This window comes from Mesorhizobium sp. WSM4823, assembly GCF_055811195.1.
Genome location: NZ_JBVVQL010000002.1, coordinates 564,637 through 675,588 on the forward strand (window position 1 = coordinate 564,637; position 110,952 = coordinate 675,588).

A 110,952-nucleotide genomic window follows, 5' to 3' on the forward strand; every position below is an offset into this window, starting at 1 on the left:
TTCTGGAACTGGCAGCACATTACCAGGCGCGGATTTTCCAGGCTTCCACCTCGGAAGTCTACGGCGATCCCCATGTGCATCCGCAGCCCGAAAGCTATTGGGGCAATGTCAATTCCTTCGGTCCGCGCTCTTGTTATGACGAAGGGAAGCGCTCTGCCGAGACTCTGTTCTACGATTTTCATCAGCAATACGGCGTCGACATCCGTATCGTGCGCATCTTCAACACCTATGGTCCGCGCATGCGCCCGGATGACGGCCGGGTCGTTTCCAACTTCATCGTGCAGGCGCTCAAGGGCGAAGACATCACCGTTTACGGCGACGGGTCGCAGACCCGTTCCTTCTGTTACGTGGACGATCTGATCGAAGGCTTCTACCGGCTCATGTACAGCCCTCAGGCGATCCATACGCCTATCAACATCGGCAATCCCGGCGAATTTACAGTCGGTGAGTTGGCCGAGCAGGTCGTCGGAATGACCGGCTCGAGCTCCAAAGTCGTCTATCACCCGTTGCCCGTAGACGATCCGCGCCAGCGTCGACCCGACATCACAGTGGCCCAGAGAGAACTTGGATGGGAGCCGACCGTGGCGTTGGCCGATGGGCTGAAGTCAACGATCGCTTATTTCGAACGGCAGTTGAGGAAGCCCTCCGGAAAGCTGGCGGAGGCCGCCTGATGTCCGGCAAGAACGTACTTGTCGTTGGTGGGGCCGGCTTTATCGGCAGCCATACAGCCAAGCTTTTGGCCAGGCAGAGTTATGATCCGATTGTCTATGACAATCTATCCACCGGGCACCGGTCAGCCGTCCGATGGGGCGCCTTCGTTGAAGGCAACATCCTTGATTCGGAGCGATTGACCCAGGTCATGGATGAGTATCGCCCTATCGGGGTGATCCATTTTGCTGCATCGGCCTATGTCGGCGAATCCGTAGAGAAACCGGCAAAATATTACCAGAACAACGTCAACGGGACCCAATCGCTGCTGGACGCCTGCCAGAGAAGCGGAACGCGCAATATCATCTTCTCGTCAAGCTGCGCCACCTACGGCATTCCGGATCGCTTGCCGATCCGCGAAGGCGAGAGCCAGCGCCCGATCAATCCTTATGGACGCACGAAGCTCATCGCGGAGCAAATGCTTGCCGATTATTCGGCTGCCTATGCGCTACGTTACGTGGCGCTGCGTTATTTCAATGCGTCCGGCGCGGATATCGACGGGGAAATCGGCGAAACCCACGATCCAGAAACACATCTCATTCCGCGAGCCATGATGGCCGCTGCAGGCAGGATCGATTTTCTCGAAGTCTATGGCCAGGATTACGATACGCCCGACGGCACCTGCATTCGCGACTATATTCATGTCGCGGATCTCGCGCGCGCGCATGTGCTGGCGCTCGAACATCTGATCAACGGCGGTGGCAATCTGGCCGTCAATCTTGGCAGCGGGCGTGGTACATCCATCAAGGAAATTCTCGAAGCGATCAGCCGGCTGACAGGTCGTAACGTGCCGGTCGAGATGCGCGCTCGTCGTGCGGGCGATCCTCCGGTGCTTTATGCCGATCCGGCGCTCGCTGCCGAAAAACTTGGCTTTCAGGCGCTCTATTCCGATCTCGATACGATCATTCGCACAGCGGCTCCCTTCTTCGGGCTCGAGGTGCGCTCATGAGCACGCCGCGCATCGCGCTGTCCGTTGACAGGGGAGAACCCCTGATGGTGCCGGTCTTCACCGGCCGAAAGCGCGTCGAGTACGTTATGGGGGCGGTTTTGTGGGCGATGGCCGTCGCATTCTTCTGGCAATGGTGGGTTTTCGGAGCCACCCACACCGACATGGTCGGCTCAATTCTGGTGACGGCGCTTCTGGCGTGGGTAACGCTTATGCCAGTCTACTTCATCACCATTTTCTTCAATGCACGCCGGCCGCACGGACGGCTGCGTATTTCCGCAGGAAGTCGCGTTGCCATGGTGGTCACCAAGGCTCCATCAGAACCTTTTGAGGTGGTGGCCGAAACCTTGCGGGCCATGTTAGCCCAGAACGTGCCTCACGACACGTGGCTGGCCGATGAGGATCCATCGCCCGCAACGCTCGCATGGTGTCGCGAACATGGCGTATTCGTTTCCACCCGCAAAAATCGCGCCGATTACCATCGCCAGTCCTGGCCCCGCCGCACACGCTGCAAGGAAGGCAACCTGGCTTTCTTTTACGATCATTATGGCTACGACCAATATGATTTTGTGTCGCAGCTCGATGCCGATCATGTTCCCGAACCGGACTACCTATATAACATGTTGCGGCCTTTTGCCGACCAGACAATCGGTTATGTTTCCGCGCCCAGCATTTGCGATCGCAATGCACATGAAAGCTGGTCCGCGCGTGGCCGCCTCTACATCGAAGCGAGCATGCACGGGTCACTGCAAGCCGGATACAACAATGGCTTCGCGCCCGTATGCATCGGATCGCACTATGCGGTGCGCACTGCGGCACTGAAGGAAATCGGCGGGCTGGGGCCAGAACTCGCCGAGGATCATTCCACAACGCTCTTCATGAATGCCTATGGCTGGCGAGGGGCTCACGCGCTTGATGCCATCGCCCATGGCGACGGCCCAAGGACGTTTGCCGACCTTGTAACGCAGGAGTTCCAGTGGTCGCGGAGCCTGGTGACGATCCTGTTGCAATACTCACCAAAACTGATCGGACACTTGCCGCTGCGTTTGAAGGTTCAATTCCTATTTTCGCAGTTCTGGTACCCGCTTTACGCCTTCTTCCTTGCTCTGACATTCCTGTTGCCCGTGATTGTGCTGGTCAATGGCGATAATTTCGTCAACGTCACTTACCCAGAGTTTCTGCTCCATTTCATGCCGCAGTCGCTTATGATCCTGCTTTTGGCATTCTGGTGGCGGTCGAGTCGCACATTTCGGCCTATCGACGGCAAGATTTTTAGTTGGGAAGCGATGTTGTTTTTGCTGGCACGCTGGCCGTGGGTTCTGGCTGGAACCTTTGCCGCGTTCCGTGACTGGATGACCGGATCCTTTGTTGATTTTCGCGTCACGCCAAAAGGCACGTCCGAAGTCGATCCACTGCCGTTTCGCGTGCTGGCGCCGTATGCCTTCGTGGTCCTGATCTCCATTCTGCCGGTCGTGTTCGCGCAGGATGCGTATCAAACGCGCGGCTTTTTCGTCTTCGCCATCATCAATGCTTGCTTTTACTTGCTGCTGATTTTCATAATCTTGCTGCAGCATGGCAGGGAGAATAACGTGCGGATGAAAAGCCGTGCCTATCGCCCCGCGCTGGCAAGCAGTTTCATGGCCCTTTTGATGGTTACCAGCTTCGCCACGGTCGAGCGTGGACGCGACGGCATTGAGGCGCTCGCCTGGGGAACTAAAAGCTTTTCCCTGTTCGACGACAGCTTCTCAATTGCAGGGGCAGGCGTCGGTGGTCGCGCTGTTCACAAGACCATCTTCAATCCACGTTGGCGCACTCCCAGCAATTCAAATCAGCGATAGAAGGCAATCAACACATGAAGATCGCAATCATTGGAACAGACTATGTCGGTTTGGTCAGCGGCACATGCCCGGCCGCACTGCCTCATGCGACCGAACACGCCCATCGAGGACAAACGGCGGGAACCGCTCATCTCGAGATGGCAGGAGGTTCCGGTGGCAGTTTCTAAATCTGAAAGGGCTCTATTGCTGTCAGGTTTCCGGATGCTGACAGCAGTCGCTTGGGCAGTGTCCTGCATTGCCGCACCGGCCTTTGCCTCTTCCTCACAGGTTTCCGTTCTGCCGGAAGGGGCACGTCCCATGACAGCAGGCGAAATCTACGATCTCTATAGAGACAAGAGCTGGCAGTGGGACAGCGGAGCCGGACGGATGGTAGGCGCGGACCGGCAATTTTCGGCATGGACGGACGGTGAGACGGGCAAATCCTGGGCGGAAGGCCGCTGGATCATCACCGAGACAGGTTGGATGTGTCTCAACGCGACATGGCATTCCGAACAGGGTGTATTTCCCGCCAAGACCTGCTTTTCGCATCGCATCGATAATGGAACGATCTATCAGAAGCGCGAGCCCGGTGGTGAGTGGTATGCGTTCCGTAACGCCGAGGTCCACCAAGACGACGAGGCCAGCAAGCTAGTGTCCACCGATCTGGTTTCCCGTCCACTCGATGCCATCAAAGCCGCGCTTGGTGCGGCACATCTGAACAGTAAGAAAGGGAGGGGGCCTTGAAAAGTCTCTTTAAACTATTAGCAGCCTTGCTTTGCGGCGCATGCATTTCCGGTGGTGTCTATGCAGCCAGCGGCGTGTCGGGAGCGAGTGTCGACAGCCGCAATCAGTTTCGGGACAAGCGTCCCATCATCACGGCTGACTCCGTAACCCCCGGCGCCTACGATCCGCACGCGGATTATACCAACGATTCCAACTCAAAAATCGAACATCTTTTTCTTCCCTGGGAAGATGTGGATCTGGCAACGCTCAGCGCCGCAGATGCCTATGCGCGTGAGCGTGGACGTTCCCTGTTGATCACAGTCGAGCCGTGGTCCTGGGCGCGGGACTGGCGTGTAGGTCCTGAGGATTTGCTCGCCGGGATTTTGGGCGGGCGCTACGATGCCAATATGTCAGCGGTCTGCTCTGCGGCGGCGCAGCTGAAAAGCCCCGTCACTATCCGCTGGGGGCAGGAAATGGAAGATAATGACGGGCAATTCACCTGGGCTTTCTGGAATGCTGAAGGTTATGTGAACGCCTATAGGCATGTCATCGACATATGCCGCAAGCATCTTCCGTCGGCCCAATACATGTGGTCACCGAAAGGAGAAGAAGGACTGGAAGCCTTCTATCCTGGCGACAAATATGTCGACATTATCGGTCTGTCCGTCTTTGGCTATCAGCCCTATGACAAGCTGGAGGTCGGTCGTGATACGACTTTTGTGGAGCGCACAAAGCCGGGTTATGACCGTGTCACGGGCTTCGGCAAACCAATCGCCATTGCGGAGCTTGGCTACGAGGGTAACGACGAATATGCTCGTGACTGGGCCGCGGAAGCAAACAAGCCGCATGCCGAGTTCCCGGACATGACAGCCGTTGTCTACTTCAACGATCGTGAAGTCTATCCATGGCCGAGAAATGTCGGCCGGCCCGATTGGCGCGTGGCCAACCATCCGCTGGACTGATCCAAGTCGTTCGACACAGTGGTTCGACTTTCACCAGATGGCCGAACCGCTCCGTCCCTTTATTTCTATGCGGTTCCAACGCAGGACTTACTCAGTCCTACTGGAATTGCCTTGGTGGAGAGAAGTAAAATGTTTTCGATCCGTTCGATTATCTCAAGTGCGGTGTTGTTTGTGTTCTTGCTTGCAGGCAATGCCTACGCCGCTCCCAAACAACCGGCGGGCGACACTATAGAAAAACGCGCCGCTGCCGCGACGCCGATGAAGGCCTCAGCGGTTGAAAAGCTCTATGCCGGCCGCACCTGGAAATGGCAAAACGGCGGTGGGTTCTATTCTGCGGAGACAACTGCTCGCGGGCTGTTCTCTGCAAATAGGAAGCCGTTCGCCGCTTGGTCGCGCAAACGGGCAGCATGGTCCTATGCGGAGGGAAACTGGTATGCGACCAATGGGGGCAAGCTCTGTATGCGCGCTATCTGGGCCAGCAAAGTAGCGAAAGGGAGTCTGGCCAGAAACGGTGCAATCACATGTTTCCTGCACCGTGAAAAACATGGCGTCGTTTATCAGAAGCCTTCCACTGGTGGGAAATGGTATGTCTTTCGTCACAATCCCGCTCGCCGGGACGATGAGGCGCGCAAACTGGTCAAAGATAATCGGGTAAGCAAAGAAGTTTCGCATCTTAAGGCGAATTCTCGATAACCGCTCAAAAACGGAGCCGCCGCGGCTTCAGGCTCAGGCGCGGCGGCTTCTGTCAAAACCAGGTCCAACATTAAACGCCCGGCTGATTCGAGACCCTTCGAGTGTAGCAACGCGCTTTCTGACCAAAGCCGCTCGGAGTGCAGACATAGCTGTTGCTGTTCAAGTACCGGGATGCTGATATTTTAACGACCTTGCCTACGGGTTTCTTGTTGTAGCGAACATCGTTGTTAACCCGATATTTGACAAGGTAGACGGACCGTGTCTCTCTCTCTGGCTTACGCAATTCGCCTGCTTGCGCGTTTGCGCCGAGAGCCACGGAAACAGCAAGCCCGATCGCTGCAATCGCCACTCTTCTAAAACGGTTCCGATGCGCAGTAGAAAACGTCATGTGCTAGCCTCCAATGTTTTTGTTCTGGAGTGCGTTGTACCCACAGGACTTTAGGTTCTGGTTTGAACTATCTTGATAAATTTAGACAAAATGTTGCATTCCCCATGCCTCAGGTGGGGCGATTTGACCAAAATGAGGCCGGCGGCGCGTCCGCCGATGGATGCGAAATTCCACTTCGTCTTCTCGTTGCATCGCGGGGCGGGAAGCGCCGGCCGGCGATGCAACTGCATGCTTGTCGAGAGAGAGCCGGACCGAGGCCAGCCCAACAAGCCTGAGCCGCTTCGCGGTGGTGCGTTTCCGAGCCAGCTTTGATTGGCAGTTTCGGACCAAGCGGACGCTTCGGACGCGCTTTCAATTCACAGGCCGCAGGTAAGCCGGCATTCGCCCTGGTGGCCGAGCCTGGCACCCGCAAATATGTCGGCAGCGCGTTTGTCAGCGTAAATCGTGAGATACGGGAACGGCTGCGGAGGCGCGTCCAGGAACATGCCGGGCCACCGCCCAGACACCCAAAGCGGCCGGCAAGGCATTGGTAGGTCGGGCATCACGGCCGCGGGACAGGAAGGACCTTTGGCACGCCTTGCTGCAGGATTTCTGGGACCAGGAGTAAGGTCACGCTCGCAGCATTGAGTTATCGCAATGCATCTTGGGCGGCTAATTTGTGCTTTTCGAAGATCGCTACCTTCTGCGGATAGGTGATCCGTACCTTGCCGTTGCACCCGTTGCATCTGAAGTGCGCGATCGTTCTTAGCGCAGAGGCCTTCCTTACCGCCGGATGCGAGCAATCCGGACAATCGAATGTGAGGGCAACATCAGATAAGTCTTGGGCCAAGCTCATTTCCATCTCCTTCGCAAAGCGCTGTGGCTGCACTCTGGCGGGCGTTAATGGGCAATACAGATGCCGATCGGCTTGCCAACGCGGGGCCATAACAATTCGCCTCCGAACGCCGCCAGCTAGTGCGCCTTCTCTGCGCCCTTTGAGCGACGAAGAGATTTAACTTCGTCCAGCAGTTTCGGCTCGTAGGTAGTAATTTTTCGGATGATTGCGACAATCGCCACCGCCAAGGCCTCGGCATCCCGGCTTAAAGGGTCGATGTGTTCATCTCCGCAAACCTGATCAAACACGCCTTCACAAATAGCCAAATCATGAGGGCTGAGGCAGGTGCGAGTGAAACGCTGACTCGCTGCACGTGGTTGCGGAGGACCTTTTTTTGCGGATGAACCGCTGGGACGCGTGTTGAAATAGGGTGCCTCGCTGACTGGTACTTTCAATAATCCTAAAATCAGCGCGCACTCGCGAGCTCTAGACGTCGAGCTTTGTTCTGGGACATGAAATCCTTGTCGGAATTCCGCCACCTCTTTCGGAGTTCGCGTGCAACTGAATTTACTGTATCGATCAAGAATTATCCTGCGACGAGCTTCGCTGTCGAGCTTTGCTATCATCTCGATGGACTCCTCAACTAATTCCACGACGACCGATTCTATACGTACCAAGTTGAAGAGTGTCGTTAGCTTCCCATCCAGAAACTTATCTCGGAATGCATTTTCTTGCTGTAACCAAGCGTGATGGCGCTCTGTGGACTCGCGTTCCGCTAGTCTTGCCAGATGCCTGTGATACACCACATGATTGAGGTGGAGATGGGCATACCGGAATCGGATACGGCACTACGCGATGGACGCTAAGAGGCAGGACGAGGCGCTTGCGAGGCAGGCGCTTGAGCGCGATCGACGTCGTTGGCCGCGCGAAGCTCAACCTTACAACGAGGCCGCCCCGTCACTTGCGCCGGCGCTCGAACCTTTGCTCTTTTCAACGCTCGAACTGGCGCCAGAGGATCAATTCGTCGCTTGGCAGGCGCATATGGCTCCGCTTGTCGAGATCGAGTTGCCGGATGATAAATCACTCGACGATGGCTTTCCCGCCGACCACACGGCTTGGAACCTCGGCGGCATGCTGATCGTTCAACATCGCGCACCGGCGCATAGTTATACGCGTTCTGCTGCGAAGCTTCGGTCCAGCTCGATCGATCACTGGTATATTGCTTTGCCGCATACTGGCCGGTCGTGGACGGAGGTCGATCGCCGCGTAGCGGAAAACCAGCCGGGCAAATTGGAGATTAGATCGCTTGGCTATCCGTTTCGCGGGAGGGCAACGGAATCCCAAAGTCTCTTTCTCTATTTGCCGCGTGATTTGTTCGCCGATGCGGCGGCAACCCTGGACGCAAAGAATAATTCAATTCTGTCCGGCAACTTTGCCAACCTTTTGCTCGACTACCTCAACAGCATCGAAGCAAGACTGCGCAGTCTCACGGCTGACGATCTGCCCCGCATCGTGCACGCAACACGCAGCATGATCATTGCCTGCCTCTCGCCGCCGGCGGAACATGCCGCAGCCACCGAACAACTGGTGAGTGTCGCGCTGATGGAGCGAGCCCGTCGATACGTCCACAACAACCTGGTTGCGGCTCATCTGACGCCGGATTCAATGTGCCGGGCGCTCGGCGTCTCGCGCTCTCGTCTTTATCAGTTGTTCGAACCGAGTGGTGGTGTTCTCCACTACATACAAAGTCGCCGACTTCTGGCAGCCCATGTTGCGCTTAGCGATCCGGCGGACAGCCGGCGCATTGTCAATATTGCCGAAGCCGTCGGGTTTAGTTCAGCGGCTAATTTCAGCCGAGCATTTAGCAAGGAATTCGGTTACAGCCCCCGCGAAGTCCGAAGTTCCGTGGTGTTGCCGCGCCCCGCCCATTCTGTTTCGCATGCCGGACACGAGGATGCCTCTCCCTTTGAACATTGGCTCAAAGCGCTCGGAAGCTGAGTACAGGATCGGGTGGGGCGGGCTCAAAACAAGGGCGGGGAAGATCAGCCGCCTCATGGACCAGATTATTTCGTGTCGCGTCCACCGCGCCATCAATTATTGCCAATTCCCGATTTATTAACCAACTGTTCATCGATGTCACTGCCAATCACAGCGGAGCATACATTGCAACTACCCAGCATGAGACACTTGTTGAGACTGCGAGTTGTATGTTTGCCAAGCTTGACGGTTATGCTAGTTCTGGACTGGGGGACGTGGATTCTCACTGCCCATGGAGGTCGCTATTGCACCCGGAGGCATCAGGGGTCGGCACGGAGAGCGAGGGGCCTGCCTCAAGCGATGCACCACGTCCCGGCGAAGCGCTGCTCGCTGACCTTCTGGCGTACACGACCGAATTTTTGTCGTTCTACGATCGCGACTTCTGTCTGACGCATTACGCAGCCAAACTCAAAGGCGTGTACGGAGACGCGGTGGTGCCGGGTGCCGCCGTTTGGGAGATCTACCCGAGCTTCCTCGATGCGAGGTATCGTGACGAATTTCTTCGTGTGTTCCACGGCGGCTCACCGGCAAGCATTGATTTGCCGCGTTCATCGGGTGAAGCGCCACGGTCCGCTTTCGTTTTCGCCACTGCGAATGGTGTGGGAATCATCGAATCAAGGGGGCGCGATGGGCGAAGCGTCGTGGAGGAGCAAGAGCATGTAATTCTGCTCCATCAGGCGACGCACGACGTACTGACTGGACTGCAGAATCGGCGGCGATTCGGCGAGCGGCTGCAGCAGGCAATGGCCGCCCTCGGCGGATCAAAGCCGAAAGCAGCCCTTCTGCAAATCGATCTTGACGATTTCAAAGCGGTCAACGACACGCTTGGCCATGGAGCAGGCGACACTCTTCTTCAACTCGCGGCGGGCCGTATCCGCGACGCGCTGCAGGACGGCGAATCCGCATACCGGTATGCCGGCGATGAGTTCGCTGTCATCCAATTGGGAAAGGAGCAGCCAGCAGAGGCTGAGCGCCTCGCCGGATCGCTGGTCGACGCGTTCAAGAACCCGTTCGTCATCAACGGCATTCCCGTCTTCGTAGGCTCGAGCATCGGAATTGCTTTCGGGCCGGAGCACGGGACCGATGGCGAACAGTTGATGAAAGCCGCTGATATTGCCCTTTACGCGGCCAAGACAGATGGACGAGGCTGCGCTCGAACATTCAACCGTTCGATGCTGCTCTTGCTCGAGCAACGCGAGAACCTGAGACGCAGTCTTCGAACCGCGCTGGAGCAAGGCGAACTTTATCTGGAATATCAGCCGCTCATTCGGCCTCCCGCGTCGGTGATCGGTTTCGAAGCGCTGCTGCGGTGGCGGCACCCCGAGGTCGGAACCATTCCACCCAACGTGTTCATACCGATCGCCGAAGCCGACGGCCTGATGGACGAGATTGGGCGATGGGTGCTCGAGGAAGCCTGTCGCCAGGCATTGACGTGGCCTTCCTCGCTGACAGTCGCAGTGAACCTGTCGCCGGCTCAGTTCCTTAGCGGTTCGCTGACGGACACGGTCGCTCAGATCATCGACAAAGTTGGAATCGAAGCCGACAGACTTGAACTTGAAATAACCGAGACGGTCCTGCTTGAAAAGACGATCGACAATATCGACACGTTGAACACTCTGAACGTTTTGGGAATACGAATTTCGCTCGACGATTTTGGAACGTACTATTCCTCGTTAAGCTACCTTAAAAACTTCCCCTTCGATACTTTGAAGATAGATCGGTACTTTATTGCGGACCTGGAGACCGATCTCAAAAGCCAAACGATCGTGCGGTCGATAATGACTCTGGCGCACGGCCTGGGGATAAGTGTCACTGCCGAGGGGGTCGAGACGTCGGCACAGGCACGGTGGCTGATCAAGGAGAATTGCGATGGCCTGCAAGGCAACTTCCTGGGAAAACCGCTTGGAGCCGAGGCGATTGGCGATTTCATCAGGCGTTCCCCGCTGAGGGTCGTACGGGCGATGGAGGAATCGAATCGGGCGCTCTAGCGCCTTGCACCCTTTGTTAACGATGAAGGGGGGATTTGTAGAACGATCGAGGCAGATACCCGCGCAATTCTTCGAGGTGATGCGGGACTGACATCACCGGCGCGGTAGGACTTGTCGTCGCGGAGGCCATCACCCCGCTAGGGCTTAACACTGATGGAACAAGTGAGGATGCCGATGGGAACTGTTCATCACGATCTGGCTGAGCCGACTTTTGAGGCGATGATACAGTTCGACATGGAAATCAAAGCTTTTGTCTCCGCTTGGAAACATTGCGATTATGTCTCTACATACATGGCCCGGATGATCAGTCAAAACAGGTCAGATTCGGTCTATCATTCAAATCTCTTTTCCTCTGCCTTCAACGAATTGCTGGAAGTCGCTTTTCGGACGCGCCATTCCGACGGCGAACTGGCATGCAGGGTGTCACGCCATGGCGCGACGGACAGGATCGAGTTGACACTTCCTTGCGTGCCGGAGGAACGCCAATTCTACGAACAAGCCGTGGCGCAAGTCGCAGGAACAGAGGCCAAAGAGCGATACCTCAATTCGGTGTCTGGGGATCTCGCGCCCAGCCGCGAGGTGGTACTTTTGGAACTGGCTGTCGACTACAACGCGACGCTCCGCATCGAGGAAGCCGACGGCGATGCAATCAGGCTTGTCGTCGATCTTCCGCTCGAGGGCTTGCAAAATTGAACCCTTACGACGTTCTCCCGCGTTTCAAGGCGCAATACGACGCCAACAATCAGGAGTTCTCCATATCGGGGGTGGTCCGGCCTCAGGCAATCGATGAACTTGGACCCAGCATAGCATTGCTTCGCGATGCGATCGGCCGTGTGCGCGGCGTTCTCTACGTCAATGTCAGACGTCTGACTCAGATGAACAACGCTGCTTTTCACGCCTTTTCGAGGATCATTCTCGACGCTTGTCGGGCTCGACCCGATCTCAAATTCATCGTCATCACGTCAAGCGTCGTCGCATGGACGTCACGAAAGTTCGGTCGCCTGAGTGGAATCGAACCGAACATTACGGTCGAGGAGTATGACAGCGAATTCTATCCGGGGCAGGGCTTCCTTGAGGAAGGCGGGTTCGTGCCGATCCTGCGCACACAAACAAAGATGACCTGGCACCACGAGCGCGCAATCTTGCCCCGACACGGCATGAGGCCCGGGATTGTGATGGCCGACGTCTGTTGCGGCATAGGTGATTTCGCCGTGCTCGTGCAGAAGGAGTTCCAGCCATCGCGGATCGTCGCCCTCGACCACTCCAGGTCGAGCCTTGCCTATGCGCGAAACGTGGCTGCGGAGTTCGATATCAAGGGCATCGAGTACACATATGGCGATGCATCAGAAATGCTGCTCGAGGAAAATCAGTTCGACCTCGTCACGTGCCGCCATTCGCTGCAGGTGTTCAACAAGCCCGAACTGATCCTCAGAGAACTGTTTCGCATCTGCAAGCCGGGCGGACGTGTCTACATCACCAATGAAAAAAATTCGCACTGCCTGGGCGAACCACGCGCCGACAGCATCCAGTGGACCTATAACGAGGTCGCGAAGCTGTGGGCGCACTTCCAGATGGATATTGAGCTCGGCCCGAAGAGCAAACGCTACCTGACCGAAGCGGGGCTCGAAGACATTCGGGTCGAGTCCTTCATGGTCACCAACCACGACGGCGATCCACAGGACTTCGCGGACGTCATAGCGGCATGGGAGAATGTTTATGCAGGCGAGATGGCTACCAAGCGAGGTGACACACCGGCGTTTATCAGACGGTTCCGACAGGGCTTCCAGGACCACATCTTCGCTGCGCTCCACTCCAAGGGCTATGCCGGCTGGCCGATCTGGGTTGCATCGGGAGGCAAGCCGCTATGACCGATTTGGATGCAACACCGTCCAGACCCTGGCCTGTCCTCCGGCTTAACAGCTTCCGCGCTAAATTCTTGATCGTTGTGGGTGGGGCGGTGCTGTTCGACCTCCTCGTCGGCGGCGGCGTCGCGCTGTGGAATGTGAACCGGCTTTCCCGGGACGCGACGCACCAGATCGAGAGCGGCCTCACCAAGGCAAGCCAGGAATACCTCCAGAACTATATCGAGACGACGGCGCTGCGCGCCGATCTCCTGTTCGGCAGCATGCACTCCGAGGTGACCGCACTTGCAGCCTCCATGCAGAGACTAATAGATTATCCGGCAGCAAAAGATGCGATCGGCAAGGCGTTGGCGCACAACCCCTATTTTAATGCGCCGCTTGCATATGACGCCACGGGAAACTGGTTACAGACCCGGCAAGGGTCAACTTCGGTCATGAGTGTCTGGGGATATCTCCTCGCCGCTAATCACCAGCCGAAGCCCGAAATTCTCCGCGACGTTCAGGAGAGTGCGATCTTCGATATTTTTGGCACAAGCCAGATGTCAACTGGCACCAAGAAGCTGCAGGTCTACTACGTAGGGCCGAAGTCAGGGCCGATCATGCGCACGATTCCTTATTCCGATCAGGCGCAGACCTTCGACAAGCTTTATCCAGGCCACGACAACGCGAATTTCTGGGATTTCTTCTTCCCTGGCGTCTATGAAGGCTGGGAAGGCTGGATCAGTGAGCCCGATTCGCGCCCCGTAAAGGGCGATGACATCACTGCGACTGCTCCTTACATCGACGCCATTACCGGCAAGCTCATAGTGAGCTTCTTCCACCCACTCTGGACGAAAGACCGCAGTAATGTCGCCGGCATGGTCGCTGCCGACGTTACGCTCGATCAACTCGCTGAAATCGTCGAAAGTGTGAAGGTCGCCGATACGGGCTTCGGTTTTCTCACGATGTCGAACGGCAATGTGCTCGCGATCAAGCCTGAAGGCGAGAAAATGCTCGGGCTCAAGATCGCAAGTGGTGCGGCAGGTCAAGGCGTTACCGGCCTCGATCGCTCGCTCAAAAAGAGTACGCACGCGACCGTCGCAGCGCTCGAACTTCCCGCCGACGACAAGACAGTCATTAAGCATATTTCGATTGAGGAGAACGGCACAGCCCAACCGTACATGGTCGCACTTCGCCGACTGGACCCAGTCAATCTCTGGAATAGTACGGGGTCCATCACGGCCGAAACCCTGATGCTTGGCTTCGTCGTCCCCGAACGGGAAATTTATGCTTCCCTCCTTGCTGCGCAGCAGAGCATTTCCAGCGCAACCAACCGGATCCTGATCACCCAGGTCATCGCAGTTATCGTTTCGCTACTGATCGTCTTTGCGGCTGTCTTCGGAATTTCAAAGCGGATCACTGCAGGCCTCAGTGCGCTTGCGGGGGCCGCCAAGCGGTTGCAGGCGAAAGACTATTCAGTCCGGGTAAGCATTCCGACGCGCGACGAGGTTGGAGCGGTGGGGGTCGCTTTCAACCGGATGGCTGAGCAGATCAGCTTTCACACGGAAAACCTCGAGCAGCTCGTCGACGAACGAACCAGGGAGCTCGGGGACGCCAACCAGGAGATTTCGGCACTCAACGAAAAGCTGCGAGACGAGAACGTCCGCCTCGGTGCCGAGCTCGCGGTTGCCAGGCAGATCCAGATGATGGTCCTGCCGAAACAAATTGAACTCGAAGCGATTCCTGGGCTGGAGATCGCAGCCTACATGCGTCCGGCTGACGAGGTTGGCGGCGACTACTATGACGTCCTGCAGAACGGATCACGGGTCAAGATCGGCATCGGCGACGTGACCGGTCATGGTCTTGAGAGCGGTGTGCTGATGCTGATGGTCCAATCCGTTGCGCGCGCGCTGCAGGAGACCGAAGAAGCGAATCCGCACCAGTTTCTGGATCGGCTGAACAGAGCGATCTACAAAAACATCGAGCGGACGAATACAAACAAGCATCTCTCGCTGGCCTTTCTTGACTTCGAAGATCAGCGGGTAACGCTATCCGGCCAGCATGAGGACGTTCTTGTCGTGCGTGCGGACGGGGAAGTCGAACGTATCGATACGATTGATCTGGGTCTGCCGGTTGGCCTGGAGAATGACATCTCGAAGTTCATAGCCACGCGTGACATCCTGTTCGGAAGCGGCGACGTGATCGTGCTGCACACCGACGGTGTGACCGAGGCGGAAGACCACGAAAGAAAGTTGTTCGGGTTCGAGCGCCTCAGCCAGAGCGTACAAAGACGTCACGGCAGCAGCGCCGAGGACATCAAGACTGGGATCATCGACGATCTGATGGCCCATATCGGGATCCAGAAGATCCACGATGACATCACCCTCGTGATCATAAGGCACACATAGCAATGACAACGCTGTTCGGTACCCCTGATATCGCGATCGGGATGAAGGAGAGCGTCAGTCGAGTGCGGCTGTTCGACGGACCTCTCGATTTGAGTTGGCGTCATTGTGCCACGACCTCGGACTTCATCGCCGATCTTTTCGCATTGCGCTTCCGGTCGTCCCGCAATGATTACATGGAAGTGCGGCACAGCATCGGATATCTGGTCAACGAGCTCATCGAAAATGCCGTCAAGTTTCGTGCACCGGGCGAGATCCTGATCGAGGCATCGATGGATTCGGAGAGCTTCAAGCTCAAAGTGTCGAATGACGTCGACGGTATAATTGCGTCTGGGTTCCAAAACCTTCTGGCGGACATAACAGCTGGCGACCCAGTGGACCTGCTGATACAGCGAATTGAAGCCAATGCTGCCAACCCCGACGTAGGAGGCTCCGGACTTGGATTGCTGACATTGATGAGCGACTACGGCGCGCGCCTGGCCTGGATATTCAGCGCCGCCGACGAAAGCGATCGGATTTGCGTGGAGACATATGCCTCCATTCCGATCTCGCAAATTCACAACTAAATGAAACGAAGCCAGCTTATGGAAATCAAGACAGACGATTACCGCGTGTGGACCGAAGGAAACGAAATTTTCTTCGACGGTGCAATGCGGCTTGCCAGTTCCGAATCCGGTGCGCCTATCACGGCGTTGGCGGCCAGTGTTCTTGCCTCGAATCCTTCTTCCATTACTCTCAACCTGAAGGACCTTCACTTTCTCAACTCTTCCGGCATCAACCTGCTGGCGAAATTTACCATTGAGGTGCGCAAGCATCCCGATGTTCAGCTCGTCGTGCGTGGAACGCCCGACATACCCTGGCAGTCGAAATCATTGCCCAACCTGAAGAAGCTGCATCCCGCCTTGGTGCTTTTGTTGGATTGACCAATGCCGTCCGCAGTCAGAGCAATTCCAGGAAGTGAGAACGGTTTTCCGTCCGGAATTGCAGTCAGAAAATTAGAGAGGTAGAGCGCTTCTGCGGTTCCGTGAAATGACGAACCGCCCTAGCCAAGGGCTGCGTAGGCTGGCGGCAATCCCGGACAGCAATAAGCCGGTCGGGAACGAGGCAAGAGCGCCGCGCCGGGCAAGATATGTACGCCAGGATAAGTATTAGGATGCAGAGCTAACGACAGATCGGCCTCGTGCGTAGATGCTTGCAACGGCTTGGCGGGGGCTGGGCACAGGTGGCAGGCATCTTGTTGGGGTGATGTCGTGCTGCCTGCCAATCAGCCGCCACTGCGCGGTCAAAGGTGGCGCTGTGTAGAGCCATAAGGTGCCTCGCAATGGGTCAAGACGTCTGGCACCGCAATTGCGTGGTCAGGTATGGGGGAATGGGGTGGAGGCCCGTCGCTTCGCAAATGTAGCGGCGGGTCTTCTGCATGTCGTGCCAGCCTGCGCGCTGCCGTCCGTCTCGCTTTCCTAGTCGATCGCCCTGATCGGCAGATAGCCGTTTCCAGCCATTCGCGCACTGTCTCGGTCCAGCTGAGGTGGAAAAGTCTCGAGCCACCGGAACCCGTGGTGTTCCATAGCCTTGATCCCCTGGACCGGATGAACACCTGCCCAAATCGCGCGCATCGAAAGTCTGTCCACAAACCGGGAAGGGGGATGAAATGTTTCAATTTGTATCATGCCCAGCCGGAGCACCAGTCGCTTCCGGAAGAACAATAGACCTCCTATTTGGGTGGTTAGTTTGAGTTTCGGCTCACAACCCCCATTGCGGACATCTGTAGAAAACGGCACTCCTACACCTTCATCGATAAGTCGAATTGGGTAACTCGCAGGGAACGAAGGTGACATGACATCGAGGGAGGAGCGAGAATATCTTTTCATCGACGGTGGTTGCCTGCGAGCAACCGTCAGGAAGATTTGTCTGGATTTGTTTCGCGATGCGAGCGCCTATCAATCGCATGTTGCACCGATGACAGGTGGGGGCTACGCTAAAATTTTTTATTACGATGCCGTTCCAGGCAAGACGCACAATGAAACGCAGGCTGCCTATGAAGCTCGCGTGCAGCCAGACCACGATCGGTTTGCGAAAATTCAGGCGCTCGATCGGGTCCACGTTGCCCTCGGGCAAATTGTGGGGGTGGTTGATAAGCGACAAAAGGGCGTGGATGTCCGATTAGCGGTTGATATGATGACCCACGCTTTCCGGGCAACATATCGAAAGCAACACTGTTTGCAGGCGATTCCGATTTCGTTCCTCTTATCCATCCTTGGTCAGTGGGGGATTGCACGTAACTCTTTGGCACCCACCGCAGGCGAACGCTGAATTGAAGGGTGCGGCGGATAGCACGCGCTTATTTGACTTCAAAGCCAACCACAACTGTTTAACTGCTAATGGACAGCAGTCAGCATTCCAACTCGGAGGCTCTGGGGGCAGTCTGCATCCTGGGGGCGATGGCTTGATCAATATTGTGACTTTGGGTAAACATGAATATGCGGGCAGTTGGAAGGGTGGCACTCTGAGAGTGTGGCGACGCGGCGATCCTGGAACCGGTTGGTCCTATGTTGATTTTTCTGCACCTGATGGCAGCTTGGCGAGAGCGCTAACCGCATTCGATTTGATCTACCCTTGGGGTATTGCGGCCGCAGGTGAAGGGTGGACACCGTCGCAGATCTCTTCGCAGGCTATGTCGCCGCGCTTAAGGCCGCGGGTAAGCCCTCCTGGAAAGAGACAGAAAAGGGTCTCAACAAAATCGCCAACACCCTCGGCCGCCATCGGCTGGCCCGCGAAATCGACCCTGAGGAAATTGTCGAGGTAATCCGCCCAATCTATGAGCGCGGCGCCCGTGCCATGGCAGACCACGTCAGAAGCTATGTCCACGCCGCCTATAGCTGGGGCATGAAATCCGAACACGATTATCGGAACTCATCACCGCGCCGGTTCCGCATTCCGTTCAATCCCGCTTCCGCGATTCCGACCGAGCCGAAGGTGCGGGGCACACGCTGGCTCGATGAGGCCGAATTCGCCCGTCTCTATTGGTGGCTCGACTGCCCTGACGTCCCGGTCCACCCCTCCTATCCGCGCGCAATCCAACTCATCATGCTCACCGGCCAGCGCGTTGAAGAGATCGCACGTCTCCATGTGGAACAATGGGATGCGGCCGAAAAGATAATAGACTGGTCGAAGACGAAGAACGATCAGCCGCACGCCGCGCCCGTACCGACCCTGGCTGCAGAAGTCATCGAGTCCATCACTCCCAACGAATATGGCTGGTACTTCCCATCGGCGAACGATCCATCCCGGCCGGTCAGCCACGGCTCGCTCTACAGTTTCGTCTGGCGGCAACGAGATCGCGGGGTGATACCCTACGCGACCAACCGCGACCTGCGCAGGACTTTCAAGACGCTCGCGGGCAAAGCCGGAATCTCCAAGGAAATGCGCGATCGCCTGCAGAACCATGCTCTTCAGGATGTCAGTTCGAAGCGCTGGCGCTGATCCGCGACGACAGCGTGTGGAGCCAATTGGTGAAAAGCGAGTGGGAAGCTCCCGAGGCATTCGTGATCTGGAGGTTTCATTTCCCACATGGCGTCGACAACTCGGGCTTTGTGGGTTGGTTGGCCACACATCTGAAGCAACGTTTTGGCACTGGCGTGTTTGTGATCTGCGGCCAAAACACCCTTGATGGCGGTATCTTCGACTACTGGGCCTGCCCCTGGGAACTGCGCAACCAAGTTCTCCCTGAGGTGCAAGGCTTGGTACTGCCAGCTTGATTGCAAGACGTTTGTATTCTCGGATGCCATTAGGCCAGCAATGGCGGTTCATTATTGCGCGGCAAAGCGACTTCCGAATGCGCCACCTCTCATACCCGCCCTGCACATCGACACGACCGAGTTGAAGACGCGGGATTCCCGATGAGCGACCCCTAGCCGCGTTTGATCGGGCGTCTGCTGCGCCATCGCGGTCGACCCCAACGACGCCTCCATAAAGGGAGAAGCTCCCGTAGCACTCGATCCGGCGCCTCCTCCGCGAGGTAATGCCCTGCTTCGATTGGGCACCCGGTAATACTCCTGGCAAACTGCTCCCATCCCTCAATCATCTTGAAACGCTGCCACACCGATTGCGCGCGCCACAGTAGCAAAAGAGGCGCTTCAAAGCGTCGCCCGACATCAGCCGCATCATGACCAAGTCAATTGTGCCGCCAGCGCGATAATCCTCGCACATCCCGTGCTTTGACGCTCATCTTTCAGGACACGCAGAGAGTCTGCGGACAACCATGCAACAGAAACAAAGCGCGCCTTCACCTCCAAGCCGGTAGTTGATCATGATTTCATCCACGGACATGCCGCCCGTGCGAAAATTCTCAAAGAACATCGTTCCATCTCCACACGTGTCACGGCGCCGGATGATTAAGCCAAATAGGAGGCGTTCTTCGTCGGCATGGTCGCCGATCATCTGGCTCGGGCATCACCCTGTTCCACTCCTGGAGCCCGTGCCACCGGCACGCTTTCGCCGCAGGTCGCGCGTCCCGGTTTCGTCGCAGCAACCCTCCGCTTAGCTGATCCGCCGCCGTTGCAGCACCGCGGCCGTCCCAACACGTCGTGTTTTCCTGTTTGGTCGGTCCGATCTCATTCGGATCGTTCTGTGCGAGTGTTTGGAAACGAAACCCTATCTGTCGGTGCGCGAAATCGATGAGGAGAGTGAAACAGACGGGAACGCGTAGGAACTTTCGCGATCGCGGAAGTTACTTGGATCGCCATGGTCGGTACTTTTGCAACGGCGGACCCCAATCCGCCGGCCGGCGCCCTACAGGCAATCTACCCCACGCCCCCCAAGCGGCGCCGGTCACTCCCTCAAGAGATGAGTAGTCTTTCGTAGCGGTAGAATCGGCCGCGTGCCGCGTTGCCCTACTAGTTTTGCCTATTCGGTTACTCTCTTCGGCCTCGCGACCGAGATGCGATGCTAGTTGGCTACAATCCAGTCGGGTATCTGTCGCGATCTTGATGCTTCGGCCCTTCTGGATGATCTTGGCGAAATCGCGGTCGAATATCTCTCGCGCACTAGCGAGAGACACAGACGGGTAGGAGCCGATCTTCTTTTTGACGCGCTTCTTGTCGCGCCACTGTTGCGCCATCCAGTCGGCCGTCACGCGGGTCGGCATAGGCTTCAGAATCAGGATGAGCCGGCCAGTGCCGTGTCCGTCGCCGTCGACAAGTGTTTCTTGCTTGCCACTTTGCTCAGTGCGCTTGATTGCGGCGCGTATTTCTCCATCGGAAATGATCGGCATGCTCGTTCTCCCCTGGATTGAGAGTGGGCTTTGCCGACGGATGAGAAGTGGGGTTTGCACCCACCGAAAAACTAGGGTCGGCAGTTGGGGTCTGTAGGGGTTTTGATCCCCCGAAAACCACCCCGAATCTGCCACACTAGCCGGGCTTACGACAAGTCAGAGAATGCAGATGAATCAGCGAGATAGAGTGTGATCCTGCGGGATCGAAATAGGCACTTTTGGATGGTTACTGCCGAGCCGTCGGGAGCACCCCAGCGTAGCATTGGCGGCGATCGATGGCCGCCAAAATGCTCAGACCGCGTCGGGCGATGACTGCTCTGCTCCCCTTTCTGGTCGTTGAGCAGACGGCAGGCCGATCCCGAAAGCGGTCATCTGGCGCGACTAGGCGCGGCCGCCCATTGCGCCAAAGACAGACGCTGGAAAAGGCCAAAGGCAGACGCTGGAAAAGTTCGTTGCGCAGTGAGCTACGCGATCCAGAGACGCCGGACATGGTGCAGCGACACTACGGGCGGTTCTACCGCAGGACAAGGCAACCATCGCAGCGCAGGTGATCCGGAACTTTGCGGAATGGTGCAACACGTTCTGGAGCACTTGCACAATCAGGTGGAGGCAACCGGCAACCTGCTCGGTCTCAGGCGCCCGCAGAACAAGATATTTCCGCTCCGACTGCAAAAAGCCAATCCACCAGGGCCAAACTCGCGATCCTCAGAATGTCAGGCGCATCCTACTGAGCCCGGATCGGCCTCATCGCCAATGTACTGGGCGTCACTGAACCAAAATGAACTCGCCGCCATCACTCGTTCGATGCAGCGGAAAGAGCCTTGAGATCAGCTCACTTCGCCTCCGATCATCGCAATGGTTCGGACTACCCTGTCCGCGACACGGGTCGATGCTCCAGCCGCCATGAGCATCTGCGGCAAGACCAACCATTCCAGCGACCAGGCTGCACCAGAACGCTCCTGCTCATGGATCAGCGCATGATGCATTCCCGACAACTGGACTGCGTTGTAGCGGGCGAGTGTCACCAGCATCTCGGCATCGATGGGGTTGCGCTTGTGCGCCATGGCGGACGATGAACCGCCGCCCGCCAGTTGAAGCTCGTCGCCTGCCTGCGCCATCAGCGCGACGTCCTGACCGAACTTGCCAAGGCTTCCCGTCACAAGCGACAGCCAGTTGGCGAGCTCGGTGACGCGATCGCGCTGACTGTGCCACTGCGGCGCGTCGCCGAGGCTCAGCCGCTCGGCCACCGCGGCACGGACGGCGGCGCCCTTGTCTGCGAAGTTCTCAAGTGTCCCGACGGCGCCGCCGAACTGGATGACGAGAACCGATCTTCGTACCGATTGAAGCCGCCCGTGGTGGCGGACAAGCGGTTCGCGCCAGCTTGTGACGCGGTCGGCTACGGAAATCAAGATCGCCGCCTGCATACGCGTCCGGCCCATCAGCTGCCGGCCACCAAACCGATGGTCGAGATCTGCGAAGGCCGCCACCAGAGCCGAAAGCCGTTCTTCCAACAGGTCGATACAGGCGCGAATTCGCAGGATCATGGCCGTGTCGCTCACGTCCTGACTGGTAGCACCGAAATGCACATGCTCCGCATGCGGCTCTCCCACTGCCTGCCTGATCTGCCGCACGAGCTCCGGTACCACGACGCCGTCGCGCGCCGTTGCGTCCCTCAGGGCCACAATATTCGGCCGGAAGTTGTCGAGGGTGCGTCCGATTGCGCTTGCTGCAGTCGCCGGGACGATGCCGAGTGCGCCTTGTGCGTCGGCGAGCGCTTTCTCGAATTGCAACATCGTCGCAAGTTCGGCCTCGACGCCGAGCAGCGTCGCCATCTTCTCATCACCGAGAAGTCCGGACAGGAGTGGATTGTCGAACGCTGCGATCATATGTCGAAGAAAACCGTCTCGTTCGTGCCCTGGAGGTGAATGTCGAATTTATAGATGTCGCCATCGCGTCGTGCGACCAGCGTTGACACGCGCTCTCTTTGCTCAATGCGAATCAGGACGGGATCCTCGGCGTTGGCCGTTTCCTCGTCGCTGAAATACATGCGGGTGTGAATGCCAATGTTGATTCCACGCGCGACGATCCAGACCGTCAAGTGCGGCGCCATCATGCGGCCGTCAAAAAAGGGCACGCGGCCGGGTTTGATGGTCTCAAACATGCACGCGCCCGTCGTCATGTCGGTGGGCAGCCGGCCCCAGCCGGTAAAATTCGGGTCGGCGAAGCCGCGCACATCCGAAGGCGTATTGTAGATGCCGGCGGCGTCCGCCTGCCAGATCTCCACAAGCGCATCTTTCAGCGGCGAGCCGGCGCCGTCGATCACCCGGATATTGACCCTGATGCGCTCGCCCTTGGTCTTGTCGTTGACCATCGTGGCGCCAAGGTCGCGTTCATAGATGCCCGAGATGCCGGCAAAGTTGGGCGTCAGCCCAATGTGCACGTAGGGTCCCGCGGTCTGCGAGGCGCTTTCCTTCAGCCGACCGAGATCCTGGACCATCAGTTGCCCTCGATGCGGTTTTCGAACAGCGTCGAGCGGCGGCCGCGCAGTACAATGTCGAATTTGTATGCCCGCGCATCCATCGGGATCGTTGCCTCCATGTCGAGCGCGGCGGTGAGGCCTTCGATCGCGCGGCGGTCGTTGATGGTCCGCACGATCGGGCACCTCCAGATCATCGGGTCGCCCTCGAAATACATCTGGGTGATCAAGCGCTGCGCGAAGCCGTGCCCGAAGATCGAGAAATGGATGTGAGCTGGACGCCAGTCGTTGGGTCCGTTGGGCCAGGGATATGGCCCCGGCTGGACCGTGCGGAAACAATAGGAGCCATCCTCGCCGGTGATGGTGCGGCCGCAGCCGCCGAAGTTCGGATCGAGCGGCGCGAGATAGGTTTCCTTCTTGTGTCGGTAGCGTCCGCCTGCGTTGGCCTGCCATATCTCCAGCAGCGCGCCGGCGACGCCGATGCCGCGCTCGTCGAGTACGCGGCCATAGACGAGGATGCGCGGCCCGATCGCGCTTTCGCCCGGCCCGGCAAAATTGTGTATGAGGTCATTGTCCAGTTCACCGAGAATATTGTGGCCGAAGACCGGCCCCGTAAGCTCCGACAGGGTGTTGTTGAGTGAAAGAAGCGGCCGTTGCGGCGAGCGCAGCACGGAAGTCTTGTAGGCTGGCGTGAAGGCCGGCGGATGCCAGTTGCGGTCGCGCTGAAAGAAGGCGCCGATTTCCGGCGTGCGGTTGGCGGGAAAGCGCGAGTTAGTCATGATTTGCCGGCTTGAGCATCCATTTCGTCGAACGTCTTCCTGGCGATCTTCATCGCATGATTTGCCGCCGGTACCCCTGCATAGATTGCCACATGCAGCAGCACCTCGCGTATGTCGTCGCGCGTCGCCCCGGTATTGACGCCGGCGCGGATATGCATCGCAACCTCTTCATCCTGCTTCAGCGCGGCGAGCAGCGCGATGGTGATCATAGAACGCTCGCGCTTGGTGATGTTCGGCCGCGACCAGACGTGGCTCCATGCAGCCTCCGTGATCAGTTCCTGGAAAGGAATATCGAATTCGGTCTTGGCCGCCTCTGCGCGGTCGACATGGGCGTCACCCAGGACGGAGCGGCGCGTCGCCATCCCTTCGACGTGTCGGGCGCCGTGTTGTGGCTTGCTCATTTGCGCTCTCTTCGCATGTCGTTCAGGAAGCCACGGATCAGCCCGGCGAGCCTTTCTGGCTGCTCGACGCATGGGATGTGGCCCGCACCGGCGATGACCTCCAACCCTGCGGCGGGGATTGAGCGGGCCAGCGATTCCACCAGGTCAGGCGGCGTCGATCCGTCCTGGTCGCCGACAATGCAGAGCGTCGGCACTTTGATCGCGGCGGTCGTCGCGGTGAAATCGGCGTCGCGGACAGCCGCGCAGGCAGCAGCATAGCCGGCCGGATCCTGGCGCGTCAGCATCGTTTTATAACCCGCCAGTTCCTCGCCGCGATTCTTATGGAAATCCGGTGTGAACCATTTTCGCATCACGTCGTCGGCAAAGCTCGCGATACCCTCCGATAGGGCCGCGTTGATGCGCCCGTTCCACATCTCGGCCGTGCCGATTTTCGCTGCCGTATCGCAAAGGATCAACCCCTCGATCAAATCCGGCCGCGTCTTGTAAAGGCATTGCGCAATGATGCCACCGATCGAAAGCCCGCAGATCACTGCACGTTTTACGCCAAGATGGTCGAGCAGCCCGGCAAGGTCTGCGGCATGGGTCATGATCGTTTGCGGCGCGTCACCCAGTTCGCTCAGACCGTGTCCGCGCTTGTCAAACGCAACGAACGTATAGTCGTCGGCGAGCCTTCGCTGGAGCTCGTTCCAGATGCGCATATCCGTACCGAGCGAGTTCGCGAAGACGACCGTCGGCCTTCCAGCTACGGGACGATGCCGGTAGTGGATCGTCGCGCCGTTAATCCGAGCAAAGGTCATACCGGTCATATCTTTGGCATTCCTTTGGGCCGCATCAGCCGTTTTTGCGCGGCGATGCGGAATGGTGCGTTCGGCGCACCATAGCCTGCATAAGCGCCGCGCCGTTCAACGAACTCGATAATGAACCCCTCTCCGAATGTCGGCGCATAGAGCTGGAAAAATTCGCCGTTGTCGTCGCGATCATAAAGGATGTTGGCTGAGCGCAATCGATCGGCGACCTCCGGATCCAAACCGAAGCGCGCTTCTACGTCGTCGTAGTAGTTCATCGATATCTGAAGCGGTTCGAAGCCGTTGGCCTGTAGCCTCGCCGCCGTCGCAAAGATGTCATCCGTCGCGAGCGCCAGATGCTGGACGCCGGAACCAAAAGTTTCGGCAATGAAATGACCAGCCAGCGTGCGGTGACTCTCGGCGCCGTTCAGCGTGAGGCGGAAGCGCTTGTCCAGACCTTCGATCACCTGACTGCGCACGAGGCCGGCCGGATCGACGATGTCGACCATGGGGGTTTTGGTCGTCCGGAAGATCGAGACATAGAACAGCAGCCAGCTCGGCATCTCCTCCTGTGCCATGGTCTGCCCGACATGATCGATGCGGGTGAGGCCGACGCCGTTGCCGGAAGTTTTCGGCCTAACCGGTGTGAACTCTATGTCCCAGACCTTCGCCAGGTCGGTCTTGGCGTCGAGGAAGTAGATCAGCCCGCCACCGACGCCGCGGATCGCCGGGATCGACAACTCGCCGGGCCCGACGCGCTGATCGAAAATCTCAGCCCCAAGCGCCGTGGCGCGCGCTACGGTCGCGGTGGCGTCCTCGACATTCAGGCCCATCGCATATGCCGACGTGCCATGAACAACAAAGGAAGAATGGGCGAAGCCCTGCCGCTCGGTATTGATGACAATATTGATCTCGCCCTGGCGGTAGAGCGTGACGTCCTTCGAGACGTGCCGACCGGCCTCGACAAAGCCGAGCATGCGCAGCAGCGATCCAAGCTGTCCGGCGTCCTGGCGATCGGCCGCGAACTCGATGAACTCGACCCCTCCGACCCCGATGCGGTCGGGCATGGGCGGGATAGCCATGTCAAGTGCCGGTTCTTCACGCCGCACCTGATCCATCAACCACACGAGCGAACGCCGTCCGTCGACGGAAATCGCCTTGGCCGACCCGCCACGGAACTGGTCGTTGAAAATCTCGAGCGAGAGATAGCCATCATAACCGGTTGCCGCGACCGCCTGCATGAACTGTCGCACCGGCAGATCGCCTTCGCCTGGCATGTTGCGAAAGTGCCGGCTCCAATAGAGCAAGTCCATTTCGATCAGCGGCGCGTCGGCGAGTTGGACAATGAAGATCTTGTCCGCGGGTATCGAACGGATGGAGCCGAGTTCAATCCTGCGGGCTAGCGTGTGGAAAGAATCGAGAACCAGCCCGATGTTCGGGTGCTCGGTCCTGCGCACGATTTCCCACGCGTCGCGATGATCGTTGACGTGACGCCCCCAGGCCAGTGCCTCGTAGCCCACGCGCAGGCCGCGCTTGGCGGCGCGCTCGCCAAGCTCGTGAAAGTCCATGGCCGCCCGGTCGACACCGCCAAGCGAGACCGGCGACACCGACGAGCATACCAGCATCAGGTCGGTGCCGAGTTCCTGCATGACGTCGAACTTGCGCTCGGCACGATCAAAGGCGCGGTTGCGCTGGGGCTCCGGTAACCCCTCGAAATCCCTGAACGGCTGGAAGAGCGTTATGGTCAGACCTGTGTCACCAGCCATTCGGCCGACGTCGCGCGGTGAGCCATCAAAGGCGAGGAAATCGTTCTCGAAGATTTCAACACCGTCGAAGCCCGCGGCGGAAATTGCGGCGAATTTCTCCGCCAGGTCACCGGCGATCGACACCGTCGCGATCGAAGTCTTCAAACGCGCCTCCTCCCTGGTTGTTATGAACGAACCAGTTCGTACATAAGTTAAGGCAACGCTGGCAGCACCGCAAGTTTCGGCGCGCTCAGCGTTCTGCGGGAGCTTCGTCCTTCGCGACGAAGCGCAACAGCATCTCCACACTGTTGCGCTTCAGCCGCTCGAGTTGTGCCGGCGCGCCGAAGTCGCGTCCGAAGATCATCGAAAAGGTGGCGCGATTGGAAACGTTGAAGAAGCACAGCGCGCTTACCTGCCAATGGAGTTCGACCGCGTCGAGTCCCGGCCGGAAGACCCCCTCTTCGACACCGCGTGAATAGATGCGAGAGATATGGTCGATCGCAGTCACGTTCAGTTCGCGGATCGCATCCGATTGTTCGAGATACTGGCCGTGATGGATATTCTCGATCATCACCATGCGGATGAATTCCTCGTGTCGGTGATGGTGGTCGAACGTGAACTCCACTAGGCGTGTCAGTGCCGCCACGGGGGGCAAACCTTCAATATCAAGTTGGGCCTCGCCCTCGCGCACCTGGCGATACGCGTTCTCGAGCGCGCGCAGGTAGAGGCCCTCTTTATCGCCGAAGTAGTAGTAGATCATGCGCTTGCTGAAGCGTGTGCGCGCCGCAATCTCGTCTATGCGCGCGCCCGATAAGCCGTTCAGGGCAAACTCCTTGGAAGCGATCTCCAGGATGTTGCGTCGCGTGCCCTCAGGGTCCTGAATACGCGCCGTGCTCGTTTCCGGCTTCGGCTTTCGTTCTTTCTTGATAACGGCCATGCAGTTTGAGTTCCCGCCCGGCGTCAGCCGGCAATTGACTAAACTAACCAGTTAGTACATCATTCGCAAATCGCGACGGACTTATTTACCGGCGCGTCTGTCGTGAACACAAGGGCGATCCAAGAATTGCCGCACGTGGGCCAGGAGGCGGCCCGCACAGGGAGGAATCTCGGGAGATGGGCGACAGCCTTGTCGACTTCCTTTGCCGTCTTGCGGACGAACACAAGGGTGCCGCCGGCGGCGACAGCGAAAAGGTCGTGATTGGCCTTGTCGGACGCGGCATTCAGTCCTCGCGCACTCCCGGCATGCACGAGCGTGAAGCCCAGCGCCTTGGCATCGGCTATTCGTACCTTTTGCTCGATTTCGACAGGCTCGGATTTCCGGACACGGCGATCGGCGACTTGATCGCGGCGGCGCAAATTGCGGGCTTTCAGGGCCTCAACGTCACTCATCCTTTTAAACAGGTTGTCATTCCCGTCCTGGATGCGTTGTCGCCGGAAGCGCGCGCAATAGGCGCGGTGAATACGGTCGTGTTCGCCGGCGGACGAAAGGAAGGCCACAACACCGACGGCTGGGGTTTCGCGGAGAGTTTTCGCGAAGCGATGACAGGCGCATCGATGGGCAGTGTCGCGATGTTCGGCGCCGGCGGAGCGGGCGCCGCAGTCGCAAACGCGCTGATGGAAATGGGCGTTGGCCGGCTGTTCGTCGTCGACAGCCAACCTGATCGCGCCTCGGACCTGGCGTCGCGCATGGGCGCCTTGTTCGGCGGCCGTGTCGAAGCGTGGCCGGATCCGGCCGCAGCCGTGCGCATGGCAAACGGCATCGTCAACACGACCCCGGTGGGCATGGCGAAATACCCCGGAACACCGTTCGACACGGCTCTTCTGACAGCCGAACAATGGGTCGCCGACATAATCTATTTCCCGACCGAAACAGAGCTGTTGCGCGCTGCTCGTGCGATCGGCTGCAGAACGTTGCCGGGCATCGGCATGGCGATCTACCAGGCCGTCCGCGCGTTCGAACTCTTCACCGGGCGCAAGGCCGACCGCCGCGCCATGGCAGATCACTTCGAGGCCGCTGCATGAAGGCAATGACACCTACAATCGTATGAAGACCACTGGGAGGAAGTCGACATGAAAACTGAAATGAACCGACGTATGTTTATGGTCGCCGCCGGCGCACTCGCCGCCGGGACCGCCATTCCCGCGCTCGCGCAGGACAAACCGAAGCTACGTTTCTCGGCTGTGTTCTCGGAACAAGATATCCGGGCCGAGATGATGAAAATGTTCGCCGACGCCATCAAGGACGACTTTGCTTTCGAGGGTTATTACGGCGGCAACCTGTTCAAGCAGGGCACCGAACTTGTCGCCATCCAGCGTGGCAACCTCGAAATGGGCAACATCGCCCCGCAGGACATCTCCAAGCAGATTCCGGCCTGGTCTATCGTCACCGCCGGCTACCTGTTCCGTGACGCCGCGCACCTGAAGGCATTCTTTGCCGGCGACGCCGGTGCGGAGCTGAAGAAGATGACCGAGGACCAGCTAGGCGTGAGGGTGCTCGGCCCCACTTATTTCGGCCTGCGTCAGGTCGGCCTGAAGCCCGATAAGGAAATCAAGACTCCCGCCGACTTGGCCGGCATCAAGCTGCGTATGCCGGGTGGCGACGCCTGGCAATTCCTCGGCCAGGCGCTCGGCGCGAATCCTACGCCAATGGCCTACGCCGAGGTTTATACCGGCCTGCAGACAGGAGCGATCGATGGGCAGGACAACCCTCTGCCCAACGTGGAGAACATGAAGTTCTACGAAGTCATGTCGCAGATCGTACTCACCTCGCACCTTGTCGGTTTCGACCTTCTCAGCATCTCGAAAAAATTGTGGGACGAGATGGGGGCCGAGAAGCAGGCAAAGGTCCAGGCCGCGGCTGACAAGGCGATCGACTTCTCGACAGAAAAACACCTGACGCGCGAGAAGGAACTCGTTGAAACATTCAAGGGCAAGGGCCTGAAGATCTACGAGCCCGACGTCGCTGCATTCCGCAAGCATGTGCAGGAGCAATATCTTGCCTCCGACCTGGCCAAGGAATGGCCGGCCGGGATGGTCGACAAGATCAACGCGCTTTGACGCGACAAAACTCGCCGGCCGGTCCGCTTGTGACCGGCTGGCCCGAACGCGTTTAGCCAGACGACGCCAGGGAGGCATGATGAACCCGGGATTGAGAAAGGTCGGCGGCTGGCTATACCGGCGCGCCGAGAACGCCATCGCCATCGCAATCGGCGCCATGTTCGCCGCGTTTCTGCTCCAGGTTGCTTTTCGCTATCTTCTCAACTGGCCGACGGGCTGGAGCAACGAGCTCACCGTCGTACTCTGGATTTGGGTTGTGCTGTTCGGCGCAGCGTTCGTCGTTCGTGAAGAAGAGGAAATCCGTTTTGATCTCCTCTACGCCGCAGTCGGTCCGGACATAAGGCGAGCGATGACGCTCGCCTTCGCGATCGCTCTCGTCGCGCTCTATGGCTGGTCCTTTCCGGCCGTCTTCGACTATGTGACCTTCATGAAGGTCGAGAGCACCGCCTACCTCAAGATACGCTTCGACTGGCTGTTCTCGATCTACCTCGTCTTCGTGGTCGCCGTGATCGCCCGCTACCTGTGGCTCGCGTGGCGTGCTCTGCGCGGCGAAGCACCGGCGGAATTTGACCCCACGAAAGCGAGCTCCGGCGTATGAGCCTCGCGAGTCCCTTTTCGCTGTCAGTCGTTGCGATCACAGCGCTGGCCTTGCTTGGCCTGCCGATCGGTCACTCGATGATCGCCGGGTCGATCCTCTATCTCTGGCTTGCAGGGCTCGACATGGGCACGTCCGCCGAGCAGCTCCTCAACGGGCTCTACACGAGCTACATTCTGCTTGCCGTGCCGATGTTCATTCTCGCCGCGGAGTTGATGAACGCCGGAACAATGACCGACCGGCTGCTGCAATTCTGCAACGCTGTCGTCGGCCGTTTCCGCGGCGGCCTGGCGCAGGTCAACGTGCTGCAGTCGATCATCTTCGCCGGCATGTCCGGCTCGGCCATCGCCGACGCCGCGGGCACCGGCAAGATGATGCAGCAGCTCATGACCAAGGATGGCAAGTATCCGGCGAGCTATGCCGCTGCGCTGACAGCCGTCACCTCCGTCATTGGCCCCATCATTCCTCCGTCAATTCCGCTGGTCATCTTTGCGCTGATCTCGGATGCATCCATCGGCTACCTCTTCATTGCGGGTATCGTGCCGGGCCTTCTTCTCGCCCTGTCGCAGATGATCATCGTCGCCATCGACGCGCGCCGGAAGAACTTCCCGGTCGAGAAGCCGGTGCCGCTCAGGGAGTTTCCGGGGATCACCTTGCGAGCGTTTCCGGCGCTGATGCTGCCGGTCGTTCTTCTGGTCGGCATAAGGGGTGGCGTGATGACCCCGACCGAGGCCGCGGCGGTCGCCGCCGGCTACGCGCTGCTCATCTCGGTCGCGATCTATCGCAGCGTGACGCTGGGCCAGATCTACCATGCACTTCTCAACAGCGCTCGCACCACGGCCTCCATCGGCATGCTCATCGCCGGCGCCCTGGTGTTCAACTACGTTGTCACGGTTGAGAACATTCCGCAGTCCCTGTCGGTGATCCTGCAGTCCTGGGATCTTTCGCCGATGGGTTTCCTGATCCTCGTCAACATCCTGCTGCTGATCCTGGGCTGCGTGCTGGAGGGCACGACTATTCTGCTGGTAATCGTGCCGGTGCTGATTCCGACGGCGAAAGCGCTCGGCGTAGACATGGTGCATTTCGGCGTGATGGTCGTCGTAAACATCATGCTCGGGCTCGTCACCCCGCCCTACGGCTTGCTGCTGTTCATCATGACCCGCATCGCAGAGGTGCCGCTGCGCGAACTGGTGCACGACGTAATGCCGTTTCTCTACGCCATGATTGCCGCCCTGATGCTGATCACCTTCTTCCCATCGCTGGTGCTGTGGCTGCCGCGCCTGCTGGGCTATCAAGGATAGGACCATGACCAAGCCGATCTTCGTTCTCAACGGCCCAAACCTCAATCGCCTAGGCAGCCGCGAGCCGGAAATCTACGGGACGACGACGCTTGCCGAGATCGAGACGATGTGCCGGAAGGCCGCAGACGGGCTTCCAGTCCGCTTTCACCAGTCGAATTTCGAGGGCGAGATCGTCGGCTGGATCCACGAGGCGATCGACGAGGGCGCCGGCATCATCATCAACCCGGCGGGCTTCTCGTTCACCTCGATTGCCATCCTCGACGCACTCAAGATGTTTCCTGGACCGATCGTTGAGCTCCACATTTCCAACATCCACCGACGCGAGGAAATCTATCACAAATCGCTCGTCTCGACGGTGGCGACGGCGGTCATCGCCGGTTTGGGGCCGCGAGGATACGCCACCGCGGTCAATTCGCTGAAGCAACTGATGGAAGGTTAGGTAAGGCCACAGGCAAGGCGTGAAATCCGCAGCGGGAATATACTAACTGGATAGTACGACAATCGTCTCGTTAAGATCGCCAATGGGAAGGAAAAAACATGTGCCCTCCGGGATGCCTGCATTCAATCTGTGAGAAAGCCACACGTAGAGGTCTTCTCAAAACCGGCTTCACTTTGGGCCTCGGCGCCGCCGCCGCGGCGTTTCCTGGTACGCCACGAGCCCAAGCCGCTCCAACGAGCTTCACCGAGACGGTCGACCTTTCGCACGCGCTCTATGAAGGGTTTCCGACCTTTAGCGGCGAGAAATGGTTCACCGTCGAACATTTGGTCACCTTCGCAAAGGACAAGGTGAACCTGAACCGCTGGACGATCGTCGAACACAGTGGCACCCATATGGACGCGCCCATCCATTTTTCGGCCGATGGTTTGACGGCCGATCTGATTCCCATCTCCGACCTGATCGTGCCTGTCGCAGTCATCAATATTGCTTCGCGGGCGGCCGAGAATGCGGACACATCTCTCACCCCCGACGATATCAAAGCGTGGGAGGCAAAGAACGGGCCTCTTCCGGAGGGATGCTGTGTGGTGATGAATTCCGGATGGCACAAGCTTCTGGACGATCCAAAGTTCACCGGCAATGACGGCGAGAAGAGAAATCATACCCCCGGCTTTCACGTCGAGACTGCGCAATTCCTGATAGGCGAGCGGAATGTTAAGGGCATTGGGGTCGACACCCTCTCCCTCGACACGGGGCTTAACTCGGGCGGGGCGTTTCCGGTCCACTACGAATGGCTTGGAAGCGGTCGCTGGGGCGTCGAGTGCCTTGCAAATCTAGACGCGATTCCTGAAGTCGGGGCGCGTCTCTTCCTCGGGATTCCGAAGGTGAGGGGCGCGACGGGCGGGCCGACTCGGGTGATCGCGCTTCTCTAGATCCACCCGGTTACGACTTGCGGTAAAAAGACGTTCTGTGGGCTCGGGAGTTTTGCGGTGAGGCGATTTGTGATTCCAGGTGTGGATGTGGACCAAACAGAGCCGTGGGCGGATGGCCCAGATCGACCGATAGTGTATCGCCATGTCTGAACCCTGTATTATCGCCGTTGCGATCACCGGCTCGCTGCCGCGCAAGGAAGACAATCCTGCGGTGCCAATCAGCGTGGTCGAACAGATCGAGTCGACCCAGGAAGCCTTTGAAGCAGGTGCGTCACTGGTGCACATACACGTGCGCAATGACGATCAGAGTTCATCGTCTGAACCAACGCGCTTCGCTGCCGTTCAGGCGGGGGTGCGTAGGCACTGCCCAGGCATAATCGTCCAGTTCTCGACCGGCGGGCGCGGTCGTGATCCTGCCGCGCGGGGCTCGGCACTTTATCTGAAGCCGGACATGGCCTCGCTCTCGACCGGTTCGGTCAACTTCCCATCCATGGTCTACGAGAACCCTCCCGGCCTGATCGGTGATCTCGCAACCGCGATGAAGGCAAATGGCGTGCAGCCGGAGATCGAGATCTTCGACCTCTCGCACCTTCACACTGCCAAGCGGCTGGCCGACGGGGGACTTATAGGTGAGCGCCCGCACATCCAGTTTGTCATGGGCGTGCAAAACGCACTGCCTGCGGAGGAGAGATTGCTCGACGTGCTCCTCAGGGAAGCGAAACTCCTGTTTCCACAATCTACCTGGACAGCGGCTGGAATAGGCCGCAACCAAATGATCGTAATGCATTGGGCGCTGGCACGCGGAGCAGACGCAGTGCGTACCGGACTTGAGGATAATATCAGGATCACCAAGGAACGCCTGGCGCGCAGCAACGCAGAGCTCGTCGAACTCGCGGCGGCCTCAGTCGAGAAGCTTGGCCGGCGTGTGGCCACTGTCAACGAGGCGCGCCAAACGCTTGGTCTGGCGTTAGGATCGTAATTCCCCCCAAAGCTGCGAATTCGACGCACCATATGCCACGATCGCTATCACTGGCCCAGCGGCTCGCAGCCATGAGGGACATAAGAGCGCCTCTGTTCGCTTAGCTACCTCCATCTCAAGGAAGGCGATCAATCGAATGCGATATTGGCTATCGTCGCCGCGGCGCCGCGCCGTCGATCTTGAAGCTTGATGAAAAATGGCAACAGTTAGCGAGTGCGCTTTTGGGGCACGCAGCGATCCCGTCGGATGCAAGTTTTCTTACAGTGCTACCGTTGCGGTTAGCCGGACGTGCTACATGTCTTCGAGCTGTGCGAAAGCGCGAAAGTTTTCCGGTATCTTTCGACTGGCTGGTCGTCTCGACGACGCGGGTCACATCTGTTGCAGGTGATAAGCAAAACTCATCTGGCAGATCGCTTCACCACAGTGGGCGTTCGATGATGCCACCTTCGAGCGTAGTGCGGCAGCCTTCGACAATGGGGCCGTATGTTGACCAAGAGGAAAACAGGCGGGCCACCATTCGCCACGCTGCGATATGGTTCGAAGGAATGTCCGTTCTTCTACAACCGGCTGAAAAACCGGCTGAATTCGAAAATCAAGCCGGCACCGCTTCGCTGCAGACGTCAAAAGTGAACGACCGGTCGTTTTGGGATTCAGCCCTTGCGCTCCTGAAGGCTGTTGCCGCCGTCGACCACTAGCAGGGCGCCGTTGACGTAGCTGGCGCCTTCCGATGCCAGGAACACCACCGCTGCGGCAACCTCGTCCGGTCGCCCGGCCCGCGCCGGTGGCGTGTGCAGGGCAGCTTGCCGCTCCATTGCGCTCGACGAGCCCGTTTCGATCCAGCCGGGGGCCACGGCATCGGCCGTGATGCCGCTTTTTGCCACTTCAAGCGCCAGCGTGCGCGTCAGGCCGACCATGCCGGCCTTGGCGGCGGAATAGGCGGCGGTGCCTTCGAAGGACACCAGCGGCCCGGTAACCGACGCCACATTGACGATGCGCCCATAGCCTGCCTCTACCATCGCCGGCAGAAACGCGCGGGTGACCAGGAACGCGGTCTTCAGGCTGACGTCGATCCCTTGGTCCCCAGTCGGCCTCGGTCATGGCAAGAAACGCCTTGTCGACCGAGGGCGATGCCAGCGAGCCCATGCCGGCATCGTTAACCAGGATGTCGACAGCGCCGACATCAGTCCCCAGCCGCGCGACTTCGGCTGCGATGGTGAGATCGGCGACCGCGGATTTGGCATTGATACCTTCGGCGCAAAGCTCGGCGGCGCGATCAAGTACACGCGCGCCTGGCACCGTTCAGGAAAACGGCATGACCGGCAAGACCGAGCGGCCGCGCAATGGCAAAGCCGATGCCGTCGGCAGCACCCGCCCCGGTGATCAGCGCACGCTTGGTGGTAGAAGAAGGCATGGTCAAATCAGACTCCGCTGGTTCCGCCGTCGCAGTGTTACCACACACATTGGGCGACGGTGCTGCGAAAATTTGCTCTGCAACATTCCGCGCCGCTTTGCGTTCTCGAAGCCGAACCGAACGAGGCGGAATTGCGGTGACAGTGCACTTAACTCGCCATCGCAATACATCGAGAGTGTCAGGCGCGCGGCCGGCCGGATGCTCGACGGCTTGCATCGGAAGAACGGGGAGTTTCGCCGCCATTGGCGTGTTCCGAATGGCGCGCGCCCCAAGAGATTCGAACTCCTGACCCTAGAGTCGTGGTCTGGTTCGAACTTTCGGCTACTGTTGCAATCCGAACGTGGAAGCGTCATCGCGTTAGGCAGCACGGTTCGCCAGCACTGCGTGGAGCGCCTCGGGCTTAAGGTGCGTATACCGTTTCAGCATTTTCCAGTCCTTGTGCCCAGTCACCAGCGCAACCTGTTCAATCGTGAATCCGGCCTCGAAAAGGCGGCTCGTGCCTTCGTGCCGCAAATCATGAAAATGAAGGTCGTGGATGCCCAGATTAATGCATCCTCGACGGAAGGCGGTGCCGACTGATCGGTGATTGTACGGGAAGATTCGATCATCGTCATTGCTTCGCTTGGCCAGTTGGTCCTCGACAATGGCCCATGCGTCGTATCCGGTTGCCGCGAATAGCGGAATGCGCTGATTGTTCCCGTTTTTGTTTCGCGGGTCTTTCCGGTCACGGATCAGAAGCATCCGCGTGCCGGCGTCCATGTCGGACCACCGCGCCTTGCAGATTTCCTCCTGGCGCATCGCGGTGGCGACTGCGAAACGTATTATCTGGCCCACCGGCGCTGTTTGACGAGGGTTTGCATCGAAGTGGGCGATGAGCCTGTCGAGTTCATCCTGGGTCGGCCTCCTGTCGCGCTGATGACCTTTCCCGACGAGGCCAAGCCTCTTTAAGGCGATACGCGCGAGATCAACCGGTTCGACCTTGACGGGCAGGCCGTGCACCGCAGCGGCATGAGCCAGAATGAGTTTTACAAAGCCGATGTCGATGCCGAGAGTCATCGGTCCGGCACCTTGGGCGGCCCGGTCGCGACCAAAACGAATGAGCCGTTCGCGATCAAGGGCTGCGATGTTGCACTTACCCAGATGTCTTTGGAGCATATCGAGGGCCGCGGCCTTGGAGCGGCGAGGGGACTTGCCTACATCGCACATGTCGTCGATATGAAGGTCGATGAGTTCGCCGAAAGTTTTCAGGCGCGCTATACGGGACTTAGTCGGCGTCTCACCGCGATCGACTTGGCGCTCGGTTTCGGCTGCCCAGCGCCGTGCGTCGTCTCGGCGCAGGAAGGTCTCGCTGACGTAGCGACCTTTGCGACGGACTTGGACACGCCAGGAGCCGGACGAGAGTTTTGTGTAGGTGGCCATTTTTTCGTGTGCGCTCCGTGTGCACTGAGAGATCGAAACGTGGCGAAAAGGGTCGTATTCTGGCGTAAATTCCTGTGCCTCGGCAGGTAATAACGATTTGATGTTAAAGAAAAAATGCTGAAAAATCAAGATCATAGAGTGGCCGTGGCGCCCATGATGGATTGGACTGACCGGCATTGCCGGTTCCTCCATCGCCAATTGACCCGTCGGGCGTTGCTCTACACCGAGATGGTGGTGGCTGACGCGGTCATCCAGGGCGCGCGCGAGCGTTTGCTCGGCTTCGACGATACCGAACATCCGGTCGCGTTGCAGCTCGGCGGCTCTGACCCGCAGAAACTTGCCGAAGCGGCGCGCATCGGCGAGGCCTTCGGCTATGACGAGATCAATCTCAATGTCGGCTGCCCGTCCGATCGCGTCCAGTCGGGTACGTTCGGGGCTTGCCTGATGAAAACCCCGGTCCTTGTCGCCGATTGCGTCACGGCGATGAAGGCTTCCGTCAGTATCCCCGTCACCGTCAAATGTCGGATCGGCGTCGACGAGCAGGATCCTGAGCCGGCGCTCGACGCGCTGGCGGACGGCGTTTTCGCGGCTGGCGCCGACGCGCTGTGGGTGCATGCCCGCAAGGCGTGGCTGGAAGGGTTGAGTCCGAAAGAAAACCGCGACATCCCGCCGCTTGACTATGACCGCGTCTATCGGCTGAAGGCCAGAAATCCAAACAAATTCATTGGTATCAACGGCGGCATTCAATCCCTTAATGAGGCGCTTGACCACATTGATCACGTCGACGGCGCCATGCTCGGCCGGGCCGCCTATCACACGCCAGGCATTCTGGCGGGTGTCGACGCCGCGTTTTACGGCGACAAACCCGACGCGCTCGATTTTGCCGCGCTGATCGATGCCATGGCGGATTACGCGGCGCGCCATATCGAGCGGGGCGGGCGGCTTGGCCACGTCACCCGTCATATGGTCGGGCTGTTCCACGGACTGCCGGGCGCGCGCCGCTACCGGCAGATCCTTTCCACCGACGCGACAAGGCCCGGCGCCGGGCCGGATGTGCTGATGGCGGCTTTCGCCGCAATCGATTTCAGCAGGACGGACGCCGAAGCAGCCTAACTGTTCAATCGCGCAAGATCATGCGGTCGCCGCGCACGTCGAAACCGGACAGCGAGCTGATGAAATTCATGCCGAGCAGGCTCTGGCCGAGCATGCCGGGCGCAGCAATCATGACCGGCATGTCCTTGCGCACGATCCCGCCGATCGCCAATTCGTCGGTTCTCACAGCGGCAGCGCGCGCCATGCCGTTGGCGGTAGAAACCGGTATGTTGAAATTGAGAATGGCTGGATTGAACCCTGCCGCTTGCGCATCTTGCGCCGTCAGCACCGTGCTGGTCGCGCCGGTATCGACCACGGCCCGGACCGGCGTGCCGTTGATCATGATGCGCGCTTCGAAATGGCCATTGCCGGCCTTGTCCAGGGTCACCGTGGCGTGGCCGTCTTCCAGGCCCAATGCCAGCGGACTGCCGGGAACGAGGCCGGCGGTTACCCGGCTGGCGACATCCTGCAATTCATAACGGTACTGATAGCCGGCGATCAATGCGAGTACGATGACGGCCCAGGTGCCGAGATTGCGGGCCATCATGCCCAAGGGCCTGCCGGATCTGAGCAGGCCGGCCCCGATGAGCGCGACCAATGCGCCAAGCCAGATCAACCGGCTGAAATCGTAATTCTCCACGCCGAATGTGCTGCCGGCGGAATCGTTGAGCATGAGCAGGGCCACGCCTGCCCCGATCACAATCATCAAAACCCAGAAAAGCCGGTTCATATGGGGCTCACGAGAGGGCGTCGCGTTCGCGCGCGAGGCGGGTGCGGCGCGTTTCCCGACGCGGTCTGCGTTCAACCATCTCCAGCCGGGCCGGCAGCTCGGCCATGACGCTGCGGCGGATTTCAGAGGTCATCTCAATCCAGGCGCCGATTTCCTCGCGCGTGCGGCCGCAACCGAAGCAGAAGCCGGTTTTCATATCGATCGAACAGACCAGGACGCATGGGGATTCGATGGCCGTCATAATGTTCTCTCAGGATTCCCAAGGAATCCCTTGTCTCGCCTCCACATGGTGTAACGGCAAAGCCAATGCAAGCCCTCCGGAATGCGCCGCTGGCAACCGCTTTTGCGTCAATGCAAGCAGTTGTGCCGGCCGAGCAAGGCGGCTATGCCGCTTACCAACCCCAGGGAATGATCACCAACGACATGACCAGCGCGCTGCCCTTCGACGATTTTCGCAATCTTCTGGCGAGCCTGCCGTCGGCCGACACGGCGGCCGAAGCCCGCGTCCATGCGCTGTTTGCCAAAGCCGACAAACCCAAAGGTTCGCTTGGCCGCATCGAGGACGTCGCCGCGTGGCTCGCTGCCTGGAGTGGCCGGGCGCCACCGGCGGTGAACCGGCCCCTGGTGGCGATCTTCGCCGGCAATCATGGTGTCGCCCGGCATGGCATTTCGCCGCGGCCTGTTGCTGCCACGGCGAACGCGGTCGAGCTTTGCGCGGCGGGCGGCGCGGCGGTCAACCAGATCTGCATCGCCAACGATCTCGGGCTGAAAGTGTTCGATCTTGCGCTGGATATTCCGACGGCCGACATCACCGAGGACGCAGCGCTTGACGAGCGCGGCTGCGCCGCCACCATGGCCTTCGGCATGGAGGCGATCGCCGGCGGCACCGATCTGCTTTGCCTTGGCGACCTCGGTGTTGGCAATTCCACTGTAGCAGCGACTTTGTTTGCGGCATTGTTTGGCGGCAAGGGCGCCGATTGGGTCGGATCCGGATCAGGCGCCGATGCGGCGATGCAGGCGCGGAAGGCAGAAGTGGTGGATGCCGCGCTAGCCTTCCACGGAACAAGTCTCAGGGACCCGCTTGAGGCACTGCGCCGGATTGGCGGCCGTGAATTCGCAGCGATCGCCGGCGCCATCCTCGCCGCCCGTGTGCAGAATATCCCAGTGCTGCTCGATGGATTGGTGGCCACAGCCGCCGCCGCGACGCTGCATGCAGCCAATCCCGCTGCACTCGACCATTGCCTTCTTGCCAGTTTGTCGCCGGAGCCTGCGCACGACCGGGCCGTCGAGCGTCTCGGCTTGCGCCCGCTGCTTGACCTCGGCGTGAGCCACGGCGAGGGGGCAGGGGCGGCGCTTGCCGCCGGCCTTGTCAAGGCGGCCGCGCTCACCAGCTCGGGCATGGCGGCGGCGGTTCGTTAGGCGACTAGCGCCGGCGCGCGGCAACCGTCTTTGTCGGCAGGGCCGGCAATTCCTCCATCACCCGGCTCAACGGGAAGATGGCGATCGCCTCGGTGCCTTCGCGCAGTTTGGAGCGAAGTTCGAACTCGCCGCCATGCATGGCGAGCAGGCCCTGGACGATCGGCAGGCCGAGGCCGGTGCCTTGTTCTGCGCTCTTAATGGCGATCGAGCCCTGGCCGAAGGCGGACAGCACGATCGGAATCTCGTCTTCCGGTATGCCAGGCCCATTGTCTTTGATGGAGAGATATTGTCCGCCGCCCGCCGTCCAGCCGACGCGCACGCGGATTTCGCCGCCGGTCCCGGTGAACTTGATGGCGTTTGACAAAAGGTTGAGCGCGATCTGCCGAACCGCGCGTTCGTCGGCGAACAGGCGCGGCAAGGCGTTTTCGAAATCCTGGACGATACGGATGTCCTTATTGCGCGCTTTCAGCTCCATCATATGACAGCAATCCTCGACCACCGAGAGCAGCATCATCGGCTCCTCGTTCAGCTGGTAGCGCCCCGCTTCGATGCGCGAGAGGTCGAGGATTTCGTTGATCAGATCGAGCAGATGCTGGCCAGAGTCGTGGACGTCACGAGCATAGTCGCGATAGGTCGGGTTGCTCATCGGTCCAAGCACCTCGTTCGCCATCACTTCGGAGAAACCGAGAATGGCGTTGAGCGGTGTCCGCAGCTCGTGACTCATCGAGGCCAAGAAGCGCGACTTTGCCAGATTGGCGTCTTCCGCCCGTCGCCGCGCTTCGTCCGACATCGATTTCGCCGTGTCCAACTCAGCGATAAGCGCGTCCTTTTCAGAGCGGAACGAGAGCAACATCAAGGACGAGCGATTGAGCTGGCGCGCCACATAGGCGAAGAAGGGCAGCGACACGATCAGCAACCCGGCCATGACAAGCTCGGCCGGAATCCAATGCCTCGCGCCGGCATAGGCATAGACCGCGACCGGAACGGCAAAGGTCGACAGCAGCGCCCCGCGTAGCGATGACGCTGTGATCGCGGTCGCCGCCATGGCAAGCAGCAGCACCACCGCCTTGAGCAGTTGGAACTCATAGACCTGGCAAGCGTCGCAACGGAGCCATGCGAACCAGGCCCAGCCCAGGCCGCAAAGGAAATGACCGATCAGGAAATCACTGTGCGTTTGCAGCGGGTTGAGTTCGGCAGCTTCCGTCCGGTCGACGCGCCTCGCCATGAACACGACGATGGTGTAGCAGATGAGTGTGAAGAGCGCCCAGACGCCGATTTCGTTACTCACTCCAGCAAACAGACCCATTGCGGCGGTCGCCAGGACGAGAAGCGGAATGACGGTCGCGCTGCCTATCATCGCACGGGCGTGGAGTTTCAAAAGCTCGCGGTCGAAATCAAGACTTCCGGCCTGCTGCGAAAGACGGTCGCGCGTCTTGCGCACCGCGCGCGCCACATCGCTGTTGCGATGGGGTTTCCTGCGGTCCACAATAAACTTGTCCGCTGTGGTCGAGCGTTGCAAGGGCATGGAGACTTCAATTTATACGGGCAGCGGGTTCAAATTGTTAAGCTACGTTCGAATGATTAACCAACGGTTTGCCATATGAACCGTTCGTGGTCGTGGCGACCGCGACAGCGATACATGCCGCCGCGGCCGCGAAGCCTGTGGCGCCGGCTGGTGGACTACGCGCTGACCCTCATCGTCCTCGGTCTGCTGATCCTGCTGGCCGCACGTCTTGACCGGATCGAAACGCGTAAGACGGAGGGCGCCGCCGTCGTCAATGACGGCGACACGATCACACTCGGCACTGAGCGCATTCGCATGCGTGGCATCGATGCGCCCGAATATTCGCAAATCTGCCGCAAGGACGGTGCCGACTATGCCTGCGGCAAGCTGGCGCGGCAGTCGCTGGTGCGTCTGATATCAGGCAAACCCGTCTCCTGCACCGGCTGGCAGCGCGATCGCTACGGCCGGCTGCTCGGCGACTGCAAAGCCGGCGGCAAGGATCTCAACCGCGCCCAGGTCGAGGCTGGTTGGGCGGTGGCCTATGGCGATTTCGAAACCGAGCAAGCCGCTGCCCGCTCCGGCAAAGCCGGCATCTGGGCCGGCACTTTCGACGAGCCGCACGATTGGCGCGAGAGCCACGATCACAACGTGGTCGAAAGAAAGCACGGCACTTTGGCTTCGATCGGCGACGCCTTACGAGAAATTTTTCGCTTGTGGTGAGCAGCAACCTATAATTTGTCGGATCAAACAGGAGGATGGAATGAAACTCTTCGATGGCGGCCGCGCTCCCAATCCACGACGGGTACGCGTCTTCCTTGCCGAAAAGGGCATTCAGGTTCCGCTGGTGCCTGTCGATATGGGCGCGCTGGAGCACAGGCAGCAGACAGTCAGTTCGCGCAACCCGCTGCAGCGTCTGCCGGTGCTCGAGCTCGACGACGGCACCGTCATCACCGAATCCGTCGCCATCTGCCGCTATTTCGAGGAGCTGCATCCGGAGCCGGCTCTGTTCGGACGCGGCGCGCTCGGCAAGGCATTGGTGGAGATGTGGCAAAGGCGCATGGAGTTCAACCTGCTCAGCTGCGTCGCCGCCGCGTTCCGGCACATCCATCCGGCAATGAAGGAATGGGAGGTTCCGCAAATTCCCGAATGGGGCGAGGCCAACAAGCCGAAAGCCATCGAATTCCTGAAACTCCTCGACGACGAGTTGGCGAACCAGGAATTCGTCGCCGGTGACGCCTATTCGATCGCCGACATCACAGGTCTGATCGCCATCGACTTCATGAAGCCGGCGCGTATCAAGGTGCCGGAGGATTGCGCCAACGTATTGCGCTGGCATCAGGCGATCTCCAGCCGGCCGAGCGCCGCGGCTTGAGAAGAAGTCCCCGAGAATGAGCGAAGAGCTGGAAAACTTCGCCGCGACGGTACGCTCCTGCCGTATTTGCGTCGAAAACCCAGTCGGCCGGCCGTTGCCGCACGAGCCGCGCCCGGTGCTGAGACCCTCGTCGAGCGCCCGCATCCTGATTGCCAGCCAGGCACCGGGCACCAAGGTGCATGTGTCGGGCATGCCGTTCACCGACGCCTCCGGCGATCGGCTGCGAAGCTGGCTGGGCGTCAGCAGCGAAGAATTCTACGACACGACAAAATTCGCCATCGTGCCGATGGGCTTTTGCTTTCCCGGTCAGGATGCCAAGGGTGGCGATCTGCCGCCGCGCCGCGAATGTGCGCCGGCCTGGCGTGCGCCGCTGATGGCGCTGATGCCGCAGGTCGACCTGGTGCTGACGATCGGCCTCTATGCGCAATCCTGGCACATGGGCGCCGCGCGCCGGGCCTCACTGACGGAGACGGTGATGGATTGGCGTACCATCTGGGATGCGCCCACAAACCCGAAAGTGCTGCCGCTGCCGCATCCGTCGTGGCGCAACACCGGATGGCTGAAGCGCAATCCGTGGTTTGAAATGGATTTGCTGCCGTTTCTGAGATCGGAAATCCGATATCGCCTCGGTTGAAGCGTGAGCAAGAAACCACTCGCTTTCGCGTCATCGGGCAGAATTTCTTTCTTGTGAATGGCCTAAATAAGAGGGATTATAGCCAATCTATTCCTATTCTATCCCCGTGGGAGCACCCAATGGACCGGCTTGACAGAAAAATCCTCCGCCTCTTGCAGGAGGACGCGACGCTCGCGGTCGCCGACGTCGCCAAGAAAGTTGGCCTGTCGACGACGCCGTGCTGGCGGCGCATCCAGAAGCTCGAGGAGGAAGGCGTCATCAAGCGGCGCGTCGCCATCCTCGATCATGAAAAGGTCAATGTGCGCGTCACCGTATTCGTGTCGATCCGCACCAATTCGCACAGCCATGAATGGCTGCGGCGCTTTTCGGAGGTCATCCAGGAATTTCCTGAGGTGGTCGAGTTTTACCGCATGAGCGGCGACGTCGACTACCTCTTGCGCGTGGTGGTGCCCGACATCGCTGCTTATGATGCTTTCTACAAGCGGCTGATCGCCAAGATCGAGATCCGCGACGTTTCGTCGTCCTTTGCCATGGAGCAGATCAAATACACGACTGAGATGCCGCTGGACTACATGATGCTGGACAAGGAATCGGGCGCGAACGCTGCCTGAGGTGTTCTTACTTAGTTATTCTTTTTGTTGAGGAAACGCCACGGTGAGTTTGCCGGCTGCGTGATCGTGTCCGGCACCACATCGACGTTCACCACCTCCGCTTTGCGCACCGCGTAGCCCGACTGTATGACACTGGCTCCGTCGAGGATGAAGAGCTGGCTTTTCTCCATGCCCGGCTTAAGGGCGCCGGTCACGGAAACCGCCTGGTAGGCCTGCGACATCCGGTAGGGGCGGGCGGGTGTGACGAGCACGATCTGATTGGGCGGCGGCGTTGGCATGTGACTGCACGCACCCGTCCACGGCACCAGCAGGAACTGGTAGACGAGATCGCCCTCGCGATCGACCGGTAGCGCGTATCCTGCCAGTTGGATGGTCTTGTCCTGCAGATTGAGAGACAGCGTCTCGCCATGATCAGGCATTCTTGCCGCTATCATCGGCAATCCGAGACTTTCGGCGGCGGGCTGGGTCGCCGGGCGCAGATCCTTCCAGAAGATGCGCGCGGTTTCGGCGGAAGCGCTCGCTGCGTCGAAACAAAGCAACAACGCCGCGGCGGCCGCAGGCAATCCCAACCACTTCGTCATCCGCTCACCTTTTCGCCCAATAAAACCGTCGCCCGCCATGGCGTCAACGTTCGAGCCGCATTACAAATCGGCGCGGATTTCGCCCGGTCAGCCTTTCCTGGCGAGCCGCTCGAGCGTTTTGGCATCCGAAAGTTCCCTTGCGGCATCCTTGCCGATCCAGCGTGCCGTCTTGTCGGTTGAGGCAGCCAGCTTTTGTGCCAGGGCAAGGGCAGGGCCGTGCAGACCCATCGATCGCTTGCCGATCGAACGAAGCGCCCAGTTCACCGCCTTCTTCACAAAATTGCGACCGTCGGTGGCATGCGCTTCGATGATCGACAGGAAGTCGATGAAGGTCGCCTCTGGTTCCTTCTTCCGGTGGACCACCGACCAGGCCATCATGGCAAAGGCCGTGCGTCGAACGAATTCCCGTTCGTCGGCCGCGAACTCCACTATCAGTTCCTTCCAGCAATCCGTATCGACAAAGAGATCGGAGACGCCGTCGACGATATCCCATGAGTCGAAAGTCGCCGCCCATCGTCTTGCGTCTGCAGCAGAAAACCGCTCCGGGTCGGCCGTGACGGAAGCGATGAACTGCGCCTCCATGATGCCGGTCTGCCATAGCTCGAAGGCGCGCTCATGATTGCGCTTGATCTTCTTGGCAATCTGCCGCTGCACACCATGCGGGATGCCGAGCGCACGTTCGATCTTGATGCCATATCGCAGCATGCCTCGGCGATTTTCGTCCGAGCCGATCGAGCGCAAATGGACGACAATCTCTTCGGCGCTGGATTGAGGCGAAAGTTCGGGCACGACGAACCCTATTTTTCCAATCGCGCCAGCAAAGAGGACGTATCCCAGCGCCTGCCGCCCATCCCCTGCACATCCTTGTAGAATTGATCGACAAGCGCCGTCACCGGCAGCTTGGCGCCGTTGCGATCGGCCTCCGCCAGGCAGATGCCGAGGTCCTTGCGCATCCAGTCGACGGCGAAGCCGAAGTCGTATTTGCCGGCATTCATCGTCTTGTGGCGGTTCTCCATCTGCCACGAGCCGGCGGCGCCCTTGGAGATCACCTCGATGACCTTTTCGATGTCGAGTCCGGCCTTCTTGCCGAAATGAATGCCTTCGGCCAGGCCTTGGACAAGACCGGCGATGCAGATCTGGTTGATCATCTTGGTGAGCTGGCCCGAGCCGGCCGGCCCCATCAGCCCGACCATGCGGGCATAGGCATCGATGACCGACTTTGCTTTGTCAAAGGCCTTTTGTTCGCCGCCGACCATGACGGTCAGAACGCCGTTTTCGGCGCCGGCCTGACCGCCGGAGACCGGTGCGTCGAGGAACGAAAAACCGCCCATTTGCGCCTTCTCCGCCAGCTCGCGCGCGACTTCAGCCGACGCCGTGGTGTTGTCGATGAAGATCGCTCCGTTCTTCATCGTCTGGAACGCACCGCCGGCTCCAATCGTCACCGAACGCAGATCATCATCGTTACCGACGCAGGAAAAGACGAAATCCTTGCCATCGGCCGCCTCGGCCGGCGTCGTAGCAAGGCCGCCGCCGTGCTGACCAACCCATTGTTCGGCCTTTGCCTTGGTGCGGTTGTAGACGGTGACATCGTGGCCGCCCTTGTTCCTGAGATGTCCGGCCATTGGATAGCCCATGACGCCAAGACCGAGAAATGCCACCGATGCCATGTTTTCGAATCCCTTCGAGCCTGTTTTCCGGCCTTCTTAGCGGATCAGGCAAAGCTATGGGAGTCAGCGGTGCAGATGGATCGTGATGCGCCGTTCGATCCATTCGACCCCGTGGCGCAATATCTCGACAATGACCAGATAGATGATCGCCGCCCAGACATACGACTGGAAGTCGAAAGTGCGCGAATAGGTGAGCCGCGTGACGCCCATCAGATCGTAAACTGTTATGATGGCGACGATCGCCGAGCCCTTGATCATCAGGATGATCTCGTTGCCATAGGGTCGCAGCGCCACGATCAGTGCTTGCGGCAGGATGATCTTCCACATCGTCTGCAATTTGTGCAGGCCGAGCGAGGCGGCGCCCTCCCACTGGCCCCTGGGCACGCTCTGGATCGCGCCGCGCAGGATTTCTGCCTGATAGGCGGCGGTGTTGAGCGAGAACGCAAAGATTGCGCAGTTGAACGCCTCGCGGAAAAAACCCCAGAGGCCGACCATCTCAAGTTGCGGCCGGAAGGAGCCTACGCCGTAATAGATAAGGAAGGTCTGCGCCAGCAGCGGCGTGCCGCGGAAGAAATAGACATAGGCATAGGCAAGAGCCGAAAGAAATCGGTTCTTCGACATGCGGGCGTAAGCGATCGGCACCGACAGGATCGCACCGAGTACGATCGAGATGGCGACCAGCAAAAGCGTCACACCAAGGCCCGTCACGTAGGACGGCGCGTATTTCTGGAAAAGCTCGCCGTTCCAGGCGAAGACGAGATAGGCGGCGACCCCAGCGAGAAAAGCGATCCACAGACAGACCAGCGCATAGCCGAGAATACGTTGCCGGGGCCAGCCGCGTGGCAGAGCCGGCGGTCGGTCGGTGGCGACTACGCTCATCGCTGCACCTGCTGGCGGCTGACCGCACGTTCGATCGCGTTGATGCCGAAGGATGATATGATGGCGAGGAGCAGATAGATAAGAGCGGCGACACCGAAAAACAGGAAGGCGTGCTTCGTGACGCGGGCGGCGACGCCCGCTTGCCGCAAGATATCGGTTAGCCCGATGGCGGAGACCAGGGCAGTGTCCTTGAGCAGGATGAGCCACAGGTTGGCAAGACCTGGCAGCGCGATACGGATAAGCTGCGGCAGCACCACAAGCCGCATCGTCTGCCAGCCCGACAGGCCAACCGAGTAGCCTCCCTCATACTGTCCCTTCGGAATGGCCCGGAACGCGGAGAGGAAGACCTCGCTGGCGTAGGATGAGAAGACGACGCCGAGCGCGATCATGCCGGAAACAAAAGCGTTCACTTCGACCGAGGCAGTCGGGTCAAACAGGCGCATCACTTGCTGGATGCCGATTTGCGCGCCGTAAAAGATGATGAACAGGGTCAGCAGCTCGGGCAACCCACGAAAGATCGTGGTGTAGATATTGCCGGCCAGCCGCAGAGAAGGCTCACTTGATTGCTTGGCCAGTGCGACCAGAAAGCCGATCACCAAGCCGACAGGCAAGGTCGCGGCTGCAAGCGAAACGGTGATGAAAACGCCATAGGCTATGTCGTCGAGCCAGCCTTCAGGGCCCCAACTGAGCAGCGTCCAAACGCTTTGCATCCGCCTGCCTGTTCTCCTTCATGGGCTCTTTGAGAGCAGCGCCGCGTCGCCGCTCCTTGCGCGAACAGCGGGAATGCCCCGCCGTTCGCTGTCGGATCCAGAAGGATCAGGATTCGCCGCCGTAGACGTCGAACTTGAAGTATTTGTCGTTGATTTCCTTGTACTTTCCGTTGGCGCGGATGGCGTCGATCGCCGCATTGAACTGGTTGGTCAGCTCGGTCTCGCCCTTGCGCACCGCGATGCCGGCGCCCGGGCCATGGATCTTGATGTCGGGCGTGATCGCACCGATCACCTTGCAGCAGGCACCGTCCGGCGTGGCAAGCCAGCCTTCGAGAACAGTGATATCGTCGTTGACCGCATCAACGCGGCCATTGGCGAGATCGAGCTGGTATTCCTGCGCGGTCGGGTAAGGCTTGATCGTGCTGTCGGTATAGGTTGCGGTCGAATAGTTGAAATGCGTGGTCGAACCCTGCACGCCAATGGTTTTGCCGGCGAGATCTTCCTTGGTTACGCCTTTGATGTCGCTGTCCTTGGGCACGACGATCGCCGGCGGTGTGTTGTAGTATTTGTGGGTGAAGTCGACCTTCTCGGCACGCTCCGGCGTGATCGACATCGATGCGACGATGGCGTCGAACTTGCCGGCCTGGAGCGCCGGGATGATGCCGTCCCAATCCTGCGCGACGAAAGTGCACTTCACCTTCATCTCGTCGCAAAGCGCCTTGGCGATATCGATGTCGAAGCCTACGAGCTGGCCATCGGCAGTCAGGTTGTTGAATGGGGGGTAGGCGCCTTCCGTGCCGATCCTCAGGGTTTTCTCCTGGGCCTGGGCAACGCCAAGCGTCAGCAGCGCAGCCGATGCGGCGAGCGCTATACGCAATGCAATTCGCATGATGGTCCTCTCTTTATGATCCCGGCCGTCGTTCCAAACGGCTCTGTGGGCGGTGCTTTTGACCGCCCGCTGGCTCGATACTCCCACTCTTTCTCAAGAAAAAGCAACTGCAAAACTGCCGCCCACGGGTTTTGCGTTCCCGGATAACGATGACGCTGGGGCAGGGATGCTAAAGAGGAAATAGGACGTCCGAATGCGGCTTCGGCAGTGACTCAGCGCCTCAAACCTGTCGTGCGCTCAATGAAGTCGGCTATCGATGTCGTGTCGTCGAGATCGAACACAGGCAGGCTCTCGCCCGCTATGGCGAAGTCGGCGGCGATGGCGATGATATGCGGATCATTTGCCGAAAGCGGTGCCTTGTCCTTGGCCTCCAGCCGCCGCGTTTCGATCTTGCTGTGCGCCTCACGCTTGTAGCCTTCGACCAGCACGATGTCGGAGGTGCCGAGCCGCGACAGGATCGCGTCCAGCGTCGGCTCGTCCTCGCCGCGCAATTCGTGCATCAAGGCCCAGCGCCTGTCCGACACGATGGCGACTTCCGTGGCCCCGGCCTGCCTATGGCGAAAGCTGTCCGCTCCCGGTCTGTCGATGTCGAAATCATGATGAGCATGTTTCACCGTCGACACCCTCCAGCCGCGCTGGACGAGTTCGGCGACCAGCTTTTCGGTCAGTGTCGTCTTGCCGGAATTCTTCCAGCCGGTGATACCGAAGACGCGTCTCATCATGGCGTCATGCTCTGCAACAGACGTTCGGCTTGGGCAAGATCGTCAGGCGTATTGATGTTGAAGAAAGCGTCGTGCTCGTGGTCCCCCGACGTCAGGATCGGGAATTCCACATTGATATGGTCACGCCCGTCGATGAAAGCGGTAACCCGCCTGATGTCCTCGTCGACCAGGCAGCGCCGCAAGGCATCGCGGACCTTCAGCGGCCAGAGCGCGAATGTCGGATGCCGTTTGCCGCCAGAACAGGCGACAGCGATCGCGTCGGGACGTTCTTCGACCGCCGCCGCCAACCGCTCAACCAGGTCCGTCGGCAAAAACGGCGTGTCGCCCGCAGCCGTGACAACTGCCTTGCAAGCCGTGCTGGAAGCAGCCCATTCGAGGCCGGTCAGGATCCCGGCAAGCGGCCCGGCAAAACCCTTCACGATGTCGGCAAGCACTGGAAACCCAACCCCGGCAAACCGTACCGGGTCGCCATTGGCGCTGAGCACCAGCGGACCGACCTGCGGAGCAAAGCGGGCAACGACATGGTCCAGCAGCCTGCCGTCACCCAGCGCAAGCAGGCCCTTGTCGCCGCCACCCATTCGCCGCGACTGGCCACCGGCCAGAATGACGCCGGCAATCTCTCTGGTCATCGTCTGTCGTCCATGCGGTCCCGCTCGTCGTGAACGGCCAGCCTATATGCCGTCCGGCGCCATATCAGGTCCAGCGCTTTCGGCGGCGGTCTTTCGCCGGCCGACGACCCGCTCGCGGTAAAGTGCATAGAGGCCGGAGCCGACGATGACGGTAGCGCCGAGTGTCATCGGCAGGTCGGGGACGTCGCCGAAGATGACCAGGCCAAGCAGGATCGACCAGAGCAGGGCTGTGTAACGGAACGGCGCGATGAAGGAAATGTCGCCCACCCGCATTGCCATGATGATGAACTGGTAGCCGATAACAACAAGCACAGCCGCCAGTGCCAGCAATGCCGTGCTTTCTCCGGCCATCGGCGTCCACCCGCCCATTGGCGAAAGCAGTGCCGCGCCGAGCAACGTCATGGCAAGCGCTGTAGCAGTCGACACCAGCAATGTCGGAATGACCTGCGGTATCCGAGTGGTGGCGAGGTCGCGCACCGCGCAACAGGCGACGCAAGCCAGCGCCAGCAGCGAATAGATGCTGAACCCCTCGAAGCCGGGACGCACAATGATCAGCACGCCGGCAAAACCGATGGCGATGGCCAGCCAGCGCCGCCAGCCGACGCCTTCATTGAACACAAGTGCCGCGCCCATCGTCACCGCCAGCGGCAGCGCCTGCAGCACGGCCGAGACGTTGGCAATCGGCAGATGCGCCAAAGCAACCAGGAACGACACCGTAGCACCGGCTTCGCTGGCGACGCGCACCGCAACCATCGGCTGCAGCATCGAGGCGGGCAGGGCAAGCGCGCCGCGTTGCCAGGCGAGCAGGCTTATCAGGAGCGAAGCGAACGCACCTCGGACCAGCATGACCTGCGCCATGTTCATGGATTCCGACAGGACTTTGGTGATCGCGTCGTTGAGGGTGAAGCCACTCATGGCCACCATCATGAACAACGCGCCGCGCAGGTTTGGCGAAAGAGGCAAGGCGATTACCGGTTGTGGTTTTGCATCAAGCGTCTAGCAGCCGGTCGCAAGACAGAAATGTCAAAAGGGCTAGGCCACGGCCTTTATCTGCGGCCCGCGATCGTCTACAGGCCGTGCAAAGCAGGGCCTGACGGCAATCCTTCCATCAATCGGCGAAATATCAGCCGCCGGTGACGCTCATGTGCCGCGACACCGACGGACGGTTGGTACGGCGGTCGATGATGAAATCATGACCCTTGGGTTTACGGCCAATGGCTTCATCGATGGCGTCGGCGACCAGTTCGTTGCCTTCGGATGCACGCAACGGCGCGCGCAGGTCGGCGGCATCCTCCTGGCCGAGGCACATATAGAGCGTGCCGGTGCAGGTCAGCCGGACGCGGTTGCAGCTTTCGCAAAAATTATGCGTCATCGGCGTGATGAAACCGAGCCTGCCACCGGTCTCGGCGACTTGGACGTAGCGGGCGGGGCCACCGGTCTTGTAGGGAATGTCGTTCAGCGTGAATTGCCGCTCCAGTGCTGCGCGCAGCAGCGACAGCGGCAGGTACTGGTCAGTGCGGTCGGCATCGATCTCACCCATCGGCATGGTTTCGATGACCGTCAACTCCATGCCGCGGCCGTGCGCCCAGCGCAGCATTTCCGGCAGCTCGGCGTCATTGAAATCCTTCAGCGCCACCGCATTGAGCTTTACCTTCAGCCCCGCCGCTTGCGCCGCGTCGATGCCGTCCATGACCTTGTCGAGATTGCCCCAGCGGGTGATCTGGCGGAATTTTTCCGGGTCCAGCGTGTCCAGCGAAACGTTGATCCGCTTGACCCCGCAATCGGCGAGCTCAGCGGCAAAGCGCGAAAGCTGCGAGCCATTGGTGGTCAGCGTCAATTCTTCCAGCGCGCCGCTTTCGAGATGCCGCGCAATCTGGCGCACCAGATGCATGATGTTCTTGCGCACCAGCGGCTCGCCGCCGGTCAGACGCAGTTTCCTCACACCCTTTTCTATGAAGACCGTGCACAGCCGGTCGAGCTCTTCCAGCGACAGCAAATCCTTCTTGGGAAGAAACGCCATGTCCTCGGCCATGCAATAGGTGCAGCGGAAATCGCAGCGGTCGGTGACCGACACCCTGAGATAGCTGATCGTGCGACCAAAAGGATCGATCATGTCCATGCTGGTGCGTTTCCCGTGGCTGCGAACGGCATCGTTATATATGGCTATGTGATACGATCCAACCTGCCATTCAAGATAAGAGATCTCGATCTTTGGTAACATCGCGCCGCCGACAGATTATGTCGGAAGTCTCGAAGCGGCCTTTTCCCGCTGCGCGAAGCGGCGTAGGGAAAGGACAGATAATGCGGAATCTATCACCATGACGGCGCCGAAGGAACTCAGGGTCTCGAAGGACCGCAAGCTGCTTACCATGACATTCCCAGGCCATCAGCCGTTCGAACTGCCGGCGGAGTTTCTGCGTGTCGTCTCGCCATCGGCCGAAGTGCAAGGCCATTCGCCCGAACAGCGCGTGACCGTTCCCGGCAAGCGCAACGTTGCGATCCTGAAGATCGAACCGGTCGGCAACTATGCCGTCCGCATCACCTTCGACGATTTCCACGATACCGGCATCTTCACCTGGAATTACCTGCATACGCTCGGTCATGAGAAGGACGCACGCTGGGCCGCCTATCTCGCCGAGCTGGAGGAGAAGGGGCTAAGCCGCGATCGTTAGCTTCCGCCGTGCCCTATCGTCAAAACGTCACCGACATAGAGTAGCGCCGGCAAAGCTCCGGAGAAGAAAAATGTCCGTCATCACCACGGTCGAACAGCTCGAAGCGCTCTATGGCCTGCCCGGCGAGACATCGCTGGTCAAGGAACTCGACCACGTCATCCCTGAATATGCCGCCTTTATCGAAGCCTCGCCCTTTGTCGCGCTCGCGACCAGCGGGCCGGGAGGGCTGGATTGCTCGCCGCGCGGGGATCTCGCCGGCTTCGTTCGCATTCCCGATCCGAAAACTCTGATGATGCCGGACCGACGCGGCAACAACCGCGCCGATTCGCTGAAGAACATCATTCGCGATCCGCGCGTCGGGCTGTTGTTCCTGGTGCCAGGCTCCGGCACGACGCTGCGCGTCAACGGCCGCGCCCATATCACCACCGACGCCGCGCTCTGCGCCTCGTTCAGCGTCGACGGCAAGCCGGCGCGCTCGGTCACGATCATCGACGTCGATTCGGTCTATTTCCAGTGCGCCCGCGCCATCGTCCGGTCGGAACTCTGGAACCCGGCAAGGCATGTCGATCCGAAGTCGTTGCCGACACCCGGAAAGATCCTGGAAATTACCAGCCGGAAAGGCATCGACGGCGAGGCCTACGACAAGGAATGGCCGGAGCGCGCGAAAAAGTCGATGTGGTGAGCGGATCGCTCCGCGAGCTCCAAACCGATTTCCACCCTCGGGTCAGGCCCAAGGGCAGGTTTTGGGTCCGATGCTCCGGTCACGCTTCTTTGAGAACGTCGGCAATCTTACGCATCTGTTCGCCGATCATGTCGCATTGCTCCGGCGTCGACTGGCTCATCGCTTTCTCGATCAGAGCCATATGGACCTTCAGCGCCTGCATTAGCAGTTCCGTGCCGGCTTCGGTCAAGGTCAGCCGCAGCACCCGCTTGTCCTTCTGATCACCTTCGCGGCGCAGCAGACCGCGTGTCTCGAGTTGCGGCAAAAGCATGGTGATGTTGGAACGGCCGACCAGCAGCCGGCGGGCGAGATCGTGCTGCGACATGCCGGGATGCCGGTAAAGGTTCATCAGGACATCGAGTTGCGCCGGCTTCAGGTCGAGCGGCGCTAGCTTCACCGCCAGCGTGCGTTCCAGCACATGGCAGGCGCGCGCCACCGCGACCCAGTTGCGAAAACGCGGGTTGTCCCAGGGTAGCTCTTGTTTAATGTTCATGTTTGAACTATTATGTTCATGCTTGAACGAATGGATGGATCGCCACTATGGCATCATTTGGATTGAAGGTCATCCGGGGCGTGTTTGCCGCCGCCGAGCACGTAGCTCCGCGGCTTACCGGGCGCGCGGCCTTCGAACTGTTCTGCCGCACGCCGAACGCCAAGGTTCTCAGCGACGGCGAGCGGCGCGCCGTCGACCGCGCCGCCGGCTTCATGGCCGAGGCGCGCCATCATTGGCTCAGGACCGGCACCGGCTGCGTCATGGTGCATGAATTCCGGCCCGAGCCGGGCAGGCGGGCTGCCGGCACGGTGCTCGTCATCCATGGTTGGCGGTCGCGCACCGAATACATGCGCACGCTGATCGAGGGCTATCGTGACGCCGGTTACAAGGTTGTCTCGCTCGACCTGCCAGGCCACGGCCAATCGCGGGGCCGTCGGCTTACATTGGTCAGCGCTGTCGAAGCCGCACGGCTGACCGGCGAATGGTTCGGCCCATTCGTGGCGGTCGTGGGCCATTCCTTCGGCGGCGCCGTCGCCGCCAATGCCGTCGTCGGTTCGGTCAAGAACATTCCGCCGCTGGCGGCCGAGCGGCTGGTGCTGATCGCGGCGCCGAGCTCCCTGCCGGCGATTTTCAACGATTTCAGCCGCATGCTCAGTGTCGGCCCACGCTCGCGGGCCGCCATGGCCGACCGGGTCGAACGCATCGCCGGCCGGCCGCTGCACGAATTCGTCGGCGACCGCCAGCTTGCCCACACGCCAGTGCCAACGCTGGTCATCCATGCGCCGGACGACCGCGAAGTGTCCCCCGACCACGCAAGGCTCTATGCGGGCGCCGGAGACCATGTCAGCCTTTACTGGGCCGACGGACTCGGCCATCGCCGCATTCTCGCCGACAAGGGCGTGGTCGAGCGTGCGATCGGGTTCGTGGCCGAACACCGGGCACCGTCGCTGCTGCATTGATCAGGAATATCTCGTTTCTCCGTACCGGATCGGGAATTCGGCCCTCATCACGGGCGACATTTGTCACGCCGCGTCCGTGCCGGCCATCACCTTCCACGCCGCCATAGCTCCGGCCACCGTCGCCAGAAGGGCGGCGCGCGATGCGCCGTCTCGCGCCTGGATAGACATGCCGTGCTGCACGGTCGCGTAGAAAGTCGCGGCAGTGCTGCTGTCGAAATTTTTGAGCAATTCGCCTTCCGCCACGCCACGTTTCAGCCGTCTGAGCAAGGCGGCGCGGTTTTCGGCGCGGCGGCGGCGCAGGTCATCGCAGATGGCGCCGCGGCTTGAGTCCTGGTGCAGCGCGCCGAGCGCGATCAGGCAGCCTTGTGGACGATCGGTTTGCGAATAGGCCTTGGCCGTTTGGCGCAGGAAACGCTCGACCGCCTGGCGCGCCGTGGGTGCTTTTTCCAATGCGGACCAGATATCGGTGCCTTCGACCTGCGTGTAGAGCTCGACCGCTTCGAGAAAGAGCGCTTCCTTGCTGCCGAAGGCGGCGTAGAGGCTGGGCGAGTTGATGCCCATCGCCGCGGTCAGGTCGCTGATCGACGCGCCCTCGTAGCCCTTGGCCCAAAACACCTCCATTGCACGCAGCAAGGCGGCGGCTCGATCGAAGGTGCGGGGGCGGCCCCGTTCTGGCATGACATCCTTTCTGTATTGATTGATACATAAATCTATTGACGCGTCCGGGCAAGACTGGCAGACATTTATGTATCGATCAATACAAAAGGAGAAGCAAATGTCATCGCAAGGCTTGAATGGCAAGGCCGCGCTAGTCACTGGCGGCAGCCGCGGCATCGGCGCAGCGATTGCGCGAAGGCTCGCGGCCGACGGCGCCAGCGTCGCGCTCACTTACGTGAATGGCGAGGAGCAGGCCCGTGCGGTCGTCGGGGAAATCGAGGCGGCCGGCGGCCGCGCCATTGCCATCAAAGCCGACAATCGCGACGCCGCCGCAATCCACGCGTCGGTCAGCGAGACGGTGAAGGCTTTCGGGCGGCTCGACATCCTCGTCAACAGTGCCGGCATCTGGCGCGCCGCGCCGATCGATGAATTGCCGCTCGCCGACTTCGACGAAACCATGGAGGTCAATGTCAGAGCCCCGTTTGTGGCGTCGAAGGCGGCAGCAGTGCATATGGGCGAGGGCGGCAGGATCATCTCCATCGGCAGCAATCTGGCCGAGCGTGTCACCGACACCAGCCTCAGCGCCTATTCGGCCAGCAAGGCGGCATTGGTCGGCCTGACCAAGGCATTGGCGCGCGACCTCGGTTCGCGTGGCATCACCGCCAACGTCGTTCACCCGGGCTCGACCGATACCGATATGAACCCGGCCAGTGGCCCGCACGCCGAGCACCAGCGGCAGAAGATGGCCTTGCCTCGCTTCGGCAAGGCTGAAGAGATCGCCGGCATGGTCGCCTGGCTGGCAGGCCCCGAAGGGCGCTTCGTGACAGGCGCCGCACTGACTATCGACGGTGGCGCCAACGCCTGAACCGTGCACCAATTCCCGGAACCGGAGCGGAATCAAGTCGCTACTGACGTCACGGTGTTGTGAAACTGTTCTGCAACAGACTTTCCAAAATTTATGGAAGCTTAACGAAATCGGTATGAATCAGTATAGTCGCGTCTTACACCCGTCATACGGTGGGCGAGACCGTCAAGCGGCTCGAAAATGGGCGGTGCGGAACGGGAACCGGTTGCAGCCGGAGCGGGTGATCGATGAAATTCCTCGGAAACAAAGCAACCGTGATGCCGCTTGCGGTGATCGCGGCTTTGGTGGCCTTCGGCATGCCACAGGCAGACGCGCAAGGGCTTTTCGAGAGGCTTTTCGGCGGCGGCATCCGGCACACGCCGCAAGGTGATTTTCCCCCGCCGCCGTCAGGGCAGATGCCGAAATACAAGCCGAAGCCAAAGGCGCCGGCCGTTTCTCGCAACGCAGGCAACAAGCGCAGCGGCGGAGGGAGCGGTGCCGTCCAAATCAGCAGCCCGTCCTATTACACCTACAAGAGCGATCCACTGGTGCGCGTCGACTTCTCCACGCTGTCGATGATGCCCGAGCCGGCAATGCCACAGGATGCAGCCTTCCAGCCGTCTTCCGCCACTCCATCTTCAGCCACTGGCGCCGCCTTCCGCGAAGCGATCGCCGGCCTTGGTGACTATGAACTCTATGCCGAAAAAGACATCGCCAAGGCGCTTGTTGCCTATTACTCGGCCAATCCTGATTTTATCTGGGTAACGGGAGCCAGTGCCAACAGCCGCGCGCAGGATGCGGTGCGGGTGCTTGGCGAGGCGGCGAGCTATGGCCTCACACCTGCCGACTACACGGTGGAAGTGCCCGCGGCTAGCGAGTCGACCAGCGATGCCGATGCGCGGCTGAAGGAGCTGGTCCGATTCGAGATGGCACTGTCGGCGCGCGTCCTGCGCTATGTGCATGATGCGCAAAGCGGCCGCGTCGACCCCAATCGCATGACCGGATATTATGATTTTCCGGCCAAGCCGATCGACATGGAAGGCGTGCTGAAAACGCTGGCACGCACCCAACAAGCGCGCACCTATCTCGAATCACGGCATCCGCAGAACGAGGAATATCAGGCGCTGCGCGTCGAACTGGAATCGCTTCAGGCCAGCGCCGAAGACGAGATAGTCGTCGATCCCAAGCTGTTGCTGAAGCCAGGCGAGACCAGCCCCGAACTGCCGAAGCTTTTGGCGAAGATCGCGCGCAACCTCGACGACGAGATGGGTGGCGCCTATGGCGAGATATTAGCCCGGCTCGCCACGAGCGAAGTCTATGACCTGGAACTGGTGCCGGTTATCAAGGCGGTGCAGAAGAAGGCCGGCATGAAGGGCGACGGCGTCATCGGTCCGCGCACCGTGGCGGCGCTGGCCGGAACGTCCAAGGTCGACAAGATCCAGAAGGTAAAGGTCGCGCTGGAAGAGCTGCGCTGGCTGCCATCTGATCTTGGCAGCCCGCGCGTTTTTATCAACCAGCCGGCGTTCACGGCAAGCTACATCGAAAATGGCGAGGAGAAGCTGAAGACCCGCGCCGTGATCGGCAAGACCACAAACCAGACGTCCTTCTTCTACGATCAGCTCGAGCAGGTCGACTTCCACCCCTATTGGGGCGTGCCGCAGTCGATCCTCGTCAACGAGATGCTGCCCCGGCTGCGCCGGGATCCCGGCTATCTCGACCGCGCCGGCTACGAAGTGGTCAATGCGCGCGGCAAGCGCATTCCCTCCTCCTCGGTCAACTGGGGCGCTTATGGTGCGAAGATACCTTATGGCGTGCGCCAGCTTCCGAGCGAGGCCAATGCGCTGGGCGAGCTCAAGATCCTGTTCCCCAACAAGCACGCAATCTACATGCACGACACGCCGCAGAAGTCGTTTTTCCAGCGCGACATGCGCGCGCTCAGCCATGGCTGCGTTCGCCTGCAGGATCCGCGTGGCATGGCGGCGGCCGTGCTCGGCAACTCGGTCGACTATATCGCGGAGAAGCTGAAGCACGGACATTCGACCGAAAAGGTGGCGCGCACGATCCCGGTCTATGTTGCCTATTTCACCGCATGGCCTGATATGTCCGGCAATGTCGAATACTTCCATGACGTCTACGACCGCGACACGCGGCTGCAGCAGGCGCTGGACAGCACGGAAGCGGTGCGCTCGCCGGCAAGCTGAGGAATCTAGCGTAGGGAGAGCGGGCGCCGGAAGCCGGCTTCGCGCCCGGCGATCAGCCAGTAGACCAGACCGGCGACAAGGCCGGCGGCGGCGATGATGGCGATATCGGCCCAGCGCTCGGGATTGACGTCCTCCGGCGCGCTGGGCCAGATCAAGGCGAATCCGCCAGCCGCTGCCGCGGCGCCGAAGACCATATGCAGCAGGAAATTGCGCAGCGAAAACAATTCAGCGATCAACGCGAAGATCAGCGTCTGCAGGCCGGTCAGCACGATCGTCAGGAAATAGATGAACATGCCGAGCGGCGGCACGACCAGCGCCGCGATCGGGGTGACCCCCATGAAATCGAAATACGCCGGCGCATCGGGCAGCGAACTCAATGCACCATAGATCGTGGCCACGGCGATCAGCCCGACCAGCACCGCAACGAAATAGCCGGCGAGCATCATCAGAACGCGTTTCGCCACATGCTTTACCGTCGCCATGCCCACCCCCGTGCGGCTCAATGAGAACGCTGCCATCAGCCATCAAAGGGCGCATCGGCGCAAGAGACATCGAAAGCGTGCAGGAATTCAGCCCGCTCTTGGTAAAGCTACGGCGCTGCCAGTCTCCGAGGCATGCCACCAAGCTGCACACGTATTTGCTGGAGGAAAGTGCGGCGATCTATTTCGGCTCGGCTGTCACCGGATCATAGGTGATTTCGACTTTCGCCTTGTCGGTTGTGTAGTAGGTGACGGTGTAGGCGCCGCTGTCCCAGTCGACCTCGTCGACATAGCGAAAGTCGTTGCGCTGCTCGACCTTGGCAATGATTTCGGACAGTTTCCTGGCATTCTGCGGCGGCAGCGGGCTTTCGTCTGCGGCAAGTGCCGGTTCACCCAAAAAGAGAACTACGACACCTGTCGCCAAAACAAATCTGGACATGGCTTCCCTCACTGTTGGAGGAGCAGAAACTCGCGGCCTTGCAGGTTTGTTCCGGATTTCCGGAATGCACACTCATCCCGCCGCGCGAATCGCGCCCGATGCATCGCATTGTCGTTGCCCACGTTTACGGAGCAACTATTGCAGATCACTCTTCCTCGGGGAAGAGATGGGCTAAGGCCGTGTCGAACGCGAGCTCCAGAACGTCACCCGGTTGAAAGATCTTGTCTTCGTTGAAGGCGGCAATGAGCTCGCGATCGTCGCGAAGTGTCAGGTCCACAACCGTCTCGCTGCCCAACCGCTCGGCATGCGCTACGACGCCATGCAGCATGCCTTTTCCAGATTGCACCGCCCGAAGATACTGCGGACGGATGCCCAGTATGGCCTTACCGTCTCTCCGGAAGGGGCGCTCTTTGGTCGCGATCCTGATCGGCTCCAGGGATTGATTGCCAACCGTTGCCGCTTTGCCATCAAAGTCGAGGACATCGACATTCAGGAAATTCATCGACGGGGCTCCCAGAAAGCCGGCTACAAACCTGTTAGCCGGCTCGTGATAGAGTTCCATCGGCGCTCCGATCTGCATGACTTGACCGTCCTTTAGGACGACGATCCTGTCGGCCAGCGTCATCGCCTCAACCTGGTCGTGGGTGACATAGATCATCGTTGTGCCCAGTTGCCTGCGCAGCCGGCCGATTTCCATCCGCATGTCCATGCGCAGCGCGGCGTCGAGATTGGAGAGCGGTTCGTCAAACAGGAATACGGCCGGTTTCCGGGTGATTGCGCGCCCGATAGCCACGCGCTGGCGCTGGCCGCCCGAAAGCTGACTTGGGCGACGGTCGAGCAAATGTTCCATTTGCAGGATGCGTGCGGCCTCGGCGACCTTCTGCTGCTTTTCCTGCTTGGAAGCGCCCGCGATCGTAAGACCGAACGCGATATTCTCGCGCACGGTCATGTGCGGAAAGATGGCGTAACTCTGGAACACCATCGCAACACCGCGTTCCCTAGGTTGAAGCTCGTTGACCACCCGGCCTCCGATCTCGAGGGTACCTTCGGTTACGTCCTCAAGTCCGGCGATCACGCGCAGCAAGGTGGACTTTCCGCAGCCTGACGGACCGACAAAGACGACGAACTCGCCCTCGTTGATGTGGATATCGACGCCTTTGATGACGTCGACGCGGCCATAGGATTTCTTGATGCCCTTGAGCCAGACTTCAGCCATGAGCGATGGCTCCCGTTTCCTGATTCATGTGCCGCAATTCGGGGCCACCGATCGATTTTTCGGCCGCGAGGAAATGACAGTGCCAGCGCTTTGCAACCATGGGCAGACCTCTGTCCCAGATCGGCTGGTCTTTGAGCGCGACAACCATGTATTCAGCCCTTCACACCGGTCGAGGCGATCGATGCGATGAAGGCGCGCTGCAGGAATAGGTAGAAGATCAGCACCGGGACGGTGATAAGGGTGAGATAGGCCATGACCTCGCCCCAGGCGACGTTGAGTTGAAAGAAGTAGCCGAGACCGACCATGACCGGGCGGTAGCTTTCCTGCTGCACCACGATGAGCGGCCAGAGGTATTGATTGTACATGACGAGGAACTTCAGGATGGCGGCGGTCGCCAGAACCGGTCCTGAAAGCGGCATGACAATGCGATAGTAGATCTGCCACCAGCTCGCGCCCTCCACCCGGCCCGCCTCGATCAGCTCGCCCGGCAGCCCTTTGAAATACTGCACGAACAGGAAGATCGTCAGTCCGTCGGCGATCCAGGGGATGATCTGCACCCGGTAGGTGTTCAGCCAGCCCCATTGCAGCCCCTCGAGCCCGATCCAGGGCAGTTTCGAGACCAGGAGAAGGAGCGGGATAGCGATGGTCTCGAAAGGGATGATCAGCGTCGCGATGACGATCGAGAGCACCACATCGCGCCCCTTCCACCGTAGGAAAGCGAAGGAGAATGCGGCCAGCGAACAGATCAGCAACGAGAGAAGGACGGTCGCCCCGGTGACCAGAACCGAGTTCAAGACGAACAGGCCGACCGGAGCCCGCCGGAACGCTCCGAAATAGTTGTCGAGGCTGATGTCCCCGACGGGCAGGAAGGCACGCAGGCTGGAGGTGTCCGCGAGGAGTTGATTGTCGGGCTTGAAGCTCGAGTTGATCATGAACACGAGCGGAAAGAGGAAGATCAGAGCGATCAGGCACAGCACCAGATAACGGACGAAGAGCCTCAGGCCATGACTGTCGGGATGGAAGGCCATTTTAACGCTCCCGTGTCAGCCAGCGCTGGATAAGTGAGATCGCTAACACGATCGCGAACAGGATGACCGAGATGGTCGAGCCGCCCGAAATGTCCTGCTTGCCATAGCCGCGCTCGACCGCCTGGAAGACGAGGGTTTGGGTGCTGTCGAGCGGACCGCCATTGGTCATCACGTCGATCTGGGCGAAGAGCGCGAAGCCCTGCATGGTGATCACAACAAGGACAAGCACCGCGGTGTAGCGCAGCCCCGGCCAGGTGACATAGCGGAAGGTCTGCCATTTCGAAGCGCCCTCGATCGCGGCGGCTTCGTAGAGCGTGGGGCTGATCGTCTGCAACCCGGCCAACCAGATGACCATATGGAAGCCGACGGCCTGCCAGATCGACATGGCCATGATCGCAGGCAACGCGGTCGAGGCTTTACCCAGCCAGTCGACGGGCTGGAAAAGGCCGAAGCTGAGGCCCTGGAGGATACTGTTCAACAGCCCGTTCTGGCCGTCATAGATAAACCGCCAGAGCAGCGAGACCACGACGATGGAGACCACCACCGGCATGAAGTAGATGGTCCGGAATATGCTGATGCCCCTGAGCTTCTGGTTGACGAGCAGGGCAAGCATCAGCGCGAGGCCGCCCTGCATCGGCGCCACGACCAGGACGAAAAGGAAGGTGTTTAACAGCGCCTTCATGAACACGACGTCGCTGGCGATGGCGACCTGGACGTTCTCGCCGGACTGCCAGCGGAACCATTCGCGCATGCCGCGATACTGGGGATAGTCGTCGCTGCGGGTGATCGCACGCAGGCGGGGATACTGGATTTCGCCGGCTCCATTTCGGACCACTTCGCCAGCAGCGTCGCGCTCGGGTTCGAGGGTCACCACCGCAAAACCCAGGAGCTGACGATAGTTTTCCAACCCGACGAACTGGGTGGCGTTCGGTGACAGCAGCCGTTGATTTGTCAACGAGAGACCGATCGCGAAGAAAAACGGCAGGACGACGAATATGACGATGAGGGCGAAGCCCGGTAGGGCGAATGTCCAGCCCGTCCGGTTCGACAGGGTTAATTTCGACGCCATTTGCGATATCCGCCCAAGAAGCCAGAAAGCGTGGAGGCCGCGGCTGGCGGGGACTCCGGCACGACGGAACTACCGGTGACCGTAGCCGCCGTTGCTTTCGATGTCGGCGTCGATCTCGTCGACCGCCGCATCGAGCGTGTCGGCTACGTCGGCACCATCGGCGATGTCAGCCAGTGCCTTGGTGAGGACCTTGGCCTGGACCACGTAGCCCGGCGTGACCGGGCGCACCAGCGCCTGTGCCTTGGAGAGATCGAAAAACATGGCGAGCGGGCCGCCATCCCCGTAGTTCTTTGTCATCTGTGCCGCCGAGGGCGTGGGCGGGATCAGGCCGATGCCGTCGGAGAAGGCGGCTAGATATTTGTCCTGCGCCGCGAACTTGATGAACGCGGCAGCACCTTCGGGATGCTTGGACTTGGCCGAGACGCCGAACTGCCAGGAGCCTGCGCCGATCTTGTTGCCTTGGCCGAAGTCGGGTGCTGGAAGGAAGACAACGTCATCCACGGCTTCCATCGTCTCCACCGCGCGCCAGTTGCCATTCCACTGGAAGGCGAACTTCCCCTCGATGAAGCCGGTCTGCTGATCGGCGGGATCCTCGCTGGTGCCAGGCGCATAGCCTCCGGTGAACAGCGATTGCCACCACTTGCCAAACGCCTGTGCAGCCTCGCCGTTCAGCGCGCCTTCCGCGGTCCGGTAGGTCGAGCGGTCGACAATGTCGCCGCCGAAGCTCTGCAGGAATGGCGAGAAGGCATAGGAGTACCATTCGGCTTGATCGTTCATGCCGAGATCAAGGGCAAATTCATACTTGCCGGAGGCCTTGGCGGCATCGAGCGCGGCCATGAATTCCTGGTTCGACCAAGGCTTGTCGAGGGTCGGGGTGCGCAGGCCCAGCTCGTCCAGCGTCGATCGGCGAGCAAAAAGCGCCACCGCCGCGTCCCACAGACCGACCGAATAGAGCTTGCCGTTCCAAACACCTTTGGTGCCGGGCAGGAAGTCGGCGAACTCGCTCTCGTCGATCGGCAGCGGTTGCAGATAGCCGGCCCAGGCCCAATTGGGCATGATGGGGCCGTCTACATCCAGGATATCGGGAAGGTTGCCCGCCAGGGCAGCGGCCGCGACGGAATCGTTATAGCTCTTCTCTGGGAAGCTCTCGATGGCAACCGTCCAGTCGGACTGGCTGGTGTTGAAATCCGAGACGATCTGGTTGAGGATTCGCGACTCCACCTGGTTGCCGGCGCCGTGATACCACATGGTCAACTTCGTCTGCGCCAGCGCGGGCATACACAGGCAGGTTGACGCGATCACCACGCCGGCGAGGTGTTTTGTCAGTTTCATTGGCCATTCCTCCCTTTTGACTTAAGGACGCTTCTGCACTCAAGGTCATCCTCAAGGGCCGCCAGGACACCGGGCAGGAAGCCAGCGTCCTAGTTTCGGATCGGCCGCGATGGGCCCTTGATGGGATTCAGCAATGTTTGCGGAAGCCGGAAGCATTTGCAATTGCGCTGTTTCACCTTGGTCGGAGCGGAAGGTCGACGGCGATTTCCTCTCGTCAATTCCCGGTACAATCACTGAGATAGCAGCTCACCTAGGACGATTTCGTCGTCCGTCAACTTTCTCCCGGGCTGCGTTCAATATGCAGACTGCTGTTGCCTCAATGGGGCTCTGACATGGGGAAGCACCCTAGACGAAGGTTCCGCCGGAGCTCTTCCTCGGCATGATGAATATCGCCCGCGGCCCCGACGCTGTGCGCCGCTGGATCGAAGGATTCAACTGACGCCCGTTTCTGTGCGGTTTCTGTACGCGAAGGATAGGCGGTATGGCTAAGTGCTTGAAAAGATGGTGGGCGATGCAGGGATTGAACCTGCGACCCCACCCGTGTGAAGGGTGTGCTCTCCCGCTGAGCTAATCGCCCGCTCGTTGCCCGAAGGCCAAGCGCGCCGCGATATAAGGGGGGCAGGCCAGGGAAGTCAAGGCGATGTCCTGCCGTCCTGCCGAAGACCTGGTCGCCGTCGCTCAGTGCCCCACAGCGGCAATCAGGCGTTCAGCCAGACCAAGCGTCAGCGCATCGAAATGCGAGATCACCGCCGAAGGTTCGAATTCGCGCACATGGCGGTCGGTGTAGCCGAAATCGACCGCCACCACGGGAATGCCGGCGGCTTTCGCCGTATCGATGTCGGTCTGCGAATCACCCACCATCAGCGCGCGGTGCGGATCGCCGCCGGCCAGCGCGATTGTTTCGGTCAGATGGCGCGGGTCGGGCTTGCGGAACGCGAACGTGTCCTGACCGCAAATCGCAGCGAAATGCTTCGCCAGACCGAGCGCCTCGATCAGTGCCACCGAGTTGGCTTCGTATTTGTTCGTGCAGACGGCCAAGAGATAACCGGCTGCCTCGAATCGCGCGATCGTCTCGACGACGCCGGGATAGGGGCGTGATTTGCCGGGGATGTTATGGGTGTAATGATCGAGAAACAGCTTCAGCAACCGGTCTTGCTCCGCGCTTTCCAGCGATCTCTGCTGCGCGGCATGCGCGCGCTCGATCATCACTCGCCCGCCATGGCCGACGAAGCGCCGGAAGCCGACGTTATCGACGGCAGCGAGTTCGCTGGCGGCAAGGCTGTGGTTGAGGCTGTCGAGCAGGTCCGGCGCTGTATCGATCAGCGTCCCGTCGAGGTCGAACACGATGATCGGTCGGGTCATGGCCTGTCCTGTGGCGATTGCGTCGTTGGCAGGCGATAGCCGCTGCGATCCATTCAGGCAAGCCGGCTCAGTCAATCCACAGTCAAGGTCTTTGATCGGACTGGCAAAAATGGTAGGAGCGCCCAAACAAATTTTGGGGCGCGACACACGGCATGGATGCAAGGCAACTGAAGATTGAAGCCGCACGTGCTGCGCTTGCCCATGTGAGCGACGGGATGCGGCTCGGCATCGGCACCGGCTCGACGGCCGAAGAGTTCGTGCGGCTGCTCGCCGGAAAAGTCGCCACGGGCCTCACCATTATCGGCGTGCCAACCTCGGAGCGCACCGCCATCCTTTGCGGCGAGCTCGGCGTGCCGCTGTCGACGCTGGAGGAAACACCCGTACTCGACCTTACCATCGACGGCGCCGACGAGATCGATCCGGCGCTGACGTTGATCAAGGGCGGCGGCGGTGCGCTGCTGCGCGAAAAGATTGTGGCGGCGGCTTCCGCCCGCATGATCGTCATTGCCGACCGTTCCAAGATGGTCGAGACGCTCGGCCGTTTTCCACTGCCCATCGAAGTCAACCCGTTTGGCCTGCGCGCCACGGAAATCGCGATCGCCGCGGCAGCCGGAAGGCTCGGCCTTGCCGGTCCGGTCACATTGAGGATGACGGGGAGCCAGCCTTTTGTTACAGACGGCGGCCATTTTATCCTCGATGCATCTTTTGGCCGCATTCCGGATACAAGAGCGCTTTCGAATGCTCTCCATGCCATTCCAGGCGTGGTCGAGCATGGTCTTTTCATCGGGCTTGCATCCGCGGCCATCATCGCCGGCGACGGCATCCAAACCGTCCTTGCCGCCCGAAAACCAGGGAGTTCTATCGACCATGATGTTGCATAACCGGGTTCGCCGTTTTTCTGCCGTTCTGGCAGCTTCAGCCGTCTTTGCGCTTTCATCGCCGGCGTTCTCGCAGGACGTCACCGACGGGCATCTGAAGGCGGCGCGCGCCGCGGTCGCGGCGATCCACGCGACGGACCCGTTCGACAACATCCTGCCGCAGGCAGCCGCCGCGCTTCAGCAGCAGCTTATCCAGAAGAACCCGGATATGCAGGAGCTGATCGGCAGGACGATCAGCGAAAAGGCGCTGGCGCTGGCCTCGCGCCGTGCCGATCTCGAGAAGGAAGCAGCCATGGCTTATGCCAAGGTGTTTTCCGAAAAAGAGCTTACCGAGATCGCCGCTTTCTACAATTCCGATACCGGCAAGAAGCTGCTCGACAGCGGCCCGGCCGTGACGCGTGAACTGCTCAAGGCCGCCGATATCTGGCAGAACGGCGTCGCTCGCGATCTCGCCCAGCAGGTCGGCGAAACGCTGGCCGCGGCAGCAAAGGCCGCAGCACCGGCAAATGCCGCGGCTCCTGCCGATGGTGCGCAGCCGGAAGCACCGAAGAACTGAGCATATTTCCGGCGGCGTTATCGCTGCTGGACCGGAAGCCCGGTCTCTATTGCGCATCCGACAGCATGCGTGGCGTAGTGGTCCGGGCTTTTCTTTTGATGGTTTGCAGCCTACCTGTCTCAGAAATTTGAAGGGCAAGGAGCCGCACCATGGCCGGTTACGACTACGACCTTTTCGTTATCGGCGGCGGCTCCGGCGGGGTGAGGGCGGCGCGCGTGGCGGCGGCACTCGGCAAGCGCGTCGGCATTGCCGAGGAATACCGCTATGGCGGCACCTGCGTCATACGCGGCTGCGTGCCGAAGAAGCTCTATGTCTATGCCTCGCAGTTTCCCGAACACTTTGCCGACGCCGCCGGTTATGGCTGGACGGTGCCGCAGGCGAGTTTCGACTGGCCGTCACTGGTTGCCAACAAGGATCGCGAGATCAGCCGGCTGGAGGCTATCTACAGGAAGAACGTGCAAGGCGCCGGCGGCGAGACGTTTCAGTCGCGCGCCATGCTGGTCGATGCTCATGCGGTGCATCTTCTCGGCGAGGACCGCACCGTCACGGCCGATCAGATTCTTATCGCCACCGGCGGTCGCCCGGCGCCGCACCCCGCTCTGCCCGGCCATGAACACTGCATCTTTTCCAATGAAGCCTTCGACCTCAAGGAATTGCCGAAGGCGATCATGATCGAAGGCGGCGGCTATATTGCCGTCGAATTCGCCAACATCTTCCACGGCCTCGGTGTCGACACCACGCTTGTCTATCGCGGCAAGGAGATCCTCTCTCGCTTCGACATGGATCTGCGGCGCATGCTGCACGAGACGATGGAAAAGAAGGGGGTAAGGATCCTCTGCCATGCCGTATCCGAATGGGTGAGGAAGCGCCCGGACGGACGGCTAGACGCCGTCATCACTGGAGGCGAGGTGCTGACGATCGATCAGGTCATGCTCGCCATCGGGCGTCTGCCCAACACCGAGAATATGGGCCTGGAAGGTGTCGGCATCGAGTTGTCGAAGACCGGCGCGATCCATGTCGACAAATATTCCCGCACCAATATCGATAATATCTGGGCGATCGGCGACGTCACCAACCGCGTGCAATTGACGCCGGTGGCGATCCACGAGGCGATGTGTTTCGTCGAGACCGCGTTCAAGAACAATCCGACCGCGCCCGACCATGATACGATCGCCACCGCGGTCTTCTCCCAGCCCGAAATCGGCACGGTCGGCCTTTCGGAAGACGAGGCAATAAAGCGCTTTCCCGACATCGAGATCTACCGTGCGACATTCCGGCCGATGCGGAACATGCTGTCGGGCCGCGACGAAAAGATGCTGATGAAGCTGGTGGTAGACGGCGCCTCGAAGAGAGTGCTCGGCGCTCATATCCTCGGGCCGGATGCCGGCGAGATGGCGCAGCTTCTCGGCATTCCGCTGAAGGCGGGCCTGACCAAGGATGATTTCGACCGCACGATGGCCGTGCACCCGACCGCGGCGGAAGAACTCGTCACCATGTACAAGCCGACCTACCGGGTGAAGAACGGCGAGCGCGTCTGACGTTTTACCCGCAACGTCGCCAACGGGCATTCTGCAGCCGGCAAGGCGGGATCACCGGCGGCATTGAAAATTGGATCACCGATCCGGGTGAAACGCGACGGTGAGCAGCGATCTTTCGTCGCCGCTATTTCTGCCTCATGCGGCGAGGGAAGCGCAGCCATTTTTCCTCGACCGGCCTTGGATGCGCGAGGATGGTGGTGAGCTCGACCGGCAGGCTCGGCGCCAGCGGCTTCTTGGTCGCGACACCGTCCGCAATGGTAACGATGCTGTGGTAGAATTCGGCGCCTGAAAGCGATCTTGGCGGCACGGCCTCGTGCATGATCGAGATCACCGTGACGTCTGGACAATGGTCCTTGATCGCCTGATGGAAAGCGATCTTCCCTTCGGGATCGAGGGCGCCGGTCGCTTCGTCGAGGAACAGCAGCCCTGGCTGCTGCAACACGATGCGGGCGACAACCAGCTTCTGTTTCTGCCCGCCTGAAAGCACCTGGTCCCAGTTCATACCCTCACGGGTTTCATCGGCCATATGTTCGATGAAATCGCCAAGGCCCGCTCTGTGCAGAGCCGACGCAACCTGCGTGTCGGTGTGATCGTGCTCTGAGCCGGGCAGGCAGACCAGTTGCTTCAGCGAGACCTGCTGCAGCTTCACCTCCTGGGCGGCATAGAAACTTTCGACCCCTTCCGGGAAGACGATGGTACCGCGGCCATAGGGCCACAAACCGTTGATCGCCTTGATCAGCGATGTCTTGCCGCAGCCCGATTCGCCCTTCAGGAACGTCCACTCGCCGCGTCGGAAGCGCAAATTCGCAGCGCTCAGGAACGGCGTGGCGTCCTCGCCCTGATGGGTCAGCTCCAGCTTCTGGATAGTCAGGCCGAAAACCGGGTTCTGGCGATCGTAACGGAAATCGGAGCAGCCGGTGAGACTGTAGAATTCCTGCGGATGCTGGACATTTTCGATCGCATTGGCGAGCTCGGTCACGCGTTGGCTATTGGCCCGCAGCGCCGCGATGGAAGGCATGACGTGGATGAACCACGAGCATTGACTGATCAGCGAGTTGACCATCTCGGAGCCGGTTATGTAGCCCTTGAGATCGAAACGGTTGTGGATGTAGGGCACGAGGCCCGGCGCATAGGCGACAATGCGGGCACCGATGAAATTGTAGACCAGCTCGAAAGAACGGTAGCTGGTGTTGACGATGTTCAGCCGCGCCCAGGTGCGATCGATGTCTACATAAAGCCGGTTATGCATCGTCTTTTGCACGTTCTCGCCCTGTGAGGCGGCGACGTGGAAACTGCGGCGCAGGAACGTCGTGAGCTCGCCGCGATAACTGCCTTCGGACTGCTGCATCATGATACTGAGCCGTTCCAGCAGTCTGCCGAGCTTGACCGCGATCCAGGTATTCAGCGGCACGTATATGGCGACCGCCAGGAAAGCCAGGACTGCGCTGCCATAGCTGCCGAGGAATTCCAACCCTTTCACCTCTACCGAGGTTTCAAGCAGTTTCTGGCCGACGAAATAGAGCGATGTGGCGACAGCCATGACCCCCATGGCGAGGCCGATGGCTCCGCCGGTCATGTCCTTGATCGATTCCTGGACGCGCTGGTCGATATTGTCGGGAGCAGCCGTGCCGGAGGACCCGTGCTGGGCGTGGAAATGCGTATGGTTGGTGTCGAGAAGCGCTTCGTTGAAACGGCTGTCCAGCCAGCCGCGCCATTTGCGATGCAGCGTCGCGGACACAAAGGTGCGGATGCCGGTAAAGCCCGCATCCTTGAGCACGACCAGAAGGATAAGTATGCCGGCGTTGGTGAGCAGCGACGCGAGCGGCGTGGTGTTCGCGGCATCATGGTAGAAGGCGATCGAGTTGACCAGTTCACCGGACGCTTCGGCGAACCAGACCCCGGCCTTGCTGGAGAGCGCGGTGAACAGCGCGATGACCAGCGTCAGTGTCCAGGCCTCCACCCAGCGGTCCGAGAACCAGTAGGCCCGCATCAGTCCCCAGAAGCTGCGCATCGAGGAAACCGGTGTCAGGAGCGGAGGCCTTGCGGCGCCGCGGAGCCATTTTTCCGATATTGAATGTCGCTCTGGTCTGCCGACCCGAATCACTATCCGCCCAAACCTCTTTTAGTTTTGTTACAGACAGTAACATCAATTGATCATTTTCCATTATCTTTTCTTGGCCTGCCGGGGGATTGAACCTCTCGCCGTTGCCGTCAGGCAACAGAATTCAGCATCGCAACGTCATGCGGTGACGTTCCCAAAGGCATATTATCTAAATAATTTCAATAGCTTGTACGGTTCGCATAGGCGAGCGCCTGTACCTTCCCCAAGGGAAGCTCTTTTGCACAGTTTTGTGAAAAGTCGATCAGCTAATTTTATGTTGGGGAGGACGCAAGCGCGCAAAAACGTGCTGTCTTCGACACATCTCTGTTGCCACGTTGACTTGGCGACGGTCGGAAAAGTGACCGGAAACGTGCGTTGGCGGCAGCGCCAAGGTGGCGGTGGGGTAGCGTCTATTCAGTCCGCTTTCTCCAGCTCACCCCGCGCCTTGGCCGCCGCAACCTGGCGAATGGCGTCTGTGAGCGTATCGGCATCCTGCGCACCCATCACCGCATACTTGCCCTCCAGCAAGAAGCACGGCACGCCAGTGATGCCCATGCGCGAAGCGGTGGCGATTTCGGTGCGGACCGCCTCGACATCGGCGTCCGTCGGTAAAAGCGTCTCGACCACGGATGCGTCCATGCCCGCCTCGCGGGCGGCTTTGATCAGCACGACATGATCGCCCAGGTTGGCGCCTTCCTCGAAATTCAACTGGAACAGACGTCGCACCAGCCGGTTCTGCACGGCCTCGCCGGCAGCTCCAGCCCAGCGGATGGCACGGTGCGCGTCCAGCGTGTTGGGCGCGACCTTGATGGCAGCGAAGGCGAAATTGATCCCCTCGGCCTCGCCCAGCGGCTCGATCCGGGCATGGATCTCGCGGATGCGTTCGTCGCTGCCGAACTTGGCCACCATGTATTCGCGGCGATCCTTGCCTTCGGGCGGGATGGTCGGGTCGAGTTGGAACGGCCGCCAGCGTATGTGCACGTCGATATCGCTTGCCGCGGCAATCGCCTTGTCGAGCCGCTTCTGGCCGATGAAACACCACGGGCAGACAACATCGGACACGACGTCGACGGTAATGGAGTTCAGTTCGCTCATCGCGATCTCCTGTCAGGAGGGGAGACATTTCTTTTGAGCATGACCTCATCTGGAGGTCGGCACGCAACCGAGGTTCCAGTTCCTGCTGACGCGGATCTTCGGTACGGATCGTATTCAGTTCGCCTTGCGCCACCACGTTGGCAGTCTATAGCCTGATATGGGCGTCTTCTCAGGATGTTCCAGGTAGTTCCAGTAGGCAAGCCATTGCTGCGTGTTGTGCTGCATCGGAACCATGTAGTTGCCGGAGATCAGCAATCTGTCGAGAACCCGGACGGCGGCAACGTAGTCTTCGCGGCTGCGGGCGTCGAGCATCGCCTCAAGTGCGGCATCCACCGCCGGATCGGCGACGCCGGCGAGGTTGAATGACCCTTCGGCATTGGCGGCAGCGGATCCCCAGCGCCCGAGCTGCTCGATGCCGGGCGACAACGAGTTCTCGAAGCCGCTGGTACCGATCAGCACCTCGAAATCGAAACGTTGCTTGCGCGACTGGATCTGGTCGCCGTCAAGGCTGCGGATGGCGACATCGATGCCGATCTTCGCCAGCGTGCGCTGGTAGATGGTGGCAAGGCGCTCCTCGTTCTGCGAGGCAGTCAGGATCTCGAAGCCGAAGGGTTTGCCCTCTGGATCGAGCATCGCTCCATTTTGCAAAGTATAGCCCGCGCCCTTCAATATGTCGTACGCGGCCTTTAGCACCTTGCGGTCCTGGCCCGAGCCGTCGGTGACGGGTGGCCGCCAGGTTCCGTCCATGACATCGGCCGGCACACGACCCGGGTAGGGCGCCAGAAGTGCCTTTTCCCTGTCGTCGGCCGGATGACCGAGCGCGGAAAGCTCGGAGTTCTGCCAATAGCTCATGGTGCGCATGTACTTGCCGCCAAACAAGCTCTTGTTGGCCCATTCGAAGTCGTAGAGCATGCCGAGCGCGCGTCGAACGACCGGATTGGAAAATTTCGGCAGCCGTGTGTTGAACAGGAATCCCGTCACCACTGGTGGGATGCCGGTGTCGAAGGTTTCGGCGATCACATCGCCCTTGTGGAAGGCCGGGAAGTCGAGATCGCGCTCGCGCTTGACGGGATCGCTGTCATCATCGATGGCGCAGATGCCTTTCTTGAAAGCTTCCAGCTTGGCGTTGGCATTGAGGAAATATTCGATGGTGATCTGGTCGTAATTGTCGAAACCGCGCTTGGCAGGGATGTCCTTGCCCCAATAATTTGGGTTGCGCTTGAACACGATGCGTTGGCCGGGCGCCACTTGCGCCACGGTGTATGGGCCACTGCCGATCACAGGTTTCAGCGTGGTCCTGTCGAAGGTCTTTTTGTCGAAAGCATGCCTCGGTACGATTGGCGTCATCGCGATAATCAACGGAGTCTCACGGTTGGCCTTGTCATTGAATGTAAAGCGCACGCTGCGGTCGCCGGTCTTTTCGAGTTTGGCGACCATGCTCATACGGGCGCTGTAAGGTGGCCGCCCTTTTTCGGTAAACACGTCGTAAGTGAACAGAACGTCTTCCGCAGTCACCGGTTGGCCATCCGACCATTTGGCCCGCGGATCGAGGTGGAATTCAATGCTCTTGCGCTCCGGGTCCATGTCGGCAGTGTCGGCAAGCAGGCCGTAAAGACTAAAGGCTTCGTCGTCATTGCGCTGCATCAACGGTTCGAAGACGAGATTGCCGAAGATCCTATCGATCACGCCGCGGGCGGTCGTGCGCAGGCTTTTCAGGATGAACGGGTTGAGATTGTCGAAGCTGCCGACGACGCAATAGGTGATGCTGCCGCGCTTGGGCGCATCGGGATTGACGTAGTTGAAATGCGTATAGTCGGCCGGCAGCGCCGGCTCGCCCTGCATGGCGATCGCGTGTTTCGGCTCCGACAGCGCTGGCTCCGGCGAAAGGCTGGCAAACGAGATCGCGGCGATCAGCCAAACAAGAACGCGGCCCATGACCGTCTCCTTACTGGGTCGGCTTGATGATTCGGAGCGCACCCTAACATGAGCCGGTCGCCTTACGGCCAATCGCCAGTTCAAGAATTGCGGGTAGCGGGCTGGATTCGGCACCGCTTGCAGTGTAACACGCCGTCCGAGTCATTCTGTTGCCTCATTTTGGCAACAGGTAGCTGGACCACACGGCGCGAAGAAGCCGGTCCCGGGATCATTTGAGAGGAAGTGCACGATATGACGAGCCTGAACAGCAACGCGTACCGCCTGTCGGTCCTGGCCGCTGGCGTGGTCGGCTTTCTGGGCGCACAACTTCCCGCTGCGTTTGCGCAGCAACAACAGCAGATTCCGCAGGGCTGGTTCAAAGCCTGCACCAAGCAGGAAGACGTCGACATCTGCAATGTCCAAAACATCACCACAGCCGGTAACGGCCAGCTCGTCACCGGCGTCAGCCTGATCGAATTGAAGGGCAAGGTGAACCGCAAGGTGTTCCAGGTAACGGTTCCGACCGGCCGCCTGGTTCCTCCCGGCATTGGCCTTCAGATCGATACCGGGAAGGCGCAGAAGCTCGATTATGTGATCTGCTTCCCCGACCGCTGCGTGGCGGAAGTACCGTTGACCGACCAGCTCGTCGCCTCCTTCAAGAAGGGTTCCAACCTGACGTTGACTTCGGTCAATTTCCAGAACCAGCCGAACCCGATCAAGATCGCGCTGACCGGCTTCAGCGGCGCCTTTGACGGGCCGCCGCTGCAGCAGTCAGACATCGAGGATCGGCAAAAGAAGCTTCAGGACTTCGTGGCCAAGAACAATCAGGACTTCGCCAAGAAGCTCAAGGAAGAGCAGGACAAGGCGAAAACCGCCAACTGATCGCCTCAGGGCCAAATAACTCAGAAAAAAGCGGGGTCATGCCCCGCTTTTTTTGTTCTGGCCGACCGTTCTTGACCCAAGCCAGGCCCGTAATCCCGTCACGTCAATGTCTTGACTGGCGTCTCGGCTCGTAGCGCCCATCGGGCATCTTGTCGAACATCTCACCGATCTGCGGATGCCGCACAGGTTCGCCAGACTGATCCTCGAGCAGGTTCTGCTCAGACACGTAGGCAATGTATTCCGTTTCCGAATTCTCGGCGAGCAAGTGGTAGAAGGGCTGATCCTTACACGGCCGCGCATCCGCGGGGATCGCCTCGTACCATTCGTCGGTGTTGGCGAATTGCGGATCGACATCGAAAATGATGCCGCGGAACGGAAACAGCCGGTGGCGAACCACCTGTCCGATCGAGAATTTGGCTGTTTTCATCGTACTCACCACTAAGTCCTAAGAGTGCCGCGCGTCCTTGGAATGCGCCAATGACTCTCTAGGACCTTGAAATTTACCCGTTACGCAACAAAAAATCGAGCCCGACTTTAGGGCCGAGACCTACCTCTATTTGACGCAAACGCCGCATCAATTCAATGCCGAAGCGCTTGACGCGCCATCAAGCTACGGGCTAGCCCCGCCCGAGGGTTAGTGTCAGCGCAAAATGTCAGACGTCATCGGTCTTGTTCTTCCATTCTTCGGGTTGATTTTCATAGGTTTCCTGGTGGCGCGCATCACCGGGCAGCCGCTGGAAGCGCTCGGCTGGATGAACACCTTCATCGTCTATGTCGCGCTGCCGGCCCTGTTCTTCCAACTGCTTGCCAAGACGCCGTTCGAGCGGCTGACCGAATGGAGCTTTATCTTCGGCTCGGTCTTCTCCACCTACACGGTTTTTTCGCTGATGTTCGCATGGTCGGCGCTGACGTCGAGAGGCGAGATAGCGCAATCGACCATCAAGGCGTTGGCCGCCGCCTACGGCAATATCGGCTATATGGGGCCGGGGCTTGCATTGCTGGCCTTCGGCGAGGAGGCGGCGGTGCCGGTAGCCCTGATCTTCTGTTTCGAGAACATCCTGCATTTCGCCGTCGCGCCGATGATGATGGCGCTGGCCGGCGACGACAAGACGTCGCCATCGCGGCTCATCCTGGGCGTTTTGCGAAAGATCGTGCTGCATCCGTTCATCATCGCGACCGCCCTGGGCGTGGGCGCCGCCTATATCGGTTTTCGCCCGCCTGTGCCGGCAGAGCGCTTCCTCGAATATCTTTCGAGGGCGGCGGCACCTTGCGCGCTGTTCGCCATGGGCGTCACCCTGGCGCTAAGACCACTCAATCGCATCCCGCACGAACTGGCGTTGATCGCTGCGCTGAAGCTGATCCTGCACCCGTTGTTCTGCTATGTCGTTCTGAGCTGGATCGGCAACTTTTCCGAGACCTGGATGTTTTCAGCGGTCCTGCTGGCGGCATTACCGACCGCAACCAATGTCTTCGTCATAGCCCAACAATATGGCGTTTGGGTGCAGCGGGCCTCGGCCAGCGTGCTGATCACCACTTGCCTCTCGGTCGTGACGGTGACCGGGCTGCTCTACATGATCCGCCATGGCGTACTACCGCCGGACTTGTTTCCTTAAGCCGCCGGTGAGCGCTGCAAAACCACTGCCGGGCCGCAAGCCCTCGCGCATGAAAAAGGCGCGCAGCGGCGCGAAGCCGCCGAGCACGCCGAGGCCTGCACTGCGCGCCATCTGGGCCGGCAGCATGTCAGAGAGCAGCGACTTGTTGAGCAGATTGACCGCACTGCTGCGTGCCAGAATGTCGGGTCGACGCCTGAAATCATAAGCTGCGAGTGCTTTGACGGCGCCTGGGTCAGCCCTGTTTTCGCAAGAAATCTCAATCAGATCGTCGATATCCCTGATACCAAGGTTGAGACCTTGCGCGCCAATCGGCGGAAACACATGGGCGGCTTCGCCGACAAGCGCCACTCGGTTGCGAGCGAAGCACCGCGGCGTCACGCCCGAAAGCGGATAGATCTGCCGGCCGGGCTCGACGGACACCCGGCCAAGCATCGATTGCATTCGAAGTTCGACCCGCGTCGAAAGCGTCGCGTCGTCCAGGGCGGCGAGTTCTTTGGCCGTCTCCGGTTCTACAACCCAGACAAGGCTGGAGCGGTTGCCGGGCAGGGGAACCTGGGTGAACGGGCCGGTCTCGGTGTGGAATTCGGTCGAGGTGAAAGCATGATCGCTGCGGTGGCTGAAATTGAGAACCAGTGCCGCCTGCGGATAGGACCGGGCGGATGTCGAGATGCCGGCGGCCTCGCGGGCCGGCGACAGGCGCCCGTCGGCAGCGACCGCCAGCGATGCTGCGATCTCACTGCCATCAGACAGGATCGCATGGGCATGCTCGGCGTCGAGGCGCCAGGTCTCCACCATCGATTTTCGCCATTCGATGCCCGAATGCGCGGCAACGGCCCCGGCAAGCGCAGGGTTGAGTGCGCTGTTGGGTAGGTTCAGCCCGAACTGCTCCTCACCGATTTCGCTGGCGCGAAAAGTGACCACCGGGCTGCGAATCAGCCGGCTGGTTGCGTCGACGATGCGCATCACCTTCAGCGGTGCGGCCTGGGATCTCACCTGGTCGACGACGCCCAACCGTTCAAGCATCTTCAGGGCCGGGTCCATCAAGGCCGTCGTACGGCCGTCCTGGCCATTTGCCTCAGGTCCGACGAGTGTCACGGGAAAGCCAGCATCTGCGAAGCCAAGCGCTGCAATCAGCCCTGCCGGGCCGCTGCCGGCAACCAGTATCCGTGCTGTCTCCCGATGGTCCAAATTCGGCTTCCCGGTTGCGATGCGAGGCGGTCGCTCCGACCTGACGAGCATATAGGTCAGATCATGCGGCTTGATCAACGCGGCGATTCGGCCCATTCGATTTGCCATGACCGGCCAAGATCATGATTTCAGCCATCTCGACCGTGTCGGCCGTGTCACGGCGAGCATCTCGCGCAATCCTCGACTGACCGTGACCCTCGTTTTGGGCGGGGGCGTCCTCCTGGCGTGGCTGCTTCTTGGCGCCATGGCGATACGTGGCGCCGAAAGCCGGATTCCTGGTATCGATGCACCCGGCGACACGATGCTCAGAAATCTGCCGCAGCTGCCACTGCCGGATTTTCTCGAGCGTTTCTTCACTCTTTGTCTTGCACCCGCGCCGCTCGACGGGGGCGTCGGCGCACAGGGCAGCGCGCTTGTCATCATGTGGTTCCTGATGGCGATTGCCACCATGCTGCCTTCAGCGGCGCCGATGATCCGCACCTATTGCGAGATCGCCGATACGGCCCGGATCCAAGGCGAACCGGTCGTCCACCCGCTGATCCTGGTCGCCGGATACGTCAGCGTGTGGCTGGCTGCGTCGGCAGCCTTCGCGGTGCTGACGCTCATCGTCCACGCCTTCGCCTCACCTGTGCAGATGCTCGATCCAGTGGCTGGAGCGACCGGAGCAGCCGCGCTTTCGATTGCCGGCCTCTACCAGTTCAGCGGCCTGAAGGAAGCCTGCCTGACAAAGTGCAGAAATCCGTTTGCGGTCCTGTTTTCGAATTGGAGCGCGAAGCCCGGCCGCATTTTCCGGCTCGGCATGGAGCAGGGCGTCTGGTGCCTCGGCTGCTGCTGGGCGCTGATGCTGGTGATGTTCGCCGTCGGTGTGATGAACGTGTTCTGGATGGCGCTGATCGGCCTGTTCACCTTGATCGAAAAACAGACGGCGGGCAGGCTGCCAACCCGGATCGCCGGTGCGATACTGCTTGTCTGGGCAACCGCCCTGCTAGTAGTCTCGGCATGAGGGGAGAGAATTCGATGGCAGAGCAAAGCTGGGCAATGAAAGGAGAGCTGGTGCTCTCCTGCAATTGCACGGTTTTTTGCCCTTGCGTGCTGTCTCTCGGCAGTCATCCGCCGACCGAGGGATATTGCCAGACCTGGGCCGGATTCCGCATCGATGCCGGCCATTTCGGCGAGGTCGACTTGTCCGGCCTCAATCTTGGGCTGGTCATGGAAATCCCCGGCTATATGAGCCGTGGCAACTGGACAGCCGGACTGTTCATCGACAAGCGCGCCTCAGTCTACGCGGTCAAGGCGCTGACCAGGATCTTCACCGGCAAGGCCGGCGGAACCACCTCGCTGCTTTCCATCCTGGTCGGAAAGTTCCTCGGCGTCGAGCAAGCGCCGATCACCTATGAGACGCATGACAGGACCCGTATCTTCCAGATCCCAAAGATCATCGACGGAGCGGTGACGCCGATTTCAGGCAAGGACCGCGACAAGGATACGGTGATCAGCAATTCGGAGTACTGGATCGCACCGGAAGTCATCGTGGCCAGATCCGACAAGAGCAAGATGCGGGCTTTCGGCCGCAACTGGAATTTTGCCGGCCGCTCGGCCGAAATCTGCAAGCTGGACTGGCGGGGCCCGTGAGCAAAAAAACAACGGCCAGGAAAATCACGGACAGGATTCCGAGGCCAAAGAAGAAAGTCACGTGGCCGCAGGCGCGCGCGTTTTCGGTCCATCTGCTAACCGCGTCGGGTTCGTTCCTGGCGTTCCTGTCGCTGGTGGCTGCGAGCGAGCAGCGCTGGACGGCGATGTTCTGGTGGCTGGGGCTGGCGCTGTTCGTCGACGGCATCGACGGGCCAATCGCCAGGAAGCTCGACGTCAAGGAAATCCTGCCGACATGGTCGGGCGAACTCCTCGATAACATCATCGACTACGTGACTTACGTGCTGATACCGGCCTTCGCGCTTTACCAGCGCGGCTTCATGGGTGAGGGCCTGTCGTTCCTGTCGGCGGCGATCATCGTTGTGTCGAGCGCGATCTACTATGCCGACACCGGCATGAAGACGAAGGAGAATTTCTTCAAGGGGTTTCCGGTGGTCTGGAACATGGTGGTGTTCACGCTGTTCGTCATCGAGCCGGGACAATGGGTTTCCTTCGCCGTGGTCGTGGTGGCCGGCATCCTGACATTTGTGCCGATCAATTTCATCCATCCGGTGCGGGTGGTGCGGCTGCGGCCGATCAACCTTGGCATGACGCTGCTATGGTGCGCTTTCGGAGCGCTGGCCCTGGCGCAGGCAGCGCTCGCCGCCTTCTACGATCAGATTGGCGTATTGGGCGAGCAGGTGAGCGTCTTCACCAAGATCGGCATCACGGTCACCGGGCTTTACCTCGCTTGCATCGGCGGTATCATGCAGCTCTTTCCAAATCTCGGCGCCAAGCCGGATGACAGGAAAGCCTGATCCCCAAGAGCATCTGATCCCAAAGAGCGCCTGATCCCCAAGAGCGCCTAATCCCAAGAGAGCCAGAAATGTCCAAAGCGATCCGCATCCATGCCAATGGCGGTCCGGAGGTTCTGACCTATGAGGACGCCGATCCGGGCCAACCCGGGTCGGGCCAAATCCTGGTCAGGCATACAGCCATCGGCCTCAATTTCATCGACGTCTATCATCGCTCCGGCCTTTATCCGCCGCCGGGCGGTTTCCCGCTGATACCCGGCAGCGAAGCGGCCGGGGTGGTTGTAGAAGTCGGTGCGGATATCGATTGGCTGAAGCCGGGCGATCGCGTCGCCTACGCCGTGACGACTGGCGCCTATGCCGAGCAGCGCGTGATCGCCGCCGATCGTGTCGTAAAGGTGCCCGACGGCATCAGCGACGAACAGGCGGCTGCCATGATGCTGAAAGGGATGACGGCGGAATATCTGCTGCGCCGCACCTTCAAGGTGAAAGCGGGCGACACCATCCTGTTTCACGCGGCGGCCGGCGGTGTCGGGCTGATCCTCGGACAATGGGCCAAGCATCTTGGCGCAACCGTGATAGGCACCGCCAGCTCCACCGACAAGATCGAGCTCGCCAAGGCGCATGGCTTCGACCATGTCATCAACTACCGCGAGCAGGATTTCGTGGCCGGCGTCATCGCAATCACCGGCGGCAAGAAGTGCGACGTCGTCTATGATTCGGTCGGCAACGACACCTTTCCCGCCTCGCTCGACTGCCTGAAGCCGCTCGGCATGTTCGCCAGCTTCGGACAATCGTCAGGGCCGATCCCACCGTTCAGCATGTCATTGCTGGCGCAGAAAGGTTCGCTGTTCGCGACGCGGCCGACTTTGTTCGTCTACAATGCCAGGCGCGAGGACCTAGAGGCGTCCGCAGCCGCGCTGTTTGACGTCGTGCTCAGTGGCGCAGTCAAGATAAGGATCAACCAGCGCTATGCGCTGAAGGACGCAGGCAAGGCGCATGCCGATCTTGAAGGGCGCAGAACGACCGGGACAACCATTCTCGTCCCATGACGTCGACTTTTCAGGCGCGCGCTCTTTACCCCTTGAGTTTCCGCTGAAATTCTTGAAGCTCTTTCAAGACGCGTGCCGCTTTCCGACGGGAGCAGGCCGCGCATACCATGCCTGCGGGAACACAGAACATGTCTGGCAAACCAGATGGGAGGCACTGTGAGTGCAAATCAGGACGGCGAGAACCTGCTTGAGGTTCGTGGCCTCACCAAGACATTCGGCACGCTGACGGCGTGCGACCATGTCGACCTCAATGTTGCAAAGGGCGAAATCCACGCGTTGCTCGGCGAGAACGGCGCCGGCAAGTCGACACTCGTCAAAATGCTGTTCGGAACACTGGAGCCTAATTCGGGCGAGATTTTCTGGAACGGTCAGGCGGTAACTATCACCAATCCCGGCTTTGCGAAAAAGCTCGGCATCGGCATGGTGTTCCAGCATTTCTCGCTGTTCGAGGCGCTGACGGCGGCCGAGAACATCGCGCTATCGTTGGACGACGGTTCGCCGATCAGCACGATTGCAGCGAAGGCGAGGGCGCTGTCCTACAGCTACGGCCTGCCGCTCGACCCGCAATCGCTGGTCGGCGACCTGTCGGTCGGTGAGCGCCAGCGTATCGAGATCATCCGCTGTCTCCTGCAGACGCCGCAGCTCATCATCCTCGACGAGCCGACTTCGGTGCTGACGCCGCAGGAAGCCGACAAGCTGTTCGAGACACTCGAGCGGCTGCGCTCGGAAGGAAAGTCCATCCTCTACATTTCGCACCGGCTGGAAGAGGTCAAGCGCATCTGCGACCGCGCCACGGTGCTGCGCCACGGCAAGGTGGTTGGCCATTGCAACCCGCGCAAGGAAACCGCAGCATCGCTGGCGCGCATGATGGTCGGCAACGACGTGCAGGCCGTGGTGCGCGCGCCGGCCCAAGGTATCGAGACCGCGCAGCCGCTGCTTGAAATCCGCGCGCTCAGCCGCAAGCCGGCAACGCCGTTCTCGATCCCGCTCAGGAACATCAACCTGACGGTACGCGCCGGCGAAGTGATCGGCATTGCCGGCGTCGCAGGCAACGGCCAGGGCGAGTTCTTCGAATCCGTTTCCGGCGAGGTGCCGCAGCAGGATGCCGCCTCGGTGCGCATCCGCGGTAAGGATGCCGGCGGCCTCAGCATCACCGGCAGGCGGCTGATGGGCGCGGCCTTCGTGCCGGAAGAGCGGCTCGGCCACGGTGCAGCACCCCGCATGAAGCTTTCAGAAAACCTGCTCCTGTCGCGCCATGCCACCGACGGCAAGATGTTTGTCGGCGCCGGCGGAATGGTCAGAAGCGATGCGATCTATGCCGCTGCGCAGCGCATCATCAAGGCGATGGATGTGCGCAAGAGCGCTCCGGACCCGGAGGCGGCGGCGCTTTCGGGCGGCAATCTGCAGAAATTTATCGTCGGCCGCGAACTCGACCGCAGGCCTGGCGTCATGGTCGTCAATCAGCCGACATGGGGCGTCGACGCCGGTGCCGCCGCCCACATTCGCCAGGCGCTGATCGAATTGGCGCGCAGCGGCTCGGCGGTGCTGGTCATCAGCCAGGATCTCGACGAACTGTTCGAAATATCCGACGCGATCGCGGTGATGCACAATGGCGAATTGTCGAGGCCTTTGCCGATCGCTGAGGCCACTTTCGAAAAAATCGGACTGCTGATGGGTGGCGCCGAGCCCGGCCACGCCGAACACGCTTTGGAGACGTCATGATGCGCCTCGAACTCGTCAAACGCCCACAGCGCTCGATGCTGTTCTCGGCACTGTCGCCATTCATTGCATTCGTGTTGACGATCATTGCCGGCGCCGTCCTGTTCGCACTGCTTGGCGTCAATCCTTTGAAGGCATTTCAAATCTATTTCATCGAGCCGGTTAGCCAGGTCTGGCAGCTGCATGAGCTGGCGATCAAGGCCGCACCACTCATCCTGATCGGGGTCGGCCTGTCGGTTTGCTACAGGGCCAACATCTGGAATATCGGTGCGGAAGGCCAATTCATCCTGGGCGGCATCGCCGGCTCGATCGTTCCGGTGCTGCTTCCGCAATTCGAAGGCCCGCTGGTGCTGCCGCTGATGCTGCTGTTCGGCATGGTTGGCGGTGCCGCCTACGCCGCCATTCCCGCCTTGCTCAAGACGCGCTTCAACACCAACGAGATCCTGACCAGCCTGATGCTGGTCTATGTCGCGCAGCTCTTCCTCGACTGGCTGGTGCGCGGTCCCTGGCGCGATCCGCAGGGTTTCAACTTCCCGCAGACGATACAGTTCAACGACTCCGCCATCTTGCCGGAACTGATGCCGGCCTCCGGCCGCGCCAATTGGGGTTTCGTCTTCGCGCTGGTCGCGGCGGTGCTGGTCTGGATCCTGATGAGCCGCATGCTGAAAGGCTTTGAGGTGCGCGTGCTCGGCGCAAGCCCCAGGGCAGGGCGCTTCGCAGGGTTCGGCCTCAACCGGATGGTGTTCTTCGCCTTCATGCTGTCGGGTGCACTGGCCGGACTTGCCGGTATTTCCGAAGTCTCCGGCGCGATCGGCCAGCTGCAGCCGGTGATTTCGCCCGGCTACGGCTTCACCGCCATCATTGTGGCGTTCCTCGGCCGTCTCAATCCACTCGGCATCGTCGCGGCGGGCCTTGTGCTGGCGCTGACCTATCTCGGTGGCGAGGCGGTGCAAAGCGCGCTCGGCATCTCCGACAAGGTGGCGCGTGTGTTCCAGGGCATGCTCCTGTTCTTCGTGCTCGGCTGCGATACGCTCATTCACTACCGCATTCGCCTGATCGGCTTTGCCACGCCAAAGCTTGAATCCGTGCCGAAGCTGGAGGAGGCCCGCTGATGGACATCACCGTCAACATTCTTTTGACCATCGCAACTGCGGCGACGCCCTTGCTGATTGCGGCGATCGGCGAACTGGTGGTCGAACGTTCCGGCGTGCTTAATCTCGGTGTCGAAGGCATGATGATCATGGGGGCCGTCGGCGGTTTCGGCGCCGGCTATCTCACCGGATCGCCGTGGATCGGATTGTTGGCAGCGATCGCCCTGGGTGCAGTGTTTTCGCTGCTGTTCGCCGTCATGACATTGTCGCTGGCCACCAACCAGGTGGCGACCGGCCTATCGCTGACATTGCTCGGCCTCGGCCTTTCCGGAATGATGGGAACCGGCTTTGTCGGTCTGCCCGGCGCGAGGCTGCCAAATCTCGACATACCCGGCCTGACGCAGATTCCCGTCATCGGCAGGTTGTTGTTCGGCCAGGACCCGATCTTCTACATCTCGATCGCGTTGACCGCCGCCGTCATGTGGTTCCTGTTCAAGACCCGCACCGGGCTCACGCTGCGCTCGATCGGTGACAGCCACACATCGGCCCATGCGCTTGGCATCCAGGTCATCCGCTACCGCTATCTCTCGGTGATCTTCGGCGGCGCCTGTGCAGGCCTTGCCGGTGGTCACCTTTCGCTGGTCTACACGCCGCAATGGGTGGAGAACATGACCGCCGGACGCGGCTGGATCGCGCTGGCGCTGGTCGTGTTCGCGTCATGGCGGCCGTGGCGACTGCTGGCTGGCGCCTATATTTTCGGCGCGGTATGGATCGGCCAGCTTCATGCACAGGCTTTTGGCATTCCGGTTCCATCGCAACTGCTTTCTTCGTTGCCCTATCTGGCAACCATCGTGGTTCTCGTTCTAATCTCGCGCAACAAGCGTTTGACGATGATGAACACACCGGCTTCCTTGGGGCAGCCATTCGTTCCGGATCGTTGACAATAAAAACAGACGGGAAGCTCCAAGGCTTAACTCAGAGAGGTAACACGATGAAAAAACTGCTTATTGCGCTGATGGCCGCCGCGGCAGCATGGTCGCTGGCGGCGACCGCCGAGGCGCAGGAAAAGCTAAAAGCCTGTTGGGTCTATACTGGCCCGATCGGCGATTTCGGCTATTCGTACCAGCATGACCAAGGCCGCCTGGACGTAGAGAAGGCCCTCGGCGACAAGGTCGAGACCGCCTACCTGGAGAACGTCTCCGAGGGTCCCGATGCCGCTCGTGCTTTCGAGCGACTGGCACGCGAAGGATGCAAGATCATCTTCGGCACTTCCTTCGGCTTCATGGACCCCGAAGTGAAGGTCGCCAAGAAATTCCCCGACGTCAAATTCGAGCACGCGACCGGCTACAAGACGTCGGACAATCTCGGCATCTACAATGCGCGCTTCTACGAAGGCCGCTACATCCTCGGCCAGATCGCAGCCAAGCAATCGAAGTCGGGCGTCGCCGGCTACGTCGTTTCGTTTCCGATCCCCGAAGTGGTGATGGGCATCAATTCCTTCATGCTCGGCGCCCAGTCGGTCAACCCGAACTTCAAGGCGAAGATCGTCTGGGTCAATTCATGGTTCGATCCAGGCAAGGAAGCCGACGCCGCCAAGGCTCTGTTCGACCAGGGGGCCGACATCATCGTCCAGCACACCGACTCGACCGCCGCCCTGCAAGTCGCCGAAGAGCGCGGGCTGCAAGGGTTCGGTCAGTCTTCGGACATGATCAAGTTTGCCCCCAAGGCGCAGTTGACCTCGATCGTCGACGATTGGGGGCCGTATTATATTAGCCGGGTGAAGGCCGTGCTCGACGGCACATGGAAGCCGGGCAATGTCTGGCTGGGCATCAAGGACGGCGCTGTTAAAATGGCCGCTTACACCAACATGCCCGATGACGTGAAGGCGATGGCGCAAGCCACCGAAAAGAAGATCGTCGAGGGATGGAACCCCTTCACGGGGCCGATCGCCAAGCAGGATGGAACGCCATGGCTGAAAGACGGCGAGGTCGCTACTGACGCCACGCTGCTCGGCATGAATTTCTACATCAAGGGCGTCGACGACAAGCTGCCGAAGTAAGCGCTAGCGGAGACCAAAATCCTGACAGGCCAAGATATTGACACGTCAAAATTTTGACAGGGCCAAGATCTTGACAGGAAAGGGCGCCGCGCGGCGCCCTTTCGTTTACAGCGAGCTGCGTCAGACAGCTGAGCCGTAGAGATCGTAGGCGTCGGCGCGGTCGATCTTGACGGTGACGATGTCACCGGCGCGCAACGGGCGCCGCGACTGGATATGCACCGATCCGTCGATTTCGGGCGCGTCGTATTTGGTGCGGCCCTTGGCCGAGGTGCCGTGCGCCTCGTCGATCAGGACAGGCAGGCGCTTGCCGACCTTCCTGGCGAGCTGCGTCGCCGAGATCTTCTGCTGGCGCTGCATGAAGCGGTGCCAGCGCGCCTCCTTGATGTCCTGCGGTACCTGTTCGAGGCCGAGGTCGTTGGAACGGGCGCCCCTGACCGGCTCGTATTTGAAACAGCCGGCGCGATCGATCTTGGCTTCGTCCAGCCAGTCGAGCAGCATCTCGAAATCGTCGTCCGTCTCGCCGGGGAAGCCGACGATGAAGGTGGAGCGAATGGCCAGATCCGGACAGATTTCGCGCCAGCCTCGAATGCGGTCGAGCGTCTTTTCGCCATGGGCGGGCCGGCGCATATTCTTCAGCACCTGCGGCGAGGCGTGCTGGAACGGGATGTCCAGATAGGGAAGGATCTTTCCCTCAGCCATTAGCGGGATGACATCGGCGACATGCGGGTAGGGGTAGACATAGTGCATGCGCACCCAGATGCCGAGCTTGCCGAGCTCCTCCGACAGATCGAGGAACTTTGCCCGCACTTCGCGGTCGCCAAACATGCTGGTCTGATATTTGATGTCGATACCGTAGGCGCTGGTATCTTGCGAAATGACCAGGATTTCCTTGACTCCGGCCTTGGCCAGTTTCTCGGCTTCGCGCAGCACGTCGGCGGCCGGCCGCGAGACGAGATCGCCGCGCAGCGCCGGGATGATGCAGAAGGTGCAGCGGTTATTGCAGCCTTCCGAAATCTTGAGATAGGCATAGTGGCGCGGCGTGAGCTTGACGCCTTGCGGCGGCAACAGGTCGACATAGGGATCGTGGCTCGGGGGCGCGGCCTCATGCACGGCAGCCATCACGCTCTCGTAGGCCTGCGGACCGGTGATGGCGAGAACGTTTGGGTGTCTTTCGCGGATGACGTCCGGTTCGGCGCCGAGACAACCGGTGACGATGACCCTGCCGTTCTCCGAAAGGGCGGAGCCGATGGCATGGAGCGATTCGTCGCGAGCCGAGTCGAGAAAACCGCAGGTGTTTACGACGACCAGATCGGCGCCGTCATGCTTGCGCGCGATTTCGTAGCCTTCCGCGCGGAGACGCGTGATGATGCGCTCTGAATCAACGAGCGCTTTCGGGCATCCAAGACTGACGAAGCTGACGCGAGGGGCGGACATATGCGGTTTCCAATGGACGCGGGCCGGAAACCCTGAGGCCCGGCCCGGAAGTCTCGATACATGTTGATCTTTGAACTTTCGCAGAAGCTCAATTTGCACGGCGCAATAGCATAGTTCGGCAGTCAAGCAAACCGAGGAGTGGCTGGTGCGCTCGTGCGGACCTGCACTGCCAAGGATCAGGTTCAATGACCGCCTGGCCCGAACCAGGGCGCCAGGAATGCAAACTGGTCGGGGAACTGCTGCACGGCACCATCCAGAAGCATCTTTACGGCGACGTAGAGAATGATCACGAGGCCGATATAAGCAATCCAGCGGTACTTATGCAGGAGGCGTGCGACAAACGAAGCGGCGAAACCCATCAATGCAATCGACAGCGCCAAACCAATGATCAGGACCGTCGGATGGTCCATCGCTGCGCCTGCGACTGCGAGGACGTTGTCGAGAGACATCGAAACGTCGGCAATGACGATCTGCCAGGCTGCCTGAGCGAAGGTCTTGCGCGGTCCCTTGCCGGCAATCGCTCCGCTTTTGTCGTAATCGACATTCGACAACGATTCCGTGGCGTCATGTTCCTGCTCGTGGCTGACACGGAGTTCGCGCCACATCTTCCAGCACACCCAAAGCAGCAGCAGGCCGCCGGCTATGAGAAGAATGGGGCCGATTGTGAGGAGCCACTGGGTGATCAGGGCAAAGAAGATGCGAAGCACGGTGGCCGCCGCAATGCCGACGAGAATCGCCTTCTTGCGCTGGTCCGACGGCAGGCCTGCCGCGGCAAGGCCGATGACGATGGCATTGTCGCCGGCAAGCACAAGGTCGATGGCAATGACCTGAAGCAGGGCCGACAGGCCAGCGGCGGTAAAAATTTCCATTAGCTGGAATTTCCTTGCTTGGTCGCCAATCGTTCGCGTCGAGTGTCCGGACGCCGTAACGTGTATGGTTCCCGCGCGTCAAGACTGCTCGGCGACAAAGACGGCAAACTGCCTGATCGCGGCGGCAATCACCAGCAGGCGAAAGCTGCCATGATCGGGACAGGCTAGTCGTAGAGGTTGTATTTCGACCAGTCGGCTTCGGGAATCTCCTCGCCGATCCGATAGCGAAAATCCAGAACCTGCATATGGTCCGGTGCCGTCTGACACTTGTATTTCAGCCGGTACCATTGTCCCTTGCTGCGAAAGGCAGCCCCAGGACTTGTGATTGCGTCAGTGTCCATTTCGGGCGTCGCAAAAGCGTAGGCGACCACGCGATCGGCTTTGTATTTGCGGTCGTCATGGGTAATCCGGTCGAGCACTTCGGCATCACATCGCTGTTCGAGCCGGGTTTGCGGATCGAGTTTCAACAAGCCGGCGCGCAATGCGCTATCCATCGCGCTAGCCGGCCACGACAGCGTCACCGACGCCAGAACCGTAAGACAGAGCTTCTTCATGGGCGCGAGGAGCATCATATTTGGGCGGAGAAATCAACTGGACGAGACCCCGGTCATCACGCCGCATGCTCACGATGCAGGCTTCAAACGATGGCTGAAGAGCAGTTTCAAATAAGTCCGGAACAGCATGATTTGAGCCGGCAGCGCACCCGGCTCGTTCAATGCCTTGGACAGAATGATACCTCCTTCGGCCACGCCCATGACCATGTCGGCGAGCGCGCCGATGTCGACAGGCTCGTTGGGAGGATATAACGCCCGGATATCCTCGAGCATTGCGAGAAACCTGGCACGCCAGCCCAGGATTGCGGAACGATTCAACTCGCGAACCTCGGCGTCGAACATTCTGTCCTGATAGGCGGTCGTAGCGACCAGGCAGCCGGGGTGCGCCTGCGGCAAATTCTCGAACAGCTCCGCAAGCATTTTCAGGCCGACCAGCATGGCATGCAGTGGATCGTCATTGAGTTCGCGCGCCCTGCCGAACAAGTCGTCGAAAATGCGATCCTCTTCCTTGATGTAACGCCGGATCAAGGCCTGCGCCAACGCATTCTTGTCGGCAAAATGATAGAAAAATCCGCCCTTGGATATCTCTACGGCCGCGACGATTTCCTCGATCGACGTCGCTTCGAAACCTTTCAGCAGGACAGCGTCCTGGGCGACATCCATAATCCGTTGTCGCGTCGAACTTCCGCGTACATTTGTGCTCAAGGCATACCCGCTTTCTGGACCGTCGGTACAAAATCTAGCGATACCGGCGAGCAGGTATGCCGGCTGTGGCTCTGCAAGGCGTTGTTTTAAAAAGTAATTTTCAATTCGCGATCAGTATACCGTAAGCCAACTGGTTTTGGAACGCTGGTCCGTGGATGTTCTGGGCATCCGAAACCACGAACTAGACGGCGCATCCGCTGGCTGGACTCAATCCGCCGATGCGCCGCAGGAGACAGAGCAATGTTCGACCAAACCCGTAGAAACGTATTGGGTGCATCCGTAATCGGTGCAAGTGGCCTGCTGAGCGGCATCGCGTCCGGCGCCACTCCGGCGAGGCAGAAAAATGATGTCAGTACAGCAGCCCCGGAGCGCGGCCTTGCACAGGTCTCCAGCTTTCCGCTGATCCAAGCGATTCACGGGCGCCGCTCGCGGCGTTTTGCGAAGGGCGCATCCATTCCGGACGGTCCTCTTGCCTATACCTCAAAAAGTCCTGCGGCGCCGATCACCGAGATGGAAAAGATGCTGCTCCTGACCACGGTGGCGGGCAATACGGGGTGGGCAAATCTCATCCCACACAACAAGACCTATGCTCCCAAAATACCAAATTATGCGGGCGCCGCCGGTGGCCGCACATTTCCGTCGTCGGCAGGGTTTCACACGTCGGAGGTATTCTTCACCGACGACACCGGAGTCTATTTCCTGCCGACGCGGGACATGGCGTCGATTAGTTCGGGTGGCGCAGAGACCGAGTTGGATGCGTATCTCGGGGCGCACCGGTCGCGCATCGTCAAGCTGGCGGATCAGCGGTTAAACGTTCCGCGCTCTCCCGAGCACATGGAGATGCACAACGAGTGGTGTGGCAATGTTCCAGGTAGCACGCTGATCATTCCTGTGGCGGATCTCGCTCAGCACATGGTGCTCACGCTTTGCTACCTCGTTCAGAACGGAGCTTGCGTCTATGACGACCTTAATGGCCGGCCAATCCCGGGGATGGAGAACTTCGCCGGACTGGTGGATCTGCAAAATCCATATCCATTGACGTTCATAGAGCAGCTGGCCCTCACCGAAGTCACCGTTGAAACCTCGACGGCCTGCTACGCCGGCGCCCTCATGCTGCAAGCACTTGGTCTCGGCGGCTGGATGTACGATGGCCTCAACCCATTCACGGTTCAGGGCGCCAGCGGTGATCCCGCCATTCCCGGTCTCGGATTCCGGTTCGACATGATCCCCGGGAAACCACTGCCCCATGTGACCGGACTGCCGGGCGTCTTTGAGGCGCACTGCCCACCACATTTTCCGGACATGCGCGCCGCTGTGGAAGCGGTGGTCGAGCGTAAGTTCGGCAGGGGCGGGCCGTTCCATGGCGAAACGAAAGGCCCCTACAAGCGCTCGGAGACAATCCGCAGCAGCGCCGCGCCGATGGGAGCGGAGTTCGTCGACTGCGTGTCCGTGATGGCCCAGTACATATACGATACCTTCGGCAGATTCCCGGCCACAGTGCCGGCGATCTTCAACCTGATGTATCTCCAGGCGCATCGCCTCGACACAGAGTTCTACGACACCCATTTCGCGCCCGGCGCCTACCTTAGCACGCACGCAGAGCACGACAAAAACTGGGGCTGAAACCCATTAGGGCTGCGCCGCTCGTTCGCGGCTTTGGGTCCCAATATTCCGATCAACGCAAAGCGAGGCCGAAGTCTAACCCTTCGGTCGTTGGAAACTTTTATGTCAAGATGGTCAAGTTCCCTCTACCGCAAGCTCGCGGCGTGTTTCGGGAGGCAGCCAAGGTCAAATCCCAACACATCGCCTGAACTCGCGCCACTCAGTTACCTCAACGACCATCTGCTTGAGGATCTTGCTCTGCAGCGTAGAGGTAAGGACTGTGTCAAAATGAACGTGGTTTGACACCGAGGCGAATTTTCGCCGTCACATCTGCACGGACATTCCGCCGTCGACGGTCAGCACATGGCCGTTGACGAAAGATGCCGCATCGCTGGCCAGGAAAAGGGCGGCGCCGGCGATTTCCTCCGGCCGTCCCCAGCGTTGCAGCGGAACCCGCTGGCGAGCGAAGGAAAGCATGTCGGGATCTTCTGCCAGCGCGGCATTGGTCTCGGTTGCGAACATCCCCGGGGCAACGGCGTTGCTGGTTACACCATGCGCGCCGTATTCGACGGCCATGCTGCGCATCAGGCCGGTTAACCCCTGCTTGGCGGCGGGATAGACGGCATCGCCGGGACGTGCCATCTCGCCGACGATCGAGGTGACAGAGATCAGCCGGCCATACCCTTGCGCCTTCATGATTTCCGCCGCATCCCGCGACAGAGAGATCGCCGAAAGCAGATCGGTCCGGATCAGATCAAGGATATCGTCGTCGTCGAACGCGGCAAGCGGCCTCCTGTCGCGGGCGCCGACATTGTTGACGAGGATATCGAGCCGACCGCGAGCCTTGCGGACATCCGCGATAGCGGTGCGGCCGGCCGCCACGTCTGCTACGTCGAAGACCGCCGCCTCAGCACTGCCGCCGCCTTCTGCAATGGCGGCGACGGCGCCGTCGAGCACCGCGGCCGTACGTCCGGTCACAACCACATGGGCCCCCGCTTCGGCAAACGCGCGCGCGATCTCGAAGCCGAGCCCGCGCCCACCTCCGGTGACGAGCGCCACACGGCCAGCCAAGGAAAATCTGTCGAAAATGCTCATGCCACGTGGTCCTCTGCAAGCATAGGAGTAGTAAGAATGGTGTCATGCGGCAATCGCCGCTGATGGCGCGCGTCGCGCGCAGGCGCCAAGGTCACCGACTTCGCCCTCCGGCGCCTGACATGCAACCATACCAGGCAGACCTGATCGAGGACCGCAACAAGGGTTGAAGCAAGCCGCCATCGCAATAGATTTCGGGACCGAAGACTGCGATCCCTGCGAAAATGTTCCTCAACAGGAGAGGCTCGTGATGTCTGGCGACAATACACCCGTCCTTTCCGGAGCGCCCATCCTTTCCGGGGCGATTGGGGACTACCGCGAGTTCAATCCTCCGGCCGTACTCGAAAGGCATTTCCAATGCGTCTGGTCCAATACATTGCGACGGGACGCGGGGAGCTTGTCGGCCGTGGTCCCCGACGGCTGCGTCGACATCACCTGGATCGACGGCGATCTGGTCGTGGCGGGTCCCGACGTGGCCGTAGCCCTCTCTACGCTGACACCCGGCTCTACCGTGATCGGCACCCGTTTCCGGCCGGGTGCGGCAAGCCGGTGGCTTGGCCTGCCGATGTCGGAGATCGTCGGCGGCCGGGTGGCGCTCAGCCACTTCTGGGGAACGCTGGCGCGCGAAGTCGCCCAGAGAATTGGTGATGCGTCCTCCACGGCGGAGCGAATGCAGGCGATGCAAGGTGCGCTCTTCAAGCTCGCACCCGAGATCGAGCCGCCGCCTCCGGACATGGGATTTGCCTTCAACGCGCTGAAAACCGAATCCGCCGGCCCGGGGATGGCGGTCATCCTAGACCGGCTCGACGTCAGCCCGCGAACGCTTCGCCGACGCTGCCAAGAGGCTTTCGGCTATGGTCCAAAGACGCTCGACCGCATTCTCCGCTTCCAGCGGTTTCTGAACCTGGCGCGGCAGTCCGCCGAGCCGCGCCTTGTCGATCTTGCGTTCGAAGCCGGTTATTCCGACCAGGCACATCTCACGCGTGAGGTGCGGCGTCTGTCCGGGTTCTCGCCCGCGGCGGTTCTGCGACAGTTCGGCGCCTGAGCTGGCCGTTTCGTTCAATACGCCACCGCCAACTCCGCCTAGTCTGCCTTCATTGGAAAGGAGGCAGATATGACCATCTACAAATCCCGCATCATCACCGTGTCCATCGACCGGGACTGGCGCGAAGTCTACGACTTCGCCTCCATCCCGGAGAATTTCCAGCGCTGGGCGGCAGGCCTCGGCAGACGCTTCGAAAGATCGGGCGAGGAATGGACGGCGGAGGGCCCCGATGGCCGGGTTATCCGCATCCGCTTCTCCCCGCCCAATGAATTCGGTGTCCTCGATCACATCGTCTTTGCCGAGCGCAAGGAAACCCGCAACGCGGTGCGCGTGGTACCCAACGGGACCGGCGCAGAAGTCATGTTCACGCTTTTGAAGGCACCGGGCATGACAGAGGAGATCTTCGCTGCCGACGCCGCCGCCGTGCAGCGCGACCTCAACACCCTGAAGGCAATGCTCGAACGCTGAGCTCCCAAAGACCACGAAAGGAGAAGATCATGGCCAAATCCAGCAACGACAAGTGCATCGACTATGTCGAGTTTTCCGTCGGCGACATCCCGCGTTCGCGCGACTTCTATGGCAAGGCCTTCGGCTGGTCCTTCAAGGACTACGGGCCGAGCTATTGCGAGTTCAACGATGGCCGCCTGACCGGCGGCTTCGCCCTCGGTGGCCAGAGCAAGGCGGCAGGCGGGCCGGTGGTGATCCTCTATGCCGACAAGCTCGACGAGACCCAACGCCGCGTCGAGGAGGCAGGCGGGAAGATCGTCAAGCCCGCCTATTCCTTCCCGGGCGGCCGCCGCTTCCACTTCTCCGATCCGGACGGCTACGAGCTGGCCGTGTGGTCGGCGAAGTGAAGAGGTGGGGAGGGGGCGCCGGACCGGATCCGGCGCCCCCATCAATTGTCCTTCTGCATGTCCCGGACCACCGAGGAAGGCGCGACCATTTCTCCCTACTGCGACTCATGCCGCTAGAAAAATAAGGACAAGCGAAAGTAGCTCTTAGCGAGAAAGCAACGTGCTGTTGGGTCCTGCTAGTCGCTGTCTATGCCTAAACAATAGCCAATCGCAAGGCGCCTTGGGTGGCTAGTAGCTTGTGCTTTTCGAAGATCGCTAGCTTCTGCGGATAGGTGATCCGCACCTTGGCATTACATCCGTCGCATCTGATGTGTGCGATTGTTCTCAGCGCAGAGCCCTTCCTTGCAGTCGGATGCGAGCAATCCGGACAAGCGAATGTGAGCGAAACATCAGACAAGTTTTCGGCTAAACCCATTTCCATCTCCCTCGCCAGCGCTCTGGCGACACCATTCAAAGCCGTCGTATGTGAAACTGATATGAAGGCGCTCACATAGCGACCGAAGAAGTTCGCCCGCCATTCAGCGAGCCTGGCTTCGAATGTACCAGACCGATTTCGGCCCCAACTCGGCGAGTCTCAATTTGCAATTTAGATGCCAATCCGATCGTGCCAAAACGGGACGAGGCATGCCGAGAACCTTAGGAGACCCCGCGCCGCGTCGAGGAGGCCGGCGGGAGGTTCGCCTATTCCTTCCCGGGCGGCCGCCGCTTCCATTTCTCCGATCCGGACGGCTACGAGCTGGCCGCGTTGGCGTCGTGCCGAGCTCGGCGCCTCTTCGAATGGTTGGGTGGGTCACCAAGGACCCGATTGCGCGGGTGGTTACAGCGGTGCTGAACCTAGTCAAAGGGGCAAGCGCTGCTGTTTAACGATGTAACAATTATTGTCCGATGGTGTGGCTCGCATCGTATAAGGCTGCCCTGAGAACCATCGCATACCGCGCCGCGCATGACGGAACTGACACGAACGACAGTACGGCAAAGACTGTACGCTTTTTTGATCGCTGGTCTGGGTGGACTGGCCGCATCGGCAATCTCGTTTTCCATGACGCTCTACGAGGCTGCCCATCCGCCGACGGTGCCTGTTGTTCAAGCAGGCCAGCAGATCGATACCGGTCGCTGGTTCGTCACCTTGCGAACGGCACGTGTCGGAACCGTGCCGCCGACAGGCGTTCCCCCATCGCAGCCTGTGCAGCTTCTGATGGTGGATCTGGACGTGGTGAACCGTTCCGCCACGCCAAACAATGTGCTCTACCGCGCTGTCACCCTCAACGCCTCGGCGCAAAAGCTGCCGATGCCGACGGTTTATCTCGATCGCGACAAGTATCTGGCGGGATATTTCAACCCCAACATGCCGGAACGCGCGACGATGGCTTGGGAGTGGCCGGCCGATGTGCCCGTGCCGGACAAGGTGACGATCACCGTCACCGGTCAGATCTATAAGCTGCGCGACAATCTCTACGGTGCAAGCGGGTGGTACGACCGAGATCCCGTTGCGACGGTCGATCTGCCGGTGGGGAAGGCGCCATGATGCGCATGGTGCGTTCGGTGCTTGCGCTGCTGTTCGCTGCCGCCGTGCTCTACGGTATGCAGCATACGCGTCCGCTCTACAGCGACATTACATCACCGATCGTCTCTTCGGGCGGCATGAACAAGCGGGTGGAGGCTCGCGCGTTTGCGCTTTCGCTGGATAGCGCCAGGGTGGCGCGGGTTCTCAATGTCGAGACCTTCGGGAAGTCAAAGACCTACACGAGTTCCGGCGTATGGGTTGTGGTCGAAGGCGAAGCCGAGGCGAAATTCGAGACCTTGGGTCTCACTTCGGGCGAGTGGCTGAGCGGCAGCGGCGTCCGTTATGTCTTGACCGACCGGGTGCCGGCGACGATCGAAATGATGCCGGGTAATGCCTACCAGCCCGGCCTGCCACGCCGTATCCTTCTGGTGTTCGAGGTGCCGGAGGACGCCGTCGCCGGCGGGACCGTGGTGGTCGCACGCACCAAATTGCTGCCGCTCGACGATGAGATCCGCATCGCCACGAACGTTTCCGGCAAGGACATTGAACCCGCGATCGCCATCCGCCGCAACCAGGAAGGACCACCATGGACAGTTCTCCCGCAAAGGTGATGTCAACGCGGCGACGCTACTGGCTCAGCATGATGGCGCTGATGGTTGCGCTGCCCGCCGCGCTCGCCGCGCAAACGTGGGGAAGCATCAAGGACTGGCGCTCCCAACATGTGCGTCAGCCGGTCTCTGCGACCTTGGGGCAACCGATCGACTATGCCGGCGCAAGCTGGACCGTGACGCGCTTCACCAGACTGGCAGGCAGCAAGGGAAGCGCCGTCGTCTTTGCCGAATTCGAGGCTCTTGCTGCTGACCCGAAAGCGCTCGGTGCCGTCCCATGCCAGGTGCGGCTTTCCGATGGAAGCGGTCGCGAATGGCAGCCAACCCTGTTTGCCGATCCGGTGGTCAGGAAGCAATATCCGGAGGCCCAGCAACGGTCTCTGTGTGGCGGCAGCGCATTCGCGGCGGCGGAACCCGGTAAACCGGCACGGATGGCTGCCAGCTTTTCGATCCCGCCTGCGGCAAGCAGCCTCACACTATCGATCGCCCTTTACTCGGCGCTGCCGAATTATCTCAGCGTCAGCGAACCGAGGACCTGAGGCGGTTCGGCTCGCCAGTCATGGCGACCGCGGTCTCAAGCACGGCTGCAAGCAGCGCGACCCGGACCGCGTCGAGCAGGATCCCCCCGTCGAGGTCGCTTGGGCTGCCGATGAACAGGCTGATCGTGTCGGCGAAGATCTGCCAGGTTGCGAGATCATGCGCTCCGATCAGCCTTGTCAGGCCATACCACATCCAGGCGCCGGCCCAGGAGATAGCCTGATAGGCGGTGACGAAGGTGACAAGCGTCGCGAGGCCGGCACTGAGCGTCAGCTTGAGGCAAGTCCAAACCGGCGAGTAGCGGCTGCGATAGCCGCCAACGAAATGGGTCGCGAAATCCTTCAGCCACTTCTGCCAGGACATCGTGCGAGTTGGCCCAGGAGCGGAAGCGGCCGGCGCGGAAAGCTCATAGCCGTTGATGATCGCCGCCATCACCAGCCAGACAATCGGCAGCAATGCGAAAAAGAAAAGATTCTGAAGCTGCTCTCCGAAGGGACGCGGCCGGAATTCCACGGGAACGAACTGGCCTGCCGCAACCGCCTGACTTACCGGCGCAAGCAAATCGAGGCTGAACTGCTGCAGCGCGGCGCCTGCGCCAAGCCAGCGGATGAACTGGTCTTTCCATTCGCCGAGCGCGTAGAGACCGATAAAGACCCAAGTTGCGTCCGTCGCCACGATCAGCAGCCGCCAGTAGGGGTGAGAGGCGCGCGCATTCAGTCGCTTGGCGGCGAAACGCACCAGCCAGCAAATGACGATCGACAGTACAACGCCGCTCGACTGAAGAATGGCGAAGATGTCGACGCTCTTGCCGAGTTCGGCCTGGGCCAGCGCCATGCGCGAATACTCGCGGACCGTATCGCCGAGAAACCCCCAGGCGGCATAATAGGCGAAGAACGGCAGGATCGCGGCCGCGGTAATCGCTAGGATCGGCTCGCGCTTGTTCTCGTCCGCTCCCTTTTTTGCTTCTTGTCTCAGTGCCGCCACCGCCGGCATGTGCGGCCGGAGCACCACGAACATCACGACCAGTACCGTCAGCTTGGCGAGAATCACCAGCGACAGCATGACCATTCCGCCTAGCGGGAATTGGAGGCCGATCGTCACGGCGCCCTGAAGCAGCAGATCACGAACGATCACACCAAGGCAGCCGACAAGCAATAGTTGGGGCCAGCACTGGAAAAGCAACCGCGCCGTTAACGCCAGCGGCCGGTATATGTCTTCAGTCGTCGTGGTCATCGCGTCAGGTGGCTTTCGTGCTCCGGTCCTGGACGTTCGCCAGACGGTCCTTCTCTATTCCTGCAGTTGCGATCAAACTCAAACCGCTTGGGTTCGAATTTGATCGCAGGTAACGCAAGTTTACCTCATCCGCCTTGCCGGGCTTGACCCAGTCGGTGAGCCGAAACCGGTTCAGGATTCGGAGATTTCCAGCTTTGGAGAATAGCGGCTAGTCGGTCAGCTTAGTAAAATCGTGGCGGCGTGCGCGAACATGTGCCAGCAAATTCGTTTCATTGACGACCCCGGATTGAAAGAGAGTCAGTGTGGTCGAGGCCAGAATCTGACCGTCTATCGAGGTGCTGTACCATTTAGCGTCGGCGGCTATCTGGTCGACCACCCGCTGGCAGATCGCCCGATCTTCAGGTTTTAGGAACTGACTTTGCGGTACTCGGAGCATCTCGACGCCTTTAAAAGGGGAATTACTGTGTCCACGCGACACAATGAGTGGTCGCAGAAAATGGACCGTAGGCGCAAGTTCAAGCGGCCCGGCAGCCCCATTGGGGGGTGACCATCAGCAGGCCGCCGGGCCTTGACCACCAGCGGGCTTAGAGGAGGCGCTGTGCTGGCTGATCAAAAGCTTGCGCTCAAGGCAACGGAAAAGCATCATTCGAACGAACACTGTTCGTCATGATGAGCAGCGAGTGTGATGGCGGATACAGTGACCGGGGTCGCAGATCCGCGCGCGACATGTCGGCGATGCGCTTAACGGCGTCTGGCGGAGGGAGTGGGATTCGAACCCACGGTGGGCTTGCACCCACGCCGGTTTTCAAGACCGGTGCCTTAAACCGCTCGGCCATCCCTCCATCGTGATTTTTCAACCACTTGGATGCTCGTCCTGATCTCAACTCGTACCTGTTGGCGCTGCTGCGCCGCCTGGAGATCGTGCTCGCTTCACTGCTCTAGTGCGCCCGACGAAGTCCTGTCAACCAGCCGCGGCCTCTTCCAGCCAAGGGCAGAGCATGGACGATTGACCGCGGGGCGGAAGCAGGAGGAACAGCGCTGCGCCGATGATCGAAAAGCAGCGGTTTTTCACAGCGATCGCCTGGGACCGTTTGTGCCACAATCTCGCCCGGTTCCGACCATAATCGGTTAATAGGCTGATAAACAATTCCTGCGCAAAAGGAATAGCGAATCAGGGTGGCGCTAGCATTTGTCGAGGGGTTTAGCCCTGCCGACAGTCAAGTTGCGGTGCCTGTTAAGAGGGGACAATCGAAACATGCAGAGCACGGCGCGCCCGCATCTTCGTCGCGCTTGCGCTTTCACGTTGTCTGCCCTGTCGGCTGCCTTGCTGGCGGCTTGCGCCGCCCCGCCACAGCCGAAGGCAATGGTCAACACGAAGCCCCGCTCCAAGGAATATTTTGCCGAATCCGAATATGGCGTAAAGGCCAGCCCGCGCGTTACCTTCAAGAAGTCCGGCCTGCAGCGCGGCGGCGGACGCGACCAGCTGGGTAAGCCCTACCAGGTGCGCGGCAAGTGGTATTATCCGAAGGAAGACAAACGCTACGCCAAGGTGGGTCTCGCCTCCTGGTATGGCGACGCCTTCCACGGTCGGCTGACCGCCAACGGCGAAGTCTACGACATGACCCACCTGACCGGAGCGCATCCGACCATGCCGCTGCCGAGCTATGCCAGGGTCACCAACATGAAAACCGGCAGTTCGGTCATCGTGCGCGTCAACGATCGCGGACCCTACCATGACGGACGCATCATCGATGTGTCGAAACGTGCCGCCGAAATGCTCGACTATGCCAACAGCGGCACGGCTAAGGTGAAGGTCGAATATGTCGGCCGCGCGCCGCTTGACGGCAAGGACGACCAGTATCTGATGGCCTCCTACAACCCCGGCAACAGGGCGCCGGACCCGTCGGACGGCTTGCCCACCGGCGTCATGATCGCCATGAATGGGCCGTCGCCGAGCACGGCATTGGGCGCTGCCGCTGCTCCATTTCCCGGTCAGTTGACGAATTCCGCATCAGCACAACCTGTCACGTCGGCGCAGACGTCGGCCGCTGGCACGGTGACGCTGCCCGATTTCGGGCCGATCGTGCCGGAACGCCCGGAGATCAATCTGCCGGCGCAATCGCCGTTCACCGTGGCGTCGCTGTCTTACGCGGACGAACGCGTGCAGCGCGGCTCCAATGTCTTTGCCGCGCTGGATGGCACCGGCATGTCGCCCACCGAAATTCTTCAATCGTGGAAGCGGCAAGTTCCTTCAGGGGAATCGCCGACGGACTATGTCGTAGCGGGCTCGTTCGACGATGCCGCCGAGGCGAACCGTGTGGCAGCCCAGCTTTCCGGCTTCGGCAAGACCGAAATCCAGCGCTCCGAATTCGAGGGCAAGGACTGGTATTCGGTCAATCTCTACCCGGACGGCCATGGCAGCCTGGACGAGATGCTGCAGGCGGCTTGGTCGCATGGCGCGCCGGACGCGTTCGTGGTTCGGAACTGAAAGCGCGCATAGCGCTTTCCATGAGGAAAAACAAAGAGATAGAGCGGTTCGGCATTTCCGTGAAACGATGAACCGCTCTAGTCATCCATGGCGCGGTTGATCGGCCGGGACAAAGCCTGATAGCTTGTAGAGCTTGCCCAGAAATGCCGGCTGACAGGTCGACCCTCTGATGAAATCTCGCTTCGCCGCGCCTGTCGCCGGGCTCCTGGGTTTTAGCCTCCTGCTGCTTTCGCTGGTGCCGGCCGCGGCGCAGCTTTTCGAGACCAAGGCCGCGCGGGCCTTCATGATCGATGCCGAAACCGGAACGGTGCTGTTTTCCAAGGGCGCCGACAAGCCAATGCCGCCGGCGTCGCTGGCCAAGCTGATGACGATGGAAGTGGTTTTTGACGCCATCAAATCAGGGCGCGTGACGCTCGATGACACTTTCGTGGTGAGTGAGAACGCATGGCGCACGGGCGGCGCGCCATCCGGAACATCGACCATGTTTGCCAAGCTCAAATCGACGATCCGGCTCGAAGACTTGATCCAGGGCGTGACGGTCCAGGCGGCCAATGACGGCTGCATCATCATCGCCGAAGGCTTCGCAGGATCGGAGGCGAATTTCGCAACCGAGATGACCGACCGGGCGAGGCGGATTGGTCTGGAGAAATCGATATTCGTCAATTCAACCGGTCTGCCGGCCGACGGTCAGCAAACGACAGTTCGTGAGCTTGCGCTTCTGGCCCTGCATATTTGGCGCGAGTACCCGGGTCTCTATCGCTACTATGGTCAGACGGACTTCACCTGGAACAAGATTACCCAACGGAACCGCAATCCGTTGCTGGCTATGGATATCGGCGCCGATGGCCTGGCGGTCGGCATGAGCGAGGTGTCCGGCTTCGGCATCGTCGGCTCGATCAGTCACGATGGCACACGCATCGTTGCGGCGATGAGCGGACTGGCAAGCGACCGTGAGCGCGCCGAGGAGGCGCGAAAGCTGCTCGACTGGGGCGTTCGCGCCTTCCAGAAGACCGAGATTTTCGCCAAGGACGAAGCCGTCGGTGAAGCCCAGGTTTTCGGCGGTGCGAAATCCGGCGTGGCGCTGAAGGCAAAGGGACCGGTTAACATCTTCCTGCCCATCGCCAACCGCGACAAGCTGACCGCCAAGATCGTCTATGACGGTCCGGTTACAGCACCCGTGGAGGAGGGGCAGCCAGTGGGTGCGCTGCAGGTCTGGATCGGTGACACGCTGAGCCAGGAGACGCCGCTTTTCGCTGCCGAGTCGGTTGGCGTGGGCTCGTTGCGGCAACGCGCGCTTGATGCCGCCAAGGAACTGGCCGTCGGCTGGCTGCGTTAGCCCGTTGTGGTGGACCTTTTTTCTGACCGGGACTAAGACGGTTCCCGCAGTATGGAAGAAGGCTTTTTGATTGGCGCGCGGATTTTTCATCACCTTCGAGGGCGGGGAAGGGGCAGGCAAGTCGACGCAGATCTCGCGGCTGGCCAGCAAGATGCGCGCCAAGAAATACAATGTCCTTGTCACGCGTGAGCCCGGCGGCTCGCCCGGCGCGGAGGCGGTCAGGCATGTCCTGCTTTCGGGTGCGGCCGAACCGTTCGGCCCCAAGATGGAGGCGCTGCTTTTCGCCGCCGCGCGTTCCGACCATGTCGAGCAGGTCATTCGGCCGGCGGTCGAGCGCGGCTCGATCGTGCTTTGTGATCGCTTCCTCGACTCCTCACGCGTCTACCAAGGCGTCACCGGCGGTCTCGACCCGGCGTTTATGGAGGCGCTGGAAAAGGTCGCCATCAACGGCATGGTGCCTGATATGACGCTGATCTTCGATATCGACCCCGCCGAAGGACTGCGGCGCGCCACGGTACGGCGGGGCACCGATGCCGGCGCCGATCGTTTCGAAAAGGAAACGCTCGATATCCATCAGCGGCGCCGCGAAGCCTTTCTGGCGATCGCCGCGGCAGAGCCCGAGCGCTGCATCGTCGTCGATGCGTCCGCCGACCCCGACGCGGTGGAGAATGTCGTCACCGCCACCGTTTTCGCCGCCTTGGAGACGATGACGCCGGTGCACAGGAAACAGGTGTCGCCGGCATGATTTTCGAACGGATCGCACCAGAACAGCACGACACGCTCGACGGCGTACCGGAGCCCTCCGAGACCCCGCGACTGGTCGGGCATGGCCAAGCGGCGAACATGCTGGCGTCAGCCTATCGCTCCGGGAAGCTGCCGCATGCGCTGATCTTTGTCGGACCGGTCGGTATCGGCAAGGCGACGCTCGCCTTTCATCTGGCGCATCATCTGTTGAAGCATCCGGCGTTCGAGCAGGCGCCGGACATTCTCGCCGTTCCCGATCCGGCATCATCGCTGTTTCGCCAGATCGCCACCGGCGCACATCCTTCGGTGCTGCACCTGACCCGCCCACCGAACGACAAGACCAAGAGCTTCAAGACGGTGGTCACCGTCGACGAGATCCGCAAGGTCAGCCGTTTCCTATCGCTAACCTCGCATGACGGCAGCTACCGGGTGGTGATCGTCGACCCGGCCGACGACATGAATATCAATGCGGCCAATGCCTTGTTGAAGAATCTTGAAGAACCACCGGCACGCACACTGTTCATCCTCATCGTCCACGCGCCTGGCAGCCTGCTGCCGACGATCCGCTCGCGCTGCCAGATGGTGCGGCTGACACCGCTCGATGCCGAGAGCCTGATGGCGGTTCTGGAGAACGTCGAACCACCGCCGCCGGACGATCCCGCGGCGCGCGCGGCATTGGCCAAGCGGGCAGGGGGCAGCGCACGCACCGCAATCCTGCTGACGCAGTATGGCGGGCTGGAAATCGCCGAGGCGCTCGACGCTCTGGCGACCGCGAGAAAGAGCGATGTTGCCGGCGCCTATCGCCTCGCGGAGGCGGTCGCCGGTCGCGACCAGGCGATCCAGTTCGATATCTTCAATCGCCGTGCGCTCGACCTGCTCTCGACCGGCGCAAGTCAGGCCGCACTGGCGGGCGACCTGGCGCGGGCGAAAACACTGTCGGATACTTGGCACGAGGCGCTGAACGCTATATCTGAGACCGACACCTACAATCTCGACAAGAAGCAGCACGCCCTCACCATGATCGACCGCCTGAATTCTGCAATGCGAATGTGACGGCCCATCGGGATGGCAATCGCCGTTTCGATGCGATATCTCACCGCTACATCTTCATTCAGACATTCATGACGGCTCATCCATGGCACGCGAAAAATACTACCTCACGACGCCGATTTTCTATCCGAACGGCAAGCCGCATATCGGCCATGCCTACAATGTCATCGCCAGCGACACGCTGGCCCGCTTCCACCGGCTCGACGGCAAAGAGGTTTTCTTCGTCTCGGGAACCGACGAGCACGGCTTGAAGATGCAGCAGACGGCGGACGCCGAAGGCCTGACGCCAAAAGCGCTTGCCGATCGCAATTCGGCGATCTTCCGCTCGATGCTCAAAGCGACCGGCTGTTCGAACGACGTCTTCATCCGCACCACCGAAGAGCGCCATTATAAGGCCTGCCAGGCGATCTGGACGCGCATGGCGGAGAATGGCGACATCTACCTCGACCGTTATAGCGGCTGGTATTCGGTGCGGCAGGAAGCTTATTTCGACGAGGCCGAAACCAAGGTCGGCGACGACGGCGTGCGCCGCGAACCACTCGGCTCGCCCGTCGAGTGGACCGAGGAAGAGAGCTATTTCTTCCGGCTTTCCGCCTATCAGGACAGGCTGCTCGCGCTCTATGAGAGCAACCCCGAATTGGTCGGCCCGGTGGAGCGGCGCAACGAAATCGTCAGCTTCGTCAAATCAGGGCTGAAGGACCTGTCGATCTCGCGCACCACGTTCAAATGGGGCGTACCGGTGCCGGGCGACGACAAGCATGTGATGTATGTCTGGGTCGACGCGCTGACCAACTACATCACCGCTGCCGGTTTTCCGGATACAGCCAATGAGAGATGGTCCTTCTGGCCGGCAAACGTCCACGTCATCGGCAAGGACATCGTCCGGTTCCACGCCGTCTACTGGCCGGCCTTCCTGCTGTCGGCGGGGATCGAGCTGCCGAGGCGCGTGTTTGCGCATGGCTTTCTGTTCAACCGCGGCGAGAAAATGTCGAAGTCAGTCGGCAATGTCGTCGATCCGTTCGCGATGGTCGAACATTACGGCCTCGATCAGGTGCGCTATTTCTTCATGCGCGAAGTGCCGTTCGGCCAGGACGGTAGCTATAGCCACGACGCCATCGTCAGCCGCACCAATGCCGACCTCGCCAACGATCTCGGCAATCTGGCGCAGCGTTCGCTATCGATGATCGCCAAAAACTGCGGCGGCGTGGTGCCGAAGCGTGGTGAACTGAGCGCAGCCGACAAGGCGATCCTCGATCAGGCAAGTGCGGCCCTTGTCACGGCGCGCAGGACGATGGCCGAACAGGGCATCCATCTGGCGCTGGCGGCGATCTTTGGCGTCGTGGCCGAAGCCAACCGCTATTTCGCGGGGCAGGAGCCGTGGGCGCTGAAGAAGACCGATCCCGCGCGCATGGAAACGGTGCTGTGGACGACGGCCGAGGTGATCCGGCGCGTCGCGATCCTTTGCCAGCCCGTCGTCCCGACCTCGGCGGCGAAGCTGCTCGACCTGCTGGCGGTGCCGGCGGACAGCCGCGACTTCGCGCATGTCACGGAGGCTCACGCGCTGATTTCAGGCACCGCCTTGCCGGCGCCGGAACCGGTGTTTCCACGCTATGTCGAGCAGCCGGACGCGAACATCTGATGCTGGTCGACAGTCACTGCCATCTCGACTTTCCGGATTTCGCAGAGGAGCGGGCGGCCATTGTCGCCCGCGCGCTAGCCGCTGGAATCGGTCGCATGGTGACGATCTCGACGCGTGTGAAGCGATTCCAACAAGTGATTGAAATCGCCGAATCTTTCGACGAGGTATATTGCTCTGTCGGCACCCATCCGCACAACGCCGCCGAAGAGCTGGACGTGACCGTCGAGGAGCTTGTCGCGCTGTCCGCTCATCCCAAAGTGGTGGCGATCGGCGAAGCTGGGCTCGATTACTTCTACGATCATGCGCCGCGCGATGCGCAGGTACAGGGTTTTCGCACACATATTGCCGCCGCGCGTCAAACGGGCCTGCCTCTGGTGATCCATTCGCGCGACGCCGACAGCGACATGGCTGATATCCTCGAGGACGAAACAGGGAACGGCGCCTTCCCCTTCATCCTGCACTGTTTTTCGTCCGGGCGTAGACTGGCCGAAGTCGGCGTGGCGCTCGGCGGCTACGTTTCCTTTTCCGGCATCCTGACCTTCAAGAATTCGGCCGAGCTGCGCGCCATCGCCGCCGACGTGCCACACGATCGCCTGCTGGTCGAAACCGATGCGCCATATCTGGCGCCGATACCGTTTCGCGGCAAGCGCAACGAGCCTGCCTATGTCGCGCATACAGCCAAGGTGCTGGCCGAAACGGTCGGGATCAGCGAGGCCGAAATCGCTGCCGTCACCACGAACAATTTCTTCCGGCTGTTCAGGAAGATGCCGCGCCCAAGCCCGCCGAGCACCTGACGCATGAGCGACCGGCTACGCCTCACCATTCTCGGTTGCGGTTCATCGCCGGGCACCCCGCGCATCACCGGCGACTGGGGCAATTGCGATCCGTCCAATCCAAGGAACCGGCGTATGCGCACCGCAGCGCTCGTCGAGCGGATCGCAGCAAACGGCGACAGGACCACAGTCGTCATCGACACCGGTCCGGATTTTCGCGAGCAGATGCTGCTGGCATCGGTCAGGCGCATCGATGCGGTCGTCTATACGCATCCGCATGCCGACCATATCCACGGCATCGACGATTTGCGTGGCTTCGTGCTCGAGCAGCGTCATCTGATCGATATCCACGCCGACCAGCCCACCATGCTGCGGTTGCGGGAAGCGTTCGGCTATTGTTTCGAAACACCTCTAGGCAGTTCCTATCCGCCCATCGTCGAGCCCCATATTATCGATCACGCCAGACCGGTGGTGATCGAGGGCGAGGGGGGTGCCCTCACCCTCGAGCCGCTGCCGCAGATCCATGGCGACATCATATCGCTTGGTTTTCGCATCGGCGGGCTCGCCTATTGCCCCGATATCAGTGATTTCCCGGACGCTACCGCCGAACGGCTGCGCGATCTGGACGTGCTGGTCATCGACGCGCTGCAATACAGGACGCACCCGAGCCATCTGTCGCTCGGCCAAGCGCTCGGCTGGATCGAAAAACTGGCGCCGAGAACGGCTGTGCTGACGCATATGCATGTGCCGCTCGACTACGCCACCGTGATGGCCGAGACGCCGGCCGATGTCGAGCCAGCCCATGATGGCATGACGATAGAAATACCTTTTAACTCAGCATGATAGGCGCGGCTTTTCATGGCTGGCAGCATTATCGTGTTTCGATCGCGTCTGGGCAGCGGCCAGCGCTCACGACGCCGTATGCCGCCGAGCCACACGCAATGCCTTTGACAATTTTATGGAATTTGGCCTGACCGCAATATCGGTCAGTTCCATAATCTATCTTATGCGACTTTCCGACGTGGCCTTGAGGACGGCTAGATCGGCGCGTTTCGCTCCACAGGGCTTCGCCAACCTGATACCAAGAGACCCTCTAATTCATCAAGGCCATCAGGAATGACCGCCTCGCCTCCCTTTCTCGGCTTTCCCGATCGCCTCGCCGATGGCCGAATGCCTCGTGCGGTGATCTTCGGAGCCGGTCACGGCAGCACATATCCTGGCAAGGACAGCAGTGGCTATGCCTTGGCCGCCGGCGCCGTCCGCGCTGCGAGCCAGGACGATGCCGAGCTCGTCGAACACTGGGATTTCGACCTCGGCGGCCCGCTGTTCGACGGTAAGTCGGTCTGCTGCATCGATGCCGGCGATATTCCGACCACCATGTACGACAATGCCGGCAACCGGGCCCGGATCGAGGCGAAGACGCGCGAAGTCCTGGCATCGCAGGCCGTACCAATCCTGCTCGGCGGCGACGATTCCGTGCCCATTCCCTTTCTCGCCGGCTTTGCCGATCACGGGCCGGTCTGGATCCTGCAGATCGACGCTCATATCGACTGGCGCGACGAGTTGCATGGCGAACGCTACGGCTATTCGAATCCGATGCGCCGGGCGAGCGAGATGCCGCATGTCGCCGGCATGGTTCAGGTCGGCATCCGTGGCGTCGGCAGCGCACGCCTCACTGAAATCGAAGCGGCGCGGCGCTATGGCAGCCGCTTCGTGACTGCCCGCGAGGTTCACGCCCAGGGCGTCGAAGCCGCACTCCGGCATATTCCGGAAGGAGCGCGGGTTGTCGTCACCCTCGACTGCGACGGCCTCGACCCCGGCGTCATGCCGGGCGTGGCGGCGCGTACGCCCGGCGGCCTCACCTACACGCAGGTGATTGACCTGATCGCTGGCCTCGGCGGCCGGGCCAGGATCGCGGGATTCGACCTTGTCGAACTCTATCCTCCGGCCGATATTGACGGCCTGTCGGCGCTGACCGCCGCGCGCCTTCTCATCAACGTGATCGGCACCATCGTCCGGCAGGTTTGAAGCCGGCTTCCTCCTGCAGCTTCACCGTCCCCTCGCCGCCATGGACGCCCCGACAGCGTTCGTTGTACGAATGGCCATTTGGAAGATCACGCCGGCGCGTCACTCCGGAAGTCCGGCCTTGCGGAAGCCATCGACGAAATGATCAAGCGTCGCAGCGTCGCGGAATGGCTCCGTCGCGGCCCAGTGGCCGGTTGTGAAATCAGGGTTGCCGACGAGGAACAGTTCGACCTCTGCGCGCGCCTCATCGAGCCGGCCGAGTTGCGCAAGGCTTGCCGCCAGAAAACGGCGTGAGCTTGTGCGATACGTCTCGTCCCTGCGCAGGGTCTCGACGGCGGCTTCGTATTCGCCGGCAGCATATAGCGCCTGGCCGAGCGTCAGATAGTACCAACTTGCCGGAAACGGGTTCAGCCGGAACGCCTTGCGAATGTGCTCAAGGCCCTCCTCGACCCGCCCGGCCAAGACCGCGATGTCGGATAATGCTGTCCAGGCATCGGCCTCGTTCGGGTCGAGCTCGATCGCCTTGGAGAATTCCGCATCCGCTTCGGCAAAACTGCGCTCATAGGCAAGCAGGTAAGCCAAAACCCAGCGGCAGCCGGCATCGTTGGGGTCGATCGTCACCGCTTTGCGGGCCAGTTCCAAAGCAACGCTACGGGACGTTTCGGTTGGTCCGCCAGAATGCACCCATCCCATCCAGTGATTCATCGCAAGCCAGCGATAGGCCTCGGCGTATTCCGGGTCGAGCGAAACCGCGCGCGTGAGCATCAGATGCGCTTCCCGTGCCATCTGCGGCGTGTCGTCCATAAGCTTGCGCGCCCGCACGCAGAGATCGTAGGCATCGAGATTTTTGGGCCGATTGCGCTGCGGCGGCGCGCGCAGCCGGCCCAGTAACGCCTCCACGATCATGCCGGTGACCTCGTCCTGAACGGCAAAGATACCTTCCAGGCTGCGATCAAAGCGTTCCGCCCATAGATGATCGCCACTCACCGCATCGACCAGCTGTGCGTTGATGCGCACACGCCCCGCGGCACGTCTTACGCTACCCTCCAGCAGGCATCGCACGCCAAGATCCTCTGCGATCGCGCGCACATCCATCGCCCTCCCCTTGTAGGCAAAGGCCGAGTTGCGCGCGATGACGAACAGACCTGAGATCCTGGACAGGTCGGTAATCAGGTCTTCGGTCAACCCATCCGCGAAGGATTCCTGCTCGGGATCGTTGCTGATGTTAACGAAGGGCAGCACAGCTATCGATGGTTTGTCGGGCAGCGGCAAAGGTTTTCGCTTCGCGCTGCCGAGCTGTTCGATGGTCCCGGTGAAACGATAGCCGACGCGGGGAACCGTGGCGATCCACTCACCGCCCCCATTACCGGCATCGGCGGCCGGACCAAGCAACTTGCGCAGCTGCGAGATCTGCACCGTGAGGTTGCCTTCCTCGACGGCTGTGCCCGGCCACGCCGCGTCCATCAACTCGGCCTTCCCAAGGATTTCGCCGGGCCGCGCGACGAGCGCCGCAAGCAGCTTCAGCCCGCGGTAGCCGACGGCAACGGGCACATCGTTCCGAAGGAGCGTTCCCGCACCGGAATCAAGCACGAAGGGACCAAAGGCAAAGCGCTCTTCCTGCATACGCCGCATCTATAGCCCGTTTGGAAGTTTTGAGAACTATTTGGCAGAGCTTAATTACGACGCTGTTCGTATCCTGCAGAATTCAATCTCTTTCAGGTCGACGGTCCTCCGGACCATCAAACCCACATGGAGGTTGCCATGAACGATACTCTTGCGTCGGTTTCGCCTCAGACAGCGCGGCCAGGAGCGTGCGTAGTGCCGACGGAAATGCCGCGTCGGCACTACAGTCTGATGACGCTGCAAAACATTGTCGCGACCTGGAGCGAGCGGAAACGCGTTCGCTGGCAGCTTAAGCAAATGTCGAAGGACAATCCCCATTTGATCGACGATATCGGTCTGACGAGACGGCAGTTCGAGGAAGAGATCGCCAAGCCCTTCTGGCAAGCATAAGGCGAATGCCGCAATGACTGCCGAAAGCACGACATCATCGCGAGAGGATCGGATGCCATGGACTGCGACGGCGGGCATCATCGCGACCGTCACGGTGTTCGCGCTGGCACAGGGGCTGACCTATCCGCTGCTCAGCTTCATTCTGGAGCGGCAGGGAACGACATCAGGTCTGATCGGCTTGTCGGCGGCGATGACGCCGCTGGGTTTCATCGTATCCGCGCCCTTCGTTCCGGCGCTGGAGAGGCGCGTGGGCGCGGCGCGGCTTGCGATCCTGTGTTCGATCCTGGCAGCGCTCGCCCTGATCGCGATTGCCTTGACGCAGGAAGTCTGGGCCTGGATGCCGCTGCGCTTCCTGCTCGGCTTCTTCGCCAATCCGCTTTACGTGATCAGCGAGACCTGGCTGATCTCGATCACGCCCGCGTCACGCCGCGGCCGCACCATGGGCCTCTATTCATCGATCGTTTCGGGTGGCTTCGCCATCGGCCCCCTGTCGCTGGGCCTGGTCGGCACGCAGGGTTGGCCGCCGTTCTTGATCGGCATCGTGGCCTTCCCGCTCTGCGGCCTGATCGTCCTTGCGGTCGTGCCGCGTCTCCCGAAGATGTCGCATGAGGGCAAGGCGATATCGGTCGGCGGCTTTTTCGCACTGGCGCCGCTGCTATTGTTCGCGGTTTTCGCCGCAGCCGTCTTCGAGCAGGTCGTGATCTCCTTGTTTGCGGTCTATGGCGTCGCGCTCGGCAGCGCCGAGGGGCGCATCGCTTCGCTGATCGCCTGTTTCACCGCAGGCAATGCCGTGTTGCAGATTTTGCTCGGGCGCGTAGCCGAACGGTTCGGCTCGATGCGGCCCATGCTATTCTGTGTCCTGGCTTCGCTGGCCGGCTGCCTGCTGCTGCCGTCGATCTTCA

General features: G+C 60.4%; 111 protein-coding genes, 2 tRNA genes and 4 pseudogenes (2 of these 117 cut by a window edge). 65 read left to right on the top strand and 52 right to left on the bottom strand.

All coding sequences use genetic code 11. The features are described 5' to 3' along the window. The 6 genes from AC0L26_RS07555 to AC0L26_RS07580 form a co-directional block, all read left to right on the top strand. On the top strand, positions 1-671 hold the 3' portion of the coding sequence (locus AC0L26_RS07555; protein ID WP_473631979.1) for a UDP-glucuronic acid decarboxylase family protein. It extends 343 nt beyond the left edge of the window; only the last 671 of its 1,014 coding nucleotides appear in the window; the start codon falls outside the window, past its left edge; the stop codon is at positions 669-671. After that, a complete protein-coding gene (gene galE / locus AC0L26_RS07560) occupies positions 671-1,657 on the top strand; it encodes a UDP-glucose 4-epimerase GalE (protein ID WP_473631980.1) in 987 nt (328 codons plus the stop codon). Before AC0L26_RS07555 ends, galE begins: the two co-directional genes overlap by 1 nt. Beyond that, positions 1,654-3,492 (top strand): glycosyltransferase, encoded by a 1,839-nt coding sequence (locus AC0L26_RS07565; RefSeq protein ID WP_473631981.1) that lies wholly within the window; start codon positions 1,654-1,656, stop codon positions 3,490-3,492. Before galE ends, AC0L26_RS07565 begins: the two co-directional genes overlap by 4 nt. A gap of 201 nt (positions 3,493-3,693) precedes the next feature. Beyond that, the gene (locus AC0L26_RS07570) at positions 3,694-4,215 is read left to right on the top strand and encodes a DUF995 domain-containing protein (RefSeq protein ID WP_473632148.1); all 522 of its coding nucleotides are present in this window, start codon (positions 3,694-3,696) and stop codon (positions 4,213-4,215) included. Continuing rightward, on the top strand, positions 4,212-5,156 hold the full coding sequence (locus tag AC0L26_RS07575; RefSeq protein ID WP_287344659.1) for a glycoside hydrolase family 26 protein: 945 nt from the start codon (positions 4,212-4,214) through the stop codon (positions 5,154-5,156). The genes AC0L26_RS07570 and AC0L26_RS07575 overlap by 4 nt, the downstream gene beginning before the upstream one ends. A gap of 129 nt (positions 5,157-5,285) precedes the next feature. Then, a complete protein-coding gene (locus AC0L26_RS07580) occupies positions 5,286-5,849 on the top strand; it encodes a DUF995 domain-containing protein (protein WP_473631982.1) in 564 nt (187 codons plus the stop codon). Between the two features lie 70 nt (positions 5,850-5,919). Here the strand turns inward: AC0L26_RS07580 and AC0L26_RS07585 are convergent, their stop codons facing one another. Together AC0L26_RS07585 and AC0L26_RS07590 are read right to left on the bottom strand one after the other, a co-directional pair. Continuing rightward, positions 5,920-6,237 (bottom strand): hypothetical protein, encoded by a 318-nt coding sequence (locus AC0L26_RS07585; RefSeq protein WP_473631983.1) that lies wholly within the window; start codon positions 6,235-6,237, stop codon positions 5,920-5,922. Between the two features lie 951 nt (positions 6,238-7,188). Continuing rightward, entirely contained in the window at positions 7,189-7,677 is a 489-nt protein-coding gene (locus AC0L26_RS07590; RefSeq protein WP_473631984.1) for a hypothetical protein, read from the bottom strand. A gap of 229 nt (positions 7,678-7,906) precedes the next feature. Here AC0L26_RS07590 and AC0L26_RS07595 point away from each other — a divergent pair, with 229 nt between their 5' ends. From AC0L26_RS07595 to AC0L26_RS07640, 10 genes and pseudogenes are all read left to right on the top strand, one after another. After that, positions 7,907-9,049 carry a helix-turn-helix domain-containing protein gene (locus tag AC0L26_RS07595; protein ID WP_473631985.1) on the top strand — a complete coding sequence of 381 codons (1,143 nt, stop codon included), beginning with the start codon at positions 7,907-7,909 and terminating at the stop codon, positions 9,047-9,049. Positions 9,050-9,333: 284 nt separating this feature from the next. Next, positions 9,334-11,076 (top strand): putative bifunctional diguanylate cyclase/phosphodiesterase, encoded by a 1,743-nt coding sequence (locus AC0L26_RS07600; protein WP_473631986.1) that lies wholly within the window; start codon positions 9,334-9,336, stop codon positions 11,074-11,076. A gap of 174 nt (positions 11,077-11,250) precedes the next feature. Beyond that, entirely contained in the window at positions 11,251-11,769 is a 519-nt protein-coding gene (locus AC0L26_RS07605; protein ID WP_473632149.1) for a ubiquinone biosynthesis methyltransferase UbiE, read from the top strand. Further along, on the top strand, positions 11,766-12,944 hold the full coding sequence (locus AC0L26_RS07610) for a methyltransferase domain-containing protein (RefSeq protein ID WP_473631987.1): 1,179 nt from the start codon (positions 11,766-11,768) through the stop codon (positions 12,942-12,944). The genes AC0L26_RS07605 and AC0L26_RS07610 overlap by 4 nt, the downstream gene beginning before the upstream one ends. Beyond that, complete coding sequence (locus AC0L26_RS07615; protein ID WP_473631988.1) at positions 12,941-15,325, top strand: SpoIIE family protein phosphatase; 2,385 nt, start codon at positions 12,941-12,943, stop codon at positions 15,323-15,325. Before AC0L26_RS07610 ends, AC0L26_RS07615 begins: the two co-directional genes overlap by 4 nt. 2 nt (positions 15,326-15,327) lie before the next feature. Beyond that, positions 15,328-15,888, top strand: coding sequence for a slr1658 superfamily regulator (locus AC0L26_RS07620; RefSeq protein WP_352930940.1), 561 nt, complete (start codon positions 15,328-15,330; stop codon positions 15,886-15,888). 18 nt (positions 15,889-15,906) lie between these two features. Beyond that, the gene (locus tag AC0L26_RS07625; protein ID WP_473631989.1) at positions 15,907-16,245 is read left to right on the top strand and encodes a slr1659 superfamily regulator; all 339 of its coding nucleotides are present in this window, start codon (positions 15,907-15,909) and stop codon (positions 16,243-16,245) included. A 910-nt stretch (positions 16,246-17,155) separates the two neighbouring features. Beyond that, positions 17,156-17,632: a PIN domain-containing protein gene (locus AC0L26_RS07630; RefSeq protein WP_473631990.1), complete on the top strand. Its 477-nt coding sequence runs from the start codon at positions 17,156-17,158 to the stop codon at positions 17,630-17,632. Positions 17,633-17,959: 327 nt separating this feature from the next. Further along, positions 17,960-18,796 (top strand): annotated as a pseudogene (locus tag AC0L26_RS07635) (tyrosine-type recombinase/integrase); the annotation flags it as partial. Between the two features lie 35 nt (positions 18,797-18,831). After that, positions 18,832-19,077 carry a DUF6196 family protein gene (locus AC0L26_RS07640; RefSeq protein ID WP_473631991.1) on the top strand — a complete coding sequence of 82 codons (246 nt, stop codon included), beginning with the start codon at positions 18,832-18,834 and terminating at the stop codon, positions 19,075-19,077. A gap of 1,208 nt (positions 19,078-20,285) precedes the next feature. On the opposite strand, the pseudogene AC0L26_RS07645 reads toward AC0L26_RS07640, so the two are convergent. The 8 genes and pseudogenes from AC0L26_RS07645 to AC0L26_RS07680 all read right to left on the bottom strand — a co-directional run. Then, positions 20,286-20,591, bottom strand: a pseudogene (locus tag AC0L26_RS07645) (site-specific integrase); the annotation flags it as partial. 827 nt (positions 20,592-21,418) lie between these two features. Then, on the bottom strand, positions 21,419-22,477 hold the full coding sequence (locus tag AC0L26_RS07650; RefSeq protein ID WP_473631992.1) for a 3-carboxy-cis,cis-muconate cycloisomerase: 1,059 nt from the start codon (positions 22,475-22,477) through the stop codon (positions 21,419-21,421). Continuing rightward, positions 22,474-23,088: a protocatechuate 3,4-dioxygenase subunit alpha gene (gene pcaG / locus AC0L26_RS07655; protein ID WP_473631993.1), complete on the bottom strand. Its 615-nt coding sequence runs from the start codon at positions 23,086-23,088 to the stop codon at positions 22,474-22,476. The genes AC0L26_RS07650 and pcaG overlap by 4 nt, the downstream gene beginning before the upstream one ends. After that, positions 23,088-23,846: a protocatechuate 3,4-dioxygenase subunit beta gene (pcaH, locus tag AC0L26_RS07660; RefSeq protein ID WP_473631994.1), complete on the bottom strand. Its 759-nt coding sequence runs from the start codon at positions 23,844-23,846 to the stop codon at positions 23,088-23,090. The genes pcaG and pcaH overlap by 1 nt, the downstream gene beginning before the upstream one ends. Further along, positions 23,843-24,247, bottom strand: coding sequence for a 4-carboxymuconolactone decarboxylase (gene pcaC, locus AC0L26_RS07665; RefSeq protein WP_473631995.1), 405 nt, complete (start codon positions 24,245-24,247; stop codon positions 23,843-23,845). The genes pcaH and pcaC overlap by 4 nt, the downstream gene beginning before the upstream one ends. Continuing rightward, positions 24,244-25,044 (bottom strand): 3-oxoadipate enol-lactonase, encoded by an 801-nt coding sequence (gene pcaD / locus AC0L26_RS07670; protein WP_473632150.1) that lies wholly within the window; start codon positions 25,042-25,044, stop codon positions 24,244-24,246. Before pcaD ends, pcaC begins: the two co-directional genes overlap by 4 nt. Before the next feature lie 5 nt (positions 25,045-25,049). Further along, positions 25,050-26,942, bottom strand: a complete 1,893-nt coding sequence (locus AC0L26_RS07675; RefSeq protein WP_473631996.1) for a bifunctional sugar phosphate isomerase/epimerase/4-hydroxyphenylpyruvate dioxygenase family protein — start codon at positions 26,940-26,942, stop codon at positions 25,050-25,052. Between the two features lie 85 nt (positions 26,943-27,027). Then, on the bottom strand, positions 27,028-27,714 hold the full coding sequence (locus AC0L26_RS07680; RefSeq protein WP_473631998.1) for a TetR/AcrR family transcriptional regulator: 687 nt from the start codon (positions 27,712-27,714) through the stop codon (positions 27,028-27,030). Between the two features lie 176 nt (positions 27,715-27,890). Between AC0L26_RS07680 and AC0L26_RS07685 the strand changes: the two genes are divergently transcribed. The 7 genes from AC0L26_RS07685 (at position 27,891) to AC0L26_RS07715 (ending at position 34,077) form a co-directional block, all read left to right on the top strand. Then, the gene (locus AC0L26_RS07685) at positions 27,891-28,799 is read left to right on the top strand and encodes a shikimate dehydrogenase (RefSeq protein ID WP_473631999.1); all 909 of its coding nucleotides are present in this window, start codon (positions 27,891-27,893) and stop codon (positions 28,797-28,799) included. 48 nt (positions 28,800-28,847) lie between these two features. After that, a complete protein-coding gene (gene dctP, locus AC0L26_RS07690; protein WP_473632000.1) occupies positions 28,848-29,834 on the top strand; it encodes a TRAP transporter substrate-binding protein DctP in 987 nt (328 codons plus the stop codon). 79 nt (positions 29,835-29,913) lie between these two features. Next, positions 29,914-30,432 carry a TRAP transporter small permease gene (locus AC0L26_RS07695; RefSeq protein ID WP_258122900.1) on the top strand — a complete coding sequence of 173 codons (519 nt, stop codon included), beginning with the start codon at positions 29,914-29,916 and terminating at the stop codon, positions 30,430-30,432. Beyond that, positions 30,429-31,730, top strand: coding sequence for a TRAP transporter large permease (locus AC0L26_RS07700; RefSeq protein WP_473632001.1), 1,302 nt, complete (start codon positions 30,429-30,431; stop codon positions 31,728-31,730). The genes AC0L26_RS07695 and AC0L26_RS07700 overlap by 4 nt, the downstream gene beginning before the upstream one ends. Before the next feature lie 4 nt (positions 31,731-31,734). Beyond that, complete coding sequence (locus tag AC0L26_RS07705; protein ID WP_473632002.1) at positions 31,735-32,169, top strand: type II 3-dehydroquinate dehydratase; 435 nt, start codon at positions 31,735-31,737, stop codon at positions 32,167-32,169. A gap of 173 nt (positions 32,170-32,342) precedes the next feature. Beyond that, positions 32,343-33,098, top strand: a complete 756-nt coding sequence (locus AC0L26_RS07710; protein WP_473632003.1) for a cyclase family protein — start codon at positions 32,343-32,345, stop codon at positions 33,096-33,098. 142 nt (positions 33,099-33,240) lie between these two features. Next, positions 33,241-34,077, top strand: a complete 837-nt coding sequence (locus AC0L26_RS07715) for a 3-oxoadipate:acetyl-CoA acetyltransferase (RefSeq protein WP_473632004.1) — start codon at positions 33,241-33,243, stop codon at positions 34,075-34,077. Positions 34,078-34,727: 650 nt separating this feature from the next. Here AC0L26_RS07715 and AC0L26_RS07720 read toward each other — a convergent pair. The 3 genes from AC0L26_RS07720 to AC0L26_RS07730 form a co-directional block, all read right to left on the bottom strand. Then, positions 34,728-35,147 (bottom strand): SDR family oxidoreductase, encoded by a 420-nt coding sequence (locus AC0L26_RS07720; RefSeq protein ID WP_473632151.1) that lies wholly within the window; start codon positions 35,145-35,147, stop codon positions 34,728-34,730. A gap of 203 nt (positions 35,148-35,350) precedes the next feature. Continuing rightward, on the bottom strand, positions 35,351-35,488 hold the full coding sequence (locus AC0L26_RS07725) for a hypothetical protein (RefSeq protein ID WP_473632005.1): 138 nt from the start codon (positions 35,486-35,488) through the stop codon (positions 35,351-35,353). A gap of 357 nt (positions 35,489-35,845) precedes the next feature. Continuing rightward, the gene (locus tag AC0L26_RS07730) at positions 35,846-37,099 is read right to left on the bottom strand and encodes a tyrosine-type recombinase/integrase (RefSeq protein ID WP_473632006.1); all 1,254 of its coding nucleotides are present in this window, start codon (positions 37,097-37,099) and stop codon (positions 35,846-35,848) included. Here AC0L26_RS07730 and dusA point away from each other — a divergent pair. Beyond that, complete coding sequence (dusA, locus tag AC0L26_RS07735; protein ID WP_473632007.1) at positions 37,022-38,020, top strand: tRNA dihydrouridine(20/20a) synthase DusA; 999 nt, start codon at positions 37,022-37,024, stop codon at positions 38,018-38,020. The two genes, AC0L26_RS07730 and dusA, sit on opposite strands and share 78 nt — an antisense overlap. 4 nt (positions 38,021-38,024) lie before the next feature. On the opposite strand, the gene AC0L26_RS07740 is transcribed toward dusA, so the two are convergent. Further along, the gene (locus tag AC0L26_RS07740; RefSeq protein ID WP_473632008.1) at positions 38,025-38,729 is read right to left on the bottom strand and encodes a TIGR02281 family clan AA aspartic protease; all 705 of its coding nucleotides are present in this window, start codon (positions 38,727-38,729) and stop codon (positions 38,025-38,027) included. A gap of 7 nt (positions 38,730-38,736) precedes the next feature. Further along, complete coding sequence (locus AC0L26_RS07745) at positions 38,737-38,970, bottom strand: DUF1289 domain-containing protein (RefSeq protein WP_473632009.1); 234 nt, start codon at positions 38,968-38,970, stop codon at positions 38,737-38,739. A 182-nt stretch (positions 38,971-39,152) separates the two neighbouring features. Here AC0L26_RS07745 and AC0L26_RS07750 point away from each other — a divergent pair, with 182 nt between their 5' ends. Next, a complete protein-coding gene (locus AC0L26_RS07750; protein ID WP_473632152.1) occupies positions 39,153-40,148 on the top strand; it encodes a nicotinate-nucleotide--dimethylbenzimidazole phosphoribosyltransferase in 996 nt (331 codons plus the stop codon). 4 nt (positions 40,149-40,152) lie between these two features. Here AC0L26_RS07750 and AC0L26_RS07755 read toward each other — a convergent pair whose 3' ends face one another. After that, on the bottom strand, positions 40,153-41,673 hold the full coding sequence (locus AC0L26_RS07755) for a sensor histidine kinase (RefSeq protein ID WP_473632010.1): 1,521 nt from the start codon (positions 41,671-41,673) through the stop codon (positions 40,153-40,155). Positions 41,674-41,748: 75 nt separating this feature from the next. Between AC0L26_RS07755 and AC0L26_RS07760 the strand changes: the two genes are divergently transcribed. The 4 genes from AC0L26_RS07760 (at position 41,749) to AC0L26_RS07775 (ending at position 44,269) form a co-directional block, all read left to right on the top strand. Further along, on the top strand, positions 41,749-42,372 hold the full coding sequence (locus tag AC0L26_RS07760) for a thermonuclease family protein (RefSeq protein WP_473632011.1): 624 nt from the start codon (positions 41,749-41,751) through the stop codon (positions 42,370-42,372). Positions 42,373-42,412: 40 nt separating this feature from the next. Continuing rightward, positions 42,413-43,024, top strand: coding sequence for a glutathione S-transferase (locus AC0L26_RS07765; protein WP_473632013.1), 612 nt, complete (start codon positions 42,413-42,415; stop codon positions 43,022-43,024). Between the two features lie 16 nt (positions 43,025-43,040). Then, positions 43,041-43,658 (top strand): uracil-DNA glycosylase family protein, encoded by a 618-nt coding sequence (locus AC0L26_RS07770; RefSeq protein WP_473632014.1) that lies wholly within the window; start codon positions 43,041-43,043, stop codon positions 43,656-43,658. Between the two features lie 119 nt (positions 43,659-43,777). After that, positions 43,778-44,269 carry an Lrp/AsnC family transcriptional regulator gene (locus tag AC0L26_RS07775; protein WP_023675006.1) on the top strand — a complete coding sequence of 164 codons (492 nt, stop codon included), beginning with the start codon at positions 43,778-43,780 and terminating at the stop codon, positions 44,267-44,269. An 11-nt stretch (positions 44,270-44,280) separates the two neighbouring features. Here AC0L26_RS07775 and AC0L26_RS07780 read toward each other — a convergent pair whose 3' ends face one another. From AC0L26_RS07780 to moaA, 10 genes are all read right to left on the bottom strand, one after another. After that, the gene (locus AC0L26_RS07780; protein ID WP_473632153.1) at positions 44,281-44,850 is read right to left on the bottom strand and encodes a DUF3299 domain-containing protein; all 570 of its coding nucleotides are present in this window, start codon (positions 44,848-44,850) and stop codon (positions 44,281-44,283) included. 87 nt (positions 44,851-44,937) lie between these two features. Continuing rightward, positions 44,938-45,639 carry a DNA alkylation repair protein gene (locus AC0L26_RS07785; protein ID WP_473632015.1) on the bottom strand — a complete coding sequence of 234 codons (702 nt, stop codon included), beginning with the start codon at positions 45,637-45,639 and terminating at the stop codon, positions 44,938-44,940. An 8-nt stretch (positions 45,640-45,647) separates the two neighbouring features. Further along, entirely contained in the window at positions 45,648-46,517 is an 870-nt protein-coding gene (locus AC0L26_RS07790) for an NAD(P)-dependent oxidoreductase (RefSeq protein WP_473632016.1), read from the bottom strand. 63 nt (positions 46,518-46,580) lie between these two features. Beyond that, the gene (locus AC0L26_RS07795; RefSeq protein WP_473632017.1) at positions 46,581-47,396 is read right to left on the bottom strand and encodes an ABC transporter permease; all 816 of its coding nucleotides are present in this window, start codon (positions 47,394-47,396) and stop codon (positions 46,581-46,583) included. After that, the gene (locus AC0L26_RS07800; protein WP_473632018.1) at positions 47,393-48,106 is read right to left on the bottom strand and encodes an ABC transporter permease; all 714 of its coding nucleotides are present in this window, start codon (positions 48,104-48,106) and stop codon (positions 47,393-47,395) included. The genes AC0L26_RS07795 and AC0L26_RS07800 overlap by 4 nt, the downstream gene beginning before the upstream one ends. A 106-nt stretch (positions 48,107-48,212) precedes the next feature. Next, the gene (locus AC0L26_RS07805) at positions 48,213-48,995 is read right to left on the bottom strand and encodes an ABC transporter substrate-binding protein (protein WP_473632019.1); all 783 of its coding nucleotides are present in this window, start codon (positions 48,993-48,995) and stop codon (positions 48,213-48,215) included. A 212-nt stretch (positions 48,996-49,207) separates the two neighbouring features. Continuing rightward, entirely contained in the window at positions 49,208-49,717 is a 510-nt protein-coding gene (mobB, locus tag AC0L26_RS07810) for a molybdopterin-guanine dinucleotide biosynthesis protein B (protein ID WP_352930152.1), read from the bottom strand. Continuing rightward, complete coding sequence (gene mobA, locus AC0L26_RS07815) at positions 49,714-50,346, bottom strand: molybdenum cofactor guanylyltransferase MobA (RefSeq protein WP_473632021.1); 633 nt, start codon at positions 50,344-50,346, stop codon at positions 49,714-49,716. The genes mobB and mobA overlap by 4 nt, the downstream gene beginning before the upstream one ends. Before the next feature lie 42 nt (positions 50,347-50,388). After that, a complete protein-coding gene (locus tag AC0L26_RS07820) occupies positions 50,389-51,309 on the bottom strand; it encodes a DMT family transporter (protein WP_473632022.1) in 921 nt (306 codons plus the stop codon). A gap of 160 nt (positions 51,310-51,469) precedes the next feature. Further along, the gene (moaA, locus tag AC0L26_RS07825) at positions 51,470-52,465 is read right to left on the bottom strand and encodes a GTP 3',8-cyclase MoaA (RefSeq protein WP_473632023.1); all 996 of its coding nucleotides are present in this window, start codon (positions 52,463-52,465) and stop codon (positions 51,470-51,472) included. Between the two features lie 199 nt (positions 52,466-52,664). Here moaA and AC0L26_RS07830 point away from each other — a divergent pair, with 199 nt between their 5' ends. After that, the gene (locus AC0L26_RS07830; RefSeq protein WP_473632024.1) at positions 52,665-53,018 is read left to right on the top strand and encodes a gamma-butyrobetaine hydroxylase family protein; all 354 of its coding nucleotides are present in this window, start codon (positions 52,665-52,667) and stop codon (positions 53,016-53,018) included. A 70-nt stretch (positions 53,019-53,088) separates the two neighbouring features. Then, positions 53,089-53,700 (top strand): pyridoxamine 5'-phosphate oxidase family protein, encoded by a 612-nt coding sequence (locus tag AC0L26_RS07835; protein ID WP_473632025.1) that lies wholly within the window; start codon positions 53,089-53,091, stop codon positions 53,698-53,700. 79 nt (positions 53,701-53,779) lie between these two features. Here the strand turns inward: AC0L26_RS07835 and AC0L26_RS07840 are convergent, their stop codons facing one another. Beyond that, a complete protein-coding gene (locus tag AC0L26_RS07840; protein WP_091590958.1) occupies positions 53,780-54,232 on the bottom strand; it encodes a MarR family winged helix-turn-helix transcriptional regulator in 453 nt (150 codons plus the stop codon). 47 nt (positions 54,233-54,279) lie between these two features. Between AC0L26_RS07840 and AC0L26_RS07845 the strand changes: the two genes are divergently transcribed. Then, positions 54,280-55,191 (top strand): alpha/beta hydrolase, encoded by a 912-nt coding sequence (locus AC0L26_RS07845; protein WP_473632026.1) that lies wholly within the window; start codon positions 54,280-54,282, stop codon positions 55,189-55,191. Positions 55,192-55,254: 63 nt separating this feature from the next. On the opposite strand, the gene AC0L26_RS07850 is transcribed toward AC0L26_RS07845, so the two are convergent. Continuing rightward, the gene (locus tag AC0L26_RS07850) at positions 55,255-55,869 is read right to left on the bottom strand and encodes a TetR/AcrR family transcriptional regulator (protein WP_473632027.1); all 615 of its coding nucleotides are present in this window, start codon (positions 55,867-55,869) and stop codon (positions 55,255-55,257) included. Between the two features lie 97 nt (positions 55,870-55,966). Here AC0L26_RS07850 and AC0L26_RS07855 point away from each other — a divergent pair, with 97 nt between their 5' ends. Both AC0L26_RS07855 and AC0L26_RS07860 read left to right on the top strand, forming a co-directional pair. Further along, the gene (locus AC0L26_RS07855; protein WP_473632028.1) at positions 55,967-56,713 is read left to right on the top strand and encodes a 3-oxoacyl-ACP reductase family protein; all 747 of its coding nucleotides are present in this window, start codon (positions 55,967-55,969) and stop codon (positions 56,711-56,713) included. A 227-nt stretch (positions 56,714-56,940) separates the two neighbouring features. Continuing rightward, complete coding sequence (locus tag AC0L26_RS07860; RefSeq protein WP_473632029.1) at positions 56,941-58,893, top strand: L,D-transpeptidase family protein; 1,953 nt, start codon at positions 56,941-56,943, stop codon at positions 58,891-58,893. A 5-nt stretch (positions 58,894-58,898) separates the two neighbouring features. Here AC0L26_RS07860 and AC0L26_RS07865 read toward each other — a convergent pair whose 3' ends face one another. The 9 genes from AC0L26_RS07865 to AC0L26_RS07905 all read right to left on the bottom strand — a co-directional run bounded on the left by AC0L26_RS07865 (position 58,899) and on the right by AC0L26_RS07905 (position 65,818). After that, positions 58,899-59,375, bottom strand: a complete 477-nt coding sequence (locus tag AC0L26_RS07865; RefSeq protein WP_473632030.1) for a hypothetical protein — start codon at positions 59,373-59,375, stop codon at positions 58,899-58,901. A gap of 178 nt (positions 59,376-59,553) precedes the next feature. Then, entirely contained in the window at positions 59,554-59,811 is a 258-nt protein-coding gene (locus AC0L26_RS07870; RefSeq protein ID WP_354492303.1) for a PepSY domain-containing protein, read from the bottom strand. A 145-nt stretch (positions 59,812-59,956) separates the two neighbouring features. Further along, positions 59,957-61,027, bottom strand: coding sequence for an ABC transporter ATP-binding protein (locus AC0L26_RS07875; RefSeq protein WP_473632031.1), 1,071 nt, complete (start codon positions 61,025-61,027; stop codon positions 59,957-59,959). Continuing rightward, positions 61,020-61,175 carry a hypothetical protein gene (locus AC0L26_RS07880; RefSeq protein ID WP_473632032.1) on the bottom strand — a complete coding sequence of 52 codons (156 nt, stop codon included), beginning with the start codon at positions 61,173-61,175 and terminating at the stop codon, positions 61,020-61,022. The genes AC0L26_RS07875 and AC0L26_RS07880 overlap by 8 nt, the downstream gene beginning before the upstream one ends. A 4-nt stretch (positions 61,176-61,179) precedes the next feature. After that, positions 61,180-62,055, bottom strand: a complete 876-nt coding sequence (locus tag AC0L26_RS07885; RefSeq protein WP_473632033.1) for a carbohydrate ABC transporter permease — start codon at positions 62,053-62,055, stop codon at positions 61,180-61,182. A gap of 1 nt (position 62,056) precedes the next feature. Beyond that, a complete protein-coding gene (locus AC0L26_RS07890; protein ID WP_473632034.1) occupies positions 62,057-63,124 on the bottom strand; it encodes a carbohydrate ABC transporter permease in 1,068 nt (355 codons plus the stop codon). Between the two features lie 69 nt (positions 63,125-63,193). After that, positions 63,194-64,456 (bottom strand): ABC transporter substrate-binding protein, encoded by a 1,263-nt coding sequence (locus tag AC0L26_RS07895; RefSeq protein ID WP_473632035.1) that lies wholly within the window; start codon positions 64,454-64,456, stop codon positions 63,194-63,196. 502 nt (positions 64,457-64,958) lie between these two features. After that, positions 64,959-65,033 (bottom strand) — tRNA-Val (locus AC0L26_RS07900). A 101-nt stretch (positions 65,034-65,134) separates the two neighbouring features. Then, positions 65,135-65,818, bottom strand: coding sequence for a phosphoglycolate phosphatase (locus AC0L26_RS07905; RefSeq protein WP_473632036.1), 684 nt, complete (start codon positions 65,816-65,818; stop codon positions 65,135-65,137). Between the two features lie 152 nt (positions 65,819-65,970). On the opposite strand from AC0L26_RS07905, the gene rpiA reads away from it, so the two are divergent. The 3 genes from rpiA to gor all read left to right on the top strand — a co-directional run bounded on the left by rpiA (position 65,971) and on the right by gor (position 68,790). Further along, positions 65,971-66,699, top strand: coding sequence for a ribose-5-phosphate isomerase RpiA (gene rpiA, locus AC0L26_RS07910; RefSeq protein WP_473632037.1), 729 nt, complete (start codon positions 65,971-65,973; stop codon positions 66,697-66,699). After that, a complete protein-coding gene (locus AC0L26_RS07915) occupies positions 66,686-67,252 on the top strand; it encodes a DUF2059 domain-containing protein (RefSeq protein ID WP_473632038.1) in 567 nt (188 codons plus the stop codon). The genes rpiA and AC0L26_RS07915 overlap by 14 nt, the downstream gene beginning before the upstream one ends. 149 nt (positions 67,253-67,401) lie before the next feature. After that, positions 67,402-68,790 (top strand): glutathione-disulfide reductase, encoded by a 1,389-nt coding sequence (gene gor, locus AC0L26_RS07920; RefSeq protein ID WP_473632039.1) that lies wholly within the window; start codon positions 67,402-67,404, stop codon positions 68,788-68,790. 124 nt (positions 68,791-68,914) lie between these two features. On the opposite strand, the gene AC0L26_RS07925 is transcribed toward gor, so the two are convergent. The 3 genes from AC0L26_RS07925 to AC0L26_RS07935 all read right to left on the bottom strand — a co-directional run bounded on the left by AC0L26_RS07925 (position 68,915) and on the right by AC0L26_RS07935 (position 73,921). Continuing rightward, positions 68,915-70,801 (bottom strand): ABC transporter ATP-binding protein/permease, encoded by a 1,887-nt coding sequence (locus AC0L26_RS07925; protein ID WP_473632040.1) that lies wholly within the window; start codon positions 70,799-70,801, stop codon positions 68,915-68,917. A 504-nt stretch (positions 70,802-71,305) separates the two neighbouring features. Continuing rightward, positions 71,306-71,986 carry a DsbA family oxidoreductase gene (locus AC0L26_RS07930; RefSeq protein WP_473632041.1) on the bottom strand — a complete coding sequence of 227 codons (681 nt, stop codon included), beginning with the start codon at positions 71,984-71,986 and terminating at the stop codon, positions 71,306-71,308. 114 nt (positions 71,987-72,100) lie between these two features. Then, positions 72,101-73,921, bottom strand: a complete 1,821-nt coding sequence (locus AC0L26_RS07935; protein ID WP_473632042.1) for an extracellular solute-binding protein — start codon at positions 73,919-73,921, stop codon at positions 72,101-72,103. A gap of 231 nt (positions 73,922-74,152) precedes the next feature. On the opposite strand from AC0L26_RS07935, the gene AC0L26_RS07940 reads away from it, so the two are divergent. Then, the gene (locus AC0L26_RS07940; RefSeq protein WP_095486806.1) at positions 74,153-74,782 is read left to right on the top strand and encodes an invasion associated locus B family protein; all 630 of its coding nucleotides are present in this window, start codon (positions 74,153-74,155) and stop codon (positions 74,780-74,782) included. A 103-nt stretch (positions 74,783-74,885) separates the two neighbouring features. Here AC0L26_RS07940 and hspQ read toward each other — a convergent pair whose 3' ends face one another. After that, complete coding sequence (gene hspQ / locus AC0L26_RS07945; RefSeq protein WP_473632043.1) at positions 74,886-75,209, bottom strand: heat shock protein HspQ; 324 nt, start codon at positions 75,207-75,209, stop codon at positions 74,886-74,888. A gap of 223 nt (positions 75,210-75,432) precedes the next feature. On the opposite strand from hspQ, the gene AC0L26_RS07950 reads away from it, so the two are divergent. Then, positions 75,433-76,395 (top strand): AEC family transporter, encoded by a 963-nt coding sequence (locus tag AC0L26_RS07950; protein WP_473632044.1) that lies wholly within the window; start codon positions 75,433-75,435, stop codon positions 76,393-76,395. On the opposite strand, the gene AC0L26_RS07955 is transcribed toward AC0L26_RS07950, so the two are convergent. Continuing rightward, the gene (locus AC0L26_RS07955; protein WP_473632154.1) at positions 76,372-77,583 is read right to left on the bottom strand and encodes a UbiH/UbiF family hydroxylase; all 1,212 of its coding nucleotides are present in this window, start codon (positions 77,581-77,583) and stop codon (positions 76,372-76,374) included. The two genes, AC0L26_RS07950 and AC0L26_RS07955, sit on opposite strands and share 24 nt — an antisense overlap. 106 nt (positions 77,584-77,689) lie before the next feature. On the opposite strand from AC0L26_RS07955, the gene AC0L26_RS07960 reads away from it, so the two are divergent. The 8 genes from AC0L26_RS07960 to AC0L26_RS07995 all read left to right on the top strand — a co-directional run bounded on the left by AC0L26_RS07960 (position 77,690) and on the right by AC0L26_RS07995 (position 85,945). Beyond that, positions 77,690-78,586: a DUF2182 domain-containing protein gene (locus AC0L26_RS07960; RefSeq protein ID WP_473632045.1), complete on the top strand. Its 897-nt coding sequence runs from the start codon at positions 77,690-77,692 to the stop codon at positions 78,584-78,586. Positions 78,587-78,600: 14 nt separating this feature from the next. After that, a complete protein-coding gene (locus AC0L26_RS07965) occupies positions 78,601-79,215 on the top strand; it encodes a DUF1326 domain-containing protein (RefSeq protein WP_473632046.1) in 615 nt (204 codons plus the stop codon). Further along, positions 79,212-80,030: a phosphatidylcholine synthase gene (gene pcsA, locus AC0L26_RS07970; protein WP_352930231.1), complete on the top strand. Its 819-nt coding sequence runs from the start codon at positions 79,212-79,214 to the stop codon at positions 80,028-80,030. The genes AC0L26_RS07965 and pcsA overlap by 4 nt, the downstream gene beginning before the upstream one ends. A gap of 68 nt (positions 80,031-80,098) precedes the next feature. Then, the gene (locus tag AC0L26_RS07975; protein WP_473632047.1) at positions 80,099-81,076 is read left to right on the top strand and encodes a quinone oxidoreductase family protein; all 978 of its coding nucleotides are present in this window, start codon (positions 80,099-80,101) and stop codon (positions 81,074-81,076) included. 144 nt (positions 81,077-81,220) lie between these two features. Continuing rightward, entirely contained in the window at positions 81,221-82,798 is a 1,578-nt protein-coding gene (locus AC0L26_RS07980; protein WP_473632048.1) for an ABC transporter ATP-binding protein, read from the top strand. Beyond that, positions 82,795-83,907 carry an ABC transporter permease gene (locus AC0L26_RS07985; RefSeq protein WP_473632049.1) on the top strand — a complete coding sequence of 371 codons (1,113 nt, stop codon included), beginning with the start codon at positions 82,795-82,797 and terminating at the stop codon, positions 83,905-83,907. Before AC0L26_RS07980 ends, AC0L26_RS07985 begins: the two co-directional genes overlap by 4 nt. Next, entirely contained in the window at positions 83,907-84,827 is a 921-nt protein-coding gene (locus tag AC0L26_RS07990; RefSeq protein ID WP_473632050.1) for an ABC transporter permease, read from the top strand. The genes AC0L26_RS07985 and AC0L26_RS07990 overlap by 1 nt, the downstream gene beginning before the upstream one ends. Positions 84,828-84,877: 50 nt before the next feature. Continuing rightward, entirely contained in the window at positions 84,878-85,945 is a 1,068-nt protein-coding gene (locus AC0L26_RS07995) for a BMP family ABC transporter substrate-binding protein (protein WP_473632051.1), read from the top strand. 120 nt (positions 85,946-86,065) lie between these two features. On the opposite strand, the gene rimO is transcribed toward AC0L26_RS07995, so the two are convergent. From rimO to AC0L26_RS08020, 5 genes and pseudogenes are all read right to left on the bottom strand, one after another. Further along, positions 86,066-87,379 carry a 30S ribosomal protein S12 methylthiotransferase RimO gene (rimO, locus tag AC0L26_RS08000; RefSeq protein WP_473632052.1) on the bottom strand — a complete coding sequence of 438 codons (1,314 nt, stop codon included), beginning with the start codon at positions 87,377-87,379 and terminating at the stop codon, positions 86,066-86,068. A 182-nt stretch (positions 87,380-87,561) separates the two neighbouring features. Further along, positions 87,562-88,248 (bottom strand): TerC family protein, encoded by a 687-nt coding sequence (locus AC0L26_RS08005; protein ID WP_473632053.1) that lies wholly within the window; start codon positions 88,246-88,248, stop codon positions 87,562-87,564. A 164-nt stretch (positions 88,249-88,412) separates the two neighbouring features. Continuing rightward, a complete protein-coding gene (locus AC0L26_RS08010) occupies positions 88,413-88,820 on the bottom strand; it encodes a DUF930 domain-containing protein (protein WP_473632054.1) in 408 nt (135 codons plus the stop codon). Positions 88,821-88,871: 51 nt separating this feature from the next. Then, positions 88,872-89,240, bottom strand: coding sequence for a hypothetical protein (locus AC0L26_RS08015; protein WP_473632159.1), 369 nt, complete (start codon positions 89,238-89,240; stop codon positions 88,872-88,874). 147 nt (positions 89,241-89,387) lie between these two features. Further along, positions 89,388-89,465, bottom strand: a pseudogene (locus AC0L26_RS08020) (hypothetical protein); the annotation flags it as partial. Between the two features lie 282 nt (positions 89,466-89,747). Between AC0L26_RS08020 and AC0L26_RS08025 the strand changes: the two are divergent. Further along, positions 89,748-91,130, top strand: a complete 1,383-nt coding sequence (locus AC0L26_RS08025; protein ID WP_473632055.1) for a hypothetical protein — start codon at positions 89,748-89,750, stop codon at positions 91,128-91,130. Between the two features lie 303 nt (positions 91,131-91,433). Here the strand turns inward: AC0L26_RS08025 and AC0L26_RS08030 are convergent, their stop codons facing one another. Then, the gene (locus AC0L26_RS08030) at positions 91,434-92,204 is read right to left on the bottom strand and encodes an SDR family oxidoreductase (protein ID WP_473632056.1); all 771 of its coding nucleotides are present in this window, start codon (positions 92,202-92,204) and stop codon (positions 91,434-91,436) included. 247 nt (positions 92,205-92,451) lie between these two features. On the opposite strand from AC0L26_RS08030, the gene AC0L26_RS08035 reads away from it, so the two are divergent. The 7 genes and pseudogenes from AC0L26_RS08035 (at position 92,452) to AC0L26_RS08065 (ending at position 96,751) form a co-directional block, all read left to right on the top strand. Then, complete coding sequence (locus tag AC0L26_RS08035; RefSeq protein ID WP_473632057.1) at positions 92,452-93,246, top strand: DUF6597 domain-containing transcriptional factor; 795 nt, start codon at positions 92,452-92,454, stop codon at positions 93,244-93,246. Between the two features lie 69 nt (positions 93,247-93,315). Further along, on the top strand, positions 93,316-93,714 hold the full coding sequence (locus AC0L26_RS08040) for an SRPBCC family protein (RefSeq protein WP_473632058.1): 399 nt from the start codon (positions 93,316-93,318) through the stop codon (positions 93,712-93,714). Positions 93,715-93,743: 29 nt separating this feature from the next. Continuing rightward, the gene (locus AC0L26_RS08045; RefSeq protein WP_473632059.1) at positions 93,744-94,100 is read left to right on the top strand and encodes a VOC family protein; all 357 of its coding nucleotides are present in this window, start codon (positions 93,744-93,746) and stop codon (positions 94,098-94,100) included. A gap of 640 nt (positions 94,101-94,740) precedes the next feature. Further along, a pseudogene (locus AC0L26_RS08050) lies at positions 94,741-94,842 on the top strand (VOC family protein); the annotation flags it as partial. 201 nt (positions 94,843-95,043) lie between these two features. After that, the gene (locus AC0L26_RS08055) at positions 95,044-95,625 is read left to right on the top strand and encodes a hypothetical protein (RefSeq protein ID WP_473632060.1); all 582 of its coding nucleotides are present in this window, start codon (positions 95,044-95,046) and stop codon (positions 95,623-95,625) included. Beyond that, positions 95,622-96,215, top strand: a complete 594-nt coding sequence (locus tag AC0L26_RS08060; RefSeq protein ID WP_473632061.1) for a hypothetical protein — start codon at positions 95,622-95,624, stop codon at positions 96,213-96,215. The genes AC0L26_RS08055 and AC0L26_RS08060 overlap by 4 nt, the downstream gene beginning before the upstream one ends. Further along, positions 96,191-96,751 carry a hypothetical protein gene (locus AC0L26_RS08065; RefSeq protein WP_473632062.1) on the top strand — a complete coding sequence of 187 codons (561 nt, stop codon included), beginning with the start codon at positions 96,191-96,193 and terminating at the stop codon, positions 96,749-96,751. Before AC0L26_RS08060 ends, AC0L26_RS08065 begins: the two co-directional genes overlap by 25 nt. On the opposite strand, the gene AC0L26_RS08070 is transcribed toward AC0L26_RS08065, so the two are convergent. From AC0L26_RS08070 to AC0L26_RS08080, 3 genes are all read right to left on the bottom strand, one after another. Further along, complete coding sequence (locus AC0L26_RS08070) at positions 96,732-97,982, bottom strand: hypothetical protein (RefSeq protein ID WP_473632063.1); 1,251 nt, start codon at positions 97,980-97,982, stop codon at positions 96,732-96,734. The genes AC0L26_RS08065 and AC0L26_RS08070 overlap by 20 nt on opposite strands. Before the next feature lie 208 nt (positions 97,983-98,190). Beyond that, complete coding sequence (locus AC0L26_RS08075; RefSeq protein ID WP_473632064.1) at positions 98,191-98,418, bottom strand: hypothetical protein; 228 nt, start codon at positions 98,416-98,418, stop codon at positions 98,191-98,193. Positions 98,419-98,734: 316 nt separating this feature from the next. After that, positions 98,735-98,824 (bottom strand) — tRNA-Ser (locus tag AC0L26_RS08080). 413 nt (positions 98,825-99,237) lie between these two features. Between AC0L26_RS08080 and AC0L26_RS08085 the strand changes: the two genes are divergently transcribed. From AC0L26_RS08085 to AC0L26_RS08120, 8 genes are all read left to right on the top strand, one after another. After that, positions 99,238-100,470, top strand: a complete 1,233-nt coding sequence (locus AC0L26_RS08085) for a septal ring lytic transglycosylase RlpA family protein (protein WP_473632065.1) — start codon at positions 99,238-99,240, stop codon at positions 100,468-100,470. 169 nt (positions 100,471-100,639) lie between these two features. Further along, positions 100,640-101,806 (top strand): D-alanyl-D-alanine carboxypeptidase family protein, encoded by a 1,167-nt coding sequence (locus AC0L26_RS08090; RefSeq protein ID WP_473632066.1) that lies wholly within the window; start codon positions 100,640-100,642, stop codon positions 101,804-101,806. A 70-nt stretch (positions 101,807-101,876) separates the two neighbouring features. Then, the gene (tmk, locus tag AC0L26_RS08095) at positions 101,877-102,551 is read left to right on the top strand and encodes a dTMP kinase (protein ID WP_473632067.1); all 675 of its coding nucleotides are present in this window, start codon (positions 101,877-101,879) and stop codon (positions 102,549-102,551) included. Further along, a complete protein-coding gene (locus AC0L26_RS08100) occupies positions 102,548-103,603 on the top strand; it encodes a DNA polymerase III subunit delta' (RefSeq protein WP_473632068.1) in 1,056 nt (351 codons plus the stop codon). The genes tmk and AC0L26_RS08100 overlap by 4 nt, the downstream gene beginning before the upstream one ends. An 82-nt stretch (positions 103,604-103,685) precedes the next feature. After that, entirely contained in the window at positions 103,686-105,239 is a 1,554-nt protein-coding gene (gene metG / locus AC0L26_RS08105; RefSeq protein WP_473632069.1) for a methionine--tRNA ligase, read from the top strand. Further along, entirely contained in the window at positions 105,239-106,033 is a 795-nt protein-coding gene (locus AC0L26_RS08110; protein WP_473632070.1) for a TatD family hydrolase, read from the top strand. Before metG ends, AC0L26_RS08110 begins: the two co-directional genes overlap by 1 nt. A 3-nt stretch (positions 106,034-106,036) precedes the next feature. Beyond that, complete coding sequence (locus tag AC0L26_RS08115; RefSeq protein ID WP_473632071.1) at positions 106,037-106,855, top strand: MBL fold metallo-hydrolase; 819 nt, start codon at positions 106,037-106,039, stop codon at positions 106,853-106,855. Positions 106,856-107,128: 273 nt separating this feature from the next. Then, positions 107,129-108,040, top strand: a complete 912-nt coding sequence (locus AC0L26_RS08120) for an agmatinase (RefSeq protein WP_473632072.1) — start codon at positions 107,129-107,131, stop codon at positions 108,038-108,040. A 99-nt stretch (positions 108,041-108,139) separates the two neighbouring features. Here AC0L26_RS08120 and AC0L26_RS08125 read toward each other — a convergent pair whose 3' ends face one another. Then, complete coding sequence (locus AC0L26_RS08125; RefSeq protein WP_473632073.1) at positions 108,140-109,669, bottom strand: winged helix-turn-helix domain-containing tetratricopeptide repeat protein; 1,530 nt, start codon at positions 109,667-109,669, stop codon at positions 108,140-108,142. Between the two features lie 129 nt (positions 109,670-109,798). On the opposite strand from AC0L26_RS08125, the gene AC0L26_RS08130 reads away from it, so the two are divergent. Then, positions 109,799-110,050, top strand: coding sequence for a DUF1127 domain-containing protein (locus AC0L26_RS08130; RefSeq protein WP_473632074.1), 252 nt, complete (start codon positions 109,799-109,801; stop codon positions 110,048-110,050). Positions 110,051-110,063: 13 nt separating this feature from the next. Next, on the top strand, positions 110,064-110,952 hold the 5' portion of the coding sequence (locus AC0L26_RS08135; protein WP_473632075.1) for an MFS transporter. The gene runs 278 nt beyond the window's last position; the window shows 889 of its 1,167 coding nt (coding positions 1-889); the start codon lies at positions 110,064-110,066; its stop codon lies off the right edge, out of view.

Coding starts and splice junctions, on each gene's coding strand:
- galE (WP_473631980.1), top strand. CDS start 671: ATGTCCGGCAAGAACGTACTTGTCGTTGGTGGGGCCGGCTTTATCGGC.
- AC0L26_RS07565 (WP_473631981.1), top strand. CDS start 1,654: ATGAGCACGCCGCGCATCGCGCTGTCCGTTGACAGGGGAGAACCCCTG.
- AC0L26_RS07570 (WP_473632148.1), top strand. CDS start 3,694: ATGCTGACAGCAGTCGCTTGGGCAGTGTCCTGCATTGCCGCACCGGCC.
- AC0L26_RS07580 (WP_473631982.1), top strand. CDS start 5,286: ATGTTTTCGATCCGTTCGATTATCTCAAGTGCGGTGTTGTTTGTGTTC.
- AC0L26_RS07585 (WP_473631983.1), bottom strand. CDS start 6,237: ATGACGTTTTCTACTGCGCATCGGAACCGTTTTAGAAGAGTGGCGATT.
- AC0L26_RS07590 (WP_473631984.1), bottom strand. CDS start 7,677: ATGATAGCAAAGCTCGACAGCGAAGCTCGTCGCAGGATAATTCTTGAT.
- AC0L26_RS07595 (WP_473631985.1), top strand. CDS start 7,907: ATGGACGCTAAGAGGCAGGACGAGGCGCTTGCGAGGCAGGCGCTTGAG.
- AC0L26_RS07605 (WP_473632149.1), top strand. CDS start 11,251: ATGGGAACTGTTCATCACGATCTGGCTGAGCCGACTTTTGAGGCGATG.
- AC0L26_RS07615 (WP_473631988.1), top strand. CDS start 12,941: ATGACCGATTTGGATGCAACACCGTCCAGACCCTGGCCTGTCCTCCGG.
- AC0L26_RS07620 (WP_352930940.1), top strand. CDS start 15,328: ATGACAACGCTGTTCGGTACCCCTGATATCGCGATCGGGATGAAGGAG.
- AC0L26_RS07625 (WP_473631989.1), top strand. CDS start 15,907: ATGGAAATCAAGACAGACGATTACCGCGTGTGGACCGAAGGAAACGAA.
- AC0L26_RS07630 (WP_473631990.1), top strand. CDS start 17,156: ATGACATCGAGGGAGGAGCGAGAATATCTTTTCATCGACGGTGGTTGC.
- AC0L26_RS07650 (WP_473631992.1), bottom strand. CDS start 22,477: ATGATCGCAGCGTTCGACAATCCACTCCTGTCCGGACTTCTCGGTGAT.
- pcaG (WP_473631993.1), bottom strand. CDS start 23,088: ATGGTCCAGGATCTCGGTCGGCTGAAGGAAAGCGCCTCGCAGACCGCG.
- pcaH (WP_473631994.1), bottom strand. CDS start 23,846: ATGACTAACTCGCGCTTTCCCGCCAACCGCACGCCGGAAATCGGCGCC.
- pcaC (WP_473631995.1), bottom strand. CDS start 24,247: ATGAGCAAGCCACAACACGGCGCCCGACACGTCGAAGGGATGGCGACG.
- pcaD (WP_473632150.1), bottom strand. CDS start 25,044: ATGACCTTTGCTCGGATTAACGGCGCGACGATCCACTACCGGCATCGT.
- AC0L26_RS07680 (WP_473631998.1), bottom strand. CDS start 27,714: ATGGCCGTTATCAAGAAAGAACGAAAGCCGAAGCCGGAAACGAGCACG.
- AC0L26_RS07685 (WP_473631999.1), top strand. CDS start 27,891: ATGGGCGACAGCCTTGTCGACTTCCTTTGCCGTCTTGCGGACGAACAC.
- dctP (WP_473632000.1), top strand. CDS start 28,848: ATGAAAACTGAAATGAACCGACGTATGTTTATGGTCGCCGCCGGCGCA.
- AC0L26_RS07695 (WP_258122900.1), top strand. CDS start 29,914: ATGAACCCGGGATTGAGAAAGGTCGGCGGCTGGCTATACCGGCGCGCC.
- AC0L26_RS07700 (WP_473632001.1), top strand. CDS start 30,429: ATGAGCCTCGCGAGTCCCTTTTCGCTGTCAGTCGTTGCGATCACAGCG.
- AC0L26_RS07705 (WP_473632002.1), top strand. CDS start 31,735: ATGACCAAGCCGATCTTCGTTCTCAACGGCCCAAACCTCAATCGCCTA.
- AC0L26_RS07715 (WP_473632004.1), top strand. CDS start 33,241: ATGTCTGAACCCTGTATTATCGCCGTTGCGATCACCGGCTCGCTGCCG.
- AC0L26_RS07725 (WP_473632005.1), bottom strand. CDS start 35,488: ATGCCTTCTTCTACCACCAAGCGTGCGCTGATCACCGGGGCGGGTGCT.
- dusA (WP_473632007.1), top strand. CDS start 37,022: ATGCTGAAAAATCAAGATCATAGAGTGGCCGTGGCGCCCATGATGGAT.
- AC0L26_RS07730 (WP_473632006.1), bottom strand. CDS start 37,099: ATGGAGGAACCGGCAATGCCGGTCAGTCCAATCCATCATGGGCGCCAC.
- AC0L26_RS07740 (WP_473632008.1), bottom strand. CDS start 38,729: ATGAACCGGCTTTTCTGGGTTTTGATGATTGTGATCGGGGCAGGCGTG.
- AC0L26_RS07745 (WP_473632009.1), bottom strand. CDS start 38,970: ATGACGGCCATCGAATCCCCATGCGTCCTGGTCTGTTCGATCGATATG.
- AC0L26_RS07750 (WP_473632152.1), top strand. CDS start 39,153: ATGACCAGCGCGCTGCCCTTCGACGATTTTCGCAATCTTCTGGCGAGC.
- AC0L26_RS07755 (WP_473632010.1), bottom strand. CDS start 41,673: ATGCCCTTGCAACGCTCGACCACAGCGGACAAGTTTATTGTGGACCGC.
- AC0L26_RS07760 (WP_473632011.1), top strand. CDS start 41,749: ATGAACCGTTCGTGGTCGTGGCGACCGCGACAGCGATACATGCCGCCG.
- AC0L26_RS07765 (WP_473632013.1), top strand. CDS start 42,413: ATGAAACTCTTCGATGGCGGCCGCGCTCCCAATCCACGACGGGTACGC.
- AC0L26_RS07770 (WP_473632014.1), top strand. CDS start 43,041: ATGAGCGAAGAGCTGGAAAACTTCGCCGCGACGGTACGCTCCTGCCGT.
- AC0L26_RS07775 (WP_023675006.1), top strand. CDS start 43,778: ATGGACCGGCTTGACAGAAAAATCCTCCGCCTCTTGCAGGAGGACGCG.
- AC0L26_RS07780 (WP_473632153.1), bottom strand. CDS start 44,850: ATGACGAAGTGGTTGGGATTGCCTGCGGCCGCCGCGGCGTTGTTGCTT.
- AC0L26_RS07790 (WP_473632016.1), bottom strand. CDS start 46,517: ATGGCATCGGTGGCATTTCTCGGTCTTGGCGTCATGGGCTATCCAATG.
- AC0L26_RS07795 (WP_473632017.1), bottom strand. CDS start 47,396: ATGAGCGTAGTCGCCACCGACCGACCGCCGGCTCTGCCACGCGGCTGG.
- AC0L26_RS07800 (WP_473632018.1), bottom strand. CDS start 48,106: ATGCAAAGCGTTTGGACGCTGCTCAGTTGGGGCCCTGAAGGCTGGCTC.
- AC0L26_RS07805 (WP_473632019.1), bottom strand. CDS start 48,995: ATGCGAATTGCATTGCGTATAGCGCTCGCCGCATCGGCTGCGCTGCTG.
- mobB (WP_352930152.1), bottom strand. CDS start 49,717: ATGATGAGACGCGTCTTCGGTATCACCGGCTGGAAGAATTCCGGCAAG.
- mobA (WP_473632021.1), bottom strand. CDS start 50,346: ATGACCAGAGAGATTGCCGGCGTCATTCTGGCCGGTGGCCAGTCGCGG.
- moaA (WP_473632023.1), bottom strand. CDS start 52,465: ATGGACATGATCGATCCTTTTGGTCGCACGATCAGCTATCTCAGGGTG.
- AC0L26_RS07830 (WP_473632024.1), top strand. CDS start 52,665: ATGACGGCGCCGAAGGAACTCAGGGTCTCGAAGGACCGCAAGCTGCTT.
- AC0L26_RS07835 (WP_473632025.1), top strand. CDS start 53,089: ATGTCCGTCATCACCACGGTCGAACAGCTCGAAGCGCTCTATGGCCTG.
- AC0L26_RS07840 (WP_091590958.1), bottom strand. CDS start 54,232: ATGAACATTAAACAAGAGCTACCCTGGGACAACCCGCGTTTTCGCAAC.
- AC0L26_RS07845 (WP_473632026.1), top strand. CDS start 54,280: ATGGCATCATTTGGATTGAAGGTCATCCGGGGCGTGTTTGCCGCCGCC.
- AC0L26_RS07850 (WP_473632027.1), bottom strand. CDS start 55,869: ATGCCAGAACGGGGCCGCCCCCGCACCTTCGATCGAGCCGCCGCCTTG.
- AC0L26_RS07855 (WP_473632028.1), top strand. CDS start 55,967: ATGTCATCGCAAGGCTTGAATGGCAAGGCCGCGCTAGTCACTGGCGGC.
- AC0L26_RS07860 (WP_473632029.1), top strand. CDS start 56,941: ATGAAATTCCTCGGAAACAAAGCAACCGTGATGCCGCTTGCGGTGATC.
- AC0L26_RS07865 (WP_473632030.1), bottom strand. CDS start 59,375: ATGGCGACGGTAAAGCATGTGGCGAAACGCGTTCTGATGATGCTCGCC.
- AC0L26_RS07870 (WP_354492303.1), bottom strand. CDS start 59,811: ATGTCCAGATTTGTTTTGGCGACAGGTGTCGTAGTTCTCTTTTTGGGT.
- AC0L26_RS07875 (WP_473632031.1), bottom strand. CDS start 61,027: ATGGCTGAAGTCTGGCTCAAGGGCATCAAGAAATCCTATGGCCGCGTC.
- AC0L26_RS07880 (WP_473632032.1), bottom strand. CDS start 61,175: ATGGTTGTCGCGCTCAAAGACCAGCCGATCTGGGACAGAGGTCTGCCC.
- AC0L26_RS07885 (WP_473632033.1), bottom strand. CDS start 62,055: ATGGCCTTCCATCCCGACAGTCATGGCCTGAGGCTCTTCGTCCGTTAT.
- AC0L26_RS07890 (WP_473632034.1), bottom strand. CDS start 63,124: ATGGCGTCGAAATTAACCCTGTCGAACCGGACGGGCTGGACATTCGCC.
- AC0L26_RS07895 (WP_473632035.1), bottom strand. CDS start 64,456: ATGAAACTGACAAAACACCTCGCCGGCGTGGTGATCGCGTCAACCTGC.
- AC0L26_RS07905 (WP_473632036.1), bottom strand. CDS start 65,818: ATGACCCGACCGATCATCGTGTTCGACCTCGACGGGACGCTGATCGAT.
- rpiA (WP_473632037.1), top strand. CDS start 65,971: ATGGATGCAAGGCAACTGAAGATTGAAGCCGCACGTGCTGCGCTTGCC.
- AC0L26_RS07915 (WP_473632038.1), top strand. CDS start 66,686: ATGATGTTGCATAACCGGGTTCGCCGTTTTTCTGCCGTTCTGGCAGCT.
- gor (WP_473632039.1), top strand. CDS start 67,402: ATGGCCGGTTACGACTACGACCTTTTCGTTATCGGCGGCGGCTCCGGC.
- AC0L26_RS07925 (WP_473632040.1), bottom strand. CDS start 70,801: ATGCGCAGCTTCTGGGGACTGATGCGGGCCTACTGGTTCTCGGACCGC.
- AC0L26_RS07930 (WP_473632041.1), bottom strand. CDS start 71,986: ATGAGCGAACTGAACTCCATTACCGTCGACGTCGTGTCCGATGTTGTC.
- AC0L26_RS07935 (WP_473632042.1), bottom strand. CDS start 73,921: ATGGGCCGCGTTCTTGTTTGGCTGATCGCCGCGATCTCGTTTGCCAGC.
- AC0L26_RS07940 (WP_095486806.1), top strand. CDS start 74,153: ATGACGAGCCTGAACAGCAACGCGTACCGCCTGTCGGTCCTGGCCGCT.
- hspQ (WP_473632043.1), bottom strand. CDS start 75,209: ATGAAAACAGCCAAATTCTCGATCGGACAGGTGGTTCGCCACCGGCTG.
- AC0L26_RS07950 (WP_473632044.1), top strand. CDS start 75,433: ATGTCAGACGTCATCGGTCTTGTTCTTCCATTCTTCGGGTTGATTTTC.
- AC0L26_RS07960 (WP_473632045.1), top strand. CDS start 77,690: ATGACCGGCCAAGATCATGATTTCAGCCATCTCGACCGTGTCGGCCGT.
- AC0L26_RS07965 (WP_473632046.1), top strand. CDS start 78,601: ATGGCAGAGCAAAGCTGGGCAATGAAAGGAGAGCTGGTGCTCTCCTGC.
- AC0L26_RS07975 (WP_473632047.1), top strand. CDS start 80,099: ATGTCCAAAGCGATCCGCATCCATGCCAATGGCGGTCCGGAGGTTCTG.
- AC0L26_RS07980 (WP_473632048.1), top strand. CDS start 81,221: ATGGGAGGCACTGTGAGTGCAAATCAGGACGGCGAGAACCTGCTTGAG.
- AC0L26_RS07985 (WP_473632049.1), top strand. CDS start 82,795: ATGATGCGCCTCGAACTCGTCAAACGCCCACAGCGCTCGATGCTGTTC.
- AC0L26_RS07990 (WP_473632050.1), top strand. CDS start 83,907: ATGGACATCACCGTCAACATTCTTTTGACCATCGCAACTGCGGCGACG.
- AC0L26_RS07995 (WP_473632051.1), top strand. CDS start 84,878: ATGAAAAAACTGCTTATTGCGCTGATGGCCGCCGCGGCAGCATGGTCG.
- rimO (WP_473632052.1), bottom strand. CDS start 87,379: ATGTCCGCCCCTCGCGTCAGCTTCGTCAGTCTTGGATGCCCGAAAGCG.
- AC0L26_RS08005 (WP_473632053.1), bottom strand. CDS start 88,248: ATGGAAATTTTTACCGCCGCTGGCCTGTCGGCCCTGCTTCAGGTCATT.
- AC0L26_RS08010 (WP_473632054.1), bottom strand. CDS start 88,820: ATGATGCTCCTCGCGCCCATGAAGAAGCTCTGTCTTACGGTTCTGGCG.
- AC0L26_RS08015 (WP_473632159.1), bottom strand. CDS start 89,240: ATGCTGGTCGGCCTGAAAATGCTTGCGGAGCTGTTCGAGAATTTGCCG.
- AC0L26_RS08025 (WP_473632055.1), top strand. CDS start 89,748: ATGTTCGACCAAACCCGTAGAAACGTATTGGGTGCATCCGTAATCGGT.
- AC0L26_RS08030 (WP_473632056.1), bottom strand. CDS start 92,204: ATGAGCATTTTCGACAGATTTTCCTTGGCTGGCCGTGTGGCGCTCGTC.
- AC0L26_RS08035 (WP_473632057.1), top strand. CDS start 92,452: ATGTCTGGCGACAATACACCCGTCCTTTCCGGAGCGCCCATCCTTTCC.
- AC0L26_RS08040 (WP_473632058.1), top strand. CDS start 93,316: ATGACCATCTACAAATCCCGCATCATCACCGTGTCCATCGACCGGGAC.
- AC0L26_RS08045 (WP_473632059.1), top strand. CDS start 93,744: ATGGCCAAATCCAGCAACGACAAGTGCATCGACTATGTCGAGTTTTCC.
- AC0L26_RS08055 (WP_473632060.1), top strand. CDS start 95,044: ATGACGGAACTGACACGAACGACAGTACGGCAAAGACTGTACGCTTTT.
- AC0L26_RS08060 (WP_473632061.1), top strand. CDS start 95,622: ATGATGCGCATGGTGCGTTCGGTGCTTGCGCTGCTGTTCGCTGCCGCC.
- AC0L26_RS08065 (WP_473632062.1), top strand. CDS start 96,191: ATGGACAGTTCTCCCGCAAAGGTGATGTCAACGCGGCGACGCTACTGG.
- AC0L26_RS08070 (WP_473632063.1), bottom strand. CDS start 97,982: ATGACCACGACGACTGAAGACATATACCGGCCGCTGGCGTTAACGGCG.
- AC0L26_RS08075 (WP_473632064.1), bottom strand. CDS start 98,418: ATGCTCCGAGTACCGCAAAGTCAGTTCCTAAAACCTGAAGATCGGGCG.
- AC0L26_RS08085 (WP_473632065.1), top strand. CDS start 99,238: ATGCAGAGCACGGCGCGCCCGCATCTTCGTCGCGCTTGCGCTTTCACG.
- AC0L26_RS08090 (WP_473632066.1), top strand. CDS start 100,640: ATGAAATCTCGCTTCGCCGCGCCTGTCGCCGGGCTCCTGGGTTTTAGC.
- AC0L26_RS08100 (WP_473632068.1), top strand. CDS start 102,548: ATGATTTTCGAACGGATCGCACCAGAACAGCACGACACGCTCGACGGC.
- metG (WP_473632069.1), top strand. CDS start 103,686: ATGGCACGCGAAAAATACTACCTCACGACGCCGATTTTCTATCCGAAC.
- AC0L26_RS08110 (WP_473632070.1), top strand. CDS start 105,239: ATGCTGGTCGACAGTCACTGCCATCTCGACTTTCCGGATTTCGCAGAG.
- AC0L26_RS08115 (WP_473632071.1), top strand. CDS start 106,037: ATGAGCGACCGGCTACGCCTCACCATTCTCGGTTGCGGTTCATCGCCG.
- AC0L26_RS08120 (WP_473632072.1), top strand. CDS start 107,129: ATGACCGCCTCGCCTCCCTTTCTCGGCTTTCCCGATCGCCTCGCCGAT.
- AC0L26_RS08125 (WP_473632073.1), bottom strand. CDS start 109,669: ATGCGGCGTATGCAGGAAGAGCGCTTTGCCTTTGGTCCCTTCGTGCTT.
- AC0L26_RS08130 (WP_473632074.1), top strand. CDS start 109,799: ATGAACGATACTCTTGCGTCGGTTTCGCCTCAGACAGCGCGGCCAGGA.